Origin of the sequence: Microbacterium marinilacus (assembly GCF_019753765.1) — a bacterium.
Classification (GTDB): Bacteria; Actinomycetota; Actinomycetes; order Actinomycetales; family Microbacteriaceae; genus Microbacterium; species Microbacterium marinilacus.
In genome coordinates, this window is the sequence record NZ_JAIJZW010000012.1 from 1 (window position 1) to 93,912 (window position 93,912).

Below are 93,912 nucleotides of genomic sequence, written 5' to 3' on the forward strand. Positions count from 1 at the left end.
AACCCGACCCGCCGGCACACCGCGCTCGGCAACCTCAGCCCCGTGGAGTTCGAACGACTTCACATCCCCGCCGCAACCGCGGCATGATCAACACAGAGAAACCGTCCGGGAAACCGGGTCACGCTCCGAACTCGTCGAAGGGAGGTGTGCTAATGCCCGCGAAGACGGACGTGAAGGCTGGTCCCTTCACCAAGACCAACTGATGCAGCAGGGGCGGGACCGGACGGTCTCCCCTCAGTCTCATGATGGTTCTCGAACACTCGTTGGAGGGAGGTGTGCTGATGCCCGCGAAGACTGATGTGAAGGCTGGTCCTTTTGTCCGGACCAGCTAGAACTTGCGTGCGTCGTTCCAAAGAACGGCGCCGGGGGCGCGAGTAATACGGGCGCGCATTAACGAGGGAGGTGTGTCATGCCCGCGAAGACCGATGTCAAGGCTGGTCCCTTCACCCGAGGAAACTGACCTGATGCGACGACATCTTTCGCTTACGACAGGCACTGTGAAAGGAGGTGAGTGTGATGCCCGCGAAGACTGATGTGAAGGCTGGCCCCTTCACGCGGACCAACTGACCTTTTCGCGCCCGCGGGGTGCGATTGCTGTAGTGGAGCGTGGACGGAGGTGAGTGCGATGCCCGCGAAGACTGATGTGAAGGCAGGCCCCTTCACGCAGACCAACTGACCTTTTCGCGCCCGCGGGGTGCGATTGCTGTAGTGGCGCGTGGACGGAGGTGAGTGCGATGCCCGCGAAGACCGATGTGAAGGCCGGGCCCTTCCTCCGGACCAACTGACTTATGCGAAGGCGCCTGATGTGGAAGCTCGCGGTTTTGACTGAGCGGCCCAACGCACGCGTCAAGAGACAGCCTCGCGGGTGGTCAGCGTCATCGCCGACCGCCCGCGAGGCTACTGATAGGGAGTGGCGTTGACGAGGAAGAAGCGGAGCGCGCCTGAGGTGATCCAGACCTCGTGGCTGGACTGCGGTCCGGCGGCGCTTACGTCATTGTTGCGCGGGCACGGCTCGCCGGCGCCGTACGAGAAGCTACGCACGATGTGCAACACGGGCGTCGACGGCACCTCCATCGACAGCATCGAATCGGTAGCCGTCTCTGCGGGCCTGGACGCGGTGCAGATGGTCGTTCCCGCTGAGCAGATTCTCGCGGTTCCGGAGGCGTATCTTCCAGGAATCGTCGTGTCGCGGCTCCCGGACGGGTTCGCGCACTTCGTGGTGGCCTGGAAAAGGGGCGCCAGGAGTATGGCGTTGATGGACCCGGCGACGGGTCGAAAGAAGCAGCCTCACTCCTCGTGGAAGTCGGAGCTCTATGTTCATGAGCTCGAGGTTCCGAGCCAAGCATGGCGGGAGTGGGCCCTCGGGCCAGAGTTCAGCGAGGGCCTGATCCGCCGGGCAGTCGCGGTGGGGACGTCCCGTGATCGTGCGGTCAGTCTGCTGGACCTGGCGGCTCAGGATCCAGGGCCTCGTGGCCTCGGCGCGTTCGACGCTGCGCTCCGTCTCGAGGAGCATCAGCGGCGTCTCTGGCGACGGAACGCCGTGTCGGTGTTCCGTCGGCTCCAGTCGCATGTCGTCAGTCGCGGGGCGCACCTCGACCCCGACCTGTGGTCGTGCGTCGTCCCCGAACAAGAGCAGCAACCGGAATCGGTCAGGCTTAGAGGAGCGGTTATCCTCAGCGCCACGTCTTGGGACCCGGACCGAGCGACACCGAATGCGCGGGCAGAATTGGAGGCCGTCGAACCCGACCCGTTGAAAACGGTGCGCGATGCAGTCGCGCGGGTCGCCTGGCTTCCGCCTGTGCTCGCGGTGACGGCTGTCGCGGCAGCGATCGCGCAGGCGCTGCAGGTCGTCCAATTCAGATCCTTGCTGAGCGCGGCGAGCGTCGAGGTCGGCTGGGTGCTCGCGACCATTCTCTGTCTCGTGACCGCACGAGGTCTTTCGACCGTGGCCGCCCAGAAGCTCGGACGGGAGCTCGACGATCACGTTCGTCGTTCCTGGTTGAGTGCGCCGCGCTCGTTGCCGACGTCGTTCATCCGGACACGTCCGGTCTCCGACATCGTGTTCCGCGCCCATGCCACACATCGGCTACGGGAGTTTCCACTCGCTGCTGCACGGTTGCTGACCGCTGCCGGAACCGCAGCCGCGGCCACGATCACCGTTCTCGCCTTGGCGCCGCAAGCCGCGGGAGTTGTCGTGCTTCTTCTCGTCGTCGCCATCGGGATACCCTGGGCCTTCCTCCGCTCGATCATCGAGGCGGATGCGCGTGCCCACACGCTCAGCGGCTGTCTGGCGAGGCCGGTCTCCGATGTCCTGCTCGGTGCACAATCCATCCGCCAGAGGGGGCTCACCGCTGCGATCGTGGCCGAGCACGACGCCCTCGCGCTCAGCTGGGAACGCGCGCTCCGGCGCCTGGCCGCTCTCACCGCTATGTCGAAGCTTGCAAGCGGCGTCTCCGGGGCGGTCTTGCTCACATGGTGCCTGTCCATCGCCGTCCAGTACGGGGCGGAGATCGCACTGGCCGTCGCGATACTCGGCGTGCTGATCGTGGATGCCGGTGCGAGCTTTGTGCAGACTCTGCAGACGATGCCCAATGTGCGTTCGACGCTTCTGCGTCAAAGTGGCCCGCTCAATGCGGCATCGGTCGGCAGAAAGCCTCTGGAGGCACTCGACGATTCCGCGGTGGCCGTAGCTCTGCGCAAAGCTTCTGTCGTCATCGGATCCGTCGGCGTCTTGAACGACGTCGATGTCGAGATACCGGGTCGCGCGCATGTTGCGGTGGTCGGACAGTCGGGCTCGGGCAAATCGACTCTTCTCTCGGTGGTGACGGGAGCGACCGAGCTGACCGGGGGCTCCGTCGCTCGTCATCGCTCAGCACTCGGTGGAACGGCCTGGGCCGGTCCGACAGCGTGGCTCTGGAACGGCAGCGTGCGGACCAACGTGGAGTTCGGTTCCTCGAAGCTCGCGCCGACTGTGGGTTCCCGCCTGTCGGCGGCCGGAGCGAAGGATCCCGTCGGGCTCGCGAACCGTCAGACCGGTGAAGGCGGTGCGCTGCTGTCGGACGGGGAAGCGCAGCGAGTCCGCTTGGCGCGGGCGCTCGGGCGTCCCCGCGCCGGTCTCGTCGTGCTTGACGAGGCCATGCGCGGCCTGCCTCGCGATCAGCGCACCACGGTCTTGCGAGCCGCTCGTGAGATCTGGTCCGATTCGACGGTCCTTTGCGCGCTTCACGAGGTCGCCGACGCCACATCCTTCGATCTCGTCATGGTGATGGACCACGGGCGGGTGGTCGAGTTCGACTCGCCGGCTGCCCTTCTCGCGAAGGACGACAGTCGGTTCCGTTTCCTCCTCGAGGCGGCCGAGAAGCCGATGAGCGGTTGGAGCCGCGTCGATCTGATGCTGCGTCAGGAGAGTGCATTGTCCCCTTTGCGCGATGGCGTCAACCAGCCGCAGGCGTGACCGTGCGCCCGTCGATGAGACCTTCGGGACTGCTTGTCGCCTCTATAGGCCTGGAGGCGACCGCAGTCGTCGTCCTCGCCTCGGCTCTCGGCCAAGTCGGCACGGACCTGCTCGCGGAACGCGCGGTCGCATGGCCGGTCTTCGCGTTGCTCATGGCCTTGTTCGTCGTGCTGCGAGCGACGGCCGGCTTCGCCGCCGGAACCTACGGTGCGACCCTCGGGACCCTGTATCGGCGCCGTGCGCTGACGGCGGCCGTGTCGGCGCCGCCTGATCATGTGCGATCGGTGGGACCGGGCGCGGCGTTGATGAAGGCGCTCGATGTCGAGTCCGTGGGCGACTTCTTTGCCCGTACAAGCACGGGCGTGATCCTCGGCGCGGTCGAATCGGTGGCGGCGTTCGTCGTCATCGCGGTCTTCCAGCTCCCTGCCACCATGGTGGTCTGCCTGGCGACGGCGATTGTGTGTCTGGTCGTCCTTGCCATGGCGTTGGCTCGCGCGCGAGCCCGGTGGCGGTTGTCCCGACTAGGCGTGACCACGGAGACGACCGAAGGAGTGCTCGGTTTGGAAACCGCGCAAGTCTTCGAACGAGCGCACGCGAGCACCGATCAGATCACGGCCCGCCTCAGAGAGTATGGGCAGCTTGCTCGTCGCATGGACCTGATCGCAGTGTGCATCACCGTACTTCCCGGTTTGACGCTGCTGGCCATGTTCCTCTCGGTGTTCATCGCGGCTGGCACATCGAGCGAAGCCTCGACCGCGATCGGCCTCGGAGCTGTCCTCCTCTCCGCATCAGGCCTCGAGCGCCTGGCGCAAGTGAGTAACGACGCCGTCTCCGCGATCGATGCCTCCCGAGGGGTGGCAGAGCTCAGACAGCTCGGTGGTGTGACGTCATCCGCTGACGCGCTGCCTTCCGGGGAGGGGCGACTCGGCACGCGCCGGCATCGCCCCGCTGATGCCGGCGGAGAAGGGGTCCTTCTCCGCGCGTCTGACATCACGGCCACCTATTCGCCCGGCGAAGGGTTGACCGACCCGGTGAGCCTCACCGTGCGTGACGGCGACCGGCTGATCATCGGCGCGCCGTCGGGCTTCGGAAAGACGACATTCGGCGAGGTGCTTTCTGGGGAGCGAGCCCCGACTTCGGGCGCCGTATGGCGCCGCGACGGCATCGTCGTCGCTCGAGTACCGCAAGCGGACGATGACCACATGTTCGCGAACAGCCTGCTGTTCAACGTCGCCGCTGGCGTGGAGTGGCCACCCGGGCCTTCTGTGCAGACGAGAGTCGGTGCTCTCCTGGATGAGCTCGGGCTCGACGAACTGCTGCGCGGAATGCCCGCGGGACTCGCGCAACCCATCGGTGAAGGGGGATGGCGGCTGTCTACGGGCGAGCGCACACGGATATCGCTCGCCTCAGCGCTGTTGAGAGAGCCCGATCTTCTCATCCTCGACGAGTCGATCGCGACGCTCGACGGAGCCACCCGTCAACGCGTACTGGACGCATGCACTCGTCACAGCAGAGCCACGGTGCTTTTCGCGCACGTGTGAGCGGAAGACCGCGCTACGGTTCTGGAGAATCGAGAGCCTCGCGCGGCGCGTGTATCAGACAGATGGTGCGACGCTCCATCAGGTCATGGCGACAGCACGAGGCGTCGAAGCCGCGCGGCGGCGCGCGTCAACGAAGCCGAGCGTCGCCGCGCCCTCACCCCGTCGCGCGCCCCCGGCGCCGTGAGGGACGGGCGGCGCGCGTGACCACGACCGGCGACCCGGCCGGCTCGGCGGGCGCGGCCGTAGGCGGTCGGCTCGCGCGGGCGGCGATGTTCGCCGCCGCACTGCTCGCGGTCCACGTGTGCTTCGCCTCGACCCGCGCCGGTCGCGAGATCGACGACGCCAGCATCGACGCGTTCTCGTGGGCGCGCGACCAGGGCGCGCTCCCGCTGTTCCAGCTGAGAGAGGCGGTACCGCTTGCGCTGCTGCTCGCCGTGGTCGCGGCGGCGGTCGTCGCGCTGACGCGGCGCCGGGTGAGGCAGGTGCTCGCCGCGGCGGCGCTCCTGGGCGGCGTGTACGTGCTGAGCGCCGTGCTGAAGCGGATGCTCGTGCTCGCAGGCGCCGGCATCGGCGGGGAAGGCATCGGCGGCGAGCCGGCAGGCTCCTTCCCGAGCGGGCACACCGCGCTGGCGCTCGCCGCGGTCGTCGCGCTCACCTGGCTGCTGCCGCGGCGCGCGCTCCGCCTCGTGACGCTCGGCGGGGCAGCCCTGTCCGTGTTCACCGCGATCGCGTCGGTGGCGGCCTTCGCCCACCGCGGCAGCGACGTCGTCGGCGGCGCGCTGCTGGTGGGCGCCGTCGCCGCGCTGCTGTGCTCCCACGAGCCCGCCGCCACGGCCGGTCACCGGGATCTCGGACCGGGAGTGCTCGCACTCGTCTCGGCGGGCATGTCCGCGGCGATGCTGCTGGTCGCGATGTCGCGCGCGGGATCGGACATCGCAGGGCCGCTCGTGCTCGGCCTGACGCTCGCGACGACGGGCGCCGTCGGCGCCGTGTTGTGGGAAGCCGTGCCCCGGCAGAATCCGTCGTCGACCCGACGTATCACGGTCGGCTGACGCTGCTCCTCACGACCGGGACTGCACGGAGGCAGGCCCGGGAAAAGAGGCGGTCATGGGCGGACGGGTGCTGCGGCACAGCGCTGAACGGCACAGCGCTGAACGGCACAGTGCTGAACGGTACGGCGTCGAGAGGCACAGCGCCGATCGGCGGGTCGCGCGGGGCGAGCCGGTGGTGGCGCTCGCACACGACTACCTCACCCAGCGCGGCGGCGCCGAGCGCGTGGCGCTGTCCATGGGGCGGGCCTTTCCCGGGGCGCCGCTCTACACGACCCTGTACGAGCCCTCGCAGACCTTTCCGGAGTTCGGGGCGCTCGACGTGCGACCCAGCAGCCTGAACCGCCTGTCGCCGCTGCGGCGCTCGCACCGCCTCGCGCTGCCGCTGCTCGCGCACGACGTCGACGCCATCCGGGTCGACGCCGACGTGCTGCTCGTCAGCTCCAGCGGCTGGGCCCACGGCATGCGGAGCTCTGGGCGGAAGGTCGTGTACTGCCACGCGCCCGCCCGCTGGCTCTATCAGACCCAGCGCTACGCGAGCGGGGGCTCGATGCGCGGCGCCGCGACGCGCGCCGCCGTCGCCACCCTCGGATACGGACTGCGGCGCTGGGATCGGGAGGCGGCCCGGTCGGCCGATCGCTATCTCGTGAACTCCACCGTCATCCAGCGTGCGGTGCGGGACGTCTACGGCATCGAGGCCGAGGTCGTCCCCCCGCCTGCCGCGTGCCGTCCCGCCGGCGAGGAGGACCCGGATCCGACGATCGAGCCGGGGTTCCTGCTCGTGGTCGCGCGCCTGCTGCCGTACAAGAACGTGGACGCCGTGGTGCGCGCGGCCGGGCTGCTGGGCGACGTCGACGTGGTCGTGGTGGGGGCGGGCCCCGACCGGGACCGGCTGCAGTCGATGGCGGGACCGCGCGTGCGCTTCGCGGGCACGGTGACGGATGCGCGCCTCCGCTGGCTCTACCGTCACGCGTCCGCCCTCGTCGCCGCGTCCTACGAGGACTACGGCCTGGCGCCGCTGGAGGCCGGGGCGTTCGGGCGTCCGGCGATCGCGCTGCGCGACGGCGGATTCCTCGACACGGTGCGCGAGGGCGTCAGCGGCGTGTTCTTCGACACCCCGGAGGCGGAGCCGATCGCCCGCGCGATCGAACGTGCTCGCGCGACGGCGTGGGACGCCGCCACGATCGCGGCGCACGCCGACTCGTTCAGCGAGGAGAGCTTTATCGACAGGCTGCGCACGGTCGTGGCGGACGTCGCCGGCCGCACGCCTCTGTCGGCGCCCGCCGCGCCCCTCGCGGCCCCCGTGCCCACGCCTTCGCCAGTGCCCGCGCCCGTCGCGACGGGCGACACGGCCGAGATCCCCGTTGCCGCGTAAGGAGACCGGAGTGCGCGCGCTGCCCGAGATCGTCGTCGTGGCCTACGGCGCGCCCGCCCTCCTGCGGGAGACGCTCGCGCCGCTCGCGGGCTTCGCGGTGACGGTGGTCGACAACTCCTCCTCGCCCGAGGTCGCCGCCGTCGCCCGCGAGGTCGGGGCGGCGTACTGGGATCCGGGGGCGAACCTCGGCTTCGGCGCCGGTGTGAACCACGCGCTCGCCCGGCGCCGGACGCCCGGGGCCGACGTGCTGCTGCTCAACCCCGACGCCGTCGTCGACCCCGACGCGATCCGGGCGCTCCAGGCGGCGATGCACGCCGAGGCCCGCATCGCGACGGTCGGGCCGGCGCAGTTCGACGCGGACGGACAGCGCGCGCAGGTGAGCTGGCCGTACCCGCACCCCCTCGAGTACGTCGCGCGCATGGTGCGGCTCGAGCGGTTCCTGCGCGAGCGTCCGCGGTACGTCATCGGATCGGTCCTGCTGATGAACGCCGAGGCGCTCGCGAGCGTCGGCGGCTTCGACGAGGGCTTCTTCCTCTACGCGGAGGAGGCCGACTGGCAGTACCGCGCGCACCAGGCCGGATGGCGCAACGTGGTGCGCCACGACGTGACGGCCACCCACGTCGGGGCGGGCACGAGCACCGACCCGGTGCGCCGAGAGGTCTTCCTGCAGGCCGGACAGGAACGGTTCCTGCGCAAGCACTACGGCGTGTGGGGCTGGCGGGCCGCGCGATGGGCGGTGGTCGTGGGAAGCCTGCCCCGACGGGTGCTGCTGCGGGGAGCGCGTCGGGGCGCCGCCCGCGATCGGGGCCTGCTGTTCCGACGCGGGCCGGTGGCGGTCGAGGCGACGTACCGGCCTCGTGTTCCGCGCGCCGCCGGCGCCGCCGACGGCGGTCGAGCGTGAGCGCGCCGCGGGTGAGCGTGGTCGTCGCCACCAACCGCACGAGCCCCCACCTGGCGGAGGCGCTCGAGTCAGCGTGCAGGCAGACCCTGGTGCCGGTCGAGATCATCGTCGTCGACGACGGATCGCCCGACGCCGCCGCGGTCGCCGAGGTGGCCGCCTCCGCCGGCGCACGGATCGTGCGGCTCCCGCCTTCCGGCGTCAGCGTCGCGCGCAACGTCGGGGTCACGCAGGCGTCGGGGGAGTACGTGGCATTCCTCGACGACGACGATCGCTGGGCGCCCGAGCGGCTGCGCCTGCAGGCCGCGGCGCTCGCGAGCGACCCTGGGGCCGTGGCGAGCTACTGCGGGATGCGGACCGTCGACGAGGCGGGCGTCCAGGAACTCGCGCCCGCGGACCAGGTCGCCGTGGCCTCGCGACTCGACGTCGCCCGCCGGCTCACGGGGATCATCCTGCCCAACCTCCTGATCCGCCGCACGGCGCTCGACGCGGTCGGCGGCTTCCACTCGCGCCTGCGCCTCGCGGAGGACCTCGACCTGGTGCTGAGGCTGGCCGAGCGCGGGACGTTCCGGTTCGTGCCCGAGCAGCTCGTCGACTACCGGGCGACGAGCACCAACACCACGCGCCGGCACAGAGAGCTCGCCCGCGGCATCGAGGAGGTGCTGCGCCTGCACCAGGCGGCCGCCTCCGCGGCGGGCGACGTCGACCTGGTCGCCGCGCTCGGCGAGAGCCTGCGTGCGAACGCCCGTTTCGCGTGGTGGGCCGCGGGGCGCCGAGCCCGCGCGCTGGTGCGGGACGGGCGACCCGCGCGGGCGGCCGGCGAGCTGTGGTGGGCGCTCGGCCATGCGCCCGGGGGCCTGGTCGACGGGCTCTCGCGCCGGCTGGGGAGCGCCGGGAAGGCTCCGGAGAGGAAGCTCGAGCCGATCGGCCCGGCTCATGCGGGAGCGGTGTCGCCGTGACGGCCGCGCCCCTCCTCGTGCGCTCGCGCGACATCTGGCGGCAGCCCGCGCCGCGCGGTGGCGAGTTCGCCGCCCGTGCCGTGGCGCCGCTGCCCCCGTTCCTCACCGCGTCGTTCGGGGTGTTCTGCGTGGAGACGACCGAGCCGGTCGTCGCGCTCACCTACGACGACGGGCCGCACCCCGAGCACACACCCGGCATCCTCGACGTGCTGGCCGAGCGCGGGGCGACCGCGACCTTCTTCGTCCTCGCCGACCAGGTGGCGGCCCATCCGGGGATCGCGCGGCGGATCGTCGCCGACGGGCACGAGATCGCCCTGCACGGCGCCGACCACACGGCGCTCACGACGCTGCCGGACGACGAGGCGCTGCGGCGCATCCGAGACGCGCGCGCCCGTGTCGAGGACGTCGCCGGCGTGCCGGTGCGGGTCTTCCGGCCGCCCTACGGCAAGCACACCTGGGGCCAGGCGCTCGGCGTCCGTCGGATGGGGATGGAGCTGATGATCTGGTCCGGGCACGCCTGGGACTGGGTCGACGCCGAAGGCGCCGCCGTGGCGCGGCGGGCGCTGGAGGAGGTCTTCACCGGCGCGATCCTGCTGCTGCACGACCACCGCGCCGACCCGCACACCCTCGATCCGGGCGAGCGCCTGCCGGCGTTCGACAAGGCGGAGGTGCTGGACGAGATCCTCGTCGGGCTGATGCAGAGGGGCTTCACGACGGTCGGGGCGAGCGCGCTGCTCGCCGCCCACCGGCACGTGCGCAGCGCTCTGCGCGACAGGATGGTGCGCGAGTGACGCCGGCGGTGAGCATGGGGCCGGCGACGCCGGCGATGAGCGTGGTGATCCCGGCGTACGACGCCGAGGCCACGCTGGGCGAGCAGCTGGCGGCCCTCGCGGGTCAGGATGCGGAGGTGCCGTTCGAGGTGCTCGTGTGCGACAACGGCTCCACCGACGGCACGGCAGAGCTCGTGCGGGCGGCCGCGCTGACGTGGCCGTGGCTCCGACTCGTCGACGCGTCCGGCCGGCGCGGCGCGTCGGCGGCGCGCAACATCGGCGCCGCGGCGGCGCGCGCGCCCGTGCTGCTGTTCTGCGACGCGGACGACGTCGTGAGCCCGGGCTGGGTGCGTGCGTTCGACGAGGCGCTGCGGGGCGCCGCGTTCGCCGCGGGAGCGGTGGAGCACGCACGGCTCAACGGAGGGCGGGACTGGGACTTCGGGTGGGACCGGCCGACGTTCGTGAACCCCGCCCTGCCTCAGCTGCGCGCCGGAGGATCGGGCAACATGGCGATCCGCGCCGACGCGTTCGCCGCGGTCGGCGGGTTCGACGAGCTGCTCTTCGCCGCGGAGGACATCGACTTCTCGTGGCGGGTGCAACTGGCGGGGCACGCCCTCGTCGAGGCGCCGGCGGCGATCGTGCACGTGCGCAAGCGCGCGGGCCTCGGCGCTGCGCTGCGCCAGGCATACGCGAAGGGCGCCGGAGCGCGGGTGCTCTCGCACCGGTATGCGGCGATCCGTGAGGCGCTGGAACGCGAGGCGGCGCCCGACCCGGCGACCGACCCCGAGCTGCGCGCGGCGGGCGGACGGGGCCGAGCGCGGCTGCGGCGGCTGCCGGGCGGCGTCGCGGCGATCCTCCGCGCGCCGGCGCGGGCCACCGTGCACCTGGCCGCGCTCGCGTACCGCGCCGGCTACCGGCGCGCCCGCGTGGACGGTGTCGTCCAGCTGGCGCCCGCGGCGGCGCTGCCGTCGACGCGCTGAGGGGCGCCGCGCCGAGAGCCCTCATCGAATGGCTCCGCCCGCGCGAACCTGTGGTTCAGTCCGCGTACCGCTGCAGATGCTGCAGCGAGCGCTCGCGTCGGAGTGCGTGTTCGTCGGGGATGAGCTTCGTGCGGTCGATCAGGGTGGGAACGCTGACCAGCTTCGCCTCGATGAGTGCGCCGACGAACTCCCGGTCCTTGTCTCTGGCAGCGATCAGCTTGGACACCGCCAGGTCGTGCGGCTCCAGAAACCGGGGCTCGGCAGGACGCGAGGACTGAAGGTCCCAGTGAACGAGTCGGTCCCGCCATCCCTCCGGCAGGATCGCGGTCTCGATGTGGATGCCTTCCGCGTAGTAGCCGTTGTTCGCATGGAACGATGACATCTCGCCGATGGCCCCTTCGACCTTGTCGGCCTTGGCGCGTTCCGGGTCGTCGAGGAACGCGATGTCGGCTTCGATCGATGCCGTCGCCCGCGCGGGCAGGAGGGTCTCGTCGAAGGAACCGAGAATCGACTGCGACCCGATGACGAGAACGTCCTCGTCATCGGCGATGCGACAGGCCGATCGCAGGATGTGTGCGAGCTGCTGACGATTCATGCGGCGGGCTTCCGTCGGTGTCGGTCCCAGTCGGCTCGGAACGAATCCAGGATCTGCGTGCGCTGACGATCCGAGAGCACACCCGCGAAGGGACTGTTCTGTCGGAGTTCTCGAGCGCGCTCTCCGGTGTCGACCAACACTTTCGCCACGGCCTCCACGCCATCGGAGATGAGCTGCTCCCACTCATCGAGATACTGCACGGCCTTGCCGTCGGGGCGGTGACGCCCTCGCCAGCGAGCGATGTTCTCGGACGCCTTCTCCAGGACCCGGTCCGGCTCGAGGACGAGCTTTCCGACGACGGCGCGGTGCAGCCAGAGTGAGCGTGTCTGCTCGTAGGTCATCGTGGGCTCGAGGAGACGCTCGACCGCCTCCCGGTCCACGCGTCGATGAGTGCCGGCCCTCGCATGCGGCAGCACTCCGCGGTCGCAGAGGTCGACGACATGCTGGCGAGATCTGCCGAGCAGGTCGGCCGCCGCCCCGGTCGTGATCCATCGCCCGTCCATGTTCTCGATCTTACCTCAAACACCAGAAACACAACGATAGCCGGAGTGTGAACACCCCGTCCCCGGCCGCGCCGGGCCGGGTCGACCCGACTCAGCCGGACGCGCGCACACCCCGCCGCGCGCGATCGCGCACGCGCCTCGCGAGAGGCAGAGCGCGCAGCAGCAGGCGCGACGAGGCGCTCGTTCCGACGAGCAGGTCCACCCGGTCCCGGCGGTCCGGGTACAGCCCCGTGCCCGAGGTGTAGAACGGGTCGAGGTCGGGGTCGAAGAACCTCTCCGCATCGGTCGCGGACATCCGCGCGAGGCCCAGCACGCGCCCGATGTGCCCCACGCTGAAGCGAGAGAACCGCTCGTCGTACGAGTCGATGAAGCCGAACACGCCGTCCCCGGAGCGCAGGTTCACGGCCATGTGCAGCACCTCGTCGCCGGCCTCCAACGAGAACAGCCGCAGGTCGCCGTCGGCCTGGAACGCCTCGGCGATGGCGCGGAACCATCCCGCGGTCGCCGGGGCGAGCCCCATCGCGAGACCGCCGGCCGCGGCGTCGCCCTTCCAGCCTGCCGACTGCAGGGCGAGGAACGCGCCGACGCGGTCGGACTCGTCGCTGCGGTCCATCAAGGCGACCGGCTCGTCCACCGCGGCCTGAAGCCCACGGATCGAGCGGCGCAGGTTGCGGACCGCCTTCGCGCCGGCCGTCGGCAGCGCCAGCTCGGCCGGCAGCTCGACTCCCTGGCGATCCTCGACGCGATCGGCGGAGGCCCTTCCCGGCGTCGGCGGGGCATACCCGGCCCGGGCGAAGGCCCACGCCCGCCGTCCCACCTCCTCTTCGCGCATGCCGTGGCGCGACAGCGTCGCCGCCAGCGCATCGGCGAGCGGGCCGTCGCCGACGAACTTGTGCAGCACGAGCAGCCCCGGCAGTCCGTGCTCGCCCACGCCCGACAGCAGCGCGTCCACGGTCGCGTCGACGGCATCCCGATCGACGAGCGGGTGATGCCGCTCGGCGTGCGTGCCGAGGAACCGTCCGGCGGTCGACACGGCGCGGAAGGGCAGGCCCCGCCAGGCCGGCTCGACCGTGAACGCCAGCAGACCCCTCAGCGCGTCGTCGTCCTCCGCGAGCAGCACCATCAGGTCGCCGGCGTCGGGATGCAGCCGCTGAGACGGGATCAGCCATCGCGGGTCGAGATAGACGTTCGGCTCGAGCGCGCGGTCCGCCAGTGCGCGCCAGCGCTCGACGTCGCGCGCCGTCAGATCGGCGACGCGCACCGCCCGCGTCCTCATGCGACGGCCTCCGGCCGGGGCGCGGCCGCGCGACGGCGCCCACTGGCCCACGCGTAGGCGCGCAGCGCGGTGCCGCGCACGACGCCGCGCGACGCGAGCAGGTAGCTCTCGTAGAGCTTCGGCTGCGGATACAGCTGGAGCGAGGGTCCCTGAGCGCGGCCCAGGCACGGGTCGAAGAAGTCCGTGCCCTCGCGGGAGAGCAGCAGCTCGGTCTGCACCGCCTTGCCGAGGTTGCCGGGGCTGAACCGTGCGGCGCTCTCGTCGAAGGCGTCCCGCAGCGCGAACGCACCCCGCCCGGAGCGCAGCACGATCGACATGTACACGCGGGACCCGCCCGCCGAGATCTCGAAGACGGACAGCTCGTCCGTCTTCCGGAACCGGGCGGCGAGGGCGCGCAGCCAGTCGTCCCTGCCCAGCACCCGGTAGGCGGCGCCGTCCCTCGACGGGTCGCCCTTCCACCCGGCGGCCTCGAGGTCGAGGAAGTCCTCGATCGCCGCCGCGTCCTGGCCGCGATCGACGATGGATACGACGCCGAGCTCTCGCACCATGCCGCGCAGTCGCCGCAGGATGTCCTTCCTGCGGGGCGTGGTGAGGTGCGGCTGGGCCGCGACGATCGCGGCGAGGTCCTCCGTCGGGGCCGGCCCGACATCGGGGCCTCCCGCACCGCCCTCGACGCTGCGAGGCGGCGTCCACGTGCTCGAGAAGGACGACAGCGTGTGTCGCGGCAGCCGGAGCGAGCCGGCGGCCTGCCGCAGCGCGTCGGCGACTGCGCCCTCCGCGGGCACGTCGACCATCGCCAGCAGGCCGGGGGTGCCGCGCCGCCGCATCCCGCGCAGCAGCGTGCGGGCGGCGGCGGCGGGGTCGGCGGCGCTCAGCAGCGGACGGCGGAGCGGGATGACCGCGTCCATCAGCGCGCCCGACGTCGCCGCGGCCATCGGCGAGAACCCCTGCAGCTCCACCCGCGCGCGGGTGAACGCGTGCACGGCGACGAGCGCCCCCGCGTCGCGGGCGAGCGCCACGCGGAGCTCCGCCGCCTCCGGCCAGTGCTCCACGCAGGTGCGCAGGAAACGGGGGTCGAGGAAGGCGTTGGGCTCCACGGCCGTGCGGGCCAGGGCCTCCCACTCATGCGCGCTCTCGACGGCGTCCGTGAGTGTCGCGACCTCGACGCTCACGGGGTGGCCCGCCCGAGGTCGCCGGCCTGGGGGAGCGCGCCTCCCGGCGGCGCCGGGCGCGGCTGCGGGAGGCGGAACCAGGAAGGCCGGTCGAACAGCCCCGGCACGTGCCGCACGAGCCGGTGGACGACGAGGCTGCCCGCGAACGCGGCGGCGACGAGCGCCGGCACGAGCAGCGGCACCAGAGCGGACGGCCAGACCGGCACGAGGCCGAGCAGGAACGTGGCGAGGGTGAGCACGTACCAGTGCAGGAGGTACACGCGCAGCGTGTCGGACCCGAGCCGCGCGAGCCAGCCGAACGCGCGTGCCTGGGAGAGCGCGATCGCGAGGCCGCAACCGGCCGGGACCGCCAGCAGGCTCATCGAGAGCCACACGACGACGTTCTGCGGCGCGCCCGCGACGCGCAGGGCGGCCACCAGGCCCGCGTACACCATCGGCGCGACGAGCGCCTGCCACGCGCGCACGCGCGGCGCCAGGGCGCGCAGCCGCGGGCCGATCGCGACCGCGAGCAGGAAGAACAGGAAGTACTCGCCGATCTTCACCCACTCCTCCGTCATCGGCGGCAGGAGCCGACCCGTGTGGAACAGCACGGTGACCCCGACCGCGAGCAGCAGCTGGACGAGCATCGGGAGGCGCCGCAGCAGCCACGCGAGCACGAAGTAGAGGACGATCGCGTACACGAACCACGTGGCCGCGTTGGGCCAGACGGGCAGCAGCAGGAGCGACTCCCACAGCGGAAGGCCGGTGCGCGCGACGAACGGGATGGCCTGTGCGACGAGCAGGCCCACCGCCGTCCAGAGCGTGTAGACCCAGACGAGCCGCAGCAGGCGGCTGTCGATGAGCCCGCGCAGGTCCTTCGCCAGCGCGCGCTGCGCGAACAGCCCCGCGGTGAAGAAGAACAGCGGCATCCGGAACGTCTCGATGACGCCCGAGTACTCGTCCCACCGCCACTTCGGCAGCACCTCCAGGTAGTCGAACTCGGCGTGGAGCAGCACCACGAGGATGATGGCGATGCCCTTCGCGGTGTCCGCCCACGTCTCGCGCGTCCGTACGGGAGCCTCGGTGGTCATGGTCGCCTCTCTGCGTCGGCGGGAAGGGGTGGCGGGAGGACGTCGGGAAGGACGGCGGGGGCGGGCGAGGGCGGCGCCTCGTCCGTGCTCGTGCGGCGCGCCCGCCGGCGCGCGGCGAGGACGCCCAGCAGCTCCCACTCGATGAGGAAGAAGCACACGAGGCGGTACATCGTGAAGTCGAGCCCCATGAGCATGCCGATCGTGGTGTGCATCAGGATCGCCGCGATCAGGAAGACGCTGCGGAGCCTCGGCACGAGCAGCAGGAAGCCGGCCAGCTCGAGCGCGACGGTCGCGATCGACAGAACGGCCAGCGCGGCCGGCGTGTGCGCGAGCCACTCGGCGACGCCGGCCAGGACGGCGGACGGATAGCGCCCGTAGGCGGCGTTGGCATAGGTGTACATCTCGAGGCCCAGGTCGTCGCGCCACGTCGGCGCACCGCCGCCGATCACGTACACCGTCGAGCCCGAGGTCAGCCCGCGCAGGTAGAACCCCAGCGTCTCGCCGTTCAGCCATGACATCCCGCCGAATCGGATCTTCGAGAGGCCGGACGTGGTGTACGTCACGGCGAGGAGCAGCAGGATGACCGTGACGCCCCACTGCCGGTGCGGCGTCGCGCGCCACGCGCGCAGACCGCCGAGACCGCCTCGCCACCGTCGGATGGCGCCGTCCACCGAGACCGCATCGGTCCCCGGGCAGAACACGAGCACGATCAGCACCTGCGCCGCGAGGGACGCCTCGTGGTCGAAGACCCCCTGCCCGGCCTCGACGGCGAACGCCAGCGTGCCCAAGGCCGCGACGACGAGCAGCGCGGGGCGCGTGAAGAGCCCGATGACGCTCAGGACCATCGCGAGCGCCAGGACGACGGCGACGGCGGGGTGGCCGAGCAGCAGGTCCTGTGCGCCGGAAGGCAGGAGGCTCAGCAGCCAGCCCTCGTGCAGAGGCTCCGGGGCGACGTCCTGCCAGCTCCGGATGGTTCGGTGCGCCCGCTCGCCGAACGGCAGCACCAGGGCGATGCGCAGCCAGCTGAGCCGGCCCTGCCACAGCAGCGGCAGCGCCCGCCGCGCCGCAGGGGCAAGCGCGAGGAGAAGCCGCTTCACGAGGCGGCGCCGTAGCTGTGCGTGTACTGCCGGGTCGCCGTGTCGTAGCGCCCGACGAGGGCCGTGCCGAGCGGCGCGCCCGTGCCGTCGACAGCGTCGACGTAGACGTCCACGCGGTCGTACGCCTCACCGCCCGCACGGAGGCGGTCGGCGAGGGCGCCGATGAACCCGGACATCCGCTCCGCGAGCCGGTCGGGAGCCGCGTCGGCCGGGTCGAGCTGTCGGAACGGGGCCGTCTCGTCGAGGGGCGCGTAGACGAACGAGGCGAAGTAGCGCATCAGCTCGACCTCGCTGTGCCCCGTGCGCTCGATCGGCAGCGGCTCGGATCTCTCCCGTGCTGATCCGTCCCGCCCGGTGCCCTCGCCGCGCACGCCCTCGAACCGGAACGCGTAGAGCCGCGTGTCGGCGTCGACATAATGGGCGAACATCGGCGCGACCGTGAAGGGGAAGTCCTCGACTCCGCGAGCGATGACCCAGACGTTCGGCACGAGCACGACGGCCGCCACCACGACCGGCAGCACGCGATCGCGCAGCAGCGACGCGAGGGGCGGCGTGCGCGTCATCGTGACCTCCGGCTCTGGCGGGCACGGAAAGACCCGCGCCGAGAAGAGGGAGCGTGGTGCCCCTGCCGTGATACCCGTCCGGCGATACCCGTGCGGGCGGGCGGCGGTGCGTTCAGCGACGCGGCGCTATGACGACCACACCCTCCAGACGGCGTCGGCCGTGTGCTCGATGGCGAACCGCGCGGCCATGGCGCGCGCGGCCTCCGCGCGTGCGGCGCGTGCGGGGGCGTCGTCGAGCGCGAGTCGGACGGCGTCGGCGAGAGCGTCGGCGTCGCCGGGGCGCACCAGCACGCCGTACGCCGTGGCGCGGACGGCCGGAGCCGGCGACGGCTCGCCCGACGCCTCGGGATCCAGGATCTCGGGCACGCCGCCGGCGACCGTGGCCACGACGGGCACGCCCGCGGCCGCCGCCTCGGCGACCACCTGGCCGAACGGCTCGGGCACCGGCGAGGCGTGGACGAGCAGGGTCAGCTCGCGCAGGTGCCGCCCCGGGTCGGCGGCCCAGCCGGTGAACTCCACCCGGTCGCCGATCCCGAGCCGCTCCGCCAGGACGTGCAGTCCGGCCTCGTAGTCGTCCTCGCCGAACACCGCGGCGCCCACGACCCGGAAGCGCGTCGCAGGATGGGTGCGGCGGACGGCCGCCGCCGCCTCGAGGAACTCCCGCTGCCCCTTGGTGGGGCTGATGCGGCCGATGATGCCGACCACGGGTGGGCCGTCGGGCTTGGGTGCGGGCGCGAAGGCCTCCGGCGCGAGCCCCGGGTAGGCGACGGAGGCACGGCGACGGGCACGGGCGGGGAGCGTCCGAAGCGTGGCGCGGGAGTTGACGACGACAGCGCGGGGCCCGACCGCCGCCAGGGCCTGCAGGGCGACGACCACCGGCGCAGGCAGGTAGTCGCGGGCCAGGCGGTCGTGCAGGTGCCACACCCATCGTCGTCCCGCGAGGGGCGCGGCGAGGGCCGTGATCACCGCCGCCTTCAGCGAGTTCGCCACGACGACCTCCGCGTCCGCGCGGCGGAGGGCCCGCGCCACCCGCGGCACGAAGGCCGCCGTGCGCGCCAGCGATCGTGCCAGTGCGAGGGGGGAGAGCAGCCGCTCTCGGGCGGTCTCGTTCACCGCCGGGTCGAGCGGGAGCACCGCGGTCGGGACGCCGGCGGTGCGCAGGCGGTCCGCGAAGGGGCCCGCGCTGAACAGCAGGGCCCGCACGTCGGCCCTCGTCCCGTGCAGTCGCTCCACGACGCGGAGCAGAGCCAGCTCCGCCCCCGACTCCCGACCGGTGTGGTCGATCACCACCACCCGGGGGAGACGCTCGGACGCGGGCGCCTCGTCCGAGCGCTCCGCCGCAGCGCGCACCAACACGGTCGTCCTCCCGTCCCGGGGTCGTCGGCGAGAAGCCTATCCCCGTCGCGTCGGCGCGCGAGCAGTGTCGCCTCGGCCCTGCCGTCGCGGGCGCCGGGCTCATAGGGTGTTCGCGTGAGGATCGTGCTGGCGACGAGTTCGTACGCCCCCTATGTCGGGGGCGTCGAGGAACACGTCCGCCACGTGGCCCGAGTGCTCCTCGAGCGCGGGCATGACGTCGTGGTGTGGACGGTCGCGCGGGACGGCCGTGCCGGCGTCCGCGAGGTCGACGGCGTGGAGGTGCGCGACCTGCCGTCGCCGCTGCCGGCCCGTTCTCTGCGCGCGATCCTGGGGTTCGCGTGGCGGCTGCCGCCCGCGGCGGCCGCGTGGCTGGGGGCGGCGCGTTCCGCCCGGGCCGACGTCCTGCACGTGCAGTGCTTCGGGCCCAACGGCACGTTCGCGCGGCTCGTGGCCCGAGCGCTGCGGGTGCCGCTCGTCGTGAGCTCCCACGGCGAGACGCTCGCCGACGACGGCGGCGTCTTCGACGCCTCGGCCCTCGCTCGCGCCTCCCTGCGCGCCGCCCTGGCGCGGGCCGACGCCGTGACGGGATGCTCCCAGGTCGTCGTCGACGACTTGGAGCGCCGCTTCGGGCTCGCCTCGGGCCGCGGCGAGGTCGTGTTCAACGGCATCGACGCCGAGGAGGCGGAGCCGGCCGCACCGCCCGGGCTGCCGCCGCGCTACGTGGCCGCCGTGGGGCGGCTGCAGCACGTCAAGGGCTTCGACCTGCTGATCGACGCGTTCGCGGCGGCGTCGCTGCCCGCCGACGTGGGGCTCGTGATCGGAGGCGACGGCCCGGCCGCGGAGGCGTTGCGTGCGCGCGCCGAGGAACGGGGCGTCGCCGACCGGGTGCGCTTTGCCGGTCGGCTCAGCCGCGCGGAGGTCGCCGGGCTGTTCGGCGGGGCGGCGGCGGTCGCGGTGCCGAGCCGCTTCGAGGCGTTCGGCATCACCGCGCTCGAGGCATGGCGGGCCGGCGCGCCCCTCGTCGCCACGACGAGGGGCGGCCCTCCCGAGTTCGTCGCCGATGGCGTGGACGGCCTGCTGCGCGACCCGATCGACACGTCCGCGTTCGGGGCGGCGCTGGCCGAGCTGGTCGATGACGCCGGCCGCGCCCGGGCCATGGGCGCTGCCGGTCGCGCGCGCGTCCCCGACTTCTCGTGGGAGGACGTCGTCGCCCGGTACGAGGCGATCTATCGCACCGTGACCGGAGACCGCGATTCGGTCGGCGCTAGCGCCCCGCAGGGCCCCACGCCGAGATCGCCGCGACCGACACCATGAAGTCCGACTCGGTCTGCAGTCCCCGGAACGGCGGCGGCAGGCCGCCCGCGAACCCCGTGTCGTTCACGTCGAGCACGCGCGTGCCGCGCACCGTCGTCCACGGCACCTCGAGCCGGACGGCGGTCGCGGTGACGGGCTCGAACTCGAACAGGGCGACGCGCTCCCAGAACTGGTCCTCCTGGCGGGCGACGACGCGCCACTCGCCGTCCTCGGTCAGCACCGACAGCGTGTAGTCGCGCAGTCCGGTCTCGCAGCACACGATGCTGCCCGTCGCGACGGCGATGCGGTCGAGCTCGGCCGGCTCGGACAGCGCGATCTCGACGGCGGGCGCGTCGTCGACGGCCCCGTCGGGGAGGCGCCCCGAGCGCCACGGCCGGTAGGGCGACACGTCGCCCGACGTGATCGTCTGCGGGTCCGCGTCCACGTGCGTCGAGCTCGTGGTGACCGCGCGCCCGGCCAGCAGGTCGTCGTCGAACGGTTCCGACGGCTCGAGCGAGATCTCCGCGCCGGCGGGGGCGAGGAGGAACAGCGGGCTCCCGGTGAGCGTCAGCTCGGCGCGCCCCTCGCGCAGGGGCACCTCGCCGCGGGCGCCGTAGACGTCCACGGTCTCGAGCGTCTCCGCGTCGGCCGTCGCCGTCACGGTGATCCGCGCGTCGTCGCTCCACGCGGCGACGAGGTCGGTGTCGCCGCCGAAGCGCATGGCGTGCGCCAGCGGGTGCGCCACGTCCAGCAGCTCCCCGCGATCGCGACCGTCGATCAGGCGCGACACCGTCGCGAACGCGAGAGCGCCCGGCTTCACGTGCGAGCCGTGCTGGACGAGCGACCAGCTCAGGCCGTTCTCGCCCCAGCCGCCCTCGCTGAAGAAGTAGGTCCAGCCCGCCACGTCGTCGTGGTCGTACCAGAGCAGCTTGCGGGCGACCACGGCGCCCTGCGCCCACGAGGCGGCGCCGCCGTCGGAGGTCCATCCGCTCTCGGTGTCCCAGAGGGGCAGGGCGGCGCAGTCGGGGCCGAGGACGGCCCGCAGCTCGTCGAAGCCCGCGCCGTCGGCGCTGAAGCCCTCCTCCTCCCACGACCTGTTCCAGCCGGTGTACGGGTGCACCGCGACGGCGTCGATGTGGGCGCAGACGTCCGTCGTCACGGCCTCCTGCCACCAGTCGAACGCGAAGCCCAGGGTGTTTCCTCCGAGCACCGTCGCCGCCGGGTCCGCGCGATGAGCGGCGTCGGCGAAGGGGATCTCGACGGCACGCACGAACTCGGCCACGTCGCCGTCCCCATCGGCGCCGCCGAGGTTCGGCTCGTTCCACGGCGACCAGTGGGCGATGCCCGGTGCGCGGCGCGCGAACTCGGCGACGAGCACCTCGACCCAGCCCTCCCACGTCCCGGCGTCGACGGCACGCAGCTCGGCCTCGCCGCCGCGGCCGACCTGGACGACGAGGTCCACGTCGTCCTCCTGCGCGAGGCGGGCGGCGGCCGCGAGGTCGGCGAACGCCGCCGCCATGGGGTCCGCGCCGTTCCCTGCCTCGGCGAGCTGCACCCCGGGCAGCGCCGACCAGTCGATCCCGTCCGCCGACGGCGTCGCGGTGGGGTCGGGGACGAGCGCGCCGAAGTCGAGCTGCACGCGATGGCTGTCGACGCCGAGCGCCGTCGCGAGCTGAACCCCGCGCAGCGGGGCAGGACCGCCCCAGTCGGCGCCGTCCGCCAGGCCGCCGAGGTCCAGCTCCGCGCCCTCTGCGCCGATCGAGTAACGCAGGCACGACCCGGACAGGACGTCGTCGGTGCGCGTGTCGACGACGGCGAGGCTGACCTCGTACGCGCCCGGTCGCGGCTCGGGAAGCTCGAGCGGGGTGCGCCCGCCGCCGGACGGGATGGCGGCGACGCGCTCCGGCTGTCGCACGGGGTCGGCGAGGAGGGGATCGCCCGAGACCGTGTAGCGCACCTCCAGGTGCGCGTCCGGGGTCTCGTCCCGCACGCCCCAGCCGCTCTCGGCCCGCAGCGTGACAGCCGGCGTGACGCCGGCGTCGAAGTGGTCGAACGGCGCGTCCGTGCCGGCGCCGATCCCGATGCCGAGCCGAGCGAGGGTCTGCTCGTTCGCGGCGGTGAGCGAGACCGGCGCCGAGAGGGCGGCGGTCAGCTGCTCGCTCGTGAGCGTCAGCACGCGATCGACCTCGCCGTCGCGCACGAGCACCCAGTACGTGCCGTCACGCTCGATCAGGGCACCCGCCTCCCAGAGCGACAGCCCCGCCTCGCCCGTGGGCCAGAAGCCGCGGCGCACGCCGACGGCGTCCACCCATTCGATGCCGATCTCGCTCGCCACCAGGAAGCCCTCGCCGCCCGGCCCGGGGGCGACGCCCCGCAGGGAGGAGAGCGGCGGAGTCGAGCCGTCGCCCTGCGTGGCGAAGGGGACGTTCAGGGAGGTGGAGCCGTCCGTCAGATCGACCGCGCGGATCGCCGCCGCACCGGAGGAGTCCGCCGGGGTGACCTCGACCACCGTCGACGCGCCGATGGCCGCGACCTGCGACGACGCCAGCTCGTCCCGCACGCCCAGGTACTCGCCGTCCTCGCGGAACGCGTGCACGGTGCGCTCGCCCTCGCCGACGAGCACGGCGGGGGCGCCGTCGAGCTCGGCGACCCACGCCACGTTGCGGAGGTCCAGCGGGTGTCCGGTGGTCTCCTCGCTCTGCGGCACGGGGAAGCTGCCCGTGCGCTCGCCGCCGGCGTCGATGGCGGTGAGCGCGCGCCGGCCGTCGTAGGAGTCGATCGCGAAGACGGTGCCGTCGTCGGCGATCGCGATGGAGCCGTTGTCGTGGACGGCGCCCGACGCCTCCGCGCCGAGGTCGTACGAGATCGTGTCGAGCGGGCGTCCGGCCTGGTCGTGGCGCACCAGCTGCATCTCGCCGCGCTCGTCCGCCCGTACGACGACGAGGCTGTCGGCCGTGGCCAGGAGGCCGAAGGCGGGGGCGCCGGCCGGGAGGTCCCAGCCGTCCGGCGATACGGCCTCCGTGTCGAGGGCACGGTCGGCGGTGATCGCCCCGATGCGCTCGCCCGGGAACCCGCACACGCCGGTCGCGTCCGTCCCCACGGGCGCCGGCCCCGCGACCGTGGTGGGCTCCGGGTCGCGCGGGCCGACCACGACCGCCGTGACCGACACGACGATCGCGGCCGCGCCCACCGCAGCCCCGAGCAGGATCGCCGGCCTCCTCGCCCGGCCCGCGCGACGGCGCGAGCCGGGCGGGGGAGCGGGAGCGGCGGGCATCGGTGCTCAGATCACGTCGGCGAAGCCGCGCTCCATGCGCTGGAAGACGAGCAGCCCGCCGAACGCGACGGCCGTCGAGCCGATCACGAGGGCGGCCAGCTGCCACGCCTCGGGCGCGGCCTGGCCGAGCAGCGACCAGCGGTAGCACTCGAGCAGCCACGTCAGCGGGTTGAGGTTGAACATCCACAGCAGGTCGGCCGGGACGGCCGACAGCGAGTACGCGACCGGTGTCGCGTAGAGCAGGATCTGCAGCACCCACGGCAGGAAGTAGGACACGTCGCGGTACTTCACCGTGCCCGCCGCCGCCGCGAGCGCGATGCCGGCAGAGAGCAGGAGCGTGAGCACCACCCAGACCGGAAGCAGCAGGATCGCCCAGCCCGGCGAGACGCCGAACACGACCAGGAGCACGACGAACAGCGCGAACGCCACCGCGAAGTCGAGCATGACCGAGACGACCGTGGACAGCGGCACGAGCAGGCGCGGGAAGAACACCTTCGAGACGAGGGCCTGGTTGGCGACGAGGGACGCCGCGCCCCGCGTGACCACGCCGTTGAACAGGTTCCAGCCCAGCAGCCCGGCGAAGCTGAAGAGGAAGTAGGGCACGTCCCCGCTCGGCAGGTCGGCGATGCCGCCGAAGACGATGGCGAAGATGCCGGCCGCGGCGAGGGGCTGGATCACGACCCAGGCGACGCCGATCGCCGTCTGCCGGTATCGCAGCAGCACGTCCCGCCGGCCGAACTGCGCGAAGATCTCGCGCGCCGCCCACAGCTCGCGCCACGACGGCAGGTTCAGCGAGCCGGGCGGATGGATCACCGTGCGGCTCATGATGCCCGCTCGTAGGCGAAGTCGGCGAGCACGAGGCCGTGGGAGAGGGCCTCGTCGTTCGTCACCTCCGGATAGGGCGGCGACGGGCGCACGTCGATCGCGTCGGCGCCCTCCCACGCGTCGAGGATGCCGGCCTGGCACACGTACATGTCGATCGTGTAGCGGCCGGGCTTGAGCCAGAGGTTCTTGATGCGCAGGGCCCCCGACTGCTCCCGGTCGGGGTCGAACCAGGCGCCCGAGAGGCGGGAGTCGCACTGCGCCACGACGACGCCGTTGGCGTCGTTGACGTGGCACGACACGAAGTACTTGCCGACCACGCCGGAGCCCGCCGACACGCTGAACTCGACGACCTTGTCGTCGGCGGGGTCGACGGCCGGCTCGGACACCGTGACCGACCGGAACCGCACCTGCCCCGTGCCCGGGCGCCGCGCGGCGTCGAGCTGGTCCCGCTGGAAGCTCTCGAAGGTGTCCTGGTAGCGGGCCAGCGCGCCCTCCACGGTGCCGTGGTAGGCGAGCGTGCCGCGGTCGAGGAACATCGCCGACGTGCACAGCGACGTGACCGTCGACACCTGGTGGCTGACGTACAGCACCGTGCGGCCGTCGCGGGCCACGTCCCGCATTTTCGCGAGCGACTTGCGCTGGAACTCCGCGTCGCCCACCGCGAGCACCTCGTCGATCGCGAGGATCTCGGTCTCCAGGTGCGCGGCGACCGAGAACGCCAGCCGCACGTACATCCCGGAGGAGTAGCGCTTCACCGGCGTCTCGAGGAACCGCTCGACGCCCGAGAAGTCGACGATCTCGTCGAAGCGGCGCTGGATCTCGCGACGGCTCATCCCCAGGAGCGAGCCGTTCAGGAAGATGTTCTCGCGCCCCGTCAGCTCGGGGTGGAAGCCGGTGCCGACCTCGAGGAGCGAGCCGACCCGTCCGCCCAGGTCGATCACTCCCCGCGTCGGCGCGGCGACGCGGGTGAGGAGCTTCAGCAGGGTGCTCTTGCCCGCGCCGTTGCGGCCGACGATGCCGACCGCCTCGCCCCACGGGATGTCGAAGGAGACGTCCTTCAGCGCGTCGAAGGTCTCGTAGTGGAGCCGCGTCAGCGGATGCCGTAGGCGGCTCAGGACGGCATCCGTGATCCGGTTCGTCTGCTCGCCGTTCTGCGCGATGCGGTAGCTCTTGGAGAGGCTCTCGACGCTGATCGCGGTGTCACGCATACTGCTGCTGCCCTTCGGACGACGGGGTGGGATGCGCGCCGTCGCGCGGCGCGTGCGACGACAGCCAGGCATGAAGCGGCAGGACCGCCCGCCGCCAGGTCAGCTCGCTCAGCGCGAAGGCCCGGCCCGCGGCCGGGGCGGGCTCCTCGCGCCGGTGCTCCAGGCGGTCGGCGATCCACGTCGCCCACGCGTGGGCGTCGTCGCTGACGAACGCCGGCGTCTCGCCGAACGCGTTCGCGCCGTCCGCCGTCGCGATCACCGCCGCGCCGCTGGCCAGCGCCTCGGCGAACTTGACGGCTCCGCCGACGCCGTCGCGCACGGGGACGGCGACCACGGTCGCCCGGGCGAGGAACGCGGCCAGGTCGGGCACCCGCCCGACGCTCGTCATCCCGTCCGGAAGATCGAGCCCGTCGCCCGTCGCCCCGGCCACCTCCGCGCGTGCCCCCGGGAAGAGCGCGCGCACCGCGGGCCAGACCTCGCGCGCGAACCACGCCAGGCCCTGCGCGTTGGGATGCCAGCCCCACGATCCGAACAGCGCGACCACGGGCTCGTCGCGCGACAGCGGACGATCCGTCCACTCGGCGGGATCCACGCCCAACGGCGCCGCGAACGACCTGCCGGCGGCCTCCGGGTGCGCCGTCAGCAGCCGACGCAGCTCGACCTCGGAGCAGGTCGTCACCGCGTCGACGTGCGAGACCACCGCGTCCTCCGCCTCGCGGGCCTCGTCGGCCTGCCGTCGCTCGCCGCGTGTCTCGTGCCAGCGGCTCATCACGTTGTGCACGTCGACGAGCACCGGCACGGGCACGGAGTCCGGATGCGGCAGCAGCCGCGCCGACTCGATGTGCGAGACGATGACGGCGTCCCATCCTCCCTGCAGGAAGAGGCGCCGCAGGCGTCGGTTGCCCCACGAGGCGCCACGGCCGCGGATCGCCGTCCGTACGCGGACGACGCGCGCGACCTCGCGGATGCTCGCGGACGGCTGGCTGCCGTGCGGAGTGAGCACCGTGACGTCGTGACCGAGTCGGCCGAGCTCGCGGATCTGGTGGAACTGCCGACGCTGGCCGCCCTGCCCGTCGCGGTCGGGCGTCTCGATGCTGAACCAGAGGACGCGCGCCACGCTAGGCGCTCTCTCGGTCGCCGCGCGGGGCCCGGGGCCCGGGCCCGCGCCCCGTCCCGGCGGGCTGCCGGCGTCCTGCGGGGGCGGGCTCCGGCGCGTCTGGGGCTTCCGAGTACATGCGTCTCCTGTGTTCTGCGCAGCCCGATCGGCCGCCGTCACGGGTCTATGAGCACGGCGAGCCGGTTCTGAGACAAGATGGCCCCATGCTCATCACGGAGGCCCCGCACCGCGGCAGGGCGACGCGCTGCCCGCACGGGAGGCGGCGCCCGTGAACCGCCTCGTGATCGCGACCACGGCGACCGCCGTCCCGATGGGCGCGCAGGTGTATCAGGAGGAGATCGCCCGACGCGCCCGGCCGGCATTGGACGAGTCGGGGGAGTCGTGGCGTGTGGAGCGCATGATCGCGCGGTCGCTGCGCTCCCGCCTGCCGGGCACGACGCGCCTGCCGGTGGGGCGGCTCGCCAGAGCCGGGGCGCGCGAGCGTCGAGGGCTCGGCCGGCTCGTCTATCCCCGTGGGGCGCTCGTGCATCGGATGGAGCTCGGCCTGCCGCCGGCGCCCGGCGAGGTGCTGACGATGCACGACGTGGTCGCCTGGCGGTTCTCCGACGAGGGCACGCCCCCGGCGTGCGCGGGGGACGAGCTGCGGGCGGCGGCCGCCGTGGTGTGCGTCTCGCAGCACACGGCGTCCGACGTCGCCGAGCTGTTCGGCGTCGAACGGCTGCACGTCGTGCCGCTCGGCGTCGACGAGCGCTTCCGCGCGGCGGAGCCCCTCGCCGCGGCCGAGCTCGAGGCGCTCGGCATCCGGGGCCGCTACCTGCTGCACGCCGGCGGCGCGACGCAGCGCAAGAACCTCGAGGGGCTGGCCGGCGCGTGGCAGCGGGTGCAGGCGGCGACGCCGGATGTGACGCTCGTGCTCGCCGGCCCTCAGCACGCCCGTCGCGACGCGCTCTTCGGCGGGCTTCCCCGCGCGCTGCGCGTCGGGAGGGTGCCCGACACGGTGCTGCCCCGGCTCCTCGCGGGCGCCGAGGCGGTCGTCGTCCCCTCCCTGTACGAGGGCTTCGGGCTGCCGGTGCTCGAGGCGATGGCGGCCGGCGTGCCGGTCGTCGCCGCGCAGACGAGCTCGCTGCCGGAGGTGAGCGGCGGACTCGCGACCCTCGTCGACCCGGGGCCGGACGGCATCGCGGAGGGGCTGCGTCACGTCCTCTCCAGCGGGTTCGACCGCGAACGCGCGGTCGCGGCAGGCCGGGAGCACGCCGCCGGCTTCACCTGGGAGCGCAGCGCGCGGGAGCACGCCGCCGTCTGGCGGGGCGCGGCGCGCTGACCGACGCCCGGTCCCCGACGCGCCCGCCGACCGGGCGGCGCAAGACGCGCGGCGCATCCCACGATCGGAAGACGCGCCCTAGCATGTACGCCATGTGGACGACCCGCGCGCGGACGACCCTGCGCGCCGCGCTCCCGTGGACGGCGGGAGCGCTCGCGCTCGGCGCGACGGGCGTCGGCATCGGCGTGCTCGCGGTGCACGCGACCGCACTCGTCGTCCCCGCCGCGCTCGCGGTGCTGCTGACGGGGCTGGCGGCCATGGACCGCTCGCTCATCCCGGTCCTGTCCGTTCCCGCGACGCTCGTCCTGGTGCGGGTCGGCGGCGCGCTGAGCGTCAGCGACGTGGTGCTGGTGCTGGCGACCGTCGCCGCCCTGCTGACGATCCGCGCGCGGGAGGCACGGCCCATGCAGCCGCTGCTGTGGGCCGGCGCGGTCTACCTCGCCGCCGCCGTGCCGGTGCAGATCCTCCATCCCTACGCGGCGAACATCGTCGAGTGGCTCCACGAGGTCGTGCTCGTGCTCGGCAGCATGGTCGTCGGCTTCGCGATCGGACGGCAGGGCAGGGCGCGGCTCGCCCTGTCGCTCTACCTGGTCGCGTGCAGCGCGATCGGCGTGTGGGCCGCCGTCGTGGCCGTGCTCGGGCTCGCGCAGACCGGGGCGTTCACGGCGGTGTACCTGCCGGAGCTGCACAAGAACACGATCGGCGGGATGCTCGCCGTGGCTGTCGTGATCGCGTTCGCGAGACCCGTGTGGCTGGGGTGGAGCCGCCGCTGGGCATGGGCGGCGCTGCTGATCTGCGCCGTCGGGGTGCTCGCGGCCCAGTCGCGCCAGGGACTGGTCGGCGCGGTCGTCGGCGTGCTGTTCGTCGCCCTCCGGCCCCGCCCGCAGACGGGCCGGCGATCGGGCTGGGTGTGGCTGGCGGCACTGCCCGCCGCCGTGTACGTGGTCGGCGAGGTGAACACGCAGCTCAGCTCCGACAACACGTTCAACTCGGCGTACCAGCGGCTGTCGTGGTACGAGGACGCGCTGCGGATCTGGGAGCAGTCGCCCGTCTTCGGCGTCGGCCTGCGCTGGTGGTACACCGACAGGTTCGAGGCGCGCTTCCAGCCCCCGAACGCCGAGCTCGAGGTCCTGACGTCGACCGGGGTGGTCGGGCTCGTCGGCTTCCTGCTCATGTTCGCCGTCGCGCTGTGGCACCTGGTCCGGATGGACCCCGTTTATGGCACCGTCGGCGCCGCCGTGGTGCTCACGCGGTTCGCGCAGGCGCAGTTCGACCTGTACTGGGTCGCGGGCCAGGCATCGCTGCTGTGGATCGTCGCCGGCATCTGCTACGGCGTCCAGGCGCGCGACCGCGCGGCAGCGGACGCGATGCCTCCGCCCCCGCAGACGACGCGACGGCAACGCGGCTCCCGTGCCCCGCGCGGGGCGGCCGTGGTGCGCTCATGACGCACGTGCACCACGTGATCACGCCCGGCGACCACTACTCGCCGCGCACGGGATCGGCGATCCCCACGGTCGTGCACGGGCTGTCGACCGGGGCGCGCGCGGCGGGCGACGCCGAGCGGTACCGTCCTCGCGTGGTGCTGCAGGCGGGCACCTACCGCCCGCTCTACGACTCGGCCGTGCCGGAGGAGTACGACGGTGCGCCGGGGCCCGGCCGCGGAGAGCGCCTGGCAGACGTCGCGCGGGGACGCCTGGGGCTCGCCCGCAGGGCGACGGAACGCTGGTTCCGCCCCGCCGTCGCCCGGCTGCGCGACGAGCCGCCCGGGATCGTCCTCGCCCATAACGCGCCCCTCGTGCCGTGGCTGCTGCGGGACAGTCCGCACGTCCCGCTGCTCTACGCCCACAACGACCTGCTGCGCGGGTACTCCCGCGCGGAGGCCGGCCGCGTGCTGGGCCCCGCGGCACGGATCGTGTGCGTGAGCGAGGCGCTCGCCGAACGGATGCGGGCACGCCTGCCGGTCGCGCTGCGCGGGCGGGTGCGCGTGGTGGGCAACGGGGTCGACACGGTCTCGTTCAGCCCTGCGGCCTCAGACCCCGGGGCGTCCGCGCCCGCGCCCGCGCCGGAACGCCGGCGGCCGCTGCGCGTGATGTTCGTCGGACGGGCGATCCCTCAGAAGGGCGCCGACGTCCTCCTGCGGGCGGCCGCCCTGCTCGCGCGCGACGACGTCGAGTACGTCGTCGTCGGCAGTCGCGGCTTCGACCCCGGTGCCGTGCTGTCGCGCTACGAGACGCGGCTGCGCCGCCTGGCCGCGCGCGTCCCGGGCACGGTGCGCTTCGAGCCCTCCGTCGAGCGCGCCGAGCTGCCGGCCCTCCTCCGCACGGCCGACGTGCTCGTGGCGCCGTCGCGCTGGCCCGAGCCCTGGGCGCTGACGGTGGGAGAGGGGCTGGCGACGGGGCTGCCGGTCATCGCGGCGCGGCGCGGCGGCATCCCCGAGGCGCTCGGCGACGCCGGGATGCTCTTCGACCCTGACCGACCGGAGCAGCTCGCGGAGGCGATCGCGACCCTGGTCGACGACCCGGCGCGCCGCCGGACGCTCGGCGAGGCCGCACGCCGCCACGCCCTCGCGAGGGACTGGACGTGGGCGTGGTCGCGCCTCGCCGACGTGCTCGACGAGGTCGACCCCGCCCGGCACTGAGTTCCCGGCCGCGCGTATCCGCGCGGCACCGAGTTCCGGACCGCGCGTATCTGCGCGGCACCTGGCGCCTCGAACACTGATGTGCGAGTCGGACGGGCGAGACAGGTGACGGAGCAGGGGCTGCGGTCGTGCGGGTGCTGAGGGTGGCGCACCACGCCGTGGTGGACGCCTGGCGGGAGCGGGAGCGCGCCCTGCGCGCGCGGGGCCACGACGTCCGGCTGCTGTCGGCGAGGCGCTGGAACGAGGGCGGCCGCGACCTGTCGCTGCACCCCGGCCCCGACGGGTTCGTCGAGGGCGTGCGCACCGTCGGCAGGCATCCGAACGCCTTCCTCTACGACCCGCGCCCGCTGTGGCGCGCGCTCGGCGAGCCGGTCGACGTGATCGACCTGCACGAGGAGCCGGTCTCGCTCGCGACCGCGGAGATCCTGCTGCTGCGGTGGCTGCGTCGCAACCGCGCGCCCTACGTGCTCTACTCGGCGCAGAACATCGACAAGCGCTACCCCTTCCCGTTCCGGTGGCTCGAACGACGAGCGCTGCGGGGAGCGGCCGGGGTCTCCGTCTGCAATCGCGAGGCGGGAGAGATCCTCGCACGCAAGGGTTTGCGCACGGCCGCCCCGGTGATCCCGCTCGGCGTCGACCTGGAGGCGTTCCGCCCCGACACACGGGTCTCGCCCCGGAGGCGCCCGCTGATCGGATACGTCGGCAGGCTGGAGGCGCACAAGGGCGTCGCGACGCTGCTGCGTGCCGCCGCGCTGCGCCCCGCGTGGCACGTCGAGATCACCGGCGACGGGCCCGCACGGAGCGAGCTGGTCGCGTTGGCGGAGAGCCTCGGCATCGCCGGGCGGGTGACGTTCCTCGGCTACGCCGACGGCGAGGCGCTCGCCGGCCGGTACCGTCGGCTCGACGCGCTCGCGGTGCCGTCGGTCCCCACACCCGGCTGGCTCGAGCAGTTCTGCCGCGTCGCCGTCGAGGCGATGGCCTCGGGCGTGCCCGTCGTCGCGAGCCGCACCGGCGCCATCCCCGACGTCGTCGCCGAGGCGGGGAGCCTCGTCCCGCCCGGCGACCCCGCGGCGCTCGCCGCAGCGCTCGACGAGGTGCTCGCGCCCGAGTCCTGGGAGCAGCGACGAGCCAGCGGGATCGCGCACGCGCAGGAGTTCACCTGGGAGCGTGTCGCCGCGCGCCAGGAGCTGCTCTACGAGCTCGCCGCGCCGCCGCGCGCGGCACGGCCGCCGCAGGTCGTCGTGGTCGCCTACGGCGACCCCGCCCTGCTCGACGGCGCCCTCGCGGGACTGGGCGGGGGGTTCCCCCTCACGATCGTGGACAACTCGTCGTCGGAGGAGACCCGGGCGATCGCCGACCGTCACGGCGCCCGCTACCTCGACCCCGGCCGCAACCTCGGCTTCGGCGCGGGGGTCAACGTCGCCCTGCGAGACCTCGCGCAGCGGGGCGATGCGGGCGACGACGTCCTGCTGCTCAACCCCGACGCCCGCATCGACGCCGGCGGGGTGCACCGCCTGCAGCGCGCGCTGCACGACGACGCGCGCCTCGCCGCCGTCGGCGCCGAGCAGATCGACCCCGCGACGGGCTCCCCCGTGCGCGTGTGGTGGCCGTTCCCCCACCCGGCGCGCGCGTGGGTCGAGGCCGTCGGGCTCGGTCGTCTCACCCACGCGAAAGGCTTCGCGATCGGCTCGATCCTGCTGCTGCGGGCCACGGCGATCGCGGACGTCGGGATGTTCGACGAGCGCTTCTTCCTCTACGCCGAGGAGGTCGACTGGCAGCGACGGGCACGCGACAGGGCCTGGCGCATCGACGTCGCCGCCGTGCGGTCGACCCACATCGGCGCCGCCACCAGCAGCGACGGCGCGCGCCGCGAGCTGCTGTTCCACGCCGCCGCGGAGACGTACGTCCGGAAGCACTTCGGCGCCGCCGGCTGGCAGGCCTACCGGCTCGCCCTGCTCGCCGGGTCCGCCGTGCGCGGAGCGGTCCTGCCCGGCGGGCGGGGGGCGTCGGCGCGCCGTCGACGCGACCTCTACGCCCGCGGGCCCGTCGCCGCGCTCGCCGAGGCCGCGTGATGGGCCTGCGCATCGTGCACGTCGTGTGCTCCGCCGCGTTCGCCGGCGTCGAGCGCTACGTCCTCGGCGCGGCTCTCCAGCAGGCGGCGCGCGGGCATCGGGTGACGGTGATCGGCGGCGACCCCGGGGTCTTCCCCGCGGCGCTCGCCGCGCGGGGAATCGGCTGGCTGCCCGGGGCCGGCGTCGCCGAGGCCGGTCGCGCGCTCCGCCGCATCCCGCACATGGACGTCGTCAACAGCCACATGACCGACGCCGACGTGGTCGCGGCCGTCGCCGCGCGCCGCGGCGCGGCTCTCGTGAGCACCCGGCACTTCGCCGCGCCCCGCGGCAGCAGCCGGTCGCGTCGTGCCGTCGCCCGGGCGGCGTCGCGTCGGCTGAGCGCGCAGATCGCGATCTCGCACTACGTCGCCGCGCACGTCGAGGGCGACAGCGAGGTCATCCACACGGGCGTCGAGGAGGCGGAGCCCGCCCGCGGGCCGCGCGGACGCACGGTGCTCGTCGCGCAGCGCCTGGAGCCCGAGAAGCACACCGCCGACGTGCTGCACGGCTGGCGGCGCGCCACGGCTCGCGCGGCGGGGTGGCGCCTGCAGATCGCGGGCGACGGTTCGGAGCGCGGCTCCCTGGAGCGACTGGCGCGCGAGCTGGGGGTGGCGGGCACGGTCGACTTCCTCGGCTTCGTCCGCGACGTGTCGGCGCTCTACGACCGGTCGTCGCTGCTGGTGGCGCCGACCGCGCGCGAGGGGCTCGGGCTGTCGGTGATCGAGGCGATGGCGCACGCCCTGCCGGTCCTCGCCTCCGACGCGGGCGGGCATCGCGAGACCGTCGGGGGCGCGCAGGGCGCGGAGCTGTTCCGCCCGGGCGACGCGGATGCGCTCGCGGCGAGGCTCGACGCGCTCGTCGCGGACGACGCCCGCCGCGCGGCATACGGAGAGGCGCTGCGTGCCCGGCAGCGCGCGGCGTTCTCGGTCGGGCGGCAGACGGAGCACACGCTCGAGCTGTACGAGCGCCTGGGATGAGCCGCCCTCTCGTCGTCGTCTCGCTCGAGCCCTGGGACGAGGTGCGCCGCCGCAACCAGTACCTCGTCGGCGGGCTGCTCGACGCGGACGTCGCCCGCACGGCGCTCTTCGTCGAGCCGCCGGCCGATCCGCTGTACGAGCTGCGCTCGGGCAGGCGCCCCCGCCTCGCCTCCGGCCTGCGGACGTCGCAGGCGTACGGGGGCCGGCTGCGGCTGCTCGAACCGGTCAAGTCGCTCCCGCGCGCGGTCGGCCCGCTGGCCGACCGCATCCTGCACGACCAGGTGCGCCGCGCGGTCGACCGGCTCGGCTGGCGCGATCCGATCCTCTGGGTCAACGACCCGCGATGGTGGGGCCTCGCGGCTCGCACGGGCTGGGACACGGTCTACGACATCACGGACGACTGGACGCGCGCGGACCGCGCCCCGCGGGAGCACGCCCGCCTCGTCGCGGGCGACGAGGCGCTGCTCGCGTTGAGCGCGCGGGTCGTCGTGTGCTCCACGGGCCTGGCGGAGACCAAGCGGGCATCGCGCCCCGTGACGCTCATCCCCAACGCGGTCGACGTCGCGCGCTATCGCCGCCCCCTCCCGAGGCCCGGGGACCTGCCGGAGGGGCCGGTCGCCCTCTATCTGGGGACGCTCCACGAGGACAGGCTCGACGTCGGCCTGCTGCAGCGGACCGCCGCACGCGTCGCGGGGGCCGGCGGGACGGTCGTCCTCGTGGGGCCCGACGCACTGTCCGCCCGCCACGGCGAGCTGCTGCGCGCGACGCCGGGACTGCTCCTGCTCGGCGCGCGCGCCTGGGACGCCGTCCCCGCCTACCTCCAGCACGCGCAGGCGCTGATCGTCCCGCACCTCGTCTCGCCGTTCACCGACAGCCTCGATCCCATCAAGGCGTACGAGTACCTCGCCGTCGGCCGCCCGGTCGTGGCGACGCCGGTCGCGGGCTTCCGCGAGCGCGCCGGCCGGCGGGGCGTGACGGTGGTGCCCGCCACGGGCTTCCCGGGCGCGGTGGCCGGGGCGCTGGGGACGAGCGCGGAGGGCGCGCGCGAGCAGGTGCCCGACTGGTCGCAGCGCGTCGCCGACTACGACGCGCTGCTGCGCGGCCTGGGATCCCCGGGCGGAGACGGATAGAGCCACGCGACGAGCGACGCCGCGTGGGCCTGCAGCTCGTCGGCGAGGCGCCGCCACGCGCGCGGCGGTCCGCGGAGGGGATCGGGGGTGTCGTCCGCGTCGCCGCCGAAGAGCCGGGAGCCCGCGTCGTCGACCGCGACATCGTCGAGCCAGGGACCGAGGCGATCCGCCGGAGGGCTCGGATGCCGCGGCGCCCAGTCGTCGAACTGCCGCACCGTGAAGACGCGCCCGCGGGCGGCGTCATGGCTCGCGACGAGCTCGCGCGAGTGGACGCGCTCCATCGTGAGCACGAGATCGAACCGCGCGAGGTCGAGGTCGCGCACCGGCTCGCTGCGATGCCCGGCCAGGTCGATTCCCCGCCGGCGAGCCGTCGCGACTCCGACGGCCGGGGTCGAGGCGCCGCCGGCCAGCAGCCCGGCCGACGCGACGACGAGCGGCAGCGTGCCCGCCGTCCCGCGCAGCGCGTGCTCGGCGAGTGGCGACCGGCACCGGTTGGCGGTGCAGACGTAGAGGACGCGCACAGACCGGGGTGCGTCCGAGGACGAGCCCGCGCGCGCCATCCGGGTCAGCGTGCGTCCGCGCCCGCCGGCTCGGCGCCGGCCGGGTCGGAGCGTGTGTCGCGCTGGTAGTAGGCGGCGTACGAGGCGGGCAGGCGACGACGGGAACGGTTGGCCACGACGCCGAGCACCTTCGCTCCGTTGAGGGACAGCTCGTCCACGACGGACGTCAGGCGCTCGCGGGTCGTGCGGCCCATGGCCGTGACGACCACCGCCCCCGCCGCGTGGGACGCCAGCAGCGCGGCGTCGGTGAGCGCGAGCGACGGCGGCGCGTCGACGAGCACGATGTCGGCGGTCTCGCCGAGGTGCCCCAGCACCGTGCCGAGCTCGGGCAGCGCCAGCAGATCCGAGGTGTCGGTGTCCGCCGTGCCCGCGGGCAGGAGGCGCAGCCCCGGCACGCCGCTGTCGCGCAGCAGTGCGTCGATGCGCCTGGCGGAGGGGCGCGTGCCACGGGCGGCGTCCCGCAGCAGCTCGGCGAGGCCGGGGCCGTCCGCGTCGTCGCCGAAGTGATCGGGCAGGGCCGGGCGGCGCAGGTCCCCGCCGACCAGCACGGTGCTCTTGCCGGCGCGCGCCCAGGTGACGGCGAGGCGGGAGGAGACGAACGACTTGCCGTCGCCGGGCTCGACGCTGGTGAGGACGACGATCGTCGGCCCTTCGCGCGGCAGCAGCACCTGCATGCTGGTGCGCAGGCTGCGCAGCCCCTCGTTGAGCGGCGAGTTCCGGCGCGCGGCGGCGGCGAGCGACTCCTGCGACTTCGCCACCGCGCGGTCGTAGGGGAGCTCCGCGAGCAGTGGGGCGCCGGAGAGCGCCGCGAGGTCCTGGTGCCGGCGGATCCGCGCGTCGAACTGCTCGGCGATGAGCGCGAGGCCGATGCCGGCGAGGAGCCCGGCGCTCAGAGCGGCCGCGATGATCAGCGCCGGCGGGGTGCCCTGACGCTCGCCCTCGGAGGCGGGCGTCGTGACGGTGGCCGGCGCTGCGGCTCCGCCGATCCGGGAGATCTGCGCGGCCAGCGCGTTCATGTTGTCGAGCTCGCGGGTCAGGTCCGCTGCGGCGATGAGGTCGTCGGGGTCGTCCCGCGCGACGTCCTGCAGCTCCTGCGCGCGTGCGACGGCCGCGTCGTACTGCTCCTGCAGCGACTGCGTGCCGGTCTCGACCTGCGCCGCGACGTAGGCGACGAACGCCTCAGCGACGGCGTCGGCGCGCAGGCGGGACTGCTCCGCGGTCCCCCCGATCGCGGTGACACGGATCTGGTCGGCTCGGGTCCCCTCGAGGATCGCGTAGGACACCGCGTCCTCCAGGGCGGCGGAGGGCTCGCCGAGGCGCGTGGCGGCATCGTCGAGCACCGCGGGGGAGACCACGGCTGCCGCCTCCAGGTCGATCTCGACGCTGCCGAACAGCTCCTGCAGCTGCCCCGATGCGGCGGCCGAGCTCAGCCGCAGCGTCGTCGTGGAGGCGTACTCCGGAGCCTGGCGCGCGGTGTACAGGCCGGCGGCGAGGCCGGCGACCAGCAGGACCACGACGACCACCCACAGGCGGCGCCAGAGGGCGGCGAGGATCTGGCGGAAGGTCACGGGACTCCTGCGTGCACGAGACGGGACGTCGCCACTGTCGTGGGACCGCCCTCCGGTGAGGGTGCGGTCAGCCTATCCGTCCGGGCGCGGATTCCGTTCGCCTTTTCTGCCCCGGCTCCGGCGGCCTCGGCAGCGGGCCGCGTGCCCGCTCGAGCTGCGCCGCGAGGCCGAGGACGGCCGCCTCGCCCCCGGGGCGGCCCACGAGCTGCACGGAGACGGGATGACCGTTCTCGGCGGAGGCCACCGGCACCGTGATCGCCGGCAGCCCCGCGACGTTCACGAAGCTGCTGTACGGCGCGTAGAGGCACTGCCGCACGAAGCTGCTCTCCGGATCGTCCTGCGCGAACCAGCCGATCGGCCTCGGGGGCAGCGCGAGGGCAGGGGTGAGGACGGCGTCGAACCGCGCGAACGCCTCGATCGTGAGCCGCTCGAACGAGCGCGCCGCGGCGTAGCCGCCCAGGAGCCGCTCGGCCGTCAGGGCGCGTCCGGATCGGATGAGCCAGGCCGTGATCGGCTCGACGTCGTCCAGACGCTCGTCGGGCACCGGGATCCGTGCCGCCGACGCTGCCCACAGCGTCATGAACATGTCGGCGTACGGTGCGGGCCGCCACTCGAACGGCGTCACGTGGTGCTCCGCTCCGAGCGCGCTCGCCGCACCGAGGACGGCGGCGCGCGCGTCGGCGTCCAGCTCGACCTCGAGCGTCTCCTGCCACGGCGACGCGGTCGTGACGCCGATCCGCAGGCCTCCGGTCTCGGCGCGGGCCGCCTCGGCGAACGGGCCCTCGCCCGGCGCCCGCGTCGCGTACGGGAGCGTTCCGGGCGTCCCGATCAGGGCGTCGAGCAGCAGCGCCGCGTCGTCGGCCGACCGGGCGATCGGCCCGGCGACCGCGAGGCCGTCGGGCGACTCCATCCCGGCGCCCGCCGGGACCTGTCCGCGCGACGGCTTGAGGCCGACGACGCCGACGGTCGCCGCCGGGATCCGGATCGAGCCGCCGCCGTCGGACGCGGGCGCCGCGGGCAGCAGGCCGGCCGAGACGGCGGCGGCGGCTCCTCCGCTCGATCCGCCGGCGCCGTCGCGAGGGTCCCACGGGTCGCGCGCCGGGGGACCGATGCGCGTCTCGGTGAAGCCCGTGAGACCGAACTCGGGCGTGCTGGTCTTTCCGAGGCTGATCGCCCCGGCCGCGTCGAGCGCGAGCGCCATCGGGTCGGAGCGGGCCGGCACGTGGTCGACGTTGAGACGCGAGCCGTACCGCGTGGGCACGCCGGCCCGCGCGGTGAGGTCCTTGTCGGCCAGCGGCACTCCCCACAGCGGCGGGGCGTCGGCGGGCGGGGCGCCGAGCGCGGCGGCGCGCCGCAGCGCGGCCTCGCCCGTGACCTCGGCGAACGCGCCGAGGCCGTCCTGCGCCGCGATGCGCCCGAGGAAGTGCGCAGCGGCCTCGACCGGCGTCACCTCCCCGGCGCGCAGCGCGGCGGCCAGGGCGCGCAGCGTCAGCTCGTGCAGGGCGGTCATCCGGCTCCTCTTCCTCCTCCGCGGAGTGTCATATCGCACTCGGCGGCACCCCGTGAGTGCCATACGGCACTCACGGGGTCAGATCGCGTACTCGGGTGCGGTGAGGATCGCCCGGGACACGTCGTCGTCGCGGCGGGGGCGGGCCTTGGCGGGCACCCCCACCAGCACGCTCCCGGGCGGCGCGTCGCGGGTGACGACGGCGTTGGCGCCCACCAGGCTGTGGGCGCCGACGGTGACGGGGCCCAGGATCTTGGCTCCGGCGCCGACGGCGACGCCGTCGCCGAGCGTGGGGTGCCGCTTGCCCTTCTCCGTCGAGCGACCGCCCAGCGTCACGCCGTGGTACAGCAGCACGTCGTCGCCCACCTCGGCCGTCTCGCCGATGACCACGCCCATGCCGTGGTCGATGAACAGGCGGCGTCCGATCGTCGCGCCGGGGTGGATCTCGATGCCCGTCAGCGCGCGCGCCACCTGCGAGATGGCGCGCGCGACGAAGCGGGCGCCGCGCCGCCACAGCCGGTGCGCGACGCGGTGCGCCCACACCGCGTGCAGGCCGGGGTAGAGCAGGGCGATCTCGACGCCCCCGCGGGCGGCGGGGTCTCGCAGCCGCGCCGCCGCGACGTCCTCGCGGATCCCGCCGAACACGCCTCAGCCCTCGCGCAGGTCCTCGAACAGTGCGGTGCTCAGGTACCGCTCGCCGGTGTCGGGGACGATCACGACGATGCGCTTTCCCGCGCTCTCCGGCCGCCGCGCGATCTCGAGCGCCGCCCACACGGCTGCACCCGAAGACATGCCGACGAGCAGCCCCTCGCGGGCCGCCAGCTCTCGGGCCACCCGCAGCGAGTCCTCGAACCCGACCGGCACGACCTCGTCGATGACCTCGCGGTCGAGGATCGCGGGCTGGAAGTTCGGTCCGATGCCCTGGATCTTGTGCGGGCCCGGACGCCCCTCGCTCAGGACGGGGGAGTCCTTCGGCTCGACGGCGACCACGCGGACGCCCGGCACCTTCTCCTTCAGCACCTGTCCGACGCCCGTGATCGTGCCGCCCGTGCCGACGCCGGCCACGAAGACGTCCACGCGTCCGTCCGTGTCCGTCAGGATCTCCTCGGCCGTCGTGCGGCGGTGGATCGCCGGGTTCGCCTCGTTCTCGAACTGCCGGGCCCAGATGGCGCCCGGCGTCTCGGAGACGATGCGCTTGGCCTCCTCGACCGCGAACGACATGCCCTTGGTGGGGTCGGTGAGCACGAGCTCGGCGCCGAACGCCTTCAGCAGCACGCGGCGCTCCTTCGACATCGACGCGGGCATCGTCAGGATGACCCGGTAGCCGCGCGCCGCGCCGACCATGGCGAGCGCGATGCCGGTGTTGCCGCTCGTCGACTCCACGATGGTGCCGCCCGGCTTCAGCTCTCCCGAGGCCTCCGCGGCGTCCACGAGCGCGATGCCGAGGCGGTCCTTCACGCTCGAGGCGGGGTTGTAGAACTCGAGCTTGACCAGAACCTCGGCGTCGGTGCCGTCGGTCACGCGGTTCAGGCGCACGAGCGGGGTGCCGCCGAACGCGGTGGTGATGTCGGCGTGGATGCCGGGCATGCGGTCCTCCTCGATGTGGACGTGTGGGGCGGACGGGCGCCGCCGGACACCAGCGTAGGACGCCCGCGTGGGCCGCGTCACGCGGATGACGAAATCGCGGAGGGGCCCCGCCCGCCCATATGCCGAGGCGGGCATCCCGCCATCGCCGCCCATCTCGCGCCCGGAATCCCGGCCCCACTAGGCTGGCTCCTCATGACCGCCGTTCCCGTCAGCGATGCCGCCCCGCGCGCCGCGGGCGACGCCGTGCGCGATGTCCTCCAGCAGGCGGCGCAGCGCCTCGCAGGCGCGGGGGTGCCCGATCCGCAGGTCGACGCCGAGCTGCTGCTGGCCCACCTGCGCGGGCAGAGCCGGGGCGAGGTGCAGGCGGCCGTGGTCCGCGGCGACGACCTGACGCGGGCCGAGGCGGACGCGTACGAGACCCTGGTCGCGCGCCGAGCCGCGCGGGAGCCGCTGCAGCACATCACGGGGGTCGCCTACTTCCGCCACCTCGAGCTGGCCGTCGGCCCCGGTGTCTTCGTGCCCCGACCCGAGACCGAGACGGTCGCGCAGATCGCCATCGACGCGCTGCGCGCGGCGCCGGGCCCCTGGCCCGAGGGAGAGGGGCCGGTGGGCGTCGACCTCGGCGCCGGCAGCGGCGCGATCGCGCTGTCGCTCGCGACCGAGGTGCCGCACGCGCGGATCCATGCCGCGGAGAACTCGCCGTACGCGTTCGTCTGGACGAAGGAGAACGTGCGCCGGGTCGGCGCCGAGAACCTGCGCCTGGTCTTCGCCGACCTCGCCGTCGCGTTCGCCGACCTCGACGGCACCGTCGACGTCGTGGTCTCCAACCCGCCGTACGTGCCCGACGACGCGATCCCGCGCGACCCCGAGGTGAGGCTGCACGACCCCGAGGCGGCGCTCTACGGCGGCCCGGACGGCCTCGACGTCGTGCGTCAGCTCAGCCACGTGGGCCGGCGCCTGCTGCGCGCCGGCGGCACGCTCGTCATCGAGCATGGCGAGCTGCAGGGCACCCAGATCCGCGAGCTGCTCACGGCGGACGGCTGGCGCGCGGCGGCGACGCATCCCGACCTCACGCTCCGCGATCGCACCACCACCGCGATCCGGCCCTGACCGACAGCCGCCGCGGGGAGCGGAGGCTCTCGATCAGGCTCGTCCGGTCATCGACCGGTGGGCCGTCGACAGGTCCTCCGGCGACGGCCTCGTCGGCCCGGCAGAGGAACCGTGGCGCGCGGGCGGCGGCACGTAGACTTGTCCGCGATGTCCTCCCCTCTCTTCGACTGCGGCGACGAGGCGCAGCTGCTGGCCGGCATGCGCCAGGCGCGTCAGGCGATCGCGCGCGGCAGCCTCGTCGTGATGCCCACCGACACGGTGTACGGCGTCGCGGCCGACGCGTTCAGCGCGAGCGCCGTGCAGGCGCTGCTCGACGCCAAGGGCCGCGGACGGCAGCAGCCGCCGCCCGTCCTCGTGTCCGGCCCCGACGCCATGCGGGCGCTGGTCGAGCAGGTGCCCGAGGCCGTCGACCGCCTCGTGGAGAGGTTCTGGCCGGGCGGCCTCACGATCGTGCTGCCCGCGCAGCCCTCGCTGTCGTGGGACCTGGGCGAGACCAAGGGCACCGTCGCCGTGCGCATGCCCGATCACCGCATCGCCCTCGAGCTCCTGACCGAGACGGGCCCGCTCGCGGTCTCCAGCGCCAACCTGACCGGTCGCCCGGCCGCCGTGACGGGCGACGACGCGCGCGCCATGCTCGGCGACAGCATCGCCGTCTACCTCGACGACGGGCCGTCTCGCACGGGAGTGGCCTCGACCATCGTCGACGCGACCTCCCTGGTGGGGCCCCGCGAGGCCGAGGACCCGCCGCGGGTGCGGATCCTGCGCGACGGCGCGGTCACGCGCGACGAGCTCGCGGACGTGCTGGGCGAGCTGCTCGAGCTGCCGGAGCACGAGCCGAACCGGCCCGCGCCTGCCCGGGAACCGCTCGAGTGAGGCAATACCTCTTCACCATCCTGTTCACGGCGGCGCTGACGACGGCGCTCGCCTGGGCGGTATGGCGCCTCGCGATGCGCTACCGCCTCTACCCGGGCATCCGCGACCGCGACGTCCACAAGACCCCGACGCCCCGCCTCGGCGGCGTCGCTATGTTCCTGGCGATGGTCGCGGCGATCGCCGTCTCGGCGTCGAACGAGTACTTCCAGACGTTCTGGGCCGAGCCGCAGATGGTGTGGTCGGTGCTGGGCGCCGCGCTGCTCATCGTGCTGATCGGCGTCGCCGACGACCTCTGGGACCTGGACTGGACGATCAAGCTGGGCGCGCAGTTCCTCGCCGCGGGCATCATCGCGGTCGGCGGCGGCCTGCAGATCTACTCGCTCCCGATCGGCGGGATGACGCTGGTCTCCAGCTGGGTCAGCATCGTGCTGACGATGTTCTCGATCGTCATCGTGATGAACGCGGTGAACTTCATCGACGGCCTCGACGGGCTCGTCGCCGGCGTGTGCCTGATCGCGAACGGCGTGTTCTTCGTCTACTCGTACATCCTCGTCCGCGACGTCACGACCACGAACTTCAACCTCGCGACCTTCCTCGCGGCCGTGATGATCGGCGCGTGCGCCGGTTTCCTGCCCCTCAACTGGAAGCCCGCGAAGATGTTCATGGGTGACTCCGGCGCGCTCGTGCTCGGCCTGCTGATGGCCACGAGCGCCATCGCGGTGACGGGCCAGATCCCGCCGTCGGTGCTCGACCCGGTCGACGGCCTCGGGCGCTCGCAGCTGCTCGGCGCCTTCCTGCCGATCCTGCTGCCCATGGTCGTGGTGCTGCTGCCGCTGGCCGACTTCGGCCTCGCCGTGATGCGGCGCATGCGGGCGGGCAAGTCGCCGTTCTCGCCGGATCGGAAGCACCTGCACCACCGGATGCTCGACCTCGGCCACACCGACCGCGAGGCCGTGCTGATCTTCTACGCCTGGACCGCGGTGATCTCCCTCGCCGTGCTGCTGATGTACCTCGCCACGCGCGAGGAGTGGTTCGGGCAGTACTGGATCGGCGTGGCGTTCGGCCTCGTCGGCGTCGCGGCGTGCCTGGTCCTCACCCTCATGCCCACGCGGCGCACGGCCGCGGAACCCGTCCCGACCCCCGCCACCCAGGAGGCCTGACATGTCGACCCCCCACATCTCGAGCACGCCCGTGCTGCGCACCGCGCTGGTCTGGGGGGCGATCGTCACGGTCGTCGTCGCCGCGGTCGGCGGCGGGATCGGCTTCGCGATGGCCGGCGCCGACGGCATGTTCAGCGCGCTCGCCGGCGCCGCGATCGCGGCGGTCTTCATGCTCCTCACCGCGGTGAGCATCCTCGTCGCGAACCGCTGGTTCGGCGACGACCTGTACGTGCCGATCTTCTTCGGCGTGGTGCTCGGCGGCTGGCTGCTCAAGCTGGTGCTGTTCATCGTTGCGCTGATGGTGCTGCGCGGCCAGCCGTGGATCGTGCCCGGCATCTTCTTCGTCTCGCTCGTGGTGAGCGTCGTCGCCTCGCTGGCCATCGACGCGATCGCCATGCTCCGCTCGCGCACCCCGTATGTCGACGTCCAGCTGCCGGGCGAGGGCGCCTCCGACGGGGCGGTCGAGGACGGCCCCGCGAAGGACTCCTGAGCGCCGTCTTTCGACGCCGCGTAGAAGCAGTCGATTTCTTTGATAGGCTGATGAGGTTCCTGCTGAGTTCCCCGCGGATGCCGACGGTGACATGGGCCTCATGCAGATGACGACTTCCTGCCCTTCCCGGTCCTCGTGCCGGAGCTATGAAGCCGGAGCCACACGTTGACTCAAGCCGCGATGCTGATCGCCTCTGCCGAATCGAGCGATGGCGGATTCCACCCGCCGTCGATCACGGACTTCTTCCCGCCGGCGATCTTCCAGATCGGCTCCTTCGAGTTCACGCGCATCAACGCGGCGCAGCTGCTCGCGACGGCGATCCTGGTGATCCTGCTGGTCGTCGGCACGCGCAACATGAAGGTCGTGCCCGGCCGGCTGCAGAGCATCGTCGAGATGGGCCTCGACTTCGTCCGCGTCAACATCGCGCACGACATCCTGGGCCGCAAGGACGGCAACCGGTTCCTGCCGCTGCTCACGACGATGTTCTTCATGATCCTGTTCATGAACCTGACGGGCATCATCCCCGGCATCAACATCGCGGGAACCAGCGTCATCGCCGTGCCGCTGCTGCTGGCCGTGATCTCCTACGTCACGTTCATCTACGCGGGCATCAAGAAGAGCCCGGCGGGCTTCTTCCGGAACGCGCTGTTCCCGTCGGGCGTCCCGTGGTTCCTGTACTTCATCGTCACGCCGCTCGAGTTCCTGTCGACGTTCATCATCCGCCCGGTCACGCTGACGCTGCGACTGCTGATGAACATGATCGTCGGCCACCTCATGCTCGTGCTGTTCTTCTCGGCGACGCAGTTCTTCTTCTTCACCGCCGGCGGATGGTGGGCGCCCCTGGGCGTCGGCACCCTCGCCTTCGGCTTCGCCTTCACCCTGTTCGAGGTCCTGGTGGCATTCCTCCAGGCCTACGTCTTCACGATCCTCACCGCGGTCTACATCCAGCTCGCGGTTGCGGAAGAGCACTGACGGTCGCCGAACGGCGCACCGCCTAACCGAAAGGAAAAACCCGTGGACGCTACTACGGTTCTCGCCAACGTGACCGGATCGATCGCGACGGTCGGCTATGGTCTCGCCGCCATCGGCCCGGCCATCGGCGTGGGCATCGTCGTCGGCAAGACCATCGAGTCGGTCGCCCGCCAGCCCGAGCTCGCCGGTCGTCTGCAGGTCCTCATGTGGATCGGTATCGCCTTCACCGAGGCCCTCGCGTTCATCGGCATCGCGACCGGCTTCATCTTCGGCGCCTGATTATCCGCAGCTGACACGTAAGGAGACAGGATGCTGAACGCTCTTGTCACGGTCGCCGCCGAAGAGGGGGAGGCGCCCAACCCGCTTTTTCCGGCGTACTACGACATCATCTGGTCCGCGGTGTGCTTCCTCGTCATCCTCTTCGTGGTGTGGAAGGTCGCTCTGCCGAGGCTGACGACGATGCTCGACGAGCGCGCGGCGGCCATCGAGGGCAACATCGCGAAGGCCGACGAGGCCCAGCGCCAGGCCGAGGCGGCCCTCGAGGAGTACACCAAGCAGCTCTCCGAGGCTCGCAAGGAGGCCGGCGACATCCGTGAGTCGGCCCGCGAGGACGGCAAGCGCATCGTCGCCGAGGCCCGCACCGCGGCGTCCACCGAGGCCGAGCGCATCACGGCGACCGCGCACACGCAGATCGAGGCGGAGCGCCAGTCGGCGCTCGTCACGCTGCGCAGCGAGGTCGGCGCGCTCGCGATCGACCTGGCCGGCAACGTCATCGGCGAGACGCTGAGCGACGACCAGAAGGCCTCGGCCGTGGTCGACCGCTTCCTGTCGGACCTTGAGTCCTCCGAGAAGGCGGCGAAGTAATGGGCAGCGCGACCACTCAGGCGCTCGCGGCGGGCGTTCAGGCGCTCGGCGCCGCGAAGGTCGACCTCGACACGGCTCGTGAGCTCTTCGCGGCCGCTCGTGCCGTGAGCGGCTCGCAGGCGCTGAGCGGCGCGCTGGCCGACCCGGCTGCGGCGCCCGAGGCCCGCAGCTCGCTGGTCTCCCGTGTCTTCGGCTCGCTGTCGTCGACTGCGCAGTCGCTCCTGACGACGGCCGCCGCCGAGCGGTGGTCGTCGCAGGACGACCTGGTCGACGGCATCGAGGAGCTCGCCGTCCGCGCGGCCGCCGTGGCGGACCGCGGCGACCTCGAGGGCGAGCTCTTCCGCGTCTCCCGCATCGTCGCGGAGAACCCCGAGCTCGAGCTCGCGCTCGGCAGCCGCCTCGGCGACGGTGCGGCCAAGGGCGCGCTGATGCAGTCGCTGCTCGGCGGGCGCGCGGGGGAGGCGACCACCCTCGTCGTCTCGTCGCTCGTGCAGCACCCGCGCGGTCGTCGCGTCCGGGCCGTCCTGGCCCGCGCGATCCGCGTCGTGGCCGCCCAGCGTGGTCGCACGGTCGCCACCGTGACCACGGCGGCACCCCTCACGGCGGCCCAGGGCGAGCGTCTGGCCACCGCGCTGTCGCGCACATACGGCGGCGAGGTGACGATCAGCTCGGTCGTCGACCCCTCGATCGTCGGCGGCGTGCGCGTGCAGATCGCAGACGACGTCATCGACGGCAGCATCGCGTCGCGCCTCGCAGGCGTGCGCCAGCAGCTGGCCGGCTGACCGAACACTTCCCGCCGCCGGCGGACCCACTTGGGGATCGCGGATCCCACAACACGATCTCCATCAAGACAGAGGAAGACAATGGCAGACATCACGATCAGCCCCGACGTCATCCGTGACGCGCTGAAGGACTTCGTCGCAGCGTACGAGCCCACCGGCGACGCGGCGACCGAGGTCGGCACCGTCATCGACGCGGCCGACGGCATCGCCCACGTCGAGGGCCTGCCGGGCGTCATGGCCAACGAGCTGGTGCGCTTCGCGGACGGCACGCTGGGCCTCGCCCAGAACCTGGACGAGCACGAGATCGGCGTCGTCGTTCTCGGCGAGTTCGGCGGCATCGAGGAGGGCCAGCAGGTCACCCGCACCGGCGAGGTGCTCTCGGTCCCCGTCGGCGAGGGCTACCTCGGCCGCGTGATCGACCCGCTCGGCAACCCGATCGACGGCCTCGGCGAGATCACCGGCATCGAGGGCCGCCGCGCCCTCGAGCTGCAGGCCCCCGGCGTCATGGCCCGCAAGTCGGTGCACGAGCCGATGCAGACCGGCATCAAGGCGATCGACGCGATGATCCCCGTCGGCCGCGGCCAGCGTCAGCTGATCATCGGCGACCGCCAGACCGGCAAGACGGCGATCGCGATCGACACGATCATCAACCAGAAGGACAACTGGGCCTCGGGCGACCCCGAGAAGCAGGTCCGCTGCATCTACGTCGCGATCGGTCAGAAGGGCTCGACCATCGCCTCGGTGAAGGGCGCCCTCGAGGAGGCCGGCGCGATGGAGTACACCACCATCGTCGCGGCCCCCGCGTCCGACCCTGCCGGCTTCAAGTACCTCGCGCCGTACACCGGCTCGGCCATCGGCCAGCACTGGATGTACAACAGCAAGCACGTGCTGATCATCTTCGACGACCTGTCGAAGCAGGCCGAGGCCTACCGCGCCGTCTCGCTGCTGCTGCGTCGTCCGCCGGGCCGCGAGGCCTACCCCGGCGACGTGTTCTACCTGCACTCGCGTCTGCTCGAGCGCTGCGCGAAGCTGTCGGACGAGCTGGGCGCCGGCTCGATGACCGGCCTGCCGATCATCGAGACGAAGGCCAACGACGTGTCGGCCTACATCCCGACCAACGTGATCTCGATCACCGACGGTCAGATCTTCCTGCAGTCCGACCTGTTCAACGCGAACCAGCGTCCCGCGGTCGACGTGGGCATCTCGGTGTCGCGAGTCGGCGGCGACGCCCAGCTCAAGCACATCAAGAAGGTCTCGGGCACGTTGAAGCTCGAGCTCGCCCAGTACCGCTCGCTGGAGGCGTTCGCGATGTTCGCGTCCGACCTCGATGCGGCCTCGCGCCGTCAGCTGGCCCGCGGTGCGCGCCTGACCGAGCTGCTCAAGCAGCCGCAGTACTCGCCGTACCCTGCCGAGGAGCAGGTCGTCTCGATCTGGGCCGGCACGAACGGCAAGCTCGACACCGTCGAGGTGGAGGACGTGCTGCGCTTCGAGGCGGAGCTGCTCGACCACCTGCGCCGCAACACGACGATCCTCGACACGCTGCGCGACACGGGCAAGCTCGAGGACGACACGGTCGCGGAGATGGACAAGGCGATCGACGCGTTCCTGCTCGAGTTCCAGGGCGGCAAGGGGCAGCAGCTCGGCGCCCCGGGCCACGAGGAGCACCAGGCTGCCGCCGCGACCGACGTCGATCAGGAGAAGATCGTCAAGGGCCGCCGGGCGTAAGCCGGGCGCCGAGAAAGACGGATCATGGGAGCAAAGCTCAGGGAGTACAAGCAGAAGATCTCTTCTGCTCAGACGACCAAGAAGATCACCAAGGCGATGGAGCTGATCGCGGCTTCGCGCATCCAGAAGGCGCTGGCGCGTGTGAACGCGTCCAGCCCCTTCTCCCGCGCGGTGACGCGTGCGGTGTCGGCGGTCGCCACGCACACCGACATCGACCACGCGCTGACGCGCGAGCCGGAGTCGGTCAAGCGGTCGGCGATCGTGATCCTCAGCTCGGACCGCGGTCTCGCCGGCGCCTTCAACTCGCAGGTGCTGCGCGAGGCGCTCGAGCTCTCGGAGCTCCTGCGCTCGCAGGGCAAGGACGTCTCGTTCTACCTCTTCGGCCGCAAGGCCGTCGGCTACTTCCAGTTCCGTCACATCGCGACGGAGGCGGAGTGGACGGGTGACGCCGACGTGCCGAGCTTCGAGACGGCGGAGGAGATGGCGGCGACGCTGCTCGAGGCCTACGAGAAGGATGCCTCGGAGGGCGGCGTCGACGAGATCCACATCGTCTACAACCGCTTCGTCAGCATGATGACCCAGGAGGCGGAGCAGGTGCGCCTGCTTCCCCTCGAGGTCGTCGAGACCGACGAGGAGTCGGGCGCGCACAACGAGATCTACCCGCTGTACGAGTTCGAGCCCGACGCCACGGAGGTGCTCGACAAGCTCCTGCCGGTGTACATCCAGAGCCGCATCTTCAACGCCCTGCTGCAGTCGGCCGCCGCGAAGCAGGCGGCCACGCAGAAGGCGATGAAGTCGGCCAGCGACAACGCCGACAAGCTCATCACCGACTACACCCGCCTGCGCAACAACGCGCGTCAGGCCGAGATCACGCAGCAGATCGCCGAGATCGTCGGCGGTGCCGACGCCCTGGCGTCCTGAGCTGGAATACGAAGAGGAAAGACGAAAAATGACTGCCACTGAGACCGCGGTCGTCGGACGGGTCGCTCGCGTCACGGGCCCCGTCGTCGACATCGAGTTCCCGCACGACGCGATCCCCGAGGTCTACAACGCGCTGAAGACGACGATCGTCATCGGCGAGGAGCAGACCGAGATCACCCTCGAGGTCGCGCAGCACCTCGGCGACGACATGGTCCGCGCCATCTCGCTGAAGCCGACGGACGGCATGGTCCGCGGCCAGGAGGTGCGCGACACCGGCGGCCCGATCTCGGTGCCCGTCGGCGACGTCACCAAGGGCAAGGTCTTCAACGTCACCGGCGATGTGCTGAACGCCGCCGACGGCGAGGTGATCGAGGTCACCGAGCGCTGGGGCATCCACCGCAAGGCGCCGGCGTTCGACCAGCTCGAGTCGAAGACACAGATGTTCGAGACCGGCATCAAGGTCATCGACCTGCTCACGCCTTACGTGCTCGGCGGCAAGATCGGCCTCTTCGGCGGTGCGGGCGTCGGCAAGACCGTCCTCATCCAGGAGATGATCCAGCGCGTCGCGCAGGACCACGGCGGCGTCTCGGTGTTCGCCGGCGTCGGCGAGCGCACCCGTGAGGGCAACGACCTTATCGGCGAGATGGAGGAGGCGGGCGTCTTCGACAAGACCGCCCTCGTCTTCGGCCAGATGGACGAGCCGCCGGGGACGCGTCTGCGCGTCGCCCTGTCGGCCCTGACGATGGCGGAGTACTTCCGCGACGTGCAGAAGCAGGACGTGCTGCTGTTCATCGACAACATCTTCCGCTTCACGCAGGCGGGCTCCGAGGTGTCGACGCTGCTCGGCCGCATGCCCTCGGCCGTGGGCTACCAGCCCAACCTCGCCGACGAGATGGGTGTGCTCCAGGAGCGCATCACCTCGACGCGCGGTCACTCGATCACCTCGCTGCAGGCGATCTACGTGCCGGCCGACGACTACACCGACCCGGCCCCGGCGACCACGTTCGCGCACCTCGACGCCACCACGGAGCTCTCGCGAGAGATCGCCTCGAAGGGTCTGTACCCGGCCGTCGACCCGCTGACGTCGACCAGCCGCATCCTCGACCCGCGCTACATCGGCGAGGACCACTACCGCGTGGCCACCGCCGTCAAGCAGATCCTGCAGAAGAACAAGGAGCTGCAGGAGATCATCGCGATCCTCGGTGTCGACGAGCTCTCGGAAGAGGACAAGATCGTCGTCGCCCGCGCGCGCCGCATCCAGCAGTTCCTCTCGCAGAACACCTACATGGCGAAGAAGTTCACCGGTGTCGAGGGCTCGACCGTCCCGATCAAGGAGACCATCGAGTCGTTCGACGCGATCGTGAAGGGCGACTTCGACCACGTCGCGGAGCAGGCGTTCTTCAACGTCGGCGGCATCGGCGACGTCGAGGCGAAGTGGGCGCAGATCCAGAAGGAGAACAGCTGAGCATGGGCCTTCAGGTCACCCTGGTCTCCGCGGAGTCGGAGGTGTGGACGGGCGAGGCGAACCTCGTGGTCGCCAAGACCACCGAGGGTGAGATCGGCTTCATGCAGGGCCACGAGCCCGTGCTGGCGATCCTCGCCGCGGGTCAGGTCCGCATCACGCAGGAGGACGGGACCAAGGTCATCGCCGACGCGCGCGACGGCTTCGTGTCGATGGAGGGCAACGTGCTCACCGTCGTCGCGGGCCACGCGGCACTGGCTTCTTGACCACGATCCTCCTGCCCCCTTCCGAGACGAAGCGGGCAGGCGGATCGGACGCGCCACTGAATCTCGACGGCCTCTCGCTGTCGGTGCTCGCACCGCAGCGGGAGGCCGTCGTGGCGTCCGTGGTGGCGCTGTCGGCCGATCCGGAGCGGGCCGCGAAGGCGCTGAAGCTCTCTCCGCGCCAGCGCGGCGAGATCGACGTGAACGCGGCGCTGCGGGAGTCGGCGGGCATGCCGGCCGTCGACCGCTACACCGGCGTGCTGTTCGACGCGCTCGACGCGGCGTCCCTCGCCCCGGCCGCGCGGTCGTGGCTGGGCGAGCACGTGCTGATCCAGACGGCCCTGCTCGGGCCGGTGGGGGCCCTGGACGCGATCCCCGCCTACCGGCTGGCGGCGGGTGCGTCGGTGCCGGGCCTGCCGCCGCTGAAGCGCGTGTGGGCCGAGGCGGTGCGCGGCGCCTTCGTCGGGCTGAGCGGGCTCGTCGTCGATCTGCGGTCTGAGGCGTACGCGGCGCTGGGGCCGATCCCCGACACGGTGGCGAGCGTGTACGTGCGGGTGGTGTCGCAGGGGCCCGACGGCGCCGCGCGGGCGCTGAACCACTTCAACAAGCGCTCGAAGGGCCTGCTGGTGCGGCTTCTGGCCGAGGAGCGCCCGGCGCTCGCGGACGTCGATGCCCTGATCGGCTGGGCGGCGCGCGCGGGGGTCGAGATGCGTCCGTCCCACAGGGTGGGAGAGATCGAGCTCGTCGTCGTCGATTGAGCGACTCGTGAGCCGCGCCCGGTGGGGGCGAATCTTTTCAGCGGGCGCTCAGGATCGCTAGTGTGGGGCGAGCGCGGTGAACGAGCCGCAGGGAGTGGGAGGTCCTCATGTACGGCGACTATGGCGATTACGGCGGCGCCATCGGCGGTCTGATCGCGACGATGATCGGGATCGCGCTGCTGCCGGCGATCGTGGCGTACGTGCTCACGGCCCTCGGGCTGATGAAGATCTTCGAGAAGGCGGGCGTCGAGGGTGCGTGGCGCGCCTGGATCCCCTTCTACAACGGGATGATCTTCTACAAGCTCGGCGACGTGAACCCCTGGCTGGTCTTCTTCTGGTTCGGCTTCGCCATCCCGTACGTGAACATCGTCGTGGGCGTGTTCATGGCGACCATCGGCCTGCTCGCCGCGTACCGGATCACCATCAAGCTGAAGCAGGAGGGCGGCTGGGTCGCACTCGCGGGGACGGTGCCCCTCATCTGGCTCCTGATCCTGGGCTTCGGGCAGTCGCGCTGGAACCCGAACGTGCCGCCCGTCGCGTGGGCGCACAACGGCTTCGTGGCGGACCGCACCCGCTGGAACGGCATCCCGGAGCAGCCCTCGCAGCGCGGCGGCCTCGCCCAGCCGGGTTACCCGGCCGGATACCCCCAGCCCGGCTACCCGCAGCAGCCCGGCTACCCGCAGCCCGGCGCCCCGGCGGGCGGATACGGCCAGCCCGGGCAGCCCGCGCCGGGCTACCCCGCGCAGCCGCCGTCCGGCGCCCCGGTGCCGCCTCCCGCGACGCCGCCGACGACGCCGCCCCCGGCCGCTCCTCCGGCCCCCGGCGCGCCCGTGCCGCCGGCGTCGCCGGACGCTCCGACGCCGCCGCCGGCTGCGCCTGGCGCGCCGACCCCGCCGCCCGCGAAGGCTCCCGGCGAGGACGAGCCGCCCGCCGGCCCGAACCCGCCGCAGCCGTAAGGCCGCATCGCCACGAGGCCCCGCTCCGAGCTGTCGGAGCGGGGCCTCGTGCGTGTGCGAACGGCGCGGCAGGTGCCGGCCGTGCCTGATGCTCAGCGGGCGGGGCTCACGGGGTCCGCCGCCGGCGAGGAGCCGCCGAACGAGGCGGGATCGCGCGGAGGTTATCGCGCGTCCGCTCCAGGATGCGAGCCAGCTCGTCGACGTCGCCGTCCGAGAGGTCCCCGAACAGCAGGCTGCTGACGAGCTCGACGTGACCCGGGAACACCTCGGCGAGCACCGTGCGCCCTGCGTCGGTGACGGCGACCACGGTGCTGCGCTCGTCCTCGGGCGACGGGGAGCGGGTGACGAGCCCGCGCTCCTCCAGCAGCTGCGCCTGATAGGTCAGGCCACTGCGGCTGTAGACGACCCCGTCGGCGAGGTCTGTCATCCGCTGGCGGCCGTCCGGAGAGTCGCCGAGGCGCGCGAGCAGCTGGAACTGCACGTAGCTGAGCCGACCGACGTCCCGCAGCTGCTTCTCGACGGCGTGGCGCAGCAGCGCGCTGACCTCGGTGAACGCGAAGTAGGCACCGAGCTGGGTCGGGCTGAGGCGGGCGGGCGATGCGGTCATGTCCCCATCCTATCGATTGCTTCGAGTTCGAAGTAGTGCTACGCTCGGCACATGCTTCGAAATCAAAGCAATTAACGAAGGAGACATCATGAAGGCAATGCGGTTCTTCGAGGTCGGCGGACCCGAGGTGCTCCGGTACGACGACGTCGAGCGGCCGACGCCGGAACCGGGGGAGGTGAGGCTGCGTGTGGCGGCCTCCGCCTTCAACGCGGCCGACGACGGGATGCGGGCCGGGTTCCTCCCGATCCCGGTCGTGCTCCCGCACATCCCGGGCTACGACGTGTCCGGCACGGTCGACGCGGTCGGCGCCGGCGTGACGGGCATCGGGATCGGCGACGCGGTGTTCGGGTTCCTCCCGATGGAGCGCGACGGCGGAGCCGCGGAGTACGTCGTCGCGCCGGCGGACGCCGTGGTCACGGCGCCGACCCGCATCCCGCTGGCCGACGCCGCGGCGCTGCCCTCGGTGACGCTGACGGCCTGGCAGGCGCTGTTCGACGACGGCGGACTCGAGGCGGGGCAGCGTGTGCTCATCGTCGGCGCCGGCGGTGCGGTGGGAAAGCACGCCGTCCGCCTCGCCAAGCGAGCCGGCGTGCACGTCGTCGCCACGGCGAGCCCGCGAAGCGTGGACGCCGTACGCGCCGCCGGTGCGGACGAGATCGTCGACCGCACCGCCGTCGCGCTGCTCGACGCCGTCTCCGAGCCGGTCGACGTCCTGCTGAACCTGGCTCCCCTCGATCCCGAGGAGTTCGCCGCGCTGGTCGCGCTGGTGCGCGACGGCGGGGCGGTCGTCAGCACCACCGCCTGGATGCCGACGCCGGCCGACGCCGGGCGAGGGGTGCGGTCGACGACGGTGTTCGTGCGCGCAGATCGCGAGCGCCTCCTGCAGGTGGCCGCCCTCGTCGACGACGGCGGGCTGCAGGCCGACGTGAGCCGCCGCGTCCCGCTCGGTCGGCTGTCGGAGCTGCACGCCGAGGCCTCGACCGGTCGCATCGCCGGGAAGGTCATCGTCGTCCCCGAGTGAGCGGGCGGGCGCCGGACGACCCCGGAACGCCTCGGACGCGTGCGGGGCGCCCGTGGCCGTCGCGCGAGCGATGCCGACGCGGCCCGGGCGGGCGGGCGGGGTCGCGTAGCGTGGGGGCATGAGCGTCGGGATGCGTCGGGTCGGGCAGTCGGGTCTGCTGGTGTCGGAGGTCGGCCTCGGCTGCAACAACTTCGGCCGCCCCGGCACGGCCACGGAGTCGCTCGACGGGACGCGCGCGGTCCTCGACGCCGCCATCGAGCACGGCGTCGTCTTCCTCGACACCGCCGAGATGTACGGCGGACAGGGACGCAGCGAGACGCTCATGGGCGAGGCGCTCGCCGGTCGCCGGGACCGGGTGGTGGTGGCGACGAAGTTCGGGCACTCCGGCGTCGACATGGGGCACGGGCCGACAGCGGGCGCCAAGGGATCACGGGCGTACATCCGCCGCGCCGTCGACGCGTCCCTCGCCCGGCTGCGCACCGACTGGATCGACCTCTACCAGCTGCACACGCCCGACCCCGGCACTCCCATCGCCGAGACGGTCGACGCCCTCGACGATCTGGTGAGGGAGGGCAAGATCCGCTACTACGGGCACTCGAACCTCACCGGGTGGCAGATCGCGGAGGCCGCTCTGACCGCGGCGGGCGGCGCCGGATCGCCGGGGCGGGCGCTGCCGGGATTCGTCTCGTCGCAGAACCAGTTCTCGCTTCTCGAACGGGAAGCCGAGCGGGAGGTGCTTCCCGCCGTGCGGCACTTCGGTCTGGGGTTCTTCCCGTACTTCCCGCTCTACAACGGGCTGCTCACGGGCAAGTTCACGCGCGAGGGGGGCCCGGAGGGCAGCCGCATCATGTCGCAGCGCCGCCACCTGTGGGAGAACGCCCCATGGGGCGCGCTCGAGTCCTACCAGGCGTTCTGCGATGCGCGCGGCATCACGATGCTCGAGGCCACGTTCGGCTGGCTGCTCTCGCAGGACGCCGTGGCGAGCGTGATCGCGGGGGCCACCTCGCCCGCACAGGTGGCCGCGAACGCCGCCGCCGGCGGCGCGTGGCGCCCGACGGAGGAGGAGCTCGTCGAGATCGACGAGATCTTCCCCGGACCGCTCTCGTCGGAGGGCTGACGGAGGGGAGGACGCCACCTGCCTCCTCCGATCCGGTATCGCGCCACCGGTGCGACGCGCCGCTGCGGCTAGGATGTGAGAGCCCGTGACGGCCTCGCCCCTCGTGCGCGAGCCGCGACGTCTTCCCGACCCCGGAGGTCCATGCCCGTGTCCGACGCCCCCCAGACGGCGCAGTCACAGTCGGTGACGCTGCCCACTGGCGTCGAAGCCGTTCTGACGTGGGCGGGAGCGACCCACCGCGGCCGCAAGCGCGACATCAACCAGGACGCGCTCCTCACCGCCTATCCGCTGTTCGTCGTCGCCGACGGGATGGGCGGGCACATCGGAGGCGAGATCGCCAGCGCGAGCACGGTCGACCGCCTGCAGCGCATGGTGGGCAAGGGCCCCGTGACGCCCGAGGCGATCGAGAAGGCGCTGGTCAAGGCGGTGCGCGACATCGGCGACCACCCGGAGACCACGGACGAGGGCACCGGGACCACGGTCACCGGCGTCTACCTCGACATCACCGACGACGACGCGACGTGGGTCGCCCTCAACATCGGCGACTCGCGGGTCTACCTGCAGCGCGACGACGCGCTCGCGCAGGTGACGACCGACCACTCGCTGGTGCAGGAGCTCGTCGCCGCCGGGCGGCTCAGCCCCGAGGAGGCCGAGAACCACCCGTACGGCAACGTGATCACCCGCGCGGTCGGCCCCAGCGAGGGCGCCGTGCCCGACTACGTGCGACTCGACGTGCGCGACGGCGACCGATTCGTCATCTGCTCCGACGGGCTCACCAAGGAGCTCACGGACTACGGCATCCTGCACTTCCTGCGCCTGCACGCCGATCCCGCGGCAGCCGTGGACGCGATGCTGGAGGCAGCGCTCGAGAACGGCGGTCGTGATAACATCACGATCGTGGTGCTCGACGTGGCCGTGCCGGGCCAGCAGGCTCCGGAGCCTTCGGAGGCGCGCCGGGCGACGGCGGAGACCGCGACCGCCGCGGACACGGCCGAGGCCGTCGACACGGCGGATGCCATCGACACGGCGGAGGCCGGCGAGAGCGCGGCCGAAGGTCGGCGAGGCTCGTCCCCCGTCGGCGATCCGCGCCAGTAGTCCCCATCGAGGGGGTCCGCCGACCGTGCCGGTGGCCGGGTCGGGTGGACTGGCGTCATGCCTGCCTCCTCCGCTCCGCGCCTCGCGACGCCGGCGGTCGTGCCGCCGTCACCAGCGGGCGACCCGATCGTGCTGCCCCCGCCCGAGGCACCGCCCCCGCGCGCGCCGTCTCCGGTCGTCGCCTCACTCGTCCCGATGGTCGCGTCGGTCGCGATCTGGGCCGTCACGGGTTCGCTGATGGCGCTGTGCTTCGCGGCCCTCGGGCCGCTGATGGCGGTGGCGTCGCTCGTCGATCGCGCCCGCGGCGGCCGCCGACGGCGCCGCGAGGCGCAGCGCGAGAACGCCGAGGCGCTGCGTCGGGCGAACGAGCAGATCGACCGGCGGCACGAGGCGGAACGGGCGACCCGCTGGCGTGAGAGCCCCGATGCCGCGACGCTGCTCGCGGACCCCCGGCGGCAGTGGCGGTGCACAGGCACCGAGATGGTGGTCGGACGCGGGGCCGTGCCGAGCGCCGTGCGGGTGACCGGGGGAGAGGGCGAGGTCGCCGCCGAGGTCCGACGTCGCGCGGGCATGCTCGACGACGCGCCGGTCACGGTGCCGCTGTCGGCGGGCGTGGCCGTGCAGGGCGATGCGGTCGTCGCCGCGGCCGTCGCCCGGGCTCTGGTGCTGCAGCTCGCGCTGTCGCGTCCGCCGGGTGAGCTGGCGATGGTGGCGGCGCCGGAGCGCGAGCAGGGCTGGGCCACGACCATGCCCCACTGGGCACCGGGCGCCGGCCTCCGCGCGGGGACGGGTGCCGGGGGCGGCTCGACGCGGGTCGCGCTCGTCGAGGGCGACCCCGCGACGATCGCGACGACCGCGGCGGATGTCGTCGTCGCGATCGTCGCGCCCGGCGCCGACGTCCCGTCGTCCTGCGGCGCGCTCCTCGAGGTCGACGGGGTGGCCCGCGGCCGGGTGCTGTGGGGCGGCGCGGCGATCGACGTCCAGGCCGAGGGGCTGTCGGCTCCACAGGCGGAGGCGATCGCCCGGCGTCTCACCGCACGCGCCGTGCCGGCGGGCGCCGCGGACGGCACCGTCCTCCTCGGCGAACTGCGCGGCCCGTCGACCGGCGAGCCGCTCGGCGCGCTCGGCTGCGCGATCGGGCGGGAGGGCGCGGAGACCGCCGTCGTCGACCTGGTGGCCGACGGCCCGCACGCGGTCGTCGTCGGCATGACCGGCAGCGGCAAGAGCGAGCTCCTCCTCACGTGGGTGACCGCGCTCGCGGGCAGCCTCCCGCCGGATCGGGTGCAGTTCCTGCTCGCCGACTTCAAGGGAGGCACGGCGTTCGCGGCGCTCGGCGAGCTGCCCCACGTCTCCGGGGTGATCACCGACCTCGACGGCGGAGGCGCACGCCGCGCCGTCGAGAGCCTGCGCGCCGAGATCCGGCGCCGGGAGATCGCGCTGGGCGCCGTCGGGGCGCGGGACGTGTCCGATCCGCGGGCGGAGCTGCCGCGCCTGGTGATCGTCGTCGACGAGTTCGCGGCGATGCTGCAGGAGCATCCCGATCTGCACGCGGTGTTCACCGACGTGGCCGCGCGCGGCCGGGCGCTCGGGCTGCATCTGGTGCTCGGCACCCAGCGCGCCGGCGGCGTGCTGCGGGACGCGCTGGTCGCCAACTGCCCGCTGCGCATCGGGCTGCGGATGACGGAGCCCGCCGAGAGTCGAGCGCTGCTCGGCGAGGACGGCGCGGCGGCCCTGCCCGGCGGAGCGGACGGGCGCGGGCTCGCCTGGATCCGTCGTGCCGGAGACGCCGCCCCGCGCCTCACCCGCGTGGCGTTGTCGCAGCCCGCCGACGTCGCGGCGGCGAGGGAGCGATTCGTCGGGCGCGCGCGTCCGCCGGCGCCCTGGCTGCCGCCGCTGCCGACACAGCTCTCGCGCGGCGAGGTCGCGGCACTCGCCGGTGACGTCATGCCGGAGGGTGCCGTCCTGCTCGGCCTCGCCGACGATCCGGCACGGCAGCGAAGGCTGCCGGTGGTGCTGACGCCCGGCGTCGACCGAGGGCTCGTGGTGGTGGGAGCCGGAGGCACCGGCCGGTCGTCCGTCGCAGCGCTCGTCGGCGGAGCGCCCGGCGAGGCGATCGTCGTGCCCCGCGACGCGGAGGCGGCGTGGGACGCGCTCGAGCTGGCGGACCGCACGCGGCCCCGCCTGCTCGTGATCGACGACGTCGACGCCGTGCTGGTCCGCTACCCGGCCGAGTACGCGCAGGCCGCTGCCGAGCGGATCGAGGAGATCGTGCGCGACGCGGGCGAGAGCGGCACGACGGTCGTGCTGACGGCGGCGCGCCTGTCCGGCGCCGTCCTGCGCGTCGCCGACCTGCTGCCGCGCCGGGCGCTGCTGGCACTGCCCGGGCGCGCCGAGCACGCCGCCGCCGGCGGGGACGTGGCGACGTTCGACCCGTCCCGCCCGCCGGGGCGCGCGGTCCTGGACGGCCTGGAGGTGCAGTTCGCGCTGCCCGACGCGCCGGCGGCGCCGGCAGAGCCCGCGTCGCCGCGCACCTGGGCGCCGACCGACGCCGTCACAGGCATGGTGCTGCGCGCCGCCCGGCGCAGAGCAGAGCAGCTCGCCGCGGCGTGGGGCGACGGCGTGCGGCTCGTGCCGCTCGACGCCCTCCCCTCGGGCGCCCGGCTCGACGCGCTCGCCGGCGCCGCGGAGCGCGTCGTGCTCGCGGGCGACGGCGACGCCTGGCAGCGGCAATGGTCGCTGCTGCAGGACGTGCGCGCCTCGGCCCCGTTCGTCGTGGGAGCCGACTGCGCCACCGAGCTGCGCACGCTTCTCGGTGAGCGCGACCTGCCGCCCTACGCCCGTACCCGCGCCTCCCGTGCCTGGCTGCTCCGCGACACGCAGCCGCCCGAGCGCGTGCTGCTGCCGTGAGCGGCACACCCGCGTCCGTCCCGGCGCTGAGCGCGAGGCCGCGGCTCCGACGGAGATCTCGTGTTCTTCGGACCATCCCCGTCCAGCGTCTCCGAGGAAGCCGATATCTCCGCGCGAAGCGGAAGGCGGAGAACGCGGATCAGGACGGCGTCGGCACCGCTGACACCGCCGCCGATCAGACGGTCGCGCGGATGCGGCCGACCTCGCGGCCGCCGCCCTGCACCGAGAACAGCGCGTGCGACGCGGCGTCCGCGACATCGCTCTCCACCAGCGCCCCGGCGCGCGCGAGCAGGGTCAGGGCGACCAGGGGTGCCGCGCGCAGCGAGCCGTCGAGCGTCTTCAGTGCGACCGTGGTGCCGTCCGGCGCCACCATCACCTGCACGCCCTCGGCGCCGAGCTTCGAGAACACGCCGAACCGCTCGATCGCGAACGTGTCGGAGCGGCCCGGCCCGTCGATCACCCACGGGTTCTCGCGCACCGTGCGAACCAGCGCGCCCGCCACGCGATGCAGGGCGAACGGCGAACGCTCCGACGAGGTGCCGACCCGGTGCACGCCCCGCGCGAGCCCGGCGAGCGTGAGGGCATGGACGGGCGCTCCGCAGCCGTCGACGACCGTCGCCGCGATCTTCTCGCCCGTCAGCCGCTCCACGACCTCCCGGATGTGCTGCTGCAGCGGGTGCGACGGGTCCAGATAGCCGTGCACGTCCCAGCCCGTCGCCACGCAGGCGGCCAGCATCGAGGCGTGCTTGCCCGAGCAGTTGTGCCGGACGGGGGACGGCCCCAGGTGATCGCTCACCATGGCGTCGCGCGTCGCCGCGTCGGACGGCCACGCGGCGGGGCACGCCAGCGCGTCGTCGGTCAGCCCGGCGGCCGACAGGATGTCGCGCACCACGCCGACGTGACGGTCGGTGCCCGCGTGGCTCGCGGTCGCCATCGCGAGGCGCTCGCCCTCGAGCGGCGCGCCGGCGGTGACCACCGCGACGGCCTGCAGCGGCTTCAGAGAGGAACGCGGCAGGACGAGCGCCTCCGGGTCGCCCAGGGCGCTGACGACCTCGCCGGCGGGGGAGAGGACGACCGCGGAGCCCGCATGGCGCGACTCCACGAATCCGCCGCGCTCGACGACCGCCAGCTCCACCGCGTCCTGCACGCCGAATGTCTCGCTCACCCGCCCAGCCTACCCAGCGCGCGAGGCCCCGCCCGGGCGTGCCGCCGCCCGCCCCGGCGCCCGCGTCCGAGGCGGATGCCAGACTGGGGCCATGCCCGGCGAACACCACTACGCGCTCACCGCCACCTGGACCGGAAACCTCGGCAGCGGCACCTCCGGATATCGCGACTACACGCGCGACGTCACGCTCGAGGTCGACGGCAAGCCCGCGCTGCTCGCGTCGTCCGACAAGCCGTTCCGCGGCGACCCCGAGCGGTGGAACCCCGAGGACCTGCTCGTCGCCGCGCTCTCCGAGTGCCATCTGCTCTCGTACCTGCACGCGTGCGTGCAGGCGGGCGTCGTGGTCACGTCCTACGTCGACGAGGCCACGGGCCTGCTGCGAGAGGACGGCAAGGGCAGCGCCCAGTTCGAGGAGGTCGTTCTCCACCCGCGCGTGACGGTCGCGGACGCGTCCATGGCCGAGGCGGCGCGGGCCGCGCACGCCACGGCACACGACTGGTGCTTCATCGCGAGGTCGGTGAACTTCCCCGTCCGCCACGAGGCGACGGTCGCCGTCGGCTGAGGAGCAGCCGACGGGCCGGCTCAGCGGCGCTCGTACGGCAGCGCCCGCTTGATCTTCTCGATCGGCGACTGCGCGGGGGCCTCGTTGTAGATGCCGGCGAGCTCCTGGCCGGACAGGGCATGGATCGCGGCCATGATCTCGTCGGTCGCCGTACGGCGCGCCTTGCCCGAGCTCGCGGGACCATGCTGGGAGAGGTCGAGCGGTTCGCCGAAGCGGATCGTCACGCGCTCGCGCAGCGACGGGAAGCGCGCGCCGACGGGCATGACCTTGTCGGTGCCGATGAGCCCCACCGGCACCACCGGCGCTCCGGACTGCAGCGCCAGGAACGCGACGCCCGTGCGCCCCTTGTAGAGACGGCCGTCGAGCGAGCGGGTGCCCTCCGGGTACAGCGCGACCGCCGCGCCGGTCTCGAGGATCTGGCGCTGCTGGTCGAGCGCGTCGAGCGCCGCCTGACCGGCTCCGCGGCGCACGGGGATCGCGCCGACGGCGCTGAACAGCGCGCGCGAGACGGGCTTCTCGAAGTAGCTCGACTTCGCCAGGAAGTGCACGGGACGCGGCGCGACGGCGACGGGGATGGCGATCGAGTCGATGAACGACAGGTGGTTGCTGGCGAAGATGACGCCTCCGGTCTCGGGGACGTTCTCGCGACCCTCGACGCGGGGGCGGTAGATCGACCGGGCGAGAGGGGCGAGGGCGCGGCGCCCGAGCGTGTAGAACCAGCTGGGCGTGTGCGGCACCTCGATCTCGTCGGGTTCCGTCTCCTCGGATTCCGCAGAGCTCATCCGACGAGCGTAACGCGCGATCCATGCCCGGCCCGGCATGGCGCACGCGCGCGATCCGACGAGTCGGCGGCGGCGGATCCTGCCGGCGCTCAGCGCGTTCGTAACCGCATGGGGGATGATGGGACGGTTCCCGACCGATCGAGGTATCTTCGTGCGTCTTCGCCCCGCTGTCGTTCTGTCCGCTCTCGCCGTCACGGCGCTCGCCCTCGCCGGATGCTCCGGCGACGAGACGCCGGAGTCGACCCCCAGCGCATCGGGGGAGGCGACCGACCTCTGCAGCCTGGCGCTGCCCTCCGGCGCGGCGGCCGAGGCCGTGACCGTCGAGGGGGAGGCGGGCGAGACGCCGACCATCGCCCTGGACGGCGAGCTCGACATCACGACCCCGGAGCGCGTCGTCGTGTCCGAGGGTGACGGTGAGCAGCTCGAGCTCGGACAGAACGTGGACTACGCGCTGACCGTGTTCGACGCCACCACGGGCGAGCAGCTGGAGAGCGTCGGCTACGACGACCCGATCCTCCCCGAGCCGCTGTCGACGGACAGCGGTGCCGGCCAGCTGTTCGGCTGCGCGACCGTCGGGTCCCGCATCGTCGCGACCGTGCCCGGCTCGGACTCCGCGGCCGCCACGGTCTACGTGATCGACCTGCTCGGCAACGACACCCCGACCGCCGCCCGGGGCGACGCCGAGGAGCCCGTCGACGGCCAGCCGACGGTGGAGCTCGCCGAGAGCGGCGAGCCGACCATCACGCTGCCCGACGCCGACGCGCCCACCGAGACCGAGGTCACGACGCTCAAGACGGGCGACGGCGACGTCGTCGAGTCGGGCGACTTCGTCCTCGTGCAGTACGCGGGCGTGAAGTGGTCCGACGGCAGCGTGTTCGACTCCAGCTGGGCGGCCGGCGCGGCCGCGCCGATGAGCACGACGGGCGTCGTCGCGGGCTTCCAGAAGGCCCTCGAGGGGCAGACGGTCGGATCGCAGGTGCTGGTCACCATGCCGCCGGCCGACGGATACGGCGAGGGCGAGATCAACGATCAGGACCTCACCGGCGAGACGCTGACGTTCGTCGTCGACATCCTCGCGGTGCAGCACGTCGAGGCGACCGAGTAGACCGCGCATGCGTCGCGTCGTACTCCTGGGGTCCACCGGCTCGATCGGGACGCAGGCGCTGGACGTCATCCGCGCCAGCGCCGAGCGCTTCACGGTCGTCGGGCTGTCGGCCGGCTCGAACGCCGACGCCCTCGCCGCGCAGGCGCGCGAGTTCGGAGTCGAGCACACGGCCCTCGGCGCCGATGAGGCGGAGCAGCTGGTGCGCGACGTCGACGCCGACGTCGTGGTCAACGGCATCACCGGCTCCGTCGGGCTCGGCCCGACGCTCGCGGCGCTCGAGACCGGTCGGACGCTCGCCCTGGCGAACAAGGAGTCGCTCATCGTGGGCGGGGAGCTCGTCAGGCGTCTCGCCGCGCCCGGGCAGATCGTTCCCGTCGACTCCGAGCATTCGGCGATCGCGCAGGCGCTGCGCTCGGGCGACGCGTCCGAGGTGCGGCGCCTGGTGCTCACGGCGTCCGGCGGCCCGTTCCGTGGCCGCGACCGCGCGTCGCTCGCCGAGGTGACCCCCGCCGAGGCTCTGGCGCATCCGACGTGGGACATGGGACGAATGGTCACGACGAACTCGGCGACCCTGGTCAACAAGGGGCTCGAGGTGATCGAGGCGCACCTGCTGTTCGACGTGCCGTACGACCGGATCGACGTGGTCGTCCATCCCCAGTCGATCGTGCACTCGATGGTCGAGTACGTGGACGGCTCCACGATCGCGCAGGCGTCGCCGCCGGACATGAGGCTGCCGATCTCGCTCGGCCTCGACTGGCCGCACCGCGTCGCCGGGGTGGGCGCCCCGCTCGACTGGACGCGCGCCTCCGCCTGGACGTTCGAGCCCCTCGACGAGGACGCGTTCCCCGCCGTCGCGCTCGCGAAGCACGTCGGCGCGGCCGGGCGCACCTACCCGGGGGTGTACAACGCCGCCAACGAGCAGGCGGTCGACGCGTTCCACGAGGGGCGTCTGTCCTTCACCGGCATCGTCGACACCGTCCGCCGGGTCGTCGACGCGCACGACGCCCCGCGCGAGCTAGCCCGCGAGTCGCTCGCCGAGGCCGAGGCCTGGGCTCGCGCGGAGGCCGATCGGATGATCTCCGCCGCGACGGCCTGAACCACCCCGCGCCGCCGGACGGCTGTACCTCCCCGGCACAGGCACATCGGCCGCGGATGGTCGGCTCCCCGAGGAATCTTCCTGATCTCGACCGACTCTCCGGGTCTCGATCCGTGGCCCGGGCGGCCGGATCCAGCCCCTCGGGCGTCCTCGCGGCGTCAGGCGTCGTACGGCACCGGCCATGCCGGGTCGGGCACCGGCCAGCCGGCGTCGCGCAGCGCGCGCCGGGCGAGCTCGCGGGCCGAGTACGGCGTGCGCGCGCCGCGGATGTCGCGGTAGTCCTGGTGCCCCGGGCCCGCCCACAGGATGGCGTCGCCGGGGCCGACGAGCGACACCGCCTTCACGATCGCCGCCTCCGGAGGCGACACCTCGTGGATCTCGTGCGCGGGGTCGGCGGATCGCGCGCCCTCGAGGAGCATCGCGCGGATCGCGTCCGGGTCCTCGAAACGGGGATGGTGGTCGGTCACGACCACGACGTCGCTGCCCTCGACGGCCGTGCGGCCCATGTCGTGGCGCTTGGTCTTGTCGCGGTCGCCGTCGGCGCCGAAGAGCATCAGCACCCTGCCCGGAGTGACGCGGCGCACTGCGGCGAGGGTCTTCTCGAACGCGTCGGGGGTGTGGCCGAAGTCGACGTAGACCGCCGGGCCCTCGTCGCCCGAGACGCGCTGGGTGCGCCCCGGAAGATAGGCGTGGATGGCGCCGTCGCGATCCAGCGTCGCCGCGATCCTGTCCCACGCGTAGCCCGCCTCGAGCAGCATCACGATCGCCAGCCCCGCGTTCGACGCCATGTGCGGCCCGATCACGGGCACCGTGCTGGTGAGCGTGCGCCCGTCGGCGCCGGTCAGGGTGAAGCGCGTGCCGGTCTGCGCCTCGTCGTCGATCGTGACGATCCAGTCGGCCCGCGACGCGGCGGCCGGATCTGCCGCGATCGACGGCGTGGCGATGGTCACGACGGGGATCTCCGCCTTCGCGACGACGTCCGCGCCCGCCGCGGAGTCGAGGGAGATCACGCCACGGCGCGCGCGGTCCGGGCGGAAGAACTGCAGCTTCGCCTCGAAGTACTCGTCCATGTCGGCGTAGTCGTCGAGGTGGTCGTGAGTGAGGTTCGTGAACGAGGCGACGTCGAAGACGAGTCCGTCGACGCGATGGCGGCTGAGGGCCTGGGCGCTCACCTCGACGGCGACGGCCTCCACTCGACGCTCGCGCATGAGCGCCAGCAGCGCGTGGAACTCGGACGCCTCGGGAGTCGTCAGCCGCGACACGATGACCTCGCCGGCGATGTGGCGCTCCGCGGTGGAGGACAGGCCCGACACGACGCCGAGCTGCGTCAGCAGGCCGTCCAGCAGGTGGGTGACGCTGGTCTTGCCGTTGGTGCCCGTGGTGCCGAGCAGCAGAGGGATGCCGGAGCCCGGGCCGGCGGCCTCGTCGACGACGTTGCCGTAGACCCACGCCGACAGGTCGCCGAGGATGCCGCGCGGGCTGTCGACGATCACGATCGGCAGCCCCGTCGGCGCGGCGATCTCCGCGCCCTCGGCGTCCGTCACGATCGCGGCGGCGCCCTTGTCTGCGGCAGCCTGCGCGAACTCCGCGCCGTGCCGGTTGACCCCGCGGATCGCGACGAACGCCTCGCCCGCGCGCAGATCGGCGGTGGCCAGCGTGACCCCGGTGATCTCGACCCCCTCGAGCGCGCCGTGGGAGGCGACCCCGAAACGGGCGGCGAGGTCGGCGAGCGCCCGTCGCGGCGGGTTCTCGGGGCGCAGGACCGGAGGCAGGTTCGAGGGAGGGTTCGTCATGGCGTCATCAAGTGTCGCATGCGCGTGACCGCCGTCCCGGACGCCCCGCTCCAGCCCGTCGGCCATGGGTCGTCCCGCGTCCGAACCCGTCGCACGGGACCGGGCACGGGACGACCGTCATGCGGTCAGCGCCGGGCCGAGCGGCGCCACGCGACGAAGGACACGGCGAGCGCGGCGACGCCGGCCAGCAGGCCCCCCGCGCCGAGGGCGAGCGGCAGCGGATCCGCCTCCGCGGCCTCGGATGCCGGGGCCTGCGGCTCCGTCGTGTTCGCGGAGCCGTGGCCGTCCTGGCCGTCGTGGCCGTCGGAGGACGCGGCGGCCAGCGTGACGACCGGAGCCGGGTAGTCGAGGTCGTGCGGGTCCTGCCCCTCGGCGGCGATGTCGGTCCACGACGTCGCGCCGTCGGCGCAGATCTGCTCGACCGGGAAGGCGAGCGTCTCGGGGGCGTCCGCCGCGTACGCGACGCCGAGCTCGATCGTCGCTCGCAGGTCGTTCTCGACCGGCTCGTCGGCGGTGTACGTCACGCGCGAGACGAGGCCGTCCGTCTCGTTGCGCTCGACGTCGATCGCCCATCCCGCCTGCACCGTCGGCGAGACGGCGTCGAGGCCCTCGGGCACGTCGATCTGGAGGGCGGTGGTGGGCGATCCGTCGCAGCCGTGGCTGAAGGCGAAGGTCAGCACGTCGTAGCCTCCCGCGACGGGCGCGTCGGGCGTCACGGTGACGTGGGCGCTGGCGGCGAGGGGCGCCGCGAGCACCAGGCCGGCGGCGAGGACGGTGCCGGCCGCCGCGAGGGCGGCGGGACGACGGGTGCGGGTGCGGGTGGTGGACATGTCTCTCCTGAGGTCTCTGCGGAGCGCGCGCCGGAGGGTCCGGGGCGCGCGGCTGTGCGCGATGCCACGGACGGCGCGCGCGAGGGCGGCGTGCGCCGACCCGGCACGCGTCGCGTCGTGCGGGCGTGCCGGTCAGGCGCCGAGCGCCGCCGGCGGCCCGCGCCGTGAGACCGGGGAGAGGACGGCGCGCGCGATGCCGCGCCGGGTCGTGGGGCGGAGCGTCAGGACTGGTGGCCGGGTGACCGGCACGCGAGGGGTCTCGGCACGTCGCAGCACGGCCGCCGTCGCGCGCGCGATCGACCGCACGGCGTGTTCTCCGCGCCAGAGCAGGGCGACGGTCAGCAGCGCCGCCACCGCGTGCGCGGCGTACATGCCCGCTCCGGGCGGCGGGACGTCGGCGACCGTCAGCGTCAGCACGAGGGGATGGTGGGCGTGCGATGCCGATCCGGCCCCGGACACATCGATCGGCGAGCCGAGCAGCTGGAACACGGCGTGGAAGGCGACCTGGCTCACCGTCACCGTCGTCGCCAGGCGGCCGAGCCCGGGGCGGGGCCTCGCGAGCGCGCCGGCGACCGGCGTCAGCAGCACCGCCATCGCGGCGACCAGCAGGATCGCAGGCGCGTCCCCGCCCGCCAGCGTGTGGGAGGTCGCCGCGAGCAGTGTGGCCACGCCGGCCCAGATCGCGCCACGGAGAGCGCGCTGCTGCCGGGACCTCATGCGCTCGAATCTACTCCCGGTCGCTGTGCGCACCCTCGCCGGTGCGAGCACCCACGACGCCCCGACGTCTCCGGTCCTCCCGAGGACAGCGCACGCACAGCTGCCGTAGGCGGATTCCGAGGATGCGGGCAGTACCGTTGAGCCCGTGGCAGTGGTGGCTTTCGTGATCGGTGTGCTCGTGGTCGTCGTGGGCCTGGCCGTCTCGATCGCCCTGCACGAGATCGGCCATCTGGTCCCCGCGAAGCGCTTCGGCGTGCGGACCGGGCAGTACATGGTGGGGCTCGGCCCCGTCATCTGGTCGCGTCGGATCGGCGAGACCGAGTACGGCGTCAAGCTGTTGCCCATCGGCGGGTTCGTGTCGATGGCGGGCATGTACGCCCCCGTGAAGCAGCGCACCCGGGCGTCGGGCGTCTTCGCCACGCTCGTGCAGGACGCGCGCGACGCGAACGCCGAGACGCTGGAGGGCGTCGACGACTCGAGGGCCTTCTACCGGCTGCCCGTGTGGAAGCGCATCGTCATCATGCTCGGCGGCCCGTTCATGAACCTCGTGCTCGCCGTCGTGCTGTTCTCGGTGCTGTACAGCGGGATCGGGATGCAGCAGGCGACCACGACGATAGACGCGGTCGCGGAGTGCGTGCAGCCGGCAGAGTCCACCGCGTCCGAGTGCCAGGCGGGCGACCCCGCCTCTCCGGCGAGTGCCGCCGGGCTGCTGCCCGGCGACCGGCTCGTCTCGCTCGACGGGCAGGAGGTGTCGACGTTCGCCGAGGCGTCGGCGATCATCCAGGACAGCCCCGGCGAGGCTATCCCGGTGGTCGTGGAGCGCGACGGCGAGACCGTCAGCCTCTCGCTCACGCCGGTGCTCGCGCAGCGGGAGATCGCCGACGACGCCGGCGAGGTCACCACGCAGAGCGTCGGGTTCGCCGGTCTGACCGCATCGATCGAGCGGCAGCGCCAGCCGATCTGGGCGGGCGCGCAGGCGACCCTCGAGACCGCGCAGTCGGTCATCGGGATCGTCGCGCAGCTGCCGGTGCGGCTGTGGGACACCGCGGTCGACCTCTTCACCGGGCAGGAGCGCGACCCGAACGGGCCCCTCAGCGTGGTCGGAGTGGGCCGGCTCGCGGGCGAGGTCGCCGCGACCGAGGCGCCGATCCTGGACCGCGTGTCGGTGATGGTGAGCCTGCTCGGCTCGGTCAACGTCGCGCTGTTCGTCTTCAACCTCATCCCCCTGCTGCCCCTCGACGGCGGACACGTGGCGATCGCGCTGTGGGACGCGCTGAAGCGGGGCTGGGCGCGCCTGCGCGGTGCTCCCGAGCCCGCGCCGGCCGACGCCACCCGGCTGGTGCCCGTGACCCTGCTCGTCGTCGTGCTGATGGTCGGCATCGGGGCGCTGCTCTTCGCCGCGGACATCTTCAACCCGATCCGCCTGTCGGGCGGCTGATGCCCGACGGGACCGCCGAGGCGGCGGTGCGGCGCCGCGCCCTCGGCTATCTCGCCCTGGTCGGGGCGACGCTGTCGTGGGCGGGCAACTACCTGCTCGGGGTGATCGCCGTCGCCGAGATGGACCCCGTGAGCCTGACGTGGCTGCGCTGGGCGCTCGCCGTCGTCCCCCTCTTCGTCGTCGCGCAGCTCGTGGAGCGTCCCGACTGGCGTTCGATCGCGCGTGCCTGGCCGCGGCTGCTGGTGCTGGGCGGCATCGGCGTGGCCGGCTACAACCTGCTGCTGTATGCGGCGCTCGACACCGAGACGCCGTTCCAGCTGTCGCTGATCAACGCGTTCAACCCGGCCCTCATCGCGATCGCCGCCGTGGTCTTCCTCGGCGCGCGCCTGGGCTGGCGGGGCGTCGGCGGCATCCTGCTCGCGTTCGTCGGCGTGCTCTGGATCATCTCGGGCGGGCGCCCGCTGAGCGTCCTCGAGCACCCGCCGAAGATCGGCAGCCTCATCATGGTCGGCGCGATCGTGGCCTGGACGGCGTACACGATCATCGGACGCACGGGCCCGCGCCTGCCGCCGATCTCCGCCGTCGCCGCCCAGGGCCTGATCGTGGTCGTCGGGTTGACGCCCTTCGTCCTCGTGCAGGGGCTCAGCCTGCCGCAGACCGCGGCGGGCGGCTGGTCGCTGGCCTACATCGCGGTGTTCCCGTCGATCGTGTCCTACGTGCTGTGGAACTACGCGCTGCAGCACGTGCCGCCGGCACAGGCCGGGGTCTCGCTGAACCTCATCACGGTGTTCACGGCCATCGCGACCGTGCTGCTCGGGATGGCCGTGACGGTGCCGCAGATCGTCGGCGGCGTCCTCGTGCTGGCGGGCGTGGTGCTCGCCCAGGAGCGCCCGCGGCGCAGCACCGCCTGACATCGTCCCGTCCGGGAAAGGCCGGGGCTCCGTCGTCGAGCCCGTCGGGGTCAGGCGAGGGCGTGGTCGACGAGACGTTCGAGCGTGTGCATGCCGTCGCGCGAGAGGATCGACTCGAGGTGGCCCTGCACCGAGGCGAAGCCCCGGCCGCGGAGCGCGTAGACGTCTCCGGTCGACGGATCGGCCGCGATCTCGACGGTGCCCACGGCGCCGACCCGCGTCTCGCTCGGCGTCAGCCGTGCGACGCCGGGCAGCACACGCGCGGTGAAGGTGTTGTAGAAGCCGATCGACGCCGGCTCTCCGAACACGTCGACGGTCTTCTGCAGGCCCTGATGGGGGCTGGCGAGCGGGGCGAGGCCGATGCCGAGCCGATCGCTGAGGATCTGGTGGCTGAGGCACACCGCGAGCAGCGGCGCGGCGGTCGCGAGCCGGCGCCCGACGATCTCCCGCATGCGCGAGATGCGCGGGCTCGCCGCGTCCCGAGGGTCCCCAGGGCCGGGGCCGGTCACCACGAGCCGGGCCGCGTCGACCTCGGCATCGGTCGCCTCCGACCAGTGGGCGATCCGCACCTCCAGCCCGAGGTGGCGCAGCTGATGCGCGAGCATGGTCGTGAAGCGGTCCTCCGCGTCGATCACCAGAGCGCCCGTGCCGGCGAACGGCCCCGGATCCGTGCCCTGCGGCTCCAGCCAGAACGGCGCCAGGCGGGCGTTGCGCGAGGCGAGCAGCTCGGCGATGCGCGGGTCGTCAGCGAGAGCGGCGCGCGTGCGCGACTCCGTCGGCGGCGTCGGGCTGTCGGGGTCGTCGGCGGAGACGGGCGCCGCCGCGGCGGCGGCGCGGGGCACCGCCCCGATGGCGCCGAGCACGCCCGCGGCCTTGCCGTGCGTCTCGGAGACCTCGCCCTGCGGGTCGGAGTGACGCACGAGCGTCGCGCCCGCCGGAACGCGCAGGCGTCCGTCCACCAGGTAGGCCGTGCGGATCAGGATCGGCGCGTCGAGGTCGTGCCCGCCGTCCTCCCGCGGCGTGAACAGGGCCGCGACGCCCGAGTAGTAGCCGCGAGGGGTGAGCTCGTGCCGCCGGATCACCGCGCAGGCGTTCTGCATCGGCGACCCGGTCACGGTCGGCGCGAACATCGTCTCGCGGAGGATGTCGCGGGGGTCGAGCCGGCTGGTGCCGCGCAGCATGTACTCGGTGTGCGTGAGGCGCGACATCTCCTTCAGATGCGGCCCGGTGATGCGGCCGCCGTCGCTGCACACGGCGCTCATCATCTTGAGCTCCTCGTCGACCACCATGAAGAGCTCCTCGGTCTCCTTGGTGTCCGTGAGGAACGTCGCGAGCGTGTCGACCGTCGCGCCGCCCGCGGGGTGGCGGAAGGTCCCGGAGATCGGGTTCATCGTGACGGTGCTGGGCTCGCCGGCGGCCCCGGCGACGGCGGTGACGTGCGCCTCCGGGCTTGCGCCGACCGCCACGTGGCCGGGGGTGACGATCGCGAAGGTCCAGTACGCGCCGCGCTCGTGCTCGAGCAGCGCGCGGAACCACGTCAGCGCCGCGGCGCGGGGGGAGGCGTCGACCCCGGCGACGTAGTCGCGCCGGATCACGAAGTTCGCGCCCTCGCCCCGGCCGATCTCGTCGGAGATCACCCGGCGGACGATCTGCGCGTACTGCTCATCGGGGATGTCGAAGCCCGCCGCCGAGAGGGGGATCGGATCCGTGGGCAGCACGGCCATCGCCTCGTGCAGCGGCAGCCGCTCATGCGCCTCGACGAGGAGCGTCCGCAGGGGCGCCCCGTCGTCGTGGGCCTCGAAGCCGCGCTCGCGCACCTGCCGGTACGGCACCAGGGCCAGCACCTCACGGGCGGCGCCGTCGTCGCCGTGCAGCGGGATGTCGGCGAGCAGCTCGACGTCGAGCACGGGCCCGGTGAGAACCTCGACGTCCTCGACCGCGCCGCTCGCGCCGGCGCGCGCGATCAGCGCGAACGAGGCGTCGGGGTCGGCGGCGAGGCGGTGGATCAGGTCGGCGGTGGCGGCGGGCCCGGTCATCGGGTGTCTCCTAGCGGTACGGCGGCCTGACAAACAGAAAGACCGCCTGGAGCGGCGGTCTTGTCTCGAGTTCGCGAAAGCGCCGCCTAGGAGGCGGGCCACCAGGTGGTGAGGTTCGCGGACATGCCGGAAACGTACCACAGCGGGGAGCGCGCGCTGAGCATCAGGTGGCAGCATGCCCGCGTCCAGCCGGGGTTCACCCGGGGCGCGTAACCTTGAGGCGTGCCAGCCGTGAACCTCGGGATGCCCCGCGTCCCCGAAACCCTCGCTCCGCGCCGGAAGTCCCGCCAGATCAAGGTGGGCAAGGTGCTCGTCGGGGGCGACGCCCCCGTCAGCGTCCAGTCGATGACCACGACCCCGACCACCGACATCAACGCCACGCTGCAGCAGATCGCCGAGCTCACGGCCTCAGGCTGCGAGATCGTGCGCGTCGCGGTGCCGAGCCAGGACGACGCCGACGTGCTGCACATCATCGCGAAGAAGAGCCAGATCCCGGTCATCGCCGACATCCACTTCCAGCCGAAGTACGTGTTCCAGGCCATCGACGCCGGCTGTGCCGCCGTGCGCGTGAACCCCGGCAACATCCGCAAGTTCGACGATCAGGTCGGGGCGATCGCGAACGCGGCGAAGGCCGCGGGCGTGTCGCTGCGCATCGGCGTGAACGCGGGATCGCTCGATCGCCGGCTGCTCGAGAAGTACGGCAAGGCGACGCCCGAGGCGCTCGTCGAGTCGGCGGTGTGGGAGGCGAGCCTGTTCGAGGAGCACGACTTCCACGACTTCAAGATCTCGGTCAAGCACAACGACCCGATCGTGATGGTGAAGGCCTACCGTCAGCTCGCCGAGCGGGGCGACTGGCCTCTGCACCTCGGCGTGACCGAGGCGGGCCCGGCGTTCCAGGGCACGATCAAGAGCGCCACCGCGTTCGGCATCCTGTTGGGCGAGGGCATCGGCGACACCATCCGCGTGTCGCTGTCCGCACCGCCGGCGGAGGAGGTCAAGGTCGGCCACCAGATCCTGCAGTCGCTGAATCTGCGCGAGCGCAAGCTCGAGATCGTCTCCTGCCCCTCCTGCGGACGCGCGCAGGTCGACGTCTACACCCTCGCCGAGAACGTGACCGAGGGGCTGAAGGACGTCACCGTGCCGCTGCGCGTGGCCGTGATGGGCTGCGTCGTGAACGGTCCGGGCGAGGCCCGCGAGGCGGACCTCGGCGTCGCGAGCGGCAACGGCAAGGGCCAGATCTTCGTGAAGGGCGAGGTCATCAAGACCGTGCCCGAGGCCGAGATCGTCGAGACGCTGATCGAGGAGGCCCGCCGCATCGCCGACGAGATGGGCCCGGACGCCCAGCTCGGCACGGCCCAGGTGGTCACCGCCTGAGGCGCGGACGGACGCGGGGATAGGCTCCGAGCATGACCAGCATCACCGTCGAGGGCTCGCATCGCATCTATCGCGCCGCCGAGCGCGGCACACTCCAGCTGACGGTCAGCCTGAAGGGCACGGATCGGGATCGGGTGGTGCGGACGCACGCTGACCTGCACAACGAGGTCGCGGCCGCGGTGAGGGCACGTCGCGAGGCAGGCGCCGCCACCTGGTACGACGCGGGGCGCATCTCGGTGTGGGCCTACACCCCTGACCCGACGCAGAAGCACCCCAAGCCCGTGACGACGCATCGCGCGTCGTCGACGATCGAGGCGAAGTACGCCGACCTGGCCATGCTGGCCGACGACGTGGCCGGGTTCTCGGCGCGGGAGGGCGTGGCGGTGGGCCCCGTCCAGTGGTCCCTCACGGAGGCCACCCGCACCGGGCTGCAGGCGGAGGCCGCGGCAGGCGCGATCGCGGATGCGACGAAGCGGGCGCTGACGTACGCGGAGGCGATCCGGCCGGGCGGCGGCGTGCACCTGGCACTGGCGCGCGTCATCGAGAGCCACCTGCACGGAGCGGGCGGAGGCGGCGGGTTCGCCGGCACCTACGCGCGAGGGGCGGCGATGGCCATGGCCGACTCGGCGCCCGCCGAGATCACCACGCCCGACCTGGAGGTCTCCGCGTCGGTCGTTGCCGAGTTCCAGCTCTGAGCCGAGCGGACGGGGCGCCCGGAGCCGTCACCGGAAGGCGCCGGCGACCTCCGCGAGGAAGCGGTCGCCGAGGTCGGCGATCCGGGCGACGTCGGCGAGCGATGTGAGCGGCAGGATGAACTCGTCGACGCCCGCCTCGGCGTAGGCGCCGATCGTGTCGACGATCTCGGCCGACGTGCCCCCGATCGCGGCGCGTCCCTTGGCGTCGACGACCGCAGCCTTCGCGGCGTCGTCGAAGAAGACGAGAGCCTGCGTGGTGCGCCACAGGGACCGTGGGTCGCGCCCGGCGTCCTCCAGCGCGGCGGTGAAGATCCGGTTCTTCTCGGCGTAGGGCGCGGGAGTCGACCACAGGTTCCACTCGTCGGCATACCGGGCGACGAGCCGCGGCATGACCTTCTCGCCCTTGCCGCCGATGAGGATCGGCAGGCGGGAGTGCGGTCGGGGATTGAGCGACGCGTGCTCCAGGCGGTAGCGCTCGCCCGCGAAGTCGGTGAAGCCGCCCTCCGCGTCCCGCAGCCCCGAGATCACCTGCAGGGACTCGCGGAACCAGCGGATGCGGCTCGGGACGTCGCCGAACTCGATGCCGAACGCGCGGTGCTCGTTCTCCTGCCATCCCGCGCCGAGCCCCAGCACGAACCTCCCGTCGGAGACGTCGCTGAGCGCGGCGGCCTGCTTGGCGACCACGGCGGGATGGCGGTACGTGTTGCCGAGCACCAGCGAGCCGATCCGCACGTCCGGCACCGTCGCTGCGAGCGCCGTCAGCTGGGTCAGGCACTCGCCGCGCGCCCCGTCGTTGGGCTCGGCGCCGTTGTCCATGAAGTGGTCCTCGAGCCACAGGCCCCGCCACCCGCCTGTCCGCGCCGCGTGCGTCGCCGCCGCGTGCAGGTCTCGCCAGGCCAGGTTCGCGGGCAGCCACAGACTGAACTCCATCCCCCGAGCGTAGCGACGGGCGCCATGCGTGTGACGGGGTGGATGTCTCCGATCAGACGACCTGAAGCGTCACCGAGCCGTCCGCGATGTCGGCGGCGGCCACGCGGACCCGGATCTCCGAGCCCGGCTCGCGGGCCTCCGGCACCGTGGCGATGACGAACGGGTCGGCGATCTGCACGCGCGAGCCGCTCGACGTGGTCGACACGACGACGGCGTCGAGGACGTCGCCGACGTGCGCGTGCAGCACCGCGGCCTCGACGCGGTCGACGGCCGCGGACTCCAGGCGCCCGGCGAGGCCGCTCGACCGGCGCATCGTCTCGGCGAGCTCGGGGAGGGACTCGCGGGCCCACGGGGGCGCGTCAGTGCACATGGCCAGTACGAAGCGGTCCACGAGGCGACGCAGGGGAGCGGTGGCGTGTGCGTACGGCGCGCCGATCGCCGCCTGCGTCGGCTGCGAGGGAGGGGTGCCGTCGAACGCGACGTAGTCGGCGCCGCGGAACAGCGCGCTCGCCGCGTGCATGACGGCGGGCGCGGCCGGGTCGTCGCGATCGACGCCGCGCAGGTAGTCGCCGTACGTCTGGCTCTCGGGCCACGGACGGCCGATGAGCGCGACGCGCCGCCGCAGCTCCGCGATCGCGTCGGCCGGTGCCGGCGGCAGCGTGCGCAGGATGCCGGAGCCCCGCTGCAGCATGATCGCCGCCGCGGCCATCCCCGTCATCAGCGACAGCTGCGCGTTCCAGAGCTCCAGCGGCACGATCGCCCGCGCCCGCAGGTCGTATCTGTCGTCGGTCGCGACGATCTCCTCCTCCGGGGCGTTCAGGCTGGCACCGCCCCTCGCCGCCTCCTGAGCGACGAGCGCGGGACCGAGCGCCGCCAGCAGAGCGAGCGGCTCGGGGGCGGTGCCCGCGTCGATCGTCTCCTGCGCGTCTGCGTACGTCCACTGCCGCCGCGAACGCACCCAGGCGCGGACCGGCGGCTCGGCCGGCGCCCGCAGCGCGCCGGCCGCGTCCACCGCGAATCGCCACACGTACGCGCGCCGATCCTGCTCGGGCAGCAGCGACGCGGCGCCGTGAGAGAGCGTCTCCGGATGCAGGGGCACCGAGCCGTCGGGCGCATAGAGCGTCTGCCCGCGCCGGCGTGCCTCCTGGTCGATGGCACCGCCCGGCCGGACGAAGGCGGCGAGATCGGCGATCGCGTACAGCACTGCGAAGCCGTCGTCCTCCCGCTGCACGCACAGCGCCTGGTCGAGGTCGCGCGAGCCCTCCGGGTCGACCGTCAGGAACGGCACGTCGCGGAGGTCGGCGCGCGTCTCGTCCGACCCGTCCACCGCCACGCCGGAGGCGACGACCGCGTCGGCCTCGGCGATCACCTCGTCGGGGAAGCCCTCGGGCAGCTCCAGCGAGCCCCGCAGCCGGGCCAGCGCGTCGGCGAGCTGCGTGCGGACGGCGGACGGGGACAGGCGTGCGTAGCGTGCCGGCATGCGGCCAGCCTATTGAGGCCCGGGCGCCGCCTCGCGGCGACGCTCGGCGCTCACAGCGCGCGCATGAGCTTGTCCGGGTTGCGGATCATGCGCACGCCGCGGATCGCGCCGGACGGCGCGTGCTCGACCACGATCACCGACCCCACCCCCGCGACCGTCAGCGAGAGGGCCGCCTGCCCGTTCACCGCGATCGCCGCGGCCGAGATCGGCGCGTCCGGAACGGCGGCGACCGCGCTCTCGACGATGCCGACGAAGAACCGCGAGATGCGCTCGCGTCCGAAGATCGGGTTGAGCGCCGCCCGCACCCGGCCGCCGCCGTCGGTCCACAGCACGGCGTCGTCGTCGAGCAGCGCGAGCACCCCGGCGACGTCGCCCCGTTCGAGAGCGGTCACGATGCGGTCGAGCGCGGCGGTGTCGGCCGCGGGGTCGATCGACGCGTGCTCGTCGAGCCCGAGCTTCCGCTCGGCGCGGGAGACCAGCTGGCGCACCGCTGCCGGTGTTCGCCCGAGGACGGCGCCGATCTCGACCGAGCTCATCCCGAAGGCGCGGTGCAGGACGACCGCGGCGCGCGCGTCCGGCGCCAGCTGCTCCGCCAGGTGCAGCATCGTGATGCTCAGCAGCTCCCGCCCGGCCACGACGTCCTCCGGCAGCCGGTCCGTCGCCACGGGCTCGGGGAGCCACGGCCCGGGGTACTCCTCCCGGGCCGACGCCAGCTGCCGCAGCCGGTCGATCGACCGGCGCACGCATGTCGTGGTGAGCCACGCCGGCCACGAGCGCACCTCGCCCGACGGCTCGGCTCGCAGCGCCTCGATCGCGACCTCCGACACCACGTCCTCGGCGTGGCCGAAGTCGCCGAGCATCCGGTAGGCGATGCCGACCAGCCGGTCCCGCTCGTCCCGCCACGCCCGCGCGGCGGCGGTCGGAGCGGCGGGCACGGTCCCCACCGTAACCGCGTCGCTCGCGCTCACGCCAGCGGATGGGCGGCGTCGACGGGCGGCTCCATCCCCGTGGCGACGGCGATCCTGTTCCAGACGTTGATGGTCGAGATCGCGAGCACCAGCGCGCCGAGGCCGGCATCGTCGAAGTGCTGCGCGACGTCGTCCCAGATCTCGTCGCTCACCGTGTCGGGCCCGATGCGGGTGACGGCGTCCGTGAGGGCGAGCACGGCGCGCTCACGGCCGTCGAACATCGGCCGCGCGTGCTGCCAGGCGGCGACCGCCATCAGCTTGCGCCGCGGGATGCCGCGCTTGGCGCCGTCGGTCGCGTGCATGTCGAGGCAGAAGCCGCATCCGTTCAGGACGGACGCGCGCATCTTGATCAGCTCGTACAGGTCGCCGTCGACCCGCGAGCGGACGTACCCTTCCAGAGCGATCACGGCGCCGTAGCCGAGCTTGTTCGTGCGTCCGATGTCGATCCGTGTCATGCGTCTCGTCTCCTCCGGTTCGGCGGGCGCGAGAGGGCGCCCAGAGAGGTGTCGGACGCCGGGCGCAGAGTGTGACGCGTGCGACCCCGATCGTGCCGGAGGGGTCGGTCAGATCCATCCCTTGTCACGCGCGACGAGCGCGGCCTGGGCACGGTTCTCGGCGGAGGTCTTGCCGATCGCCGCGGAGAGGTGGTTTCGCACCGTGCCGGAGGACAGGAAGACCTCGGCGGCGATCGCGGCGACCGAGCGGCCGTCGGCGGCGAGGCGCAGCACCTGCTGCTCCCGCTCGCTGAGCGGGTTGGCGCCGTCGAACAGCGACGCCTCCGCCAGCGCCGGGTCGACCACGCGCAGGCCCGCGTGGACGCGACGGACGGCGCCCGCCAGCTGGTCGGCGGGCGCGTCCTTCACCATGAACCCGCTCGCGCCCGCCTCGAGCGCGGCCCGCAGGTACCCTGGGCGCGCGAACGTCGTGACGATCAGCACCCGTGTGCCGGGGCTGGCCGCCCGCACGGCGGCCGTGGCCTGGATGCCGTCGACGCCCGCCATCTGCACGTCCATCAGGCAGACGTCCGGCCGCAGCCGCGCTGCCTCGGCCGTGGCCTGGGCGCCGTCCGCCGCCTCGCCCACCACGAGGAGGTCGTCCTCGAGGTCGAGCAGAGCGCCCAGCGCTCCCCGGATGAGCGCCTGATCGTCGACCAGCAGGACGCGGATCGGAGCGGTCACCAGCGCAGCTCCACCCGCGTGCCCCGCGTCGGCGCGGCGCCGACGCGCAGCGCGGCGCCGGCCGCGGCGGCGCGCTCGGCCATGCCGCGCAGGCCGTTGCCGGCCGGCCGTCGCACGCCGGTGCCGTCGTCGTCGACGGTGAGCGTGCCCGGCTCGATCGCGATGCGAACGGTCTCGGCCCGCGCGTGCCGCAGGATGTTCGTCGTCGCCTCCCGCAGCACCCACGCCGCCGTGAGCGACTGCGCGGGCGACAGCGCGCCGATGTCGCCCTCGGTGCGCACGGCGACGCCCGCCGAGCCGAGTGCGGCCTCGCTCGCGTCGAGCTGCGTGCGCAGATCCGTGGCCCGCAGGCCGGTCGCGGTGGTGCGCACGCCCGCGATCGCCTCGCCGGCGAGCCTCGCGATCTCGGTCAGCTCTGCCTTCGCCCGCGCCGGCTCGGCGTCGACGAGCCGTGCCGCCAGCTCGGCCTTCAGCTTCACGACCGTCAGCGAGTGGCCGAGCAGGTCGTGGACATCCCGCGCGATCGTGCCGCGCTCCTCGCTGGTCGCGAGCCGCAGCCGCACCTCCTCGGCGGCCACGGAGCGTCCGATGAGCCAGGTGTTGATGGTGTTCACCAGCGCCATCAGGACGACGATGATCAGCACCTGCAGGTGCCCCTCCATCCGGCCGGTCGCCACGAGCACGACGACGGCGATCGCCACGCCGCCGATGGAGGCGATCCAGTGCCACGCCCTGCCCATGCCGTACGAGGCGTAGGCCATGAGGAACGGGATGAAGCTGAGCGCCTGCGTGCCGATGGCGGGCAGCGTGCCGAGCACGCAGACGACGGTGGCGGCGAAGATCGCGTACACCGTGCGTGGGGCGCGTCCCCATCCTGCGCGCATGCCGATGATGAGGCCGGTGACGTACAGCACGGCGAACGCCACGAGCGCCGCCCAGCCGAGCACCCGCCAGGCGACGTGCTGCTCCGACGCCGCCAGCGCGAGCACGGGGTAGATCAGGAAGATCAGCCACACGGCGGCCATCAGCCAGCCGTAGCGCTCCCACGGGTCGGCGTGCGCGCGGCCTCCGGCCCCTCCGGCCTGCGTCGCGGGTGTCACGCGCACAGCCTAACGACGGCGCCGCGAGCGCAGCATGCCGATGCGCGCGAGGGCGACGAACGCGGCGGTCCACGCGGCGAAGTTGAGCAGCACCGCCCACAGCGGGTCGGATCCGCCCGCGATGAGCGCGCCGTCGGTGACGGGCCAGCGGACGAGCGCGACGTAGCCGTACAGGGGCGTGTAGTGGGCGATGTCCAGCAGCACCCCCTCGAGGGGGATGAAGACGTTGCCGAAGAACGAGAAGAACGTGATCGCGATGGACGCGAGCGCCGCGGCCGAGTCGGCGTTGAACGCGAGGCCCACCCCCGTCCCGAACAGGCCGTAGATCAGCCCACCGCCGAGGATGAGCGCCGCGGCCGCCGCCCACCGCCAGGCGTCGTCCGCCTCGGCGCCGGACAGCGCCCCGGCGACGAACACCGCCGCGACCGACAGCGCCGCGAACGACATCGACGTGAGCAGCTTCGTGACGACGTAGCCGGGCATCGTCAAGGGTGTCAGCGCGAGCTGACGGCCCCATCCCTGCCCGATCTCGGACGCGGCCAGAGAGCTCAGCGAGCTCATCGCGGTCGCGGTGCCGAACGCGCCCATCGAGACCATCACGTAGAACGACACGTTGCCGTGGCCGGCGCTGAGCCGGGCGTAGTCGGCGCCGGCGCCGAACAGCAGGTACATCGCGACCGGCATCGCGAGCGTGAACGCGAGGGTGTAGGGGTTACGCAGCTGGCGCAGCGCCTCGACGCGGTAGAGCGTGGGGGAGAAGAGCAAGGGTCAGTCCTCCGTCAGCGCCGTGAAGGCGGTTTCCAGGGTGGGGGCGGTGATCTCGAGGTCGGTGGCGCCGCGCTCCAGCAGGTGCCGGGCGAGCACGTCCGACGCGGCCGTGCGCGCGGTGATCCGGCCGCCGTCGACGCGCACCTCGGCGACGTCCGTGTCCGCGCGTAGCTCGGCGACGAGGCCCTCGGCGGCCGAGGTGTCGGACGGCAGCAGAGCCGACACGACGCGGCCGCCGAGCGACGCGCGAAGAGCCGCCGTCGGGGCGTCGGCGACGACGCGTCCGCGGCTCATGACGACGGTGCGCCGCGCGAACTGCTCGGCCTCCTCCAGGTAGTGCGTCGCGAAGACGATGGTGCGGCCCGCGTCGGCGTCGGCGCGCATCGCGTCCCAGAACCGTCGCCGTGCGGTCACGTCCATCCCGGCGGTGGGCTCGTCCAGCACGAGCACGTCGGGGTCGGGCAGCAGGGCGAGGGCGAACTTCACCCGCTGCTGCTCGCCCCCGGAGCAGCGGCCGATGCGGCGTCGCGCGATCCCCGTGAGGTCTGCGCGCGCCATCGCCTCCTCGATCCGCGCGGCGACGGCCCGCCGCGAGCCCATCCGGCCGGCCGAGGCGTGCAGCCCGCCGACGGCGGCGACCGTCTCGCGCACGGTGAGGTCGGCGAGCAGGCCGCCCGTCTGGAGCACGGCCGCCAGGCGCCCGGCGGCGGTCTGTCGGCGCGGCCGCAGGCCGAGCACGCGGACGCTGCCCGCGTCGGGCGAGGCGAGGCCGAGCAGCATGTCGATCGTCGTCGTCTTCCCGGCACCGTTCGGGCCGAGCAGCGCGACCACCTCGCCGCGCTCGACGCGCAGGTCCACGCCGTCGACAGCCACGACGGGTCCCGCGGCGGTGCGGAAGCGCCGCACGAGGCCCGTCAGGTCGATCGCGGGATCGGCGGCGGCCGCGGGGCCCGGATCGCGGCGCTCGGCCGCGTTGATGTCTGCCATGTCTCGAGCGTCCCGTGTCGCCGAGCCCGGCCGCTGCGGCGCCCGTCACGACGCCGGCATGACATCCGTCATCCCGTGGTCGTGCCCGACGCAGGATGAGACGGCCCGGACGGGGCCAGATCCGCGGCGTGTCGGCCCGGAGCCCGCCGCGATTCCCGCGTCGTGCCGGGTCCTAGACTGGAGCCCTTATGGTCACGCGGCTCTCTTCGTTCTTCTTCCGCTCCCTCCGGGAGGATCCCGCCGACGCCGAGGTCATCAGCCACAGGCTGCTGGTGCGCGCGTCGTACATCCGGCGGCAGGCGCCGGGGATCTTCGCGTGGCTGCCGCTCGGCCTGCGGGTCAAGGCGCGGCTGGAGCAGGTCGTCCGCGAGGAGATGGCGGCCGCGGGCGCGCAGGAGGTGCACTTCCCGGCGCTGATGCCCCGCGAGCCGTACGAGGCCACCGGACGCTGGACGGAGTACGGCGACGGCATCTTCCGGATGCAGGACCGCCACGGCGCCGACTACCTGCTCGCGCCGACGCACGAGGAGGCGTTCACGCTGCTCGTGAAGGACCTGTACTCGTCGTACAAGGACCTGCCGCTGACCATCTACCAGATCCAGGACAAGTACCGCGACGAGGCGCGCCCCCGCGCCGGCCTCCTGCGCGGGCGCGAGTTCACGATGAAGGACGCCTATTCGTTCGACTCGTCGGACGAGGGCCTCGACGCCAGCTACCAGGCGCAGCGCGACGCGTACGAGCGCATCTTCCGCCGCCTCGGCATGGAGTACGTGATCGTCAAGGCCGACGCCGGCGCGATGGGCGGCTCCAAGTCGGAGGAGTTCCTGCACCCCACGCCGATCGGCGAGGACACCTTCGTGCGGTCCGAGGGCGGCTACACGGCCAACGTCGAGGCGTTCGAGACGCGCGCTCCCGAGCCTCTGGCGATCCCCGAGGGTGCGCCCGTGGTCTTCGACTCGCCCGGCACCACCACCATCGCGACGCTCGTCGAGCACGCGAACGCCGTGCTCGACCACGAGGTCACCGCGGCCGACACGCTGAAGAACGTCGTGCTGGCGCTGGTGCACCCTGACAGGACGCGCGAGCTCGTGGTCATCGGTCTGCCCGGCGACCGCGACGTGGACATGAAGCGCGTCGAGGCGGCGTTCGCGCCCGCCGAGGTCGAGGCGGCGTCCGAGGCGGATCTCGCCGCCCACCCGCTGCTCGTCCGCGGCTTCATCGGGCCCTGGACGGCCGACGGCGCGCTGCTCGGCGAGGAGGGAGCCTCCGGCATCCGGTATCTCGTCGATCCCCGCGTCTCCACGGGCGCGGCCTGGATCACCGGCGCGAACGAGGTCGACAAGCACGTGCACTCGCTCGTCGCGGGGCGGGACTTCGCACCCGACGGCGTGGTTGAGGCGGCGACGCTCCGCGAGGGCGACATCGCGCCCGACGGCACGCCGATCACGCTCGAGCGCGGCATGGAGATCGGCCACGTGTTCCAGCTCGGCCGCAAGTACGCCGAGGCGCTCGGGCTGAAGGTGCTCGACCAGAACGGCAAGCTCGTCACGGTCACGATGGGCTCCTACGGCATCGGCGTGACGCGCATCCTCGCCGCCATCGCCGAGCTCAACAACGACGACAAGGGCCTCGTCTGGCCCGCCGCCGTCTCGCCGTTCGACGTGCACGTCGTCGCGACTGGCAAGGGGGATGACGCGCTGAACCTCGGCGAGAGGATCGCCGGGGAGCTCGAGGCCGCCGGCCTGGACGTGCTGTTCGACGACCGTCCGAAGGTGTCGCCCGGGGTGAAGTTCGGCGATGCCGAGCTGATCGGCGTGCCGCAGCTGCTGGTCGTCGGGCGCGGTGCGGCCGACGGCGAGGTCGAGCTGTGGGATCGGCGCTCGGGCGAGCGTGAGGTCGTGCCGGCCGCGGAAGCCGTCGCACGTCTGACCGCGCGCTGACCGCACGGCCGGCGCGCGCCGGAGCGACCGTGTGACAGAGTGACCGCATGACCGCGCGCGATCCGTCCCGGCGCCCCTGGTACCGGCGCGCGTCACGGCTCGTCCCGCTGTGCGCGCTCGTCGTCGTGGCCGGCCTGGTGGGTGCCTCGCTGGTGTCGCCGTGGCCGGCGGCGATGCTGATCCGAGCCCTCTTCGAGAAGGGCGCGCGCGACACGGTGGCGGAGATGTCGACGTACGAGCCCGAAAGCGGCATCCGCGAGACGCTCGACGTGTCCTACGGCGATGCGGGCGACGCGACGACCCTCGACGTGTTCTCGCCCGAGGACCGGGACGGCGAGGTGCTGCCGACCGTCGTGTGGATCCACGGCGGCGCCTGGATCTCCGGCTTCAAGGAGGACGTCCGACCCTACGTGCGCATGCTCGCCGCGGAGGGCTACACGACCGTCTCGCTGAACTACTCGCTGGGCCCGGAGAGCCGCTACCCGACCGCCGTCGGACAGCTCAACGACGCCCTCGCCTTCCTGGTCGAGCACGCAGACGAGCATGGCATCGACCCGTCGCGAATCGTCATCGCGGGCGACTCGGCGGGAGCCAACCTCACCAGCCAGCTGGCCGCGCTCACGACGAACCCCGACTACGCCGCCGAGCTCGGGATCCGCCCGTCGCTGACGCCGTCGCAGCTGCGCGGCGTGCTGCTGAACTGCGGGATCTACGACGTCAGCGGCATCCCGAACGCGCCGGGCATCGGCGGCTGGGGGTTCCGGGTGGCGCTGTGGGCGTACCTCGGCGACCGGGACTGGTCGCAATCGGCCGGCGACCGGCAGATGTCGACGATCGACTGGGTCACGGCGGACTTCCCGGCGACCTGGATCTCCGGCGGCAACGACGACCCGCTCACGCCGAACCAGTCGCGTCGGCTCGCCGAGCGGCTCGACGGGCTGGGGGTCGACGTCACGCCGGTGTTCTACCCGGACGACCACGAGCCCGCTCTGCCGCACGAGTACCAGTTCCATCTCGACCTCGAGGACGCCCGCACGGCCTTCGCGTCGACGGTCGCCTTCCTCGACCGCGTCACCGACTGACGGAGGTCGGCCCGGGGCGCACGAGGCCGCGTTTCCCGAGCCGTAACCTCGCGGCAATCGCGGCGCCGCCGCGCTCTGAGAACCTGACGTGTCCGACGCGCGGCGTAGCCTCCTCGTGTCGGCCCGTCCCCGTCCGCGCGACCCCATCGGAGCAGCCCCGCATGTCCTCATCCCGCACGACGCATCGCCGCGTCGCCGGCATCGCGAGCGCAGCGCTCGCGACCGGCTGCCTCGCCGCTCTGGCCCCCGCCGCGGCCCTCGCCGCTCCCGACGGCCAGGGCGTCGTCATCAGCGAGGTCTACGGTGGCGGCGGCAACAGCGGCGCCGTCTACACGCACGACTTCGTCGAGCTGTACAACCCGACCGACGAGCCGGTGGCGCTCGACGGGCTGGGCCTCGAGTACCGCTCCGCGACGGGCGGTTCCGGCGGTGTGACGGCGCTCACCGGGACGATCGCGCCGGGCGGGCACTTCCTCGTGCAGCAGGCGAAGGGATCGGGCGGAACGACGGCGCTGCCCGCCCCCGACCAGGTGGGCACGCTCAACATGGGGGCGGCGAACGGACAGGTGCTGCTGCTGGCCTCCGCCGATCGCTTCTCCGGTTCGGGCGACATCGCGGGCGCGGAGGGCGTGATCGACGCGATCGGCTTCGGGTCGGCGACCACCTACGAGGGCGCGGCGGCGCCGGCCCTGAGCAACACCACGGCGGCGTTCCGCGCCGACGGCGGCGCCGACAGCGACGTGAACTCCGCCGACTTCGCGGCCGGCGAGCCGACACCGCAGAACTCCGGTGCGGCGACGCCCGAGCCGGAGCCGGAGCCGACGCCGACGCCGACTCCGACTCCGACCGTCCCGGGCGAGACGGTGCGGATCGCCGACGTCCAGGGCGACGGCGAGCGGTCGCCGCTCGAGAGCACCACGGTCACGGTCGAGGGGGTCGTCACCGCCGACTATCGCACCGGTGGCATGAACGGCTTCTACGTGCAGGATCCGGCGGGCGACCCGACGGACGGCCGGTCGGACGCGGTCTTCGTCTACGGGTCCAACGCCCGCGCCGAGATCGGCCAGAGCGTTCGGGTCACGGGCACGGTCAGCGAGTACGTGCCGCAGAACAGCAGCACCGGCGTGCCGACCACCCAGATCACCCCGGGCGCGGGCGGGGTGACGGTGCTCGACGAGGCTCTCGGCACGGTGACGCCGCTGGCCGACTGGTCCCTGCTCGACAGCGACGAGAAGAAGGAGGCGCACGAGGGCGAGCTCGTCCTGCCGTCCGGATCCTTCACGGTCACCGACAACTACGACGCGAACTTCTACGGCTCGTTCGGCCTGGCCGACGGGGAGGGCGCCCTCAGGACGCCGACCGAGTATGCGGACGCCGACGACACGGCGGGCCTGCAGGCGATCCGCGACGAGAACGCGTCGCGCTTCATCACGCTCGACGACGGCGCCACGCTCAACTTCAACTCGGCGGCGAACAAGGCCACGCCGCTGCCGTACCTCACGCCGGACAACCCCGTGCGGGTCGGCTCCGAGGCCACGTTCCGCCAGCCGGTCGTGCTCGAGTATCGCAACGACCTGTGGAACCTGCAGCCGACCACGCCCGTGACCGATGACGGCGCCGCGGTCGTCGCCTTCAGCGACACGCGCACCGAGAACCTCCAGCCGCAGGACGTGGGCGGCGACGTCCGGCTCGCCACCTTCAACGTGCTGAACTACTTCCCCACCACGGGAGAGGAGTTCGTGGCCTCCGGCCTCGGCACGTGCACGTTCTACACGGATCGCGACGGCAACCGGATCGCCAACAACTCCTGCAACCCGAACGGGCCGCGAGGGGCGGCCGACGAGGAGAACCTCGCCCGTCAGCAGGCCAAGATCGTGGCGGCCATCGACGGCCTCGGGGCGTCGATCGTCTCGCTCGAGGAGCTCGAGAACTCGGCGCACTTCGGCAAGGACCGCGACTTCGCGATCGCCGAGCTCGTCGATGCCCTCAACGCCGACGCCGGCGAGGACGTCTGGGAGTACGTGCCGTCCCCCGAGCTGCGTCCGGCCGTCGAGCAGGAGGACGTCATCCGCACCGGGTTCATCTACAAGCCGGCGGACATCGCCCCGGTGGGCGAGTCGCACATCCTGATCGACGAGGAGAACTTCGACAATGCGCGCGAGCCGCTCGTCCAGGCCTTCAAGCCCGCCGGCGGGTCGGACGAGGACGCGTTCCTCGTGTCGGTCAACCACTTCAAGTCGAAGGGGTCGGGCACCGACGACGGCACCGGCCAGGGCCTGGCCAACCCGGACCGCGTCGGTCAGGCGCACGCCCTCGTCGACTTCGTCGCGGGGCTGATCGAGCAGACCGGGATCGAGGACGTCTTCCTCGCCGGCGACTTCAACGCGTACTCGTCCGAGGACCCCGTGCAGGTGATCGAGGAGGCCGGCTACACCGAGCTGAACGTGGCGCTGGGCGGCGGCGAGGCGACCTACAACTTCGACGGCATGGACGGCTCGCTCGACCACGTGTTCGCGAACGCCGGCGGCCTCGAGCTGGTGACCGGCGTCGACGTGTGGCAGATCAACGCGCAGGAGCAGGTCGGCTTCGAGTACAGCCGCTACAACTACAACGCGACGATCCTGTACGACGAGTCGGTGTTCCGCGCGAGCGACCACAACCCCGAGATCGTCGGGCTCGCCCTTCCGGACGCGCCCACCGAGCCGGTCGACGTCACGGCGCCGACGGTGACCGTGAAGGGCGACACGATCGGTTCCGACGGCGTCTACGAGAGGGTCAGCTTCAAGCTGTTCGACGAGGGCAGGATCGACCGCGTCGTGCTGAACGGGGTCGTGAAGGATCTCGTCGACGACCGCTGGAGCGATCTCGACGGCGTCGTCCCGGGCCGGTTCGGGGCTGTCCTGGGCGAGAACACGCTGGAGGTGCTCGACCTCGCCGGCAACGTGACGACCGTGGTGTTCACGCTGGTCGAGCCGCAGCCCGAGGAGCCCGCGGCGCCCGCGTGGCAGGCCGGCGCGGTCTACGTCGGCGGAGACAGGGTCTCCCACGACGGCGCCGTGTACGTCGCGCAGTGGTGGACGACGGAGGAGCCCGGGACGTCCACGACCGGATCGTGGATGGAGCAGGGCGAGATCGTCGCGTGCGCCGACGGCGTCGCGGCGGCATGGACGGCCTCGCAGGTCTACACGGGAGGCGAGCGCGTCGTCCACGACGGCCGGGTGTTCGAGGCCCGGTGGTGGACGCGCGACCAGCTTCCCGGCGACCAGTGGGGGCCCTGGGCCGCGGCCGGAGCCTGCTGACAGCCCGACACGCGGTCCCGTCTCCATGCGGAGGCGGGACCGCTGTCTTCCCAGCGTGGCGGCGGGCCGCATCCGGTAATGTCAGAGGGATATCGGCGCGACGTACGCCGATGAGAACTGACGCGAAAGTCTCCGCGGAGAGCGGAGACTTTCGGTCTGTCCGGTCTGGTCGTCGGCCAGCGGGCGGCTGACTAGGGAGGTCACCATGGACATCGATCTGGGGCTGCTGCGAACGGTCGAGCGCGAGAAGGAGATCCCGTTCGACGAGCTCGTGCACATCATCGAGCAGGCGATCCTGACGGCCTACGGCAAGCACGTCTCGCAGAACGGCGAGGTGCCGGAGGGCGCCCGCGCCCAGCTCGACCGCAAGACGGGCCACGTGGGCATCCACGTGCCGGTCCTCGACGACGAGGGTGCCGTCATCGGCGAGGAGGAGACGACGCCCGAGGACTTCGGGCGCATCGCCGCGTACGCCGCGAAGCAGGTCATCAGCCAGCGTCTGCGCGACATCGCCGACGACGCGGTGCTCGGCGAGTTCCGCGGCAAGGAGGGCGACATCGTCGCCGGCGTCGTGCAGCAGGGGCCGAACCCGCGCATGATCCACGTCGACCTCGGCTCGGTCGAGGCGATCCTGCCGCCCGAGGAGCAGGTGCCCGGCGAGGAGTACGCCCACGGATCGCGGCTGCGCGTCTACGTCACGAGCGTCTCGAAGGGCACGAAGGGGCCGGCGATCACCGTGTCGCGCACGCACCCCGGACTCGTCCGCAAGCTCTTCGCGCTCGAGGTGCCCGAGATCGCGAACGGTCTCGTCGAGATCACCTCGCTCGCTCGTGAGGCGGGGCATCGCACGAAGATCGCCGTCAAGGCCAACGACCCGTCGATCAACGCCAAGGGCGCGTGCATCGGCGAGCTGGGGCGGCGCGTGCGCGCCGTCACCGAGGAGCTGAGCGGCGAGAAGATCGACATCGTCGACTACAACCCGGAGCTTCCGAAGTTCGTCGCGAACGCGCTCTCGCCCGCGAAGGTCACGTCGAGCTTCGTGCTGGACGAGTCGACCAAGGCGGTGCGCGCGCTCGTGCCCGACTACCAGCTGTCGCTCGCCATCGGCAAGGAGGGGCAGAACGCCCGCCTCGCCGCCAAGCTCACGGGGGCGAAGATCGACATCCAGCCCGACTCGATCCTCGAGGACGGCGCGTAAGAGGTCTGGGCCCACGCGCGTCGCTCCGAGCGAGGCGCGTCGAGACCCTCCGAGGCGAGGGACGCCTCGGTCAGCGGTCGGGGACGGAGGTGTAAGATGGAACCCGTACGAACGTGCGTCGGCTGTCGCACGCGTGCCCCCCGAACCGCTCTCCTTCGAGTGGTCGTGCGCGGTCTCGAGCTCGTCGTCGACGAGCGAAAGGCATCGCCCGGGCGGGGTGCGTGGCTTCATCCCACTCGCGAGTGCGCGGAGAACGCCCTGCGGCGCCGCGCCTTCGGACGAGCACTGCGCGTGTCGGGCCCGCTCGACACGCAGACCTTCGAGGAATGGCTGAACGGCTATGGAAACAAAGTGAACGGCTCGAAATGAGACCCGTCCGCCTTTAGAGGTCTGCCCTGTCCTGGGTAGACCACCCAGACAGGAGAATTGTGGCAAAACCACGCGTACATGAGATCGCTGCGGAGATCGGCGTCGACAGCAAGGTCGCCCTGGCGAAGCTCAAGGAGCTCGGCGAGTTCGTGAAGAGCCCGTCGTCGACCATCGAGCCTCCGGTGGCGCGCAAGCTGCGCGCCGCGTTCGAGGCCGAGGGCGGCGCGAAGCCGGCCGACAAGGCCGCCGCACCGGCGAAGCCCGCCGGCCGACCGGGGCCTGCGCGCCCCACCGCGGCGAAGCCGTCGGCTCCGGGCAAGCCCGGCCCCAAGCCGGCTGAGGCCGCCCCTGCGGCGAGCCCCGCGGCGCCGGCCCCCCAGGCCGAGGCTTCGGCCTCGCCCGCCGCACCCGACGCGCCCGCTGCCGAGGCGCCCAAGCCCGGTTCCGCCGCGCCCAAGCCCGGCGCTCCGGCGCCGAAGCCCGGTGGCCCGCGCCCCGGCAACAACCCGTTCGCCTCGTCGCAGGGCATGGGGCAGCGTCCCGCCGGCCCGCGCCCCGGCAACAACCCCTTCGCGTCCGCTCAGGGCATGGGCCAGCGCCCGTCGCCCGGCAACATCCCGAAGCCCCAGCCGCCGCGTCCCGGCGCCCCCCGTCCCGGCGCCCCGCGCCCGGGCGGTCCCGGACGTCCCGGCCGCCCCGGTGGCGCGGGTCGTCCCGGCGCGCCGTTCCAGCAGCGTCCGGGTGGAGCCGGTCGTCCCGGTGGCGGCGGCGGCTTCCGTCCCGGTGGTGGCCCCGGCGGTCCCGGTGGCGGTGGCTTCCCGGGTCGTCCCGGTCCCGGCGGTCGCGGTCGCGGTGGCACGGCCGGCGCGTTCGGCAAGGGCGGCGGCAAGTCGAAGCAGCGCAAGTCGCGTCGCGCGAAGCGTCAAGAGTTCGAGATGCGGTCGGCGCCGGTCGTCGGCGGCGTCAACGTCCAGAAGGGCAACGGCGAGACGATCCGTCTGCGCCGCGGCGCGTCCATCTCGGACTTCGCCGACAAGCTCGAGGCGCTGCGCGGCTACACCGTGCAGCCCGGCACGCTCGTCACCATCCTGTTCAACCTGGGCGAGATGGCGACCGCGACCGAGTCCCTCGACGAGGCGACCTTCGAGGTCCTCGGCGAAGAGCTCGGCTACAAGATCCAGATGGTCTCGCCCGAGGACGAGGACAAGGAGCTCCTCGAGGGCTTCGGCCTCGACCTCGAGCAGGAGCTCCTGGACGAGGACGAGAGCGATCTCGAGATCCGTCCTCCGGTGGTGACCGTGATGGGTCACGTCGACCACGGTAAGACGCGACTGCTCGACGCCATCCGCAAGACCAACGTGGTCGAGGGCGAGGCCGGCGGCATCACGCAGCACATCGGCGCGTACCAGATCTGGACCGAGCACGACGAGGTCGAGCGCGCGATCACCTTCATCGACACCCCGGGTCACGAGGCGTTCACCGCCATGCGTGCCCGTGGCGCGCAGGTGACCGACATCGCGATCCTGGTGGTCGCGGCCGACGACGGCATCATGCCGCAGACGGTCGAGGCGCTGAACCACGCCCAGGCGGCCGGCGTGCCGATCGTGGTCGCGGTCAACAAGGTCGACAAGCCCGAGGCGAACCCAGGCCGGGTGCGCCAGCAGCTCACGGAGTACGGTCTGGTCGCCGAGGAGTACGGCGGCGACGTGATGTTCGTCGACGTGTCGGCCCGTCAGGGAACCGGCATCCAGGACCTGCTCGATGCCGTGCTGCTCACGGCGGACGCGGGTCTGGACCTCACGGCCAACCCGAACAAGGCGGCGCGCGGTGTCGCGATCGAGGCGAAGCTCGACAAGGGCCGCGGCTCGGTGGCCACGGTGCTCATCCAGTCGGGAACGCTCCGGGTCGGAGACGCGATCGTCGCGGGCACGGCCTTCGGCCGCGTTCGCGCCATGATCGACGAGAACGGCGACCACGTCGACGAGGCGTGGCCCTCGCGTCCGGTGCAGGTGCAGGGTCTCAACTCTGTGCCGCGTGCCGGCGACACGTTCATCGTCACGGACGAGGACCGCACCGCCCGTCAGATCGCCGAGAAGCGCGAGGCGGCGGAGCGCAACGCCCAGCTGGCCAAGGCCCGCAAGCGGATGTCGCTCGAGGACTTCACCCGTGCTCTCGAGGAGGGCAAGGTCGAGTCGCTCAACCTCATCATCAAGGGCGACGTGTCGGGTGCCGTCGAGGCGCTCGAGGAGTCGCTGCTCAAGATCGAGGTCGACGACAGCGTCCAGCTGCGGATCATCCACCGCGGTGTGGGTGCCGTCACCGAGTCGGATGTGAACCTGGCGACGATCGACAACGCGATCGTCATCGGCTTCAACGTGCGTCCCGACGCGAAGGCCCGCGAGGCCGCGTCGCGTGAGGGCGTCGACATCCGGTTCTACTCGGTGATCTACAACGCGATCGACGATGTCGAGCAGTCCCTCAAGGGCATGCTCAAGCCGGAGTTCGAGGAGAAGCAGTCGGGCGTCGCGGAGATCCGCGAGGTCTTCCGCTCGTCCAAGTTCGGCAACATCGCCGGTGTCATCGTCCGCTCGGGCACGATCACGCGCAACGCCAAGGCGCGCGTCATCCGCGACGGCGTGGTCATCGCCGACGGCCTGGCCATCGAGTCGCTGCGCCGCTTCAAGGACGACGTCACCGAGGTGCGTACGGACTTCGAGGCCGGTATCGGGCTCGGCAAGTACAACGACATCCAGATCGGCGACGAGATCGAGACCACGGAGATGGTCGAGAAGCCTCGCACGTGACCTGAGGTCTGAGACACTGGCCCTGGTGGGCGCCCCCGGCACTGTGTCGCCGGGGCGCCCACCAGGGCCGCTTCACTCAAGGAGGACTCCATGGCGGGTCAGGAACGACAGGCCAGGCTCTCGGATCGCATCCGGGTGATCCTGGCGGAGCGGCTCGAGAAGGGGCTGCGCGATCCGCGCCTCGGCTTCGTCACGATCACCGAGGTGCGCGTCACGGGCGACCTGCAGCACGCCTCCGTGTTCTACACGGTGTACGGCACGGACGAGGAGCGTGCCGGCTCGGCCGCGGCGCTGAAGTCGGCGACGGGCATGCTGCGCAGCGAGGTGGGCAAGCAGCTCAACACGAGGCTCACGCCGTCGCTCGAGTTCATCCCCGACGCGCTGCCCGAGACCGCCGACCATCTCACGGCGCTGCTGCGAGAGGCGCGCGAGCGCGACGAGGCCGTGGCCGGCATCGCCGCCTCGGCGAAGTACGCGGGCGAGGCCGACCCGTACCTCAAGCCGCGCGAGGGCGAAGAGGCGGAGTGACGCGAGCGCGGGTGCCGAATGGCACTCGCGCTCTCTTCGTGAGTGCCGAATGGCACTCACGAGTGTCACGCCCGCGGCAGGTGGAGCACGCCGTCGTCGACCTCGACGAGGCCGTCGTCGAGCAGCGACAGGATCGCGCGGTCGCGCTGCAGCGCGTCCGGCCAGTCGGGGATGACCGCCTCCTGCGGCAGCCCCGTGGCGGGCGAGGAGGTGGCGTCGCGCAGCGCGCGCAGCACGGCACCGCGCGCCTGCCGGTCGCTGCCCTCGTAGCGCGCCTGGCGGCGGCGGAGGTCCGGGGTCTCCGGCTTGCCCGCCTGCACCCACGCGCACGTATCGCGCACCGGGCATGCGTCGCACCGAGGCGAGCGCGCGGTGCAGACCACCGCGCCGAGCTCCATCATGGCGGCGTTCATCACGGCGGCCTCGGCGTCATCGGCGGGCAGCAGCGCGTCCATCTCCTGGAGGTCGCGACGGTGCGGCGGACCAGGCTGAGCCCTGCCGTGCACGGCTCGGGCGATCACGCGTCGCGTGTTCGTGTCGACCACCGGGTGCCGGTCCTCGTATGCGAACACGGCGACAGCGCGGGCCGTGTAGTCGCCGATGCCGGTCAGCGCGAGGAGGGCGTCCACGTCGCGCGGCACGACGCCGTCGTGACGGTCGCGGATCTCCACGGCCGCGCGATGCAGCCACAGCGCCCGACGCGGGTAGCCGAGGTTGGCCCACTGCCGCACCGCCTCGGCCGGCGGGTCGGCGGCGAGGGCGGTGGGCGTCGGCCAGCGCGCGAGCCAGGCCTCGAGCCGCGGGATCACGCGGTTCACCGGCGTCTGCTGCAGCATGAACTCGCTCACCAGCACGCCCCACGCGCCGAAGCCCGCCGCGCGCCACGGGAGGTCGCGCTTCTCCCGCGCATACCAGGGCAGCAGGCGCTCAGCGAGGTCGGAGCGGAGGGCTGAGCGCATCCCTCCAGCGTAATTACTGCCGATCCGCGCCGTGCGCAACGGGGTGACGTGGCACCGTCCACGGTCGTAGCCTCGGGCAGACCGAGACGAAGGAGAGGGTCATGCCAGGCAACCGCAACCGCTTCACGGGATCGGGCGCCGCGGCGGCGTCGGCGCTGCTCACGGCGGCGCTGCTCGCCGGATGCGCGCCGTCCGCCGAACCGGTCGAGACGAGCTCGGCGCCCGCGCAGGACGCCCCGACGCCGACCGAGACGACCCCCGCGCCCACCGGCACGTCCGCCCCGCCGGTGCAGGAGGACGTCGCCGATCCGTCCACGTGGCAGATCGAGGACGGCGAGATCGGCCCGCTGGAGATCGGCGAGGACTTCGACGAGACGCTGGCGGAGCTGTCTGCCGGGGACTGGACGAACGACGAGGCCTGCGGCTGGACCGCGTACTGGAACGCGCCCGACGGGGCGTTCACCGTGTGGTTCGCCCGAGACGAGCAGACCGATCCCGGGCCGATCGAGACCATCGCGGTGGAGTGGGGGCCGGACGCCCCGACGGGCGTCGGCCCGCGCACCGAGGACGGCGACGTCGGGCTGGGGTCGACGCGCGACGAGGTGCGGGCCGTGTACCCGCAGGCCGAGGAGCTCTCCTCCGGCATGGACGGGCGCGTGTTCCTCTGGGTGTCCGACGACGACCCGGAGGACGGCGCGCTGTTCTTCGAGTATCTGGAGGGTCAGGACGCGGCGCAGTCCGTCGTGCTCACCCGCGAGGACGAGCCGCCCTACGAGGTCTGCGCCTGACGGCAGCCCGGCCGCACGGCCGTGACAGGGGAGGGGCGTCGCTAGATGTAGTGCCCAGCCAGGTTGTTTGAAATGCGGCTGATGGGTGGGAGCTTTCCGATGGCGGTGTGGGGTCTGTGGTGATTGTAGAAGTGCAGCCAGGCCGGGAGAGCTGCTCGCCGAGCTGACTCGGA

The 93,912-nt window shown here is 73.0% G+C and carries 82 protein-coding genes; 48 read left to right on the top strand and 34 right to left on the bottom strand.

Going from position 1 to position 93,912, the window contains the following annotated elements:
* Positions 1 to 916 precede the first annotated feature (916 nt).
* The 8 genes from K5S26_RS16005 to K5S26_RS16040 all read left to right on the top strand — a co-directional run bounded on the left by K5S26_RS16005 (position 917) and on the right by K5S26_RS16040 (position 11,026).
* Positions 917 to 3,454, top strand: a complete 2,538-nt coding sequence (locus tag K5S26_RS16005; RefSeq protein WP_221860038.1) for a cysteine peptidase family C39 domain-containing protein — start codon at positions 917 to 919, stop codon at positions 3,452 to 3,454.
* Positions 3,451 to 4,995: an ATP-binding cassette domain-containing protein gene (locus tag K5S26_RS19230; protein WP_221860040.1), complete on the top strand. Its 1,545-nt coding sequence runs from the start codon at positions 3,451 to 3,453 to the stop codon at positions 4,993 to 4,995. Before K5S26_RS16005 ends, K5S26_RS19230 begins: the two co-directional genes overlap by 4 nt.
* A 200-nt stretch (positions 4,996 to 5,195) precedes the next feature.
* Entirely contained in the window at positions 5,196 to 6,047 is an 852-nt protein-coding gene (locus tag K5S26_RS19235) for a phosphatase PAP2 family protein (RefSeq protein ID WP_221860042.1), read from the top strand.
* 55 nt (positions 6,048 to 6,102) lie between these two features.
* The gene (locus K5S26_RS16020; protein WP_221860044.1) at positions 6,103 to 7,419 is read left to right on the top strand and encodes a glycosyltransferase; all 1,317 of its coding nucleotides are present in this window, start codon (positions 6,103 to 6,105) and stop codon (positions 7,417 to 7,419) included.
* 10 nt (positions 7,420 to 7,429) lie between these two features.
* A complete protein-coding gene (locus K5S26_RS16025) occupies positions 7,430 to 8,320 on the top strand; it encodes a glycosyltransferase (protein ID WP_221860046.1) in 891 nt (296 codons plus the stop codon).
* Positions 8,317 to 9,276: a glycosyltransferase family 2 protein gene (locus K5S26_RS16030; protein WP_221860047.1), complete on the top strand. Its 960-nt coding sequence runs from the start codon at positions 8,317 to 8,319 to the stop codon at positions 9,274 to 9,276. The genes K5S26_RS16025 and K5S26_RS16030 overlap by 4 nt, the downstream gene beginning before the upstream one ends.
* A complete protein-coding gene (locus tag K5S26_RS16035; protein WP_221860049.1) occupies positions 9,273 to 10,067 on the top strand; it encodes a polysaccharide deacetylase family protein in 795 nt (264 codons plus the stop codon). The genes K5S26_RS16030 and K5S26_RS16035 overlap by 4 nt, the downstream gene beginning before the upstream one ends.
* On the top strand, positions 10,064 to 11,026 hold the full coding sequence (locus K5S26_RS16040) for a glycosyltransferase family 2 protein (RefSeq protein WP_221860051.1): 963 nt from the start codon (positions 10,064 to 10,066) through the stop codon (positions 11,024 to 11,026). The genes K5S26_RS16035 and K5S26_RS16040 overlap by 4 nt, the downstream gene beginning before the upstream one ends.
* Positions 11,027 to 11,081: 55 nt before the next feature.
* On the opposite strand, the gene K5S26_RS16045 is transcribed toward K5S26_RS16040, so the two are convergent.
* The 8 genes from K5S26_RS16045 to K5S26_RS16080 form a co-directional block, all read right to left on the bottom strand.
* Positions 11,082 to 11,621, bottom strand: a complete 540-nt coding sequence (locus K5S26_RS16045) for a DUF6036 family nucleotidyltransferase (protein WP_221860054.1) — start codon at positions 11,619 to 11,621, stop codon at positions 11,082 to 11,084.
* Positions 11,618 to 12,124 carry a helix-turn-helix domain-containing protein gene (locus K5S26_RS16050; protein WP_221860056.1) on the bottom strand — a complete coding sequence of 169 codons (507 nt, stop codon included), beginning with the start codon at positions 12,122 to 12,124 and terminating at the stop codon, positions 11,618 to 11,620. The genes K5S26_RS16045 and K5S26_RS16050 overlap by 4 nt, the downstream gene beginning before the upstream one ends.
* 91 nt (positions 12,125 to 12,215) lie before the next feature.
* The gene (locus K5S26_RS16055) at positions 12,216 to 13,400 is read right to left on the bottom strand and encodes a GNAT family N-acetyltransferase (protein WP_221860058.1); all 1,185 of its coding nucleotides are present in this window, start codon (positions 13,398 to 13,400) and stop codon (positions 12,216 to 12,218) included.
* Positions 13,397 to 14,572, bottom strand: a complete 1,176-nt coding sequence (locus K5S26_RS18830; RefSeq protein WP_221860060.1) for a GNAT family N-acetyltransferase — start codon at positions 14,570 to 14,572, stop codon at positions 13,397 to 13,399. The genes K5S26_RS16055 and K5S26_RS18830 overlap by 4 nt, the downstream gene beginning before the upstream one ends.
* A complete protein-coding gene (locus K5S26_RS16065; RefSeq protein ID WP_221860063.1) occupies positions 14,569 to 15,642 on the bottom strand; it encodes an acyltransferase family protein in 1,074 nt (357 codons plus the stop codon). Before K5S26_RS16065 ends, K5S26_RS18830 begins: the two co-directional genes overlap by 4 nt.
* Positions 15,639 to 16,739, bottom strand: coding sequence for an HTTM domain-containing protein (locus tag K5S26_RS16070; protein ID WP_221860065.1), 1,101 nt, complete (start codon positions 16,737 to 16,739; stop codon positions 15,639 to 15,641). The genes K5S26_RS16065 and K5S26_RS16070 overlap by 4 nt, the downstream gene beginning before the upstream one ends.
* A complete protein-coding gene (locus K5S26_RS16075) occupies positions 16,736 to 17,302 on the bottom strand; it encodes a hypothetical protein (RefSeq protein WP_221860066.1) in 567 nt (188 codons plus the stop codon). The genes K5S26_RS16070 and K5S26_RS16075 overlap by 4 nt, the downstream gene beginning before the upstream one ends.
* A gap of 126 nt (positions 17,303 to 17,428) precedes the next feature.
* Positions 17,429 to 18,658: a glycosyltransferase gene (locus K5S26_RS16080; RefSeq protein ID WP_221860068.1), complete on the bottom strand. Its 1,230-nt coding sequence runs from the start codon at positions 18,656 to 18,658 to the stop codon at positions 17,429 to 17,431.
* Between the two features lie 114 nt (positions 18,659 to 18,772).
* Between K5S26_RS16080 and K5S26_RS16085 the strand changes: the two genes are divergently transcribed.
* Positions 18,773 to 19,972, top strand: a complete 1,200-nt coding sequence (locus tag K5S26_RS16085; protein WP_221860070.1) for a glycosyltransferase family 4 protein — start codon at positions 18,773 to 18,775, stop codon at positions 19,970 to 19,972.
* Here the strand turns inward: K5S26_RS16085 and K5S26_RS16090 are convergent.
* The 4 genes from K5S26_RS16090 to K5S26_RS19240 are packed head-to-tail and all read right to left on the bottom strand — an operon-like array spanning position 19,923 to position 26,375.
* A complete protein-coding gene (locus K5S26_RS16090; protein WP_221860072.1) occupies positions 19,923 to 23,225 on the bottom strand; it encodes a hypothetical protein in 3,303 nt (1,100 codons plus the stop codon). The genes K5S26_RS16085 and K5S26_RS16090 overlap by 50 nt on opposite strands.
* Positions 23,226 to 23,231: 6 nt before the next feature.
* Positions 23,232 to 24,050 (bottom strand): ABC transporter permease, encoded by an 819-nt coding sequence (locus K5S26_RS16095; protein WP_221860074.1) that lies wholly within the window; start codon positions 24,048 to 24,050, stop codon positions 23,232 to 23,234.
* Complete coding sequence (locus K5S26_RS16100) at positions 24,047 to 25,258, bottom strand: ABC transporter ATP-binding protein (RefSeq protein ID WP_221860076.1); 1,212 nt, start codon at positions 25,256 to 25,258, stop codon at positions 24,047 to 24,049. Before K5S26_RS16100 ends, K5S26_RS16095 begins: the two co-directional genes overlap by 4 nt.
* Entirely contained in the window at positions 25,251 to 26,375 is a 1,125-nt protein-coding gene (locus K5S26_RS19240; RefSeq protein WP_221860078.1) for a glycosyltransferase family 4 protein, read from the bottom strand. The genes K5S26_RS16100 and K5S26_RS19240 overlap by 8 nt, the downstream gene beginning before the upstream one ends.
* A gap of 268 nt (positions 26,376 to 26,643) precedes the next feature.
* Between K5S26_RS19240 and K5S26_RS16110 the strand changes: the two genes are divergently transcribed.
* The 6 genes from K5S26_RS16110 (at position 26,644) to K5S26_RS16135 (ending at position 34,552) form a co-directional block, all read left to right on the top strand.
* Positions 26,644 to 27,696: a glycosyltransferase family 4 protein gene (locus tag K5S26_RS16110; RefSeq protein ID WP_221860079.1), complete on the top strand. Its 1,053-nt coding sequence runs from the start codon at positions 26,644 to 26,646 to the stop codon at positions 27,694 to 27,696.
* A gap of 92 nt (positions 27,697 to 27,788) precedes the next feature.
* Complete coding sequence (locus K5S26_RS16115) at positions 27,789 to 29,141, top strand: O-antigen ligase family protein (RefSeq protein ID WP_221860081.1); 1,353 nt, start codon at positions 27,789 to 27,791, stop codon at positions 29,139 to 29,141.
* Positions 29,138 to 30,334, top strand: coding sequence for a glycosyltransferase family 4 protein (locus K5S26_RS16120; protein ID WP_221860083.1), 1,197 nt, complete (start codon positions 29,138 to 29,140; stop codon positions 30,332 to 30,334). Before K5S26_RS16115 ends, K5S26_RS16120 begins: the two co-directional genes overlap by 4 nt.
* Before the next feature lie 128 nt (positions 30,335 to 30,462).
* Entirely contained in the window at positions 30,463 to 32,406 is a 1,944-nt protein-coding gene (locus K5S26_RS16125) for a glycosyltransferase (RefSeq protein WP_221860085.1), read from the top strand.
* Entirely contained in the window at positions 32,406 to 33,422 is a 1,017-nt protein-coding gene (locus tag K5S26_RS16130) for a glycosyltransferase family 4 protein (RefSeq protein ID WP_221860086.1), read from the top strand. The genes K5S26_RS16125 and K5S26_RS16130 overlap by 1 nt, the downstream gene beginning before the upstream one ends.
* Entirely contained in the window at positions 33,419 to 34,552 is a 1,134-nt protein-coding gene (locus tag K5S26_RS16135) for a glycosyltransferase (RefSeq protein WP_221860088.1), read from the top strand. The genes K5S26_RS16130 and K5S26_RS16135 overlap by 4 nt, the downstream gene beginning before the upstream one ends.
* Here the strand turns inward: K5S26_RS16135 and K5S26_RS16140 are convergent.
* The 5 genes from K5S26_RS16140 to cysK all read right to left on the bottom strand — a co-directional run bounded on the left by K5S26_RS16140 (position 34,504) and on the right by cysK (position 39,774).
* Complete coding sequence (locus K5S26_RS16140; RefSeq protein WP_221860089.1) at positions 34,504 to 35,112, bottom strand: arsenate-mycothiol transferase ArsC; 609 nt, start codon at positions 35,110 to 35,112, stop codon at positions 34,504 to 34,506. The two genes, K5S26_RS16135 and K5S26_RS16140, sit on opposite strands and share 49 nt — an antisense overlap.
* 5 nt (positions 35,113 to 35,117) lie before the next feature.
* On the bottom strand, positions 35,118 to 36,680 hold the full coding sequence (locus tag K5S26_RS16145; protein ID WP_221860091.1) for a polysaccharide biosynthesis tyrosine autokinase: 1,563 nt from the start codon (positions 36,678 to 36,680) through the stop codon (positions 35,118 to 35,120).
* A gap of 67 nt (positions 36,681 to 36,747) precedes the next feature.
* Positions 36,748 to 38,190, bottom strand: a complete 1,443-nt coding sequence (locus tag K5S26_RS16150) for an amidase (RefSeq protein ID WP_221860093.1) — start codon at positions 38,188 to 38,190, stop codon at positions 36,748 to 36,750.
* A gap of 78 nt (positions 38,191 to 38,268) precedes the next feature.
* Positions 38,269 to 38,832: a serine O-acetyltransferase EpsC gene (gene epsC / locus K5S26_RS16155; protein WP_221860095.1), complete on the bottom strand. Its 564-nt coding sequence runs from the start codon at positions 38,830 to 38,832 to the stop codon at positions 38,269 to 38,271.
* 3 nt (positions 38,833 to 38,835) lie between these two features.
* Positions 38,836 to 39,774: a cysteine synthase A gene (gene cysK, locus K5S26_RS16160; protein ID WP_221860097.1), complete on the bottom strand. Its 939-nt coding sequence runs from the start codon at positions 39,772 to 39,774 to the stop codon at positions 38,836 to 38,838.
* Positions 39,775 to 39,966: 192 nt separating this feature from the next.
* Here cysK and prmC point away from each other — a divergent pair, with 192 nt between their 5' ends.
* The 14 genes from prmC (at position 39,967) to K5S26_RS16230 (ending at position 52,110) form a co-directional block, all read left to right on the top strand.
* Positions 39,967 to 40,884, top strand: coding sequence for a peptide chain release factor N(5)-glutamine methyltransferase (gene prmC / locus K5S26_RS16165; protein WP_221860099.1), 918 nt, complete (start codon positions 39,967 to 39,969; stop codon positions 40,882 to 40,884).
* Positions 40,885 to 41,031: 147 nt separating this feature from the next.
* Positions 41,032 to 41,757, top strand: coding sequence for an L-threonylcarbamoyladenylate synthase (locus tag K5S26_RS16170; RefSeq protein ID WP_221860102.1), 726 nt, complete (start codon positions 41,032 to 41,034; stop codon positions 41,755 to 41,757).
* The gene (locus K5S26_RS16175) at positions 41,754 to 42,917 is read left to right on the top strand and encodes an MraY family glycosyltransferase (protein WP_221860104.1); all 1,164 of its coding nucleotides are present in this window, start codon (positions 41,754 to 41,756) and stop codon (positions 42,915 to 42,917) included. The genes K5S26_RS16170 and K5S26_RS16175 overlap by 4 nt, the downstream gene beginning before the upstream one ends.
* A 1-nt stretch (position 42,918) precedes the next feature.
* Positions 42,919 to 43,407 (top strand): Cg1360 family ATP-synthase-associated protein, encoded by a 489-nt coding sequence (locus tag K5S26_RS16180; RefSeq protein ID WP_221860106.1) that lies wholly within the window; start codon positions 42,919 to 42,921, stop codon positions 43,405 to 43,407.
* Positions 43,408 to 43,587: 180 nt separating this feature from the next.
* Positions 43,588 to 44,379: a F0F1 ATP synthase subunit A gene (atpB, locus tag K5S26_RS16185; protein WP_221860108.1), complete on the top strand. Its 792-nt coding sequence runs from the start codon at positions 43,588 to 43,590 to the stop codon at positions 44,377 to 44,379.
* A gap of 42 nt (positions 44,380 to 44,421) precedes the next feature.
* Positions 44,422 to 44,658, top strand: a complete 237-nt coding sequence (gene atpE, locus K5S26_RS16190) for an ATP synthase F0 subunit C (protein ID WP_221860110.1) — start codon at positions 44,422 to 44,424, stop codon at positions 44,656 to 44,658.
* 30 nt (positions 44,659 to 44,688) lie between these two features.
* Complete coding sequence (locus K5S26_RS16195) at positions 44,689 to 45,243, top strand: F0F1 ATP synthase subunit B (protein WP_221860111.1); 555 nt, start codon at positions 44,689 to 44,691, stop codon at positions 45,241 to 45,243.
* Positions 45,243 to 46,025: a F0F1 ATP synthase subunit delta gene (locus K5S26_RS16200; protein ID WP_221860114.1), complete on the top strand. Its 783-nt coding sequence runs from the start codon at positions 45,243 to 45,245 to the stop codon at positions 46,023 to 46,025. The genes K5S26_RS16195 and K5S26_RS16200 overlap by 1 nt, the downstream gene beginning before the upstream one ends.
* Positions 46,026 to 46,106: 81 nt before the next feature.
* Positions 46,107 to 47,750: a F0F1 ATP synthase subunit alpha gene (gene atpA / locus K5S26_RS16205; RefSeq protein ID WP_221860116.1), complete on the top strand. Its 1,644-nt coding sequence runs from the start codon at positions 46,107 to 46,109 to the stop codon at positions 47,748 to 47,750.
* 24 nt (positions 47,751 to 47,774) lie between these two features.
* On the top strand, positions 47,775 to 48,671 hold the full coding sequence (locus K5S26_RS16210; RefSeq protein ID WP_221860118.1) for a F0F1 ATP synthase subunit gamma: 897 nt from the start codon (positions 47,775 to 47,777) through the stop codon (positions 48,669 to 48,671).
* Between the two features lie 28 nt (positions 48,672 to 48,699).
* The gene (gene atpD, locus K5S26_RS16215; protein WP_221860120.1) at positions 48,700 to 50,136 is read left to right on the top strand and encodes a F0F1 ATP synthase subunit beta; all 1,437 of its coding nucleotides are present in this window, start codon (positions 48,700 to 48,702) and stop codon (positions 50,134 to 50,136) included.
* Between the two features lie 2 nt (positions 50,137 to 50,138).
* On the top strand, positions 50,139 to 50,399 hold the full coding sequence (locus K5S26_RS16220; protein WP_221860122.1) for a F0F1 ATP synthase subunit epsilon: 261 nt from the start codon (positions 50,139 to 50,141) through the stop codon (positions 50,397 to 50,399).
* Positions 50,396 to 51,154, top strand: a complete 759-nt coding sequence (locus K5S26_RS16225; RefSeq protein ID WP_246604139.1) for a YaaA family protein — start codon at positions 50,396 to 50,398, stop codon at positions 51,152 to 51,154. The genes K5S26_RS16220 and K5S26_RS16225 overlap by 4 nt, the downstream gene beginning before the upstream one ends.
* 107 nt (positions 51,155 to 51,261) lie before the next feature.
* Positions 51,262 to 52,110 (top strand): DUF5684 domain-containing protein, encoded by an 849-nt coding sequence (locus tag K5S26_RS16230; RefSeq protein ID WP_221860124.1) that lies wholly within the window; start codon positions 51,262 to 51,264, stop codon positions 52,108 to 52,110.
* A gap of 106 nt (positions 52,111 to 52,216) precedes the next feature.
* On the opposite strand, the gene K5S26_RS16235 is transcribed toward K5S26_RS16230, so the two are convergent.
* Positions 52,217 to 52,717, bottom strand: coding sequence for a MarR family winged helix-turn-helix transcriptional regulator (locus K5S26_RS16235; protein ID WP_221860126.1), 501 nt, complete (start codon positions 52,715 to 52,717; stop codon positions 52,217 to 52,219).
* A gap of 88 nt (positions 52,718 to 52,805) precedes the next feature.
* On the opposite strand from K5S26_RS16235, the gene K5S26_RS16240 reads away from it, so the two are divergent.
* From K5S26_RS16240 to K5S26_RS16255, 4 genes are all read left to right on the top strand, one after another.
* The gene (locus K5S26_RS16240; RefSeq protein WP_221860128.1) at positions 52,806 to 53,738 is read left to right on the top strand and encodes an NADP-dependent oxidoreductase; all 933 of its coding nucleotides are present in this window, start codon (positions 52,806 to 52,808) and stop codon (positions 53,736 to 53,738) included.
* 118 nt (positions 53,739 to 53,856) lie between these two features.
* On the top strand, positions 53,857 to 54,855 hold the full coding sequence (locus tag K5S26_RS16245; RefSeq protein WP_221860130.1) for an aldo/keto reductase: 999 nt from the start codon (positions 53,857 to 53,859) through the stop codon (positions 54,853 to 54,855).
* Between the two features lie 183 nt (positions 54,856 to 55,038).
* Complete coding sequence (locus tag K5S26_RS16250; protein ID WP_308123032.1) at positions 55,039 to 55,950, top strand: PP2C family protein-serine/threonine phosphatase; 912 nt, start codon at positions 55,039 to 55,041, stop codon at positions 55,948 to 55,950.
* Positions 55,951 to 56,007: 57 nt separating this feature from the next.
* On the top strand, positions 56,008 to 58,857 hold the full coding sequence (locus K5S26_RS16255) for an FtsK/SpoIIIE domain-containing protein (protein WP_221860134.1): 2,850 nt from the start codon (positions 56,008 to 56,010) through the stop codon (positions 58,855 to 58,857).
* A 175-nt stretch (positions 58,858 to 59,032) separates the two neighbouring features.
* Here the strand turns inward: K5S26_RS16255 and K5S26_RS16260 are convergent, their stop codons facing one another.
* Positions 59,033 to 60,022 carry an asparaginase gene (locus K5S26_RS16260; protein ID WP_221860136.1) on the bottom strand — a complete coding sequence of 330 codons (990 nt, stop codon included), beginning with the start codon at positions 60,020 to 60,022 and terminating at the stop codon, positions 59,033 to 59,035.
* Positions 60,023 to 60,113: 91 nt separating this feature from the next.
* Between K5S26_RS16260 and K5S26_RS16265 the strand changes: the two genes are divergently transcribed.
* Entirely contained in the window at positions 60,114 to 60,584 is a 471-nt protein-coding gene (locus tag K5S26_RS16265; RefSeq protein ID WP_221860139.1) for an OsmC family protein, read from the top strand.
* A gap of 20 nt (positions 60,585 to 60,604) precedes the next feature.
* On the opposite strand, the gene K5S26_RS16270 is transcribed toward K5S26_RS16265, so the two are convergent.
* On the bottom strand, positions 60,605 to 61,366 hold the full coding sequence (locus K5S26_RS16270) for a lysophospholipid acyltransferase family protein (RefSeq protein WP_221860140.1): 762 nt from the start codon (positions 61,364 to 61,366) through the stop codon (positions 60,605 to 60,607).
* A gap of 151 nt (positions 61,367 to 61,517) precedes the next feature.
* Here K5S26_RS16270 and K5S26_RS16275 point away from each other — a divergent pair, with 151 nt between their 5' ends.
* Together K5S26_RS16275 and dxr are read left to right on the top strand one after the other, a co-directional pair.
* Positions 61,518 to 62,471: an FKBP-type peptidyl-prolyl cis-trans isomerase gene (locus K5S26_RS16275; RefSeq protein ID WP_221860143.1), complete on the top strand. Its 954-nt coding sequence runs from the start codon at positions 61,518 to 61,520 to the stop codon at positions 62,469 to 62,471.
* Between the two features lie 7 nt (positions 62,472 to 62,478).
* A complete protein-coding gene (gene dxr / locus K5S26_RS16280) occupies positions 62,479 to 63,567 on the top strand; it encodes a 1-deoxy-D-xylulose-5-phosphate reductoisomerase (RefSeq protein ID WP_221860145.1) in 1,089 nt (362 codons plus the stop codon).
* 158 nt (positions 63,568 to 63,725) lie between these two features.
* Here dxr and K5S26_RS16285 read toward each other — a convergent pair whose 3' ends face one another.
* The 3 genes from K5S26_RS16285 to K5S26_RS16295 all read right to left on the bottom strand — a co-directional run bounded on the left by K5S26_RS16285 (position 63,726) and on the right by K5S26_RS16295 (position 66,907).
* Positions 63,726 to 65,360 carry a Mur ligase family protein gene (locus K5S26_RS16285; RefSeq protein ID WP_221860147.1) on the bottom strand — a complete coding sequence of 545 codons (1,635 nt, stop codon included), beginning with the start codon at positions 65,358 to 65,360 and terminating at the stop codon, positions 63,726 to 63,728.
* 125 nt (positions 65,361 to 65,485) lie between these two features.
* The gene (locus K5S26_RS16290) at positions 65,486 to 66,190 is read right to left on the bottom strand and encodes a YcnI family copper-binding membrane protein (protein WP_221860149.1); all 705 of its coding nucleotides are present in this window, start codon (positions 66,188 to 66,190) and stop codon (positions 65,486 to 65,488) included.
* Positions 66,191 to 66,322: 132 nt separating this feature from the next.
* Positions 66,323 to 66,907: a hypothetical protein gene (locus K5S26_RS16295; RefSeq protein WP_221860151.1), complete on the bottom strand. Its 585-nt coding sequence runs from the start codon at positions 66,905 to 66,907 to the stop codon at positions 66,323 to 66,325.
* Between the two features lie 145 nt (positions 66,908 to 67,052).
* On the opposite strand from K5S26_RS16295, the gene K5S26_RS16300 reads away from it, so the two are divergent.
* Positions 67,053 to 68,345 (top strand): M50 family metallopeptidase, encoded by a 1,293-nt coding sequence (locus tag K5S26_RS16300; protein ID WP_221860153.1) that lies wholly within the window; start codon positions 67,053 to 67,055, stop codon positions 68,343 to 68,345.
* A complete protein-coding gene (locus tag K5S26_RS16305; RefSeq protein WP_221860155.1) occupies positions 68,345 to 69,256 on the top strand; it encodes a DMT family transporter in 912 nt (303 codons plus the stop codon). The genes K5S26_RS16300 and K5S26_RS16305 overlap by 1 nt, the downstream gene beginning before the upstream one ends.
* A 50-nt stretch (positions 69,257 to 69,306) precedes the next feature.
* Here K5S26_RS16305 and K5S26_RS16310 read toward each other — a convergent pair whose 3' ends face one another.
* Entirely contained in the window at positions 69,307 to 71,292 is a 1,986-nt protein-coding gene (locus K5S26_RS16310) for an anthranilate synthase family protein (RefSeq protein ID WP_221860157.1), read from the bottom strand.
* A gap of 243 nt (positions 71,293 to 71,535) precedes the next feature.
* Here K5S26_RS16310 and ispG point away from each other — a divergent pair, with 243 nt between their 5' ends.
* Together ispG and K5S26_RS16320 are read left to right on the top strand one after the other, a co-directional pair.
* Positions 71,536 to 72,666 (top strand): flavodoxin-dependent (E)-4-hydroxy-3-methylbut-2-enyl-diphosphate synthase, encoded by a 1,131-nt coding sequence (gene ispG / locus K5S26_RS16315; protein ID WP_221860191.1) that lies wholly within the window; start codon positions 71,536 to 71,538, stop codon positions 72,664 to 72,666.
* A gap of 32 nt (positions 72,667 to 72,698) precedes the next feature.
* Positions 72,699 to 73,361: an SIMPL domain-containing protein gene (locus tag K5S26_RS16320; RefSeq protein WP_221860159.1), complete on the top strand. Its 663-nt coding sequence runs from the start codon at positions 72,699 to 72,701 to the stop codon at positions 73,359 to 73,361.
* Between the two features lie 27 nt (positions 73,362 to 73,388).
* Here the strand turns inward: K5S26_RS16320 and K5S26_RS16325 are convergent, their stop codons facing one another.
* The 8 genes from K5S26_RS16325 to K5S26_RS16355 all read right to left on the bottom strand — a co-directional run bounded on the left by K5S26_RS16325 (position 73,389) and on the right by K5S26_RS16355 (position 80,772).
* On the bottom strand, positions 73,389 to 74,291 hold the full coding sequence (locus tag K5S26_RS16325; protein WP_221860161.1) for an LLM class flavin-dependent oxidoreductase: 903 nt from the start codon (positions 74,289 to 74,291) through the stop codon (positions 73,389 to 73,391).
* 52 nt (positions 74,292 to 74,343) lie between these two features.
* Entirely contained in the window at positions 74,344 to 75,771 is a 1,428-nt protein-coding gene (locus tag K5S26_RS16330) for an RNB domain-containing ribonuclease (protein WP_221860163.1), read from the bottom strand.
* 50 nt (positions 75,772 to 75,821) lie between these two features.
* Positions 75,822 to 76,706, bottom strand: coding sequence for a sigma-70 family RNA polymerase sigma factor (locus K5S26_RS16335; RefSeq protein ID WP_308123034.1), 885 nt, complete (start codon positions 76,704 to 76,706; stop codon positions 75,822 to 75,824).
* Between the two features lie 29 nt (positions 76,707 to 76,735).
* Positions 76,736 to 77,194, bottom strand: a complete 459-nt coding sequence (locus K5S26_RS16340) for a carboxymuconolactone decarboxylase family protein (RefSeq protein WP_221860166.1) — start codon at positions 77,192 to 77,194, stop codon at positions 76,736 to 76,738.
* A gap of 108 nt (positions 77,195 to 77,302) precedes the next feature.
* A complete protein-coding gene (locus tag K5S26_RS18845) occupies positions 77,303 to 77,917 on the bottom strand; it encodes a response regulator (protein ID WP_308123035.1) in 615 nt (204 codons plus the stop codon).
* Positions 77,914 to 79,017, bottom strand: coding sequence for a sensor histidine kinase (locus K5S26_RS19245; protein ID WP_308123036.1), 1,104 nt, complete (start codon positions 79,015 to 79,017; stop codon positions 77,914 to 77,916). Before K5S26_RS19245 ends, K5S26_RS18845 begins: the two co-directional genes overlap by 4 nt.
* A 9-nt stretch (positions 79,018 to 79,026) precedes the next feature.
* A complete protein-coding gene (locus K5S26_RS16350; RefSeq protein WP_221860168.1) occupies positions 79,027 to 79,782 on the bottom strand; it encodes an ABC transporter permease in 756 nt (251 codons plus the stop codon).
* Positions 79,783 to 79,785: 3 nt separating this feature from the next.
* Complete coding sequence (locus tag K5S26_RS16355; protein WP_221860170.1) at positions 79,786 to 80,772, bottom strand: ABC transporter ATP-binding protein; 987 nt, start codon at positions 80,770 to 80,772, stop codon at positions 79,786 to 79,788.
* A gap of 188 nt (positions 80,773 to 80,960) precedes the next feature.
* Between K5S26_RS16355 and K5S26_RS16360 the strand changes: the two genes are divergently transcribed.
* From K5S26_RS16360 to rbfA, 7 genes are all read left to right on the top strand, one after another.
* On the top strand, positions 80,961 to 82,712 hold the full coding sequence (locus tag K5S26_RS16360; protein ID WP_221860172.1) for a proline--tRNA ligase: 1,752 nt from the start codon (positions 80,961 to 80,963) through the stop codon (positions 82,710 to 82,712).
* A 47-nt stretch (positions 82,713 to 82,759) separates the two neighbouring features.
* Positions 82,760 to 83,794 carry an alpha/beta hydrolase gene (locus tag K5S26_RS16365; RefSeq protein ID WP_221860173.1) on the top strand — a complete coding sequence of 345 codons (1,035 nt, stop codon included), beginning with the start codon at positions 82,760 to 82,762 and terminating at the stop codon, positions 83,792 to 83,794.
* Positions 83,795 to 83,955: 161 nt separating this feature from the next.
* Positions 83,956 to 87,093: an ExeM/NucH family extracellular endonuclease gene (locus K5S26_RS16370; protein ID WP_221860175.1), complete on the top strand. Its 3,138-nt coding sequence runs from the start codon at positions 83,956 to 83,958 to the stop codon at positions 87,091 to 87,093.
* Between the two features lie 205 nt (positions 87,094 to 87,298).
* On the top strand, positions 87,299 to 88,291 hold the full coding sequence (gene nusA / locus K5S26_RS16375) for a transcription termination factor NusA (RefSeq protein WP_221860177.1): 993 nt from the start codon (positions 87,299 to 87,301) through the stop codon (positions 88,289 to 88,291).
* A gap of 165 nt (positions 88,292 to 88,456) precedes the next feature.
* A complete protein-coding gene (locus K5S26_RS16380) occupies positions 88,457 to 88,660 on the top strand; it encodes a YlxR family protein (protein WP_308123037.1) in 204 nt (67 codons plus the stop codon).
* A 59-nt stretch (positions 88,661 to 88,719) separates the two neighbouring features.
* Positions 88,720 to 91,464 carry a translation initiation factor IF-2 gene (gene infB, locus K5S26_RS16385; RefSeq protein WP_221860181.1) on the top strand — a complete coding sequence of 915 codons (2,745 nt, stop codon included), beginning with the start codon at positions 88,720 to 88,722 and terminating at the stop codon, positions 91,462 to 91,464.
* Between the two features lie 90 nt (positions 91,465 to 91,554).
* Positions 91,555 to 91,992: a 30S ribosome-binding factor RbfA gene (rbfA, locus tag K5S26_RS16390; RefSeq protein WP_221860183.1), complete on the top strand. Its 438-nt coding sequence runs from the start codon at positions 91,555 to 91,557 to the stop codon at positions 91,990 to 91,992.
* Positions 91,993 to 92,057: 65 nt separating this feature from the next.
* Here rbfA and K5S26_RS16395 read toward each other — a convergent pair whose 3' ends face one another.
* Positions 92,058 to 92,951: an iron-sulfur binding domain-containing protein gene (locus tag K5S26_RS16395; RefSeq protein ID WP_221860185.1), complete on the bottom strand. Its 894-nt coding sequence runs from the start codon at positions 92,949 to 92,951 to the stop codon at positions 92,058 to 92,060.
* 101 nt (positions 92,952 to 93,052) lie between these two features.
* Here K5S26_RS16395 and K5S26_RS16400 point away from each other — a divergent pair, with 101 nt between their 5' ends.
* The gene (locus K5S26_RS16400; RefSeq protein ID WP_221860187.1) at positions 93,053 to 93,739 is read left to right on the top strand and encodes a hypothetical protein; all 687 of its coding nucleotides are present in this window, start codon (positions 93,053 to 93,055) and stop codon (positions 93,737 to 93,739) included.
* 41 nt (positions 93,740 to 93,780) lie between these two features.
* Here K5S26_RS16400 and K5S26_RS16405 read toward each other — a convergent pair.
* Positions 93,781 to 93,912, bottom strand: a 132-nt coding sequence (locus K5S26_RS16405; protein ID WP_221859294.1) for an integrase core domain-containing protein, incomplete at its 5' end; no start/stop codon positions are given.

Bases quoted from the DNA above. Each gene is read 5' to 3' on its own strand.
- K5S26_RS16235 (WP_221860126.1), bottom strand. From the start codon at position 52,717: ATGACCGCATCGCCCGCCCGCCTCAGCCCGACCCAGCTCGGTGCCTAC.
- K5S26_RS16270 (WP_221860140.1), bottom strand. From the start codon at position 61,366: ATGAGCTCTGCGGAATCCGAGGAGACGGAACCCGACGAGATCGAGGTG.
- ispG (WP_221860191.1), top strand. From the start codon at position 71,536: ATGCCCCGCGTCCCCGAAACCCTCGCTCCGCGCCGGAAGTCCCGCCAG.
- K5S26_RS16400 (WP_221860187.1), top strand. From the start codon at position 93,053: ATGCCAGGCAACCGCAACCGCTTCACGGGATCGGGCGCCGCGGCGGCG.
- K5S26_RS16075 (WP_221860066.1), bottom strand. From the start codon at position 17,302: ATGACGCGCACGCCGCCCCTCGCGTCGCTGCTGCGCGATCGCGTGCTG.
- K5S26_RS16150 (WP_221860093.1), bottom strand. From the start codon at position 38,190: ATGACCGCCCTGCACGAGCTGACGCTGCGCGCCCTGGCCGCCGCGCTG.
- K5S26_RS16200 (WP_221860114.1), top strand. From the start codon at position 45,243: ATGGGCAGCGCGACCACTCAGGCGCTCGCGGCGGGCGTTCAGGCGCTC.
- cysK (WP_221860097.1), bottom strand. From the start codon at position 39,774: ATGCCCGGCATCCACGCCGACATCACCACCGCGTTCGGCGGCACCCCG.
- K5S26_RS16065 (WP_221860063.1), bottom strand. From the start codon at position 15,642: ATGACCACCGAGGCTCCCGTACGGACGCGCGAGACGTGGGCGGACACC.
- K5S26_RS16045 (WP_221860054.1), bottom strand. From the start codon at position 11,621: ATGAATCGTCAGCAGCTCGCACACATCCTGCGATCGGCCTGTCGCATC.
- K5S26_RS16210 (WP_221860118.1), top strand. From the start codon at position 47,775: ATGGGAGCAAAGCTCAGGGAGTACAAGCAGAAGATCTCTTCTGCTCAG.
- K5S26_RS16170 (WP_221860102.1), top strand. From the start codon at position 41,032: ATGTCCTCCCCTCTCTTCGACTGCGGCGACGAGGCGCAGCTGCTGGCC.
- K5S26_RS16135 (WP_221860088.1), top strand. From the start codon at position 33,419: ATGAGCCGCCCTCTCGTCGTCGTCTCGCTCGAGCCCTGGGACGAGGTG.
- K5S26_RS16095 (WP_221860074.1), bottom strand. From the start codon at position 24,050: ATGAGCCGCACGGTGATCCATCCGCCCGGCTCGCTGAACCTGCCGTCG.
- K5S26_RS16285 (WP_221860147.1), bottom strand. From the start codon at position 65,360: ATGACGAACCCTCCCTCGAACCTGCCTCCGGTCCTGCGCCCCGAGAAC.
- dxr (WP_221860145.1), top strand. From the start codon at position 62,479: ATGCGTCGCGTCGTACTCCTGGGGTCCACCGGCTCGATCGGGACGCAG.
- K5S26_RS16340 (WP_221860166.1), bottom strand. From the start codon at position 77,194: ATGACACGGATCGACATCGGACGCACGAACAAGCTCGGCTACGGCGCC.
- nusA (WP_221860177.1), top strand. From the start codon at position 87,299: ATGGACATCGATCTGGGGCTGCTGCGAACGGTCGAGCGCGAGAAGGAG.
- K5S26_RS16055 (WP_221860058.1), bottom strand. From the start codon at position 13,400: ATGAGGACGCGGGCGGTGCGCGTCGCCGATCTGACGGCGCGCGACGTC.
- K5S26_RS16290 (WP_221860149.1), bottom strand. From the start codon at position 66,190: ATGTCCACCACCCGCACCCGCACCCGTCGTCCCGCCGCCCTCGCGGCG.
- atpD (WP_221860120.1), top strand. From the start codon at position 48,700: ATGACTGCCACTGAGACCGCGGTCGTCGGACGGGTCGCTCGCGTCACG.
- atpA (WP_221860116.1), top strand. From the start codon at position 46,107: ATGGCAGACATCACGATCAGCCCCGACGTCATCCGTGACGCGCTGAAG.
- K5S26_RS16370 (WP_221860175.1), top strand. From the start codon at position 83,956: ATGTCCTCATCCCGCACGACGCATCGCCGCGTCGCCGGCATCGCGAGC.
- K5S26_RS16115 (WP_221860081.1), top strand. From the start codon at position 27,789: ATGTGGACGACCCGCGCGCGGACGACCCTGCGCGCCGCGCTCCCGTGG.
- K5S26_RS16130 (WP_221860086.1), top strand. From the start codon at position 32,406: ATGGGCCTGCGCATCGTGCACGTCGTGTGCTCCGCCGCGTTCGCCGGC.
- prmC (WP_221860099.1), top strand. From the start codon at position 39,967: ATGACCGCCGTTCCCGTCAGCGATGCCGCCCCGCGCGCCGCGGGCGAC.
- K5S26_RS16365 (WP_221860173.1), top strand. From the start codon at position 82,760: ATGACCGCGCGCGATCCGTCCCGGCGCCCCTGGTACCGGCGCGCGTCA.
- K5S26_RS16180 (WP_221860106.1), top strand. From the start codon at position 42,919: ATGTCGACCCCCCACATCTCGAGCACGCCCGTGCTGCGCACCGCGCTG.
- K5S26_RS16295 (WP_221860151.1), bottom strand. From the start codon at position 66,907: ATGAGGTCCCGGCAGCAGCGCGCTCTCCGTGGCGCGATCTGGGCCGGC.
- K5S26_RS16220 (WP_221860122.1), top strand. From the start codon at position 50,139: ATGGGCCTTCAGGTCACCCTGGTCTCCGCGGAGTCGGAGGTGTGGACG.
- K5S26_RS16395 (WP_221860185.1), bottom strand. From the start codon at position 92,951: ATGCGCTCAGCCCTCCGCTCCGACCTCGCTGAGCGCCTGCTGCCCTGG.
- K5S26_RS16265 (WP_221860139.1), top strand. From the start codon at position 60,114: ATGCCCGGCGAACACCACTACGCGCTCACCGCCACCTGGACCGGAAAC.
- atpB (WP_221860108.1), top strand. From the start codon at position 43,588: ATGCTGATCGCCTCTGCCGAATCGAGCGATGGCGGATTCCACCCGCCG.
- K5S26_RS16120 (WP_221860083.1), top strand. From the start codon at position 29,138: ATGACGCACGTGCACCACGTGATCACGCCCGGCGACCACTACTCGCCG.
- K5S26_RS16240 (WP_221860128.1), top strand. From the start codon at position 52,806: ATGAAGGCAATGCGGTTCTTCGAGGTCGGCGGACCCGAGGTGCTCCGG.
- K5S26_RS16310 (WP_221860157.1), bottom strand. From the start codon at position 71,292: ATGACCGGGCCCGCCGCCACCGCCGACCTGATCCACCGCCTCGCCGCC.
- K5S26_RS16050 (WP_221860056.1), bottom strand. From the start codon at position 12,124: ATGGACGGGCGATGGATCACGACCGGGGCGGCGGCCGACCTGCTCGGC.
- K5S26_RS16195 (WP_221860111.1), top strand. From the start codon at position 44,689: ATGCTGAACGCTCTTGTCACGGTCGCCGCCGAAGAGGGGGAGGCGCCC.
- K5S26_RS16360 (WP_221860172.1), top strand. From the start codon at position 80,961: ATGGTCACGCGGCTCTCTTCGTTCTTCTTCCGCTCCCTCCGGGAGGAT.
- K5S26_RS16090 (WP_221860072.1), bottom strand. From the start codon at position 23,225: ATGCCCGCCGCTCCCGCTCCCCCGCCCGGCTCGCGCCGTCGCGCGGGC.
- K5S26_RS16325 (WP_221860161.1), bottom strand. From the start codon at position 74,291: ATGGAGTTCAGTCTGTGGCTGCCCGCGAACCTGGCCTGGCGAGACCTG.
- K5S26_RS16255 (WP_221860134.1), top strand. From the start codon at position 56,008: ATGCCTGCCTCCTCCGCTCCGCGCCTCGCGACGCCGGCGGTCGTGCCG.
- K5S26_RS16020 (WP_221860044.1), top strand. From the start codon at position 6,103: ATGGGCGGACGGGTGCTGCGGCACAGCGCTGAACGGCACAGCGCTGAA.
- K5S26_RS16230 (WP_221860124.1), top strand. From the start codon at position 51,262: ATGTACGGCGACTATGGCGATTACGGCGGCGCCATCGGCGGTCTGATC.
- K5S26_RS16245 (WP_221860130.1), top strand. From the start codon at position 53,857: ATGAGCGTCGGGATGCGTCGGGTCGGGCAGTCGGGTCTGCTGGTGTCG.
- K5S26_RS16100 (WP_221860076.1), bottom strand. From the start codon at position 25,258: ATGCGTGACACCGCGATCAGCGTCGAGAGCCTCTCCAAGAGCTACCGC.
- K5S26_RS16140 (WP_221860089.1), bottom strand. From the start codon at position 35,112: ATGGCGCGCGCGGGCTCGTCCTCGGACGCACCCCGGTCTGTGCGCGTC.
- K5S26_RS16305 (WP_221860155.1), top strand. From the start codon at position 68,345: ATGCCCGACGGGACCGCCGAGGCGGCGGTGCGGCGCCGCGCCCTCGGC.
- rbfA (WP_221860183.1), top strand. From the start codon at position 91,555: ATGGCGGGTCAGGAACGACAGGCCAGGCTCTCGGATCGCATCCGGGTG.
- K5S26_RS16355 (WP_221860170.1), bottom strand. From the start codon at position 80,772: ATGGCAGACATCAACGCGGCCGAGCGCCGCGATCCGGGCCCCGCGGCC.
- K5S26_RS16330 (WP_221860163.1), bottom strand. From the start codon at position 75,771: ATGCCGGCACGCTACGCACGCCTGTCCCCGTCCGCCGTCCGCACGCAG.
- K5S26_RS16320 (WP_221860159.1), top strand. From the start codon at position 72,699: ATGACCAGCATCACCGTCGAGGGCTCGCATCGCATCTATCGCGCCGCC.